The 115,343-nt window shown below is 71.3% G+C and carries 92 protein-coding genes (2 of these 92 running past the window's edge); 39 read left to right on the forward strand and 53 right to left on the reverse strand.

Annotated features, from left to right (window positions below; all coding sequences use genetic code 11):
• From OG254_RS21235 to sbnA, 3 genes are all read right to left on the reverse strand, one after another.
• Positions 1 to 5,217: the 5' portion of an amino acid adenylation domain-containing protein gene (locus tag OG254_RS21235; protein ID WP_405583992.1), read on the reverse strand. Its footprint begins 2,142 nt before the window's first position; 5,217 of the gene's 7,359 nt are visible here — the first part of the coding sequence; the start codon lies at positions 5,215 to 5,217; the stop codon falls past the left edge of the window.
• On the reverse strand, positions 5,214 to 13,208 hold the full coding sequence (locus tag OG254_RS21240) for an amino acid adenylation domain-containing protein (RefSeq protein ID WP_405583994.1): 7,995 nt from the start codon (positions 13,206 to 13,208) through the stop codon (positions 5,214 to 5,216). Before OG254_RS21240 ends, OG254_RS21235 begins: the two co-directional genes overlap by 4 nt.
• A 70-nt stretch (positions 13,209 to 13,278) precedes the next feature.
• Positions 13,279 to 14,316, reverse strand: a complete 1,038-nt coding sequence (gene sbnA / locus OG254_RS21245; protein ID WP_405583996.1) for a 2,3-diaminopropionate biosynthesis protein SbnA — start codon at positions 14,314 to 14,316, stop codon at positions 13,279 to 13,281.
• Between the two features lie 276 nt (positions 14,317 to 14,592).
• Between sbnA and OG254_RS21250 the strand changes: the two genes are divergently transcribed.
• Positions 14,593 to 21,702, forward strand: coding sequence for an amino acid adenylation domain-containing protein (locus OG254_RS21250; protein WP_405583998.1), 7,110 nt, complete (start codon positions 14,593 to 14,595; stop codon positions 21,700 to 21,702).
• A 73-nt stretch (positions 21,703 to 21,775) separates the two neighbouring features.
• On the opposite strand, the gene OG254_RS21255 is transcribed toward OG254_RS21250, so the two are convergent.
• From OG254_RS21255 to OG254_RS21310, 12 genes are all read right to left on the reverse strand, one after another.
• A complete protein-coding gene (locus OG254_RS21255) occupies positions 21,776 to 22,453 on the reverse strand; it encodes a BTAD domain-containing putative transcriptional regulator (RefSeq protein ID WP_405584001.1) in 678 nt (225 codons plus the stop codon).
• Positions 22,454 to 22,664: 211 nt separating this feature from the next.
• Complete coding sequence (locus OG254_RS21260) at positions 22,665 to 22,955, reverse strand: response regulator transcription factor (RefSeq protein WP_187284759.1); 291 nt, start codon at positions 22,953 to 22,955, stop codon at positions 22,665 to 22,667.
• A 276-nt stretch (positions 22,956 to 23,231) separates the two neighbouring features.
• Positions 23,232 to 25,427: an MMPL family transporter gene (locus tag OG254_RS21265; RefSeq protein ID WP_405584004.1), complete on the reverse strand. Its 2,196-nt coding sequence runs from the start codon at positions 25,425 to 25,427 to the stop codon at positions 23,232 to 23,234.
• Between the two features lie 163 nt (positions 25,428 to 25,590).
• Positions 25,591 to 26,184 carry a 4'-phosphopantetheinyl transferase family protein gene (locus tag OG254_RS21270; RefSeq protein ID WP_405584007.1) on the reverse strand — a complete coding sequence of 198 codons (594 nt, stop codon included), beginning with the start codon at positions 26,182 to 26,184 and terminating at the stop codon, positions 25,591 to 25,593.
• A gap of 140 nt (positions 26,185 to 26,324) precedes the next feature.
• Positions 26,325 to 27,485, reverse strand: a complete 1,161-nt coding sequence (locus tag OG254_RS21275; RefSeq protein WP_405584010.1) for an acyl-CoA dehydrogenase family protein — start codon at positions 27,483 to 27,485, stop codon at positions 26,325 to 26,327.
• Entirely contained in the window at positions 27,482 to 28,141 is a 660-nt protein-coding gene (locus OG254_RS21280; RefSeq protein WP_405584012.1) for a hypothetical protein, read from the reverse strand. Before OG254_RS21280 ends, OG254_RS21275 begins: the two co-directional genes overlap by 4 nt.
• Positions 28,116 to 29,027 (reverse strand): hypothetical protein, encoded by a 912-nt coding sequence (locus OG254_RS21285; protein ID WP_405584015.1) that lies wholly within the window; start codon positions 29,025 to 29,027, stop codon positions 28,116 to 28,118. The genes OG254_RS21280 and OG254_RS21285 overlap by 26 nt, the downstream gene beginning before the upstream one ends.
• Before the next feature lie 2 nt (positions 29,028 to 29,029).
• A complete protein-coding gene (locus OG254_RS21290; RefSeq protein WP_405584017.1) occupies positions 29,030 to 29,311 on the reverse strand; it encodes an acyl carrier protein in 282 nt (93 codons plus the stop codon).
• A 24-nt stretch (positions 29,312 to 29,335) separates the two neighbouring features.
• The gene (locus OG254_RS21295; RefSeq protein WP_405584020.1) at positions 29,336 to 30,634 is read right to left on the reverse strand and encodes a type III PLP-dependent enzyme; all 1,299 of its coding nucleotides are present in this window, start codon (positions 30,632 to 30,634) and stop codon (positions 29,336 to 29,338) included.
• Positions 30,635 to 30,636: 2 nt separating this feature from the next.
• Complete coding sequence (locus OG254_RS21300; RefSeq protein WP_405584023.1) at positions 30,637 to 32,034, reverse strand: ATP-grasp domain-containing protein; 1,398 nt, start codon at positions 32,032 to 32,034, stop codon at positions 30,637 to 30,639.
• 31 nt (positions 32,035 to 32,065) lie between these two features.
• Positions 32,066 to 32,998 (reverse strand): 3-oxoacyl-[acyl-carrier-protein] synthase III C-terminal domain-containing protein, encoded by a 933-nt coding sequence (locus tag OG254_RS21305; RefSeq protein ID WP_405584026.1) that lies wholly within the window; start codon positions 32,996 to 32,998, stop codon positions 32,066 to 32,068.
• Between the two features lie 62 nt (positions 32,999 to 33,060).
• Positions 33,061 to 34,254, reverse strand: coding sequence for an MFS transporter (locus tag OG254_RS21310; protein WP_405584029.1), 1,194 nt, complete (start codon positions 34,252 to 34,254; stop codon positions 33,061 to 33,063).
• 70 nt (positions 34,255 to 34,324) lie between these two features.
• Here OG254_RS21310 and OG254_RS21315 point away from each other — a divergent pair, with 70 nt between their 5' ends.
• From OG254_RS21315 to OG254_RS21325, 3 genes are all read left to right on the forward strand, one after another.
• Positions 34,325 to 35,317, forward strand: coding sequence for an ArsR family transcriptional regulator (locus OG254_RS21315; protein WP_405584032.1), 993 nt, complete (start codon positions 34,325 to 34,327; stop codon positions 35,315 to 35,317).
• 9 nt (positions 35,318 to 35,326) lie between these two features.
• Complete coding sequence (locus OG254_RS21320) at positions 35,327 to 35,830, forward strand: glutathione peroxidase (RefSeq protein ID WP_405584035.1); 504 nt, start codon at positions 35,327 to 35,329, stop codon at positions 35,828 to 35,830.
• Between the two features lie 67 nt (positions 35,831 to 35,897).
• Entirely contained in the window at positions 35,898 to 36,767 is an 870-nt protein-coding gene (locus tag OG254_RS21325) for a MerR family transcriptional regulator (RefSeq protein WP_405584037.1), read from the forward strand.
• Positions 36,768 to 36,924: 157 nt separating this feature from the next.
• Here OG254_RS21325 and OG254_RS21330 read toward each other — a convergent pair whose 3' ends face one another.
• The 3 genes from OG254_RS21330 to OG254_RS21340 form a co-directional block, all read right to left on the reverse strand.
• Positions 36,925 to 37,116 (reverse strand): DUF397 domain-containing protein, encoded by a 192-nt coding sequence (locus tag OG254_RS21330; RefSeq protein ID WP_405584039.1) that lies wholly within the window; start codon positions 37,114 to 37,116, stop codon positions 36,925 to 36,927.
• 231 nt (positions 37,117 to 37,347) lie between these two features.
• Positions 37,348 to 38,205 (reverse strand): helix-turn-helix domain-containing protein, encoded by an 858-nt coding sequence (locus OG254_RS21335; RefSeq protein WP_405584042.1) that lies wholly within the window; start codon positions 38,203 to 38,205, stop codon positions 37,348 to 37,350.
• Between the two features lie 359 nt (positions 38,206 to 38,564).
• Positions 38,565 to 39,320 carry a GPP34 family phosphoprotein gene (locus tag OG254_RS21340; RefSeq protein WP_147999840.1) on the reverse strand — a complete coding sequence of 252 codons (756 nt, stop codon included), beginning with the start codon at positions 39,318 to 39,320 and terminating at the stop codon, positions 38,565 to 38,567.
• Positions 39,321 to 39,534: 214 nt separating this feature from the next.
• Between OG254_RS21340 and OG254_RS21345 the strand changes: the two genes are divergently transcribed.
• Complete coding sequence (locus OG254_RS21345; protein WP_405584045.1) at positions 39,535 to 41,922, forward strand: serine hydrolase; 2,388 nt, start codon at positions 39,535 to 39,537, stop codon at positions 41,920 to 41,922.
• Positions 41,923 to 42,118: 196 nt separating this feature from the next.
• The gene (locus OG254_RS21350) at positions 42,119 to 43,975 is read left to right on the forward strand and encodes an MFS transporter (RefSeq protein ID WP_405584048.1); all 1,857 of its coding nucleotides are present in this window, start codon (positions 42,119 to 42,121) and stop codon (positions 43,973 to 43,975) included.
• 14 nt (positions 43,976 to 43,989) lie between these two features.
• Here OG254_RS21350 and OG254_RS21355 read toward each other — a convergent pair whose 3' ends face one another.
• Positions 43,990 to 44,829 carry a hypothetical protein gene (locus OG254_RS21355; RefSeq protein WP_405584051.1) on the reverse strand — a complete coding sequence of 280 codons (840 nt, stop codon included), beginning with the start codon at positions 44,827 to 44,829 and terminating at the stop codon, positions 43,990 to 43,992.
• A 75-nt stretch (positions 44,830 to 44,904) separates the two neighbouring features.
• On the opposite strand from OG254_RS21355, the gene OG254_RS21360 reads away from it, so the two are divergent.
• The 6 genes from OG254_RS21360 (at position 44,905) to OG254_RS21385 (ending at position 50,693) form a co-directional block, all read left to right on the forward strand.
• Positions 44,905 to 45,690, forward strand: coding sequence for an SDR family oxidoreductase (locus OG254_RS21360; protein WP_405584054.1), 786 nt, complete (start codon positions 44,905 to 44,907; stop codon positions 45,688 to 45,690).
• A 151-nt stretch (positions 45,691 to 45,841) separates the two neighbouring features.
• Positions 45,842 to 47,416, forward strand: coding sequence for a sodium:solute symporter family protein (locus tag OG254_RS21365; RefSeq protein ID WP_405584057.1), 1,575 nt, complete (start codon positions 45,842 to 45,844; stop codon positions 47,414 to 47,416).
• Positions 47,417 to 47,574: 158 nt separating this feature from the next.
• Positions 47,575 to 47,997, forward strand: coding sequence for a nuclear transport factor 2 family protein (locus OG254_RS21370; RefSeq protein WP_405584060.1), 423 nt, complete (start codon positions 47,575 to 47,577; stop codon positions 47,995 to 47,997).
• Entirely contained in the window at positions 47,997 to 48,836 is an 840-nt protein-coding gene (locus OG254_RS21375; RefSeq protein WP_405584063.1) for an NmrA family NAD(P)-binding protein, read from the forward strand. Before OG254_RS21370 ends, OG254_RS21375 begins: the two co-directional genes overlap by 1 nt.
• Entirely contained in the window at positions 48,833 to 50,041 is a 1,209-nt protein-coding gene (locus OG254_RS21380; protein ID WP_405584065.1) for an alpha/beta hydrolase family protein, read from the forward strand. Before OG254_RS21375 ends, OG254_RS21380 begins: the two co-directional genes overlap by 4 nt.
• Positions 50,042 to 50,111: 70 nt before the next feature.
• The gene (locus OG254_RS21385; protein WP_405584068.1) at positions 50,112 to 50,693 is read left to right on the forward strand and encodes a TetR/AcrR family transcriptional regulator; all 582 of its coding nucleotides are present in this window, start codon (positions 50,112 to 50,114) and stop codon (positions 50,691 to 50,693) included.
• 21 nt (positions 50,694 to 50,714) lie between these two features.
• Here OG254_RS21385 and OG254_RS21390 read toward each other — a convergent pair whose 3' ends face one another.
• Entirely contained in the window at positions 50,715 to 51,317 is a 603-nt protein-coding gene (locus tag OG254_RS21390) for a TetR/AcrR family transcriptional regulator (protein ID WP_405584071.1), read from the reverse strand.
• A 95-nt stretch (positions 51,318 to 51,412) separates the two neighbouring features.
• Here OG254_RS21390 and OG254_RS21395 point away from each other — a divergent pair, with 95 nt between their 5' ends.
• Together OG254_RS21395 and OG254_RS21400 are read left to right on the forward strand one after the other, a co-directional pair.
• A complete protein-coding gene (locus OG254_RS21395; RefSeq protein ID WP_405584074.1) occupies positions 51,413 to 52,195 on the forward strand; it encodes a DUF2306 domain-containing protein in 783 nt (260 codons plus the stop codon).
• A 108-nt stretch (positions 52,196 to 52,303) separates the two neighbouring features.
• Positions 52,304 to 52,975 carry an MBL fold metallo-hydrolase gene (locus OG254_RS21400; RefSeq protein WP_405584077.1) on the forward strand — a complete coding sequence of 224 codons (672 nt, stop codon included), beginning with the start codon at positions 52,304 to 52,306 and terminating at the stop codon, positions 52,973 to 52,975.
• Here the strand turns inward: OG254_RS21400 and OG254_RS21405 are convergent.
• Both OG254_RS21405 and OG254_RS21410 read right to left on the reverse strand, forming a co-directional pair.
• A complete protein-coding gene (locus tag OG254_RS21405; RefSeq protein ID WP_405584080.1) occupies positions 52,962 to 53,621 on the reverse strand; it encodes an RNA polymerase sigma factor in 660 nt (219 codons plus the stop codon). The genes OG254_RS21400 and OG254_RS21405 overlap by 14 nt on opposite strands.
• Before the next feature lie 71 nt (positions 53,622 to 53,692).
• Positions 53,693 to 54,856: a TetR/AcrR family transcriptional regulator gene (locus OG254_RS21410; protein ID WP_405584083.1), complete on the reverse strand. Its 1,164-nt coding sequence runs from the start codon at positions 54,854 to 54,856 to the stop codon at positions 53,693 to 53,695.
• A 152-nt stretch (positions 54,857 to 55,008) separates the two neighbouring features.
• Between OG254_RS21410 and OG254_RS21415 the strand changes: the two genes are divergently transcribed.
• Positions 55,009 to 56,547, forward strand: coding sequence for an acyl-CoA synthetase (locus OG254_RS21415; RefSeq protein ID WP_405584086.1), 1,539 nt, complete (start codon positions 55,009 to 55,011; stop codon positions 56,545 to 56,547).
• 48 nt (positions 56,548 to 56,595) lie between these two features.
• On the opposite strand, the gene OG254_RS21420 is transcribed toward OG254_RS21415, so the two are convergent.
• The 5 genes from OG254_RS21420 to OG254_RS21440 all read right to left on the reverse strand — a co-directional run bounded on the left by OG254_RS21420 (position 56,596) and on the right by OG254_RS21440 (position 59,995).
• Positions 56,596 to 57,711, reverse strand: coding sequence for an ADP-ribosylglycohydrolase family protein (locus OG254_RS21420; RefSeq protein WP_405584089.1), 1,116 nt, complete (start codon positions 57,709 to 57,711; stop codon positions 56,596 to 56,598).
• 124 nt (positions 57,712 to 57,835) lie between these two features.
• On the reverse strand, positions 57,836 to 58,096 hold the full coding sequence (locus OG254_RS21425; RefSeq protein ID WP_405584092.1) for a hypothetical protein: 261 nt from the start codon (positions 58,094 to 58,096) through the stop codon (positions 57,836 to 57,838).
• Positions 58,093 to 58,440 carry a DUF6247 family protein gene (locus OG254_RS21430; protein ID WP_351191130.1) on the reverse strand — a complete coding sequence of 116 codons (348 nt, stop codon included), beginning with the start codon at positions 58,438 to 58,440 and terminating at the stop codon, positions 58,093 to 58,095. The genes OG254_RS21425 and OG254_RS21430 overlap by 4 nt, the downstream gene beginning before the upstream one ends.
• Positions 58,441 to 58,539: 99 nt before the next feature.
• Complete coding sequence (locus OG254_RS21435; protein WP_405584094.1) at positions 58,540 to 59,328, reverse strand: helix-turn-helix domain-containing protein; 789 nt, start codon at positions 59,326 to 59,328, stop codon at positions 58,540 to 58,542.
• Positions 59,329 to 59,560: 232 nt separating this feature from the next.
• A complete protein-coding gene (locus tag OG254_RS21440; RefSeq protein ID WP_405584097.1) occupies positions 59,561 to 59,995 on the reverse strand; it encodes an ATP-binding protein in 435 nt (144 codons plus the stop codon).
• Between the two features lie 115 nt (positions 59,996 to 60,110).
• Here OG254_RS21440 and OG254_RS21445 point away from each other — a divergent pair, with 115 nt between their 5' ends.
• The 7 genes from OG254_RS21445 to OG254_RS21475 all read left to right on the forward strand — a co-directional run bounded on the left by OG254_RS21445 (position 60,111) and on the right by OG254_RS21475 (position 66,793).
• On the forward strand, positions 60,111 to 60,923 hold the full coding sequence (locus OG254_RS21445; protein WP_405595113.1) for a helix-turn-helix domain-containing protein: 813 nt from the start codon (positions 60,111 to 60,113) through the stop codon (positions 60,921 to 60,923).
• Positions 60,920 to 61,111 carry a DUF397 domain-containing protein gene (locus OG254_RS21450; RefSeq protein ID WP_405584100.1) on the forward strand — a complete coding sequence of 64 codons (192 nt, stop codon included), beginning with the start codon at positions 60,920 to 60,922 and terminating at the stop codon, positions 61,109 to 61,111. Before OG254_RS21445 ends, OG254_RS21450 begins: the two co-directional genes overlap by 4 nt.
• A gap of 14 nt (positions 61,112 to 61,125) precedes the next feature.
• The gene (locus tag OG254_RS21455) at positions 61,126 to 62,079 is read left to right on the forward strand and encodes a hypothetical protein (protein ID WP_405584102.1); all 954 of its coding nucleotides are present in this window, start codon (positions 61,126 to 61,128) and stop codon (positions 62,077 to 62,079) included.
• The gene (locus OG254_RS21460; RefSeq protein ID WP_405584104.1) at positions 62,076 to 62,564 is read left to right on the forward strand and encodes a hypothetical protein; all 489 of its coding nucleotides are present in this window, start codon (positions 62,076 to 62,078) and stop codon (positions 62,562 to 62,564) included. The genes OG254_RS21455 and OG254_RS21460 overlap by 4 nt, the downstream gene beginning before the upstream one ends.
• 670 nt (positions 62,565 to 63,234) lie before the next feature.
• Entirely contained in the window at positions 63,235 to 63,759 is a 525-nt protein-coding gene (locus OG254_RS21465; RefSeq protein ID WP_405584106.1) for a PadR family transcriptional regulator, read from the forward strand.
• On the forward strand, positions 63,756 to 64,448 hold the full coding sequence (locus OG254_RS21470) for an ABC transporter ATP-binding protein (RefSeq protein WP_405584109.1): 693 nt from the start codon (positions 63,756 to 63,758) through the stop codon (positions 64,446 to 64,448). The genes OG254_RS21465 and OG254_RS21470 overlap by 4 nt, the downstream gene beginning before the upstream one ends.
• Positions 64,445 to 66,793: an ABC transporter permease gene (locus OG254_RS21475; RefSeq protein WP_405584112.1), complete on the forward strand. Its 2,349-nt coding sequence runs from the start codon at positions 64,445 to 64,447 to the stop codon at positions 66,791 to 66,793. The genes OG254_RS21470 and OG254_RS21475 overlap by 4 nt, the downstream gene beginning before the upstream one ends.
• Positions 66,794 to 67,049: 256 nt before the next feature.
• Here OG254_RS21475 and OG254_RS21480 read toward each other — a convergent pair whose 3' ends face one another.
• Positions 67,050 to 69,482 carry a hypothetical protein gene (locus tag OG254_RS21480; RefSeq protein WP_405584114.1) on the reverse strand — a complete coding sequence of 811 codons (2,433 nt, stop codon included), beginning with the start codon at positions 69,480 to 69,482 and terminating at the stop codon, positions 67,050 to 67,052.
• A gap of 71 nt (positions 69,483 to 69,553) precedes the next feature.
• Between OG254_RS21480 and OG254_RS21485 the strand changes: the two genes are divergently transcribed.
• Positions 69,554 to 69,856: a prevent-host-death family protein gene (locus OG254_RS21485; RefSeq protein WP_405584117.1), complete on the forward strand. Its 303-nt coding sequence runs from the start codon at positions 69,554 to 69,556 to the stop codon at positions 69,854 to 69,856.
• A gap of 303 nt (positions 69,857 to 70,159) precedes the next feature.
• Positions 70,160 to 70,654, forward strand: coding sequence for a DUF2165 domain-containing protein (locus OG254_RS21490; protein WP_405584120.1), 495 nt, complete (start codon positions 70,160 to 70,162; stop codon positions 70,652 to 70,654).
• 7 nt (positions 70,655 to 70,661) lie between these two features.
• Here the strand turns inward: OG254_RS21490 and OG254_RS21495 are convergent, their stop codons facing one another.
• The 4 genes from OG254_RS21495 to OG254_RS21510 form a co-directional block, all read right to left on the reverse strand.
• On the reverse strand, positions 70,662 to 71,825 hold the full coding sequence (locus OG254_RS21495) for a DUF418 domain-containing protein (protein ID WP_405584122.1): 1,164 nt from the start codon (positions 71,823 to 71,825) through the stop codon (positions 70,662 to 70,664).
• Positions 71,826 to 71,918: 93 nt separating this feature from the next.
• The gene (locus OG254_RS21500) at positions 71,919 to 72,470 is read right to left on the reverse strand and encodes a hypothetical protein (protein WP_405584124.1); all 552 of its coding nucleotides are present in this window, start codon (positions 72,468 to 72,470) and stop codon (positions 71,919 to 71,921) included.
• 79 nt (positions 72,471 to 72,549) lie between these two features.
• The gene (locus OG254_RS21505) at positions 72,550 to 75,159 is read right to left on the reverse strand and encodes a bifunctional FO biosynthesis protein CofGH (RefSeq protein WP_405584127.1); all 2,610 of its coding nucleotides are present in this window, start codon (positions 75,157 to 75,159) and stop codon (positions 72,550 to 72,552) included.
• 38 nt (positions 75,160 to 75,197) lie between these two features.
• The gene (locus OG254_RS21510) at positions 75,198 to 76,049 is read right to left on the reverse strand and encodes an LLM class F420-dependent oxidoreductase (protein ID WP_405584130.1); all 852 of its coding nucleotides are present in this window, start codon (positions 76,047 to 76,049) and stop codon (positions 75,198 to 75,200) included.
• A gap of 221 nt (positions 76,050 to 76,270) precedes the next feature.
• Here OG254_RS21510 and OG254_RS21515 point away from each other — a divergent pair, with 221 nt between their 5' ends.
• Positions 76,271 to 77,788: a CehA/McbA family metallohydrolase gene (locus OG254_RS21515; RefSeq protein ID WP_405584133.1), complete on the forward strand. Its 1,518-nt coding sequence runs from the start codon at positions 76,271 to 76,273 to the stop codon at positions 77,786 to 77,788.
• Between the two features lie 19 nt (positions 77,789 to 77,807).
• On the opposite strand, the gene OG254_RS21520 is transcribed toward OG254_RS21515, so the two are convergent.
• On the reverse strand, positions 77,808 to 78,635 hold the full coding sequence (locus tag OG254_RS21520) for an endonuclease/exonuclease/phosphatase family protein (RefSeq protein WP_405584135.1): 828 nt from the start codon (positions 78,633 to 78,635) through the stop codon (positions 77,808 to 77,810).
• A 111-nt stretch (positions 78,636 to 78,746) separates the two neighbouring features.
• On the opposite strand from OG254_RS21520, the gene OG254_RS21525 reads away from it, so the two are divergent.
• Entirely contained in the window at positions 78,747 to 79,139 is a 393-nt protein-coding gene (locus OG254_RS21525) for a nitroreductase/quinone reductase family protein (RefSeq protein WP_405584138.1), read from the forward strand.
• Between the two features lie 15 nt (positions 79,140 to 79,154).
• On the opposite strand, the gene OG254_RS21530 is transcribed toward OG254_RS21525, so the two are convergent.
• The 8 genes from OG254_RS21530 to OG254_RS21565 form a co-directional block, all read right to left on the reverse strand.
• Positions 79,155 to 79,946, reverse strand: coding sequence for an alpha/beta fold hydrolase (locus OG254_RS21530; RefSeq protein ID WP_405584141.1), 792 nt, complete (start codon positions 79,944 to 79,946; stop codon positions 79,155 to 79,157).
• A 62-nt stretch (positions 79,947 to 80,008) separates the two neighbouring features.
• Positions 80,009 to 81,472, reverse strand: a complete 1,464-nt coding sequence (locus OG254_RS21535) for an aldehyde dehydrogenase family protein (RefSeq protein WP_405584144.1) — start codon at positions 81,470 to 81,472, stop codon at positions 80,009 to 80,011.
• Complete coding sequence (locus tag OG254_RS21540; RefSeq protein ID WP_405584147.1) at positions 81,469 to 83,199, reverse strand: amidohydrolase family protein; 1,731 nt, start codon at positions 83,197 to 83,199, stop codon at positions 81,469 to 81,471. Before OG254_RS21540 ends, OG254_RS21535 begins: the two co-directional genes overlap by 4 nt.
• Positions 83,200 to 83,294: 95 nt before the next feature.
• Positions 83,295 to 84,413, reverse strand: coding sequence for an LLM class flavin-dependent oxidoreductase (locus tag OG254_RS21545; RefSeq protein ID WP_405584149.1), 1,119 nt, complete (start codon positions 84,411 to 84,413; stop codon positions 83,295 to 83,297).
• A 113-nt stretch (positions 84,414 to 84,526) separates the two neighbouring features.
• Complete coding sequence (locus tag OG254_RS21550) at positions 84,527 to 85,297, reverse strand: SDR family NAD(P)-dependent oxidoreductase (protein WP_405584152.1); 771 nt, start codon at positions 85,295 to 85,297, stop codon at positions 84,527 to 84,529.
• Between the two features lie 108 nt (positions 85,298 to 85,405).
• Positions 85,406 to 86,335 carry a DUF2071 domain-containing protein gene (locus OG254_RS21555; protein WP_405584155.1) on the reverse strand — a complete coding sequence of 310 codons (930 nt, stop codon included), beginning with the start codon at positions 86,333 to 86,335 and terminating at the stop codon, positions 85,406 to 85,408.
• A gap of 66 nt (positions 86,336 to 86,401) precedes the next feature.
• Positions 86,402 to 86,782, reverse strand: a complete 381-nt coding sequence (locus OG254_RS21560) for a VOC family protein (RefSeq protein ID WP_405584157.1) — start codon at positions 86,780 to 86,782, stop codon at positions 86,402 to 86,404.
• Positions 86,783 to 86,919: 137 nt separating this feature from the next.
• Positions 86,920 to 87,822, reverse strand: coding sequence for an LLM class F420-dependent oxidoreductase (locus OG254_RS21565; protein WP_405595115.1), 903 nt, complete (start codon positions 87,820 to 87,822; stop codon positions 86,920 to 86,922).
• 323 nt (positions 87,823 to 88,145) lie between these two features.
• Here OG254_RS21565 and OG254_RS21570 point away from each other — a divergent pair, with 323 nt between their 5' ends.
• Positions 88,146 to 89,051 (forward strand): hypothetical protein, encoded by a 906-nt coding sequence (locus OG254_RS21570; RefSeq protein ID WP_405584159.1) that lies wholly within the window; start codon positions 88,146 to 88,148, stop codon positions 89,049 to 89,051.
• Between the two features lie 56 nt (positions 89,052 to 89,107).
• Here the strand turns inward: OG254_RS21570 and OG254_RS21575 are convergent, their stop codons facing one another.
• Positions 89,108 to 90,340, reverse strand: a complete 1,233-nt coding sequence (locus OG254_RS21575; protein ID WP_405584161.1) for an amidohydrolase family protein — start codon at positions 90,338 to 90,340, stop codon at positions 89,108 to 89,110.
• Positions 90,341 to 90,527: 187 nt separating this feature from the next.
• On the opposite strand from OG254_RS21575, the gene OG254_RS21580 reads away from it, so the two are divergent.
• From OG254_RS21580 to OG254_RS21590, 3 genes are all read left to right on the forward strand, one after another.
• Positions 90,528 to 93,488, forward strand: coding sequence for an AfsR/SARP family transcriptional regulator (locus OG254_RS21580; protein ID WP_405584164.1), 2,961 nt, complete (start codon positions 90,528 to 90,530; stop codon positions 93,486 to 93,488).
• Between the two features lie 215 nt (positions 93,489 to 93,703).
• Complete coding sequence (locus OG254_RS21585) at positions 93,704 to 93,898, forward strand: hypothetical protein (protein ID WP_405584167.1); 195 nt, start codon at positions 93,704 to 93,706, stop codon at positions 93,896 to 93,898.
• Positions 93,899 to 94,072: 174 nt separating this feature from the next.
• Positions 94,073 to 95,434, forward strand: a complete 1,362-nt coding sequence (locus tag OG254_RS21590) for an O-antigen ligase family protein (RefSeq protein ID WP_405584170.1) — start codon at positions 94,073 to 94,075, stop codon at positions 95,432 to 95,434.
• Positions 95,435 to 95,458: 24 nt separating this feature from the next.
• On the opposite strand, the gene OG254_RS21595 is transcribed toward OG254_RS21590, so the two are convergent.
• Positions 95,459 to 97,024, reverse strand: a complete 1,566-nt coding sequence (locus OG254_RS21595; RefSeq protein ID WP_405584173.1) for a FadD3 family acyl-CoA ligase — start codon at positions 97,022 to 97,024, stop codon at positions 95,459 to 95,461.
• A 95-nt stretch (positions 97,025 to 97,119) separates the two neighbouring features.
• On the opposite strand from OG254_RS21595, the gene OG254_RS21600 reads away from it, so the two are divergent.
• The 3 genes from OG254_RS21600 to OG254_RS21610 are packed head-to-tail and all read left to right on the forward strand — an operon-like array spanning position 97,120 to position 99,468.
• Positions 97,120 to 98,277, forward strand: coding sequence for a lipid-transfer protein (locus OG254_RS21600; RefSeq protein WP_351191063.1), 1,158 nt, complete (start codon positions 97,120 to 97,122; stop codon positions 98,275 to 98,277).
• Positions 98,278 to 98,284: 7 nt separating this feature from the next.
• Positions 98,285 to 98,701, forward strand: a complete 417-nt coding sequence (locus OG254_RS21605) for a Zn-ribbon domain-containing OB-fold protein (protein WP_405584176.1) — start codon at positions 98,285 to 98,287, stop codon at positions 98,699 to 98,701.
• The gene (locus OG254_RS21610) at positions 98,698 to 99,468 is read left to right on the forward strand and encodes an enoyl-CoA hydratase/isomerase family protein (RefSeq protein WP_405584179.1); all 771 of its coding nucleotides are present in this window, start codon (positions 98,698 to 98,700) and stop codon (positions 99,466 to 99,468) included. Before OG254_RS21605 ends, OG254_RS21610 begins: the two co-directional genes overlap by 4 nt.
• A 1-nt stretch (position 99,469) precedes the next feature.
• On the opposite strand, the gene OG254_RS21615 is transcribed toward OG254_RS21610, so the two are convergent.
• The 3 genes from OG254_RS21615 to OG254_RS21625 all read right to left on the reverse strand — a co-directional run bounded on the left by OG254_RS21615 (position 99,470) and on the right by OG254_RS21625 (position 103,606).
• The gene (locus OG254_RS21615) at positions 99,470 to 99,964 is read right to left on the reverse strand and encodes a hypothetical protein (protein ID WP_405584181.1); all 495 of its coding nucleotides are present in this window, start codon (positions 99,962 to 99,964) and stop codon (positions 99,470 to 99,472) included.
• A 306-nt stretch (positions 99,965 to 100,270) separates the two neighbouring features.
• Positions 100,271 to 102,634 (reverse strand): serine/threonine-protein kinase, encoded by a 2,364-nt coding sequence (locus tag OG254_RS21620; RefSeq protein WP_351191055.1) that lies wholly within the window; start codon positions 102,632 to 102,634, stop codon positions 100,271 to 100,273.
• Positions 102,635 to 102,868: 234 nt separating this feature from the next.
• Complete coding sequence (locus OG254_RS21625; RefSeq protein ID WP_405584185.1) at positions 102,869 to 103,606, reverse strand: VOC family protein; 738 nt, start codon at positions 103,604 to 103,606, stop codon at positions 102,869 to 102,871.
• Between the two features lie 134 nt (positions 103,607 to 103,740).
• Here OG254_RS21625 and OG254_RS21630 point away from each other — a divergent pair, with 134 nt between their 5' ends.
• A complete protein-coding gene (locus OG254_RS21630) occupies positions 103,741 to 104,376 on the forward strand; it encodes a TetR family transcriptional regulator (protein WP_148000549.1) in 636 nt (211 codons plus the stop codon).
• A gap of 89 nt (positions 104,377 to 104,465) precedes the next feature.
• Here OG254_RS21630 and OG254_RS21635 read toward each other — a convergent pair whose 3' ends face one another.
• Complete coding sequence (locus OG254_RS21635; protein ID WP_383238485.1) at positions 104,466 to 104,918, reverse strand: Lrp/AsnC family transcriptional regulator; 453 nt, start codon at positions 104,916 to 104,918, stop codon at positions 104,466 to 104,468.
• An 82-nt stretch (positions 104,919 to 105,000) separates the two neighbouring features.
• Here OG254_RS21635 and OG254_RS21640 point away from each other — a divergent pair, with 82 nt between their 5' ends.
• Complete coding sequence (locus OG254_RS21640; RefSeq protein WP_405584188.1) at positions 105,001 to 105,627, forward strand: LysE family translocator; 627 nt, start codon at positions 105,001 to 105,003, stop codon at positions 105,625 to 105,627.
• Here OG254_RS21640 and OG254_RS21645 read toward each other — a convergent pair.
• Together OG254_RS21645 and OG254_RS21650 are read right to left on the reverse strand one after the other, a co-directional pair.
• Positions 105,622 to 106,122: a nitroreductase/quinone reductase family protein gene (locus tag OG254_RS21645; protein ID WP_405584191.1), complete on the reverse strand. Its 501-nt coding sequence runs from the start codon at positions 106,120 to 106,122 to the stop codon at positions 105,622 to 105,624. The two genes, OG254_RS21640 and OG254_RS21645, sit on opposite strands and share 6 nt — an antisense overlap.
• On the reverse strand, positions 106,119 to 107,315 hold the full coding sequence (locus OG254_RS21650; protein WP_405584194.1) for an acyl-CoA dehydrogenase family protein: 1,197 nt from the start codon (positions 107,313 to 107,315) through the stop codon (positions 106,119 to 106,121). Before OG254_RS21650 ends, OG254_RS21645 begins: the two co-directional genes overlap by 4 nt.
• Before the next feature lie 268 nt (positions 107,316 to 107,583).
• Between OG254_RS21650 and OG254_RS21655 the strand changes: the two genes are divergently transcribed.
• The 4 genes from OG254_RS21655 to OG254_RS21670 are packed head-to-tail and all read left to right on the forward strand — an operon-like array spanning position 107,584 to position 111,580.
• Positions 107,584 to 109,212 (forward strand): IS200/IS605 family accessory protein TnpB-related protein, encoded by a 1,629-nt coding sequence (locus tag OG254_RS21655; RefSeq protein WP_405584196.1) that lies wholly within the window; start codon positions 107,584 to 107,586, stop codon positions 109,210 to 109,212.
• 19 nt (positions 109,213 to 109,231) lie between these two features.
• A complete protein-coding gene (locus tag OG254_RS21660) occupies positions 109,232 to 110,410 on the forward strand; it encodes a thiolase C-terminal domain-containing protein (RefSeq protein WP_405584198.1) in 1,179 nt (392 codons plus the stop codon).
• Between the two features lie 36 nt (positions 110,411 to 110,446).
• Positions 110,447 to 110,872, forward strand: coding sequence for a pyridoxamine 5'-phosphate oxidase family protein (locus OG254_RS21665; protein WP_405584201.1), 426 nt, complete (start codon positions 110,447 to 110,449; stop codon positions 110,870 to 110,872).
• A gap of 36 nt (positions 110,873 to 110,908) precedes the next feature.
• On the forward strand, positions 110,909 to 111,580 hold the full coding sequence (locus OG254_RS21670) for a pyridoxal 5'-phosphate synthase (protein WP_405584204.1): 672 nt from the start codon (positions 110,909 to 110,911) through the stop codon (positions 111,578 to 111,580).
• 47 nt (positions 111,581 to 111,627) lie between these two features.
• Here OG254_RS21670 and OG254_RS21675 read toward each other — a convergent pair whose 3' ends face one another.
• From OG254_RS21675 to OG254_RS21690, 4 genes are all read right to left on the reverse strand, one after another.
• The gene (locus OG254_RS21675; protein WP_405584207.1) at positions 111,628 to 111,921 is read right to left on the reverse strand and encodes a hypothetical protein; all 294 of its coding nucleotides are present in this window, start codon (positions 111,919 to 111,921) and stop codon (positions 111,628 to 111,630) included.
• Positions 111,922 to 112,078: 157 nt separating this feature from the next.
• Positions 112,079 to 112,381, reverse strand: a complete 303-nt coding sequence (locus OG254_RS21680; RefSeq protein ID WP_405584210.1) for a hypothetical protein — start codon at positions 112,379 to 112,381, stop codon at positions 112,079 to 112,081.
• A gap of 399 nt (positions 112,382 to 112,780) precedes the next feature.
• Complete coding sequence (locus OG254_RS21685) at positions 112,781 to 114,364, reverse strand: alpha/beta hydrolase (RefSeq protein ID WP_405584213.1); 1,584 nt, start codon at positions 114,362 to 114,364, stop codon at positions 112,781 to 112,783.
• Between the two features lie 196 nt (positions 114,365 to 114,560).
• Positions 114,561 to 115,343, reverse strand: partial view of a GNAT family N-acetyltransferase gene (locus OG254_RS21690; protein WP_405584215.1) — the 3' portion only. Its footprint extends 90 nt past the window's final position; only the last 783 of its 873 coding nucleotides appear in the window; its start codon lies beyond the right edge, outside the window — the gene reads right to left on this strand; the stop codon is at positions 114,561 to 114,563.

The raw sequence follows: 115,343 nt of genomic DNA on the forward strand, positions 1-115,343 counted from the left end.
GGTGGAGCCGGAGGTGTAGATGACGTAGAGCAGGTCGTCCGGGGTCGGTGGGGTGACCGTGGGTGGGGTCACGGGGAGGTGGACCAGGCTGCCCCGGATGCGGGGTTCGTCGAGGACGACGAGTTCGGCCCGGGACGGGTCCAGGGCTTGCGCCAGCGACTCCTGCGTCAGCAGCAGCCGGGCCCCGCTGTCGGCGAGCATGCCCCGCATCCGCTCCGCCGGATAGGCGGGGTCCAGCGGCAGGTATGCCGCGCCGGTCCTGGCGATGGCCAGCAGGGCCGTCACCGTGGCCGGTCCGCGTTCCAGGCACAGCGCCACCAGGTCGCCGCGGCCGATGCCGCGTCCGGCGAGGAGGTGCGCGAGCCGGTTGGCGGCCGCGTCGAGGTCGCCGTACGTCGTGCTGACCAGCCCTCCGTCGACCTCGGCGTGGACCAGGGCCACCGCGTCCGGGGTGGCGGCGACCCGGCGGGCCACCAGCTCGGTGAGGGTGGTCCGGTCGGTGCCGGTGCGGCGGGTGCCGCGCTCCAGCAGGTCGGCGCGCTCGGCGGGGTCGATGAGGTCCAGCCGGGACAGGGGCAGGGCGGGCTCGGCGAGCGCGGCGGCCAGCAGACGGAGGTAGGCGTCGGCGATACGGCGGGCCGTGGCGGGCTCGAAGAGGTCGGTGCGGTACTCCAGGGCGAGCGAGAGCCCGTCGGCGCCCTCCTCGGTGAGCTGGAAGAACAGGTCCCACTTGGCGGTGGCGCCGGGCACCTCCTGCGGCCGCAGCGCCAGGCCGCCGCTCGTGGCGCCCTGCGGCAGGTCGGCCCCCTGCTGATGGCCGAGCATCACCTGGAACAGGGGGTGCCGGGACATCGACCGCTCGGGGTTGATCACCTCGACGAGTTTCTCGAAGGGCACGTCCTGGTTGCGGTAGGCGGCGAGGTCGAACTCCCGTACCCGCTCGACCAGTTGGCGGAAGGCCGGGTCGCCGTCGGTGTCGGTGCGCAGCACGAGCGTGTTGACGAACATGCCGACCAGGTCGTCGAGCCGCTCGTCGGCGCGGCCCGCCACGGGGGTGCCGAGCGGGATGTCGGATCCGGCGCCGAGGCGAGTGAGCAGGGCGGCGAGGGCGGCCTGCAGCACCATGAACGTGCTGACGCCCGACCCGGTGGCGAACGTCCGCAGGTCGCGTACGACGTCCCGCGGGGCGTCGGCCCTGACGAGGCCGCCGTGGTGGCCGGAGTGGGTGCCACGGGGCAGGTCGAAGGGAAGCTGGAGCTCCTCGGGCAGGCCGCCCAGGGCCTTCGTCCAGTGCGCGAGCTGGCGGGCGAGTTCGCTGTCGGGGTCGTGCTCGTCGCCGAGCAGGTCCCGCTGCCAGAGGGTGTAGTCGGCGTACTGGACTTCCAAGGGCGGCAGTTGGGGTGCATGGCCGATGCGGCGTGCCTCGTACGCGGTGGTCAGGTCGCGGGTGAGAGGGGCGAGGGACCAGCGGTCGGCGGTGATGTGGTGCAGGACCAGGAGCAGGACGTGGTCGTCGGGGGTGAGGGTGAAGAGGCGTGCCCGGACGGGGATCTCGTGCTCCAGGTCGAAGCCGCGGCCTGCCTCGGTGGCCAGGGCGTCGGGCAGTGCGGCCTCGTCGACGGGGGTCACGGGCAGGGGGACGGGGGCATCGGCCGGCGGCAGCACGCGTTGTTCGGCCGGGCCGACGGCACCAGGGGAAGTGCCGCACTGTGTCGTCGGGTGGCTGCTGCGCCGTCGTGGCTGGTCGCGCAGTTCCCCGCGCCCCTTTGGGGCGCTGCCGTGCGGGTCGGTCTCGAGTCGCGCCGGGAACACCGTCCGCAGTGCCTCATGGCGGGTCACCACGTCTCCCAGCGCCGCCTCCAGAGCCGTCACGTCCAGTGGGCCGGAGAGGCGTACCGCGAGGGGGATGTTGTAGAGGCCGTCGGGGGCGCCGAGGTGTTCGATGAACCACAGGCGTTGCTGGGCGTACGACAGGGGCAGCGTGTCGGGGCGCGGGCGGGCTGTGAGTGGTGCCCTGCCGGGGGCGGCGGTCGGGACGCGGGTGGCGAGCGCGGCGACGGACGGGGCCTCGAAGAGGTCGCGTACACCCAGCTCGGCGCCGAGTTCGGCGCGGACGCGGTTGATGATGCGGGTCGCGAGCAGGGAGTGTCCGCCGAGCGCGAAGAAGTCGTCGTCGACGCCGACGCGTTCCAGCCCGAGCACCTCGGCGAAGATCGCGCTCAGCGCCTCTTCCTCGCGGGTGCGCGGGGCGCGGTCCGACGTGGCGTACTCGGGCGCCGGCAGGGCGCGGCGGTCGAGCTTGCCGTTGGCGGTCAGGGGGAGCACCGGGAGACGTACGACGGCCGACGGGACCATGTAGTCGGGCAGCTGACGGCTCGCGAACTCTCTCAGCTCGGAGCCGAGTTCGGCGTCGTCGGACACCACGTACGCCACCAGCCGCTGGTCCCCCGGCCGGTCCTCCCGCGCCACGACCGCCGCCTCGGCGACGCCCGGATGGCGGCCGAGGACCGTGGCGATCTCGCCGAGCTCGATGCGGAAGCCGCGCAGCTGGACCTGCTGGTCGGCGCGGCCCAGGTATTCGAGGGTGCCGTCGGCTCGCCACCGTCCGAGGTCGCCGGTGCGGTACATGCGCGCGCCTGCCGGGCCGTACGGGTCGGCCACGAAGCGGTCGGCCGTGAGGGCCGGGCGCCCGAGGTAGCCGCGGGCGAGGCCCGGACCGGCGACATACAGCTCGCCGGGCACGCCGGCCGGGACGGGGCGCAGGGCCGAATCGAGGACGTACACCCGCAGGTCGGGGATGCCGCGCCCGATCACGCTGCCCCCGCCGGCGGCGGCCGTGGTGGCGTCCAGCTCCTGGTAGGAGACGTGCACCGTGGTCTCGGTGATGCCGTACATGTTGACCAGGCGCGGGGCGTCGTCGGCGTGCCGTGCGTACCAGTCGCCGAGGCGGCCGATGTCGAGCGCCTCGCCGCCGAACACCACGTGGCGCAGGGCGAGTTCGCTCCACGCCTCGGCGTCGGCCCGCATGAGCTGGTAGAAGGCGGACGGGGTCTGGTTGAGGACGGTGACCCGTTCGCGGGCGAGCAGCTCGCGGAAGGCGTCGGGCGAGCGGGAGACGTCGTACGGCACGACGACCAGACGCCCGCCGTACAGCAGGGCGCCCCACAGCTCCCAGACGGTGAAGTCGAAGGCGATGGAGTGGAACAGCGTCCACACGTCGTCGGGCCCGAACCCGAACCAGGCCTCGGTGCGGTCGAGCAGGCGCACGACGTTCTGGTGCGGGATCACCACGCCCTTGGGGCGGCCGGTGGAGCCGGAGGTGTAGATGACGTACGCCGCGTGCTCGGGGGACACGGCGGCGCGGGGGTCGGTGGCCGAGCGGGCGGCGAGTTCGGCTCGGGTCCCGTCGGCGTCGAGGTCGAGGCGCGCCAGGTCGGGGGCGGCGGGCAGGTCGACGTCGCTGCTGGTCAGCAGGAGCACGGGGCGGGCGTCGCGCAGGGTGTGGGCGACGCGGTCGGCGGGGTGGGCCGGTTCCAGGGGCAGATAGGCGGCGCCCGCCTTGAGCACGGCGAGGACGGCGACGATCAGGTCGGCGCCGCGCGGCAGTGCGACCGCCACGAACGCCTCGGGCCCGGCGCCCCGGGCCGCGAGGAGGTGCGCGAGCCGGTTGGCGCGCTCGTCGAGCTGCCGGTAGGTGAGGCTGTCGGCGCCCGCGGTCACCGCCACGGCGTCCGGGGTACGCGCGGCCTGGGCGGCGAACAGCTCCGGGATCGTCGTACGGCGGGAGGGAGCCGGTACGGCTTCCTGGGCCCTGCTGGCCGGTAGGGCTTCCGGGGCGGCGCTCCACTCCGTGAGGATCCGCCGCTCCTCCTGCGGGTCGAGCCCGCCGAGGTGGGCGAGGAGGACGTCCGGGTCGGCGGCGACCTCGCGCAGGACCTGCACGAGCCGGCCGAGGACGCCGTCGGCGCCCGGCACGGTTTTCCGGTACGCCAGTTGCAGCTCGAGCCGCTCCCCCGGCAGGACCGTGAGGTGGAGCGGGTAGTGCGTCGCGGAGTGCACGTGGGCCGCGCTCACCGCGCCGCCGGTCTCCCGGCGCAGACCCTCCTCGTCCAGCGGGTAGCTCTGGAAGGCGAGGACGGTGTCGAAGAGTTCGCCCTGGATGCCGCTCGCGGACTGGACCTCGGCGAGCGGCAGGTGCTCGTGCGGCATCATCGCCAGCTGCTGCCGGGCCAGTTCCTCGATGAGGTCGCCGGCCCGCCGCCCGGGGCGCACGTCGGCGCGCACCGGCAGGGTGTTGGCGAACAGCCCGATCATCGACTCGACGCCCGGCACCTCGGCGGGCCGCCCGGAGGTGACGGCGCCGAGGACGACGTCCTCGCGGCCGGTGAGCCGGCCCAGCAGCACCGCCCAGCAGCCCTGCACCACGGAGTTGAGCGTCAGTCCCCGCCCGCGCGCCCAGGCCGTGAGGGCGGCCGTCTCCCGCGCGGGCAGGAAGTCCCTTGCAGATTCCGGGAGTTCGTCTTCCGCGCCGGCCGCCTCGGGCGCGACCCGCACGGGCCCGTCGAGGCCGTCCAGCAGTCCCGCCCAGGCCGCGCGGTCCGCGGCACGGTCACGGGTGCTGAGCCAGGTCAGGAAGGAGCGGTAGGCGGCGGGCTCGGGCAGCCCGGCCGCGCCCCGCTCGTCCGCGAGGAGGGTCAGCTCGCGCACGGCCAGCGGCAGCGACCAGCCGTCGACCAGGATGTGGTGCACGGACCACACCAGCCGACAGCGGCGCTCGCCCAGCCGCAGCAGCGCGAACCGCATCAGTGGCGGACGGGCCGGGTCGATCCGCCGCAGCCGGTCCTCCCGGGCGATCCGGAGGGCTTCCGCCTCCCGCTGCGCCTCGGGCAGCGCGGTGAGATCGTGCACCGTCCACCGCGGCTGCACCTCGTCCTCGTGCGGGACGACCTGGACGGGCTCGCCGTTCTTCCGGTTGCGGAAGCAGGCCCGCAGGTTGGGGTGGCGGCGCAGCAGCGCGGCGGAGGCGGAGCGCAGCCGGTGCTCCAGTTCCACCACGTCGCCGTCGATGTCCGCGACGAACTGGAGGGTGTAGTGGTCCGGGGCGGTGCGGTCGTACGAGGACAGGAAGAGCAGGCCCTGCTGGAGCGGGGAGAGCGGGAGTACTTCGCTGATCCTCGATCTGGCCCTGCTCTTCGACCCGGTGGTGGGCTCGGTCACGACAGATCCTCACTCAACTCGAATTCCAGATCGGCGAGTTCCTCGTCGGTCAGCTCGATCAGGTCGCCCTCGGGCTCCGGAGCGGGCTCCGCCCCGACCGCGCCCGCGGCCCGGGCGAGCGCGGCGGCGCTGCGGTGCGTGAACACGTCCCGCGTGGTCAGCGCGAGGCCGGCGGTGCGGGCGCGACTGACGACCTGGATGGAGCGGATGCTGTCGCCGCCGAGCGCGAAGAAGTCCTCGTCGATGCCGACGGCCGGCATGCCGAGCACCTCGGCGAGGATCCCGCAGAGGATCTCCTCGCGCTCGTCACGCGGGGCGCGCGCCTGCTGCGTCTCGTCCGTCCGCTCCGGCAGGGGCAGGGCCTTGCGGTCGAGCTTGCCGTTCGGGGTGAGCGGCATGGCGTCCAGGACCAGCCAGGTCGCCGGGATCATGTAGGCGGGCAGCAACTGGGCCAGCTCGTCGCGCACCTGCCCGGCGTCCACGCCCGGCCCGGTCAGATAGCCGACCAGACGCGGATTGCCGGAGGCGTCCGGTACGACGGCCACAGCGGCGTCGGTGACCTGGTCGAGCCCGCGGACAGCGGCCTCGATCTCACCGAGCTCGACGCGCCGGCCCCGGATCTTGACCTGGTGGTCCCGCCGCTCGATGAACTCCAGCTGCCCGTCGGGCCGTTGGATGACCCGGTCACCGGTCCGGTACATCCGCGTACCGGGCCCCGCGAACGGATCCGCCATGAAGGTGCCTGCCGTACGCGCGGGATCGTCCAGATAGCCGCGTCCGACACCGGCGCCACCGACGTAGAGCTCACCGGGGACGCCCACCGGGACCGGCTGGAGTTCGTCACTGAGGACGTAGAGCCGCGTGTTGCGGACCGCGCCGCCGATGGGTACTCGGCCACCGAGATCGTCCCCGGCCCTGATCACCGCGTGCGTCACGTCGTCCGAGCACTCGGTGGGGCCGTAGGCGTTCATCAGCGGCACCTGCGGGTAGCGCGCATGCCACCGCTCACACAGATCGGCGGGCAGCGCCTCGCCGGTCACCATCAGCCAGCGCAGGTCCGGCAGTTCAGGGGCCCGGCCCTCGACATCCCACGCGTCCAGGGCGGCCCGCAGCAGCGACGGCACGACCTCCAGAACGGCCATCCGCTCCTCGCGCACCATGGCAAAGAGCCCAGCAGGATCCGCTGCCATCTCCGTGCCCGACACCCGCACCCGACCGCCCACCAGCAGCGGAGCCAGCATCTGCCACACCGACACGTCGAAGGTCAACGGCGCGTTCTGCACCACCACCTCACCGGCGGCAAGGTCCAGATCCCCCACCTTCGCCCACAGGTGATTGACCATCCCCGACCGCTGCACCATCGCCCCCTTCGGACGCCCCGTCGACCCCGACGTGAACATCACATACGCCAGGTCGAGGCCACCGCCGACGGTGGGCGGCACGGCGCGGTCGGTGAGGGCGTCCTCCAGGACGACGACGGTGACGTCACCGGCGATCTCGCGGGCCTGGGCCTCGTACGCGGTCCCCACCAGCAGGTACCCGGCGCCGCTGTCCCGCAGCAGGCCGGCGTTGCGGGCGGCGGGGGCGGCCGGGTCCAGCGGCAGGTAGGCGCCACCGGCACCCAGGACGCCCAGCACGCCGGTCACGAACGGCACGCCGGGGTCGGCGAGCATCGCGATCACGGAGCCGGTCGTCATCCCGGCCGCGGTGAGGCGTACGGACAGGCCGCCGGCCGTCTCGACCAGTTCCCGGTAGGTGCGGGAGGTCGTGCCGTCCGTCACCGCCGGCTCGTCGGGGATGCGGTCGGCCACCGCGCGCACCCGCTCCACGACGCCCAGGCTCTCCTCGGGGATCGAGGGGTCCCAGGTGCCGAGCAGTCCGCCGAGTTCGCCGGGGGTGCCGGATCCGGCGAGGGTCGCCGGGGCCGTCACGTCGATCCGGGCGAGCGGGAGGGCCGGGGTGTCGGCGACGGTGTGCAGCAGGTGGCGGAACATCAGGGCGACGCGTTCGACGTCGGCACGGGTGAACTGGTCCGGTGCGTAGTCGAGCCGCAGGGTCAGGGCGTCGCCGGGGAAGACCGCCAGGCTCAGCGGGTGGTGGCGGGCGTCCCTGGCCTCGGTGCGCAGCACGCGTGTGCCGTCGGCGCCCTGGTCGGGGCCGGCCGCGTCCAGCGGGAAGTTCTCGAAGAGGACCACCGTGTCGAAGACCTCGCCCGCGAGACCGGCCGCCTTGTGGATCTCGGCGAGGCCCAGGTGCTCGTGCGGCATGAGCGCGGTCTGCCGGTCCTGGACGGTGTGCAGGAGCTCGGTGAGCGTGGCGTCGGGATGCAGGCGGACGCGGACCGGCACGGTGGTGAGGAACATGCCGATCATCGACTCGACGTCGGGCACCTCGGCCGGGCGGCCGGAGGTGACGGCGCCGAAGACGACGTCCTGGCGTCCGGTGAGCCGGCCGAGGAGCAGCGCCCAGCAGCCCTGGACGACGGTGTTGAGGGTGAGACCCCGGGCGCGGGCCCAGCCGGACAGGGCGGCGGTCAGCTCGCGCGGCACCTCGGCGCGCACGGCCTCGGGCAGCACCGGGGCCCGGTCGGGGTCGGCCGGGACGAGCAGGGTCGGCTCGTCGACGCCGTCCAGTGCCGTACGCCAGGCCGCCCGGGCCGCCTCGCGGTCCTGGCCGGCGAGCCAGCCGAGGTAGGCGCGGTAGGGGGCCGGGTCGGGCAGCAGCGTGGCGTCCGCGTCCGTGCGGCACAGGGCGAACAGCTCGCGCACCAGCAGCGGCATCGACCAGCCGTCGACGAGGATGTGATGGCTGGTCCAGACGAAGCGGTGCCGTCCCTCGCCATGGGTGACCAGCGCGAACCGCAGCAGCGGCGGGGCGGTCAGGTCGAAGCGGCGGGTGCGCTCGGCCTCGGTGATCCGGTCGAGCTCGGCGGTGCGCTGCGGCTCCGGCAGATCGCGCAGGTCGGTCTCCTGCCACGGCAGTTCGGCGTGGTCGGGGACGAGCTGCACGGGGTCGCCGGTGGCGCGGGCGCGGAAGGCGGCGCGCAGGTTCGGGTGCCGGTCGAGGAGCGCCTGGCCGGCCGCGCGCAGGACGGCCGGGTCGATGTCGCCCTCCAGTTCGGCGACGATCTGGAGGGTGTAGACGTCCGTCGCGTCCTGGTCGTAGTCGGCGTGGAAGAGCAGGCCCTGCTGGAGCGGGGTGAGCGGCAGGACGTCGGTCAGGGTCGTGCCGGCGCCCGCGAGTTCGGCCTCGTACGCCTCGATCTCGTCCTGCGTGAGGTCCACCAGCGGCAGGTCGGACGGCGTGCGGCCGCCCGCGCCGGGCGTCGCGGTGTGCCGGACCAGCAGCTCCAGGGCCCGGAACCAGGTCTCGGCGATGTCCTGGGCGTCGTCCTCGGCGACCGCCTGTCCGGCCCACGCCCAGTTGGCGATCAGGTGCGGGCCGTCGTGGCGGTCCTCGGTGGCCGGGGTGACGTCGAGGAGATGCGGCAGCGGCATGGCGGGGTGGGCGCCGGTACCGACGACGCCGTCGCCGCCCGCGGGTTCCCACAGCCGGTCCTCGCGGGCGTCGAAGCGGCCCATGTAGTTGAAGCCGAGCTGCGGGCGCCGGTATGGGGCGAGGACGCGGGCGGCGTGCGGGTTGAGGTAGCGCAGCAGGCCGTGGCCGACGCCTCGGTCGGGCAGGGCGCGCAGCTGTTCCTTGACCCGCTTCAGGGCGGCGGCCAGGGCGGGGCCGCCCGCCCACACCTCGTCCCAGTCCAGGGCGCCGGGGTCGAGGCGCAGCGGGAAGGCGCTGGTGAACCAGCCGACGGTGCGGGACAGGTCCAGGCCGTCGGCGAGCTGCTCGCGGCCGTGGCCCTCCAGCTCGATCAGGGTCTGCGCGAAGTGGGTGTGCCCGTGCCTTCGGCGCCAGTCGGCGACGGCCAGGGCGAGCCCGGTCAGCAGGACGTCGTTGACCTCCGCGTGGAAGGCCGCGGGGACGTCGGTGAGCAGCGGTGCGGTGACCTCGGGGCCGAGTTCGAGGCGCAGCGTGCGCCGGGTGCCGTACACGTCCTTGGCGAGGTCGAGGCGCCGGGTGCCGACCAGCGGGTCGGGGCCGTCCAGGATCCGCTGCCACAGGGCGAGTTCGGCGCCACGCACCTCGGTGCGGGCCTGCTCCGCGAGCAGCCGGGACCATGCGCGGTACGACGTTCCGACGGGGTCGGGTGCGGGGGTACGGCCCTCGGCGAGCGCCGCGCAGGCGGCGGCCAGGTCGGGCAGCAGGATCCGCCAGGACACGCCGTCCACGACGAGGTGGTGGCCGCACAGGACGAGGAGGGCGGTGTCCGTGCCGGGCTGGGCGAGTTCGGGTGCGTTGTCGGCTGCGGGCCGGTGGGGGCTGGTCGCGCAGTTCCCCGCGCCCCTGAAGGTCGGCTCAGCGGCCGCCAACCCAGGAGCGGGGATCAGCACCGCCTGGAGCATGACCGCCGCACCCGGGTCCAGCCGCGCACGCGCCGCCGCCGCCTGCCGCTCGGCGAACGCGAGCAGTTCCTTGCCCCGCGCCCCGCCCGCGTCCGCGCTCGCCACCAGCCGTACTCCGGCGAGCGCACCGCGCTCCAGCACCTCCGTCTGCCACAGCCCGGGTGCCGGTTCGGTGGCCCGGGTGCGCAGGGCGTCGTGATGGTCGACCAGCGTGTGCAGGGCGGCGTCCAGCAGATCGGCGTCGAGTCCGGCGGGGACGTGCACGACGACGTGCTGGCTGTACTTGACGACGGGACCGGTGAGGCTACGGGTGTCCTCGTGCAACTGCCCCATGATCGGCGTCAGTTCGTACGGCCCCACACCCTCGTCGCTCTCCGGCTCACCGGCCGGGTCCACGTCGAGGGCGGCCGCGGCCCGGGCCAGCGCGGCGACGGTCTTGTGGTCGAAGACGTCCCGCGTGGTCAGCGCAAGGCCGGCCTTGCGGGCGCGGCTGACGACCTGGATGGAACGGATGCTGTCGCCGCCGAGCGCGAAGAAGTCCTCGTCGACGCCGACGTCCCGGGTACCGAGCACGTCGGCGTAGATCCCGCACAGCACCCGCTCCCGCTCGGTACGCGGCCCGCGCACCGCCTCCTGCCCGGACAGGGCGGGCTGCGGCAGGGCCTTGCGGTCGAGCTTGCCGTTCGGGGTGAGCGGCATGGCGTCCAGGACCAGCCAGGAGGACGGGATCATGTACGCGGGCAGCAACTGGGCCAGCTCGTCGCGCACCTGCCCGGCGTCCACGCCCGGCCCGGTCAGATAGCCGACCAGACGTGGGTTGCCGGAAGCGTCGGGCAGTACGGCGACGGCGGCGTCGACCACGCTCTCCAGGGAGCGGATGACGGCCTCGATCTCGCCGGTCTCGACCCGGCGGCCCCGGATCTTGACCTGGTGGTCACGCCGCTCGATGAACTCCAGCTGTCCGTCGGGCCGTTGGATGACCCGGTCGCCGGTCCGGTACATGCGGGAACCCGAGGGCCCGAAGGGGTCGGCCATGAACGTGCCCGCGGTGCGGGACGGGTCGTGCAGATAGCCGCGTCCGACACCGGCGCCACCGACGTAGAGCTCACCGGGCACGCCCACCGGGACCGGCTGAAGCTCATCACTCAGCACATACAGCCGCGTGTTGCGGACCGCGCCGCCGATCGGTACCCGGCCACCGAGATCGTCCCCGGCCCGGATCACCGCGTGCGTCACGTCGTCCGAGCACTCGGTCGGACCGTAGGCGTTCATCAGCGGCACCTGGGGATAGCGGGCATGCCACCGCTCACACAGATCGGCGGGCAGCGCCTCGCCGGTCACCATCAGCCAGCGCAGGTACGGCAGTTCAGGCGCCCGGCCCTCGACATCCCAGGCATCCAGCGCGGCCCGCAGCAGCGACGGCACGACCTCCAGAACGGCCACCCGCTCCTCGCGCACCATCCCGAACAGCCCAGCAGGATCCGCCGCCATCTCCGTACCCGACACCCGCACCCGACCGCCCACCAGCAACGGAGCCAGCATCTGCCACACCGACACGTCGAAAGTCAGCGGCGCGTTCTGCACCACCGCCTCACCCGCGACCAAGTCCAGGTCCCCCACCTTCGCCCACAGGTGGTTCACCATCCCCGACCGCTGCACCATCGCCCCCTTCGGACGCCCCGTCGACCCCGACGTGAACATCACATACGCCAGGTCCAACCCGTCCCCGATGGCGGGGAGTTCGGTCGCGCAGGTGGCGTCGGTGGGTTCGGTGAGCGGAAGGGCGGTGACGTTCGGGGCCGGGGTCCCGTAGGCGGCGCCGGTCAACAGGTGGCGGGCGCCGCTGTCCTGGAGGAGGCCGGCGTTGCGGGCGGCGGGGGCGGCCGGGTCCAGCGGCAGATACGCGCCGCCCGCGCCCAGCACCCCCAGCACACCGGCGACGAACGGCACCCCGGGGTCGGCGAGCATGGCGACCACCGCGCCGGGCTCCATGCCCGAGGCGTGCAGGCGGGCGGCCACACCGGCGGCGCGGGTCAGCAGCTCGCGGTAGGTGAGGGTCTCCGTGCCGTCGGACACTGCGACGGCGTCGGGCGAGGTCGCCGCGACGGCGCGTACGCACTCCACGAGCCCCTCGTACGTCGCTCGTTCGGCGTCGCGGTCCCAGGTACCGAGCAGGCCGCGGGGCTCGCCGGGGGCGCCCAGGCCGATCCGGCCGACGGGGTGGTCGGCGGGCAGGGCGGCGAGGGAGGTGAGGAAGGCCTCGAAGCGGGCCAGGTGGGTGGCGAGTTCGGCCGAGGTGTACAGCTCCGGGTTGCCGTCGAGGTGGATCTCCATCGTGCCGTCGGCGGTGTTGAGGACGGTGATGATGAGGTCGTTGACGATGCCCGTGGACAGGTTGACGACCGTGCCGTCGCAGGCGTCGGCGAAGGCGAGCGCCGGGTCCTGGTTGAGGACGTTGATGAACGGTCCGAAGGGGCGCCGGTCGTCGGTGCGCAGGCCGATGTCGCGGCGGATGCGGTCACCGCGGTAGCGCTGGTGCTTCAGGGCGCCCGACACCTCGATCCAGGCCCGGCGCAGCAGCTGGGTGCGGGTGGTGTCGGGGCGTACCGGCACCGCCAGCGGCAGGTAGTTGGCGAGCATGCCGGGGATCTCGCGGCTGGCGGCGCCGACCCGGCCGGTCACCGGCAGGGTGAGCAGCGGGCGGTCGACACCGGTGGCGCGCTGGGTGTAGGCGGCGGCCGCGGCGACCAGGACGACGGGCATGGTGACCTTGCCGTCCCGGGCGAGGGCGCGCAGGGCGTCGGTGGCCTCGACGGAGAGGCGGGCGGTGTGGCGCAGGGCGCTGCGGCCGGGGGCGGGCTGCCGGGCCGACAGCGAGACGAGTTCGGGTGCGGGGCCGTGGGCGCCGGCGGTCAGGCGTGCGGTCCAGTGTGCGCGGTCGCGCTCCACATGCCCCGAGTCGAGGTAGTCGCGCTCGGCGTCCAGCAGGCGGTGGAAGGGCGGCATGGCGTCGGCGTCGAGGGCGCGCTCGTCCTCGCCGGCCGCGAGGCGGGTGTAGAGGGCGGCGAGCTTCGGGTAGAGCAGGGCGCGGCTGAAACCGTCGGCCAGGATGTGGTGCATGCACAGGTAGAGCAGGTGGTGTTCGGGGCCGAGCCGGATCAGGGCGCCGCGGAAGAGCGGGAAGTCGGTGACCTTCAGGGGCTCGGCGTGGTCGGCGCGCATCCATGCCTCGGCGGCGGCGAGCGGCTGCGGCTCGTCGTCGAAGTCGAGCCGCTTCAGCGGGAGTTGCGCGAGCGGCCGGATGATCTGGCCGGGGGTGCCGTCCTCGTCCACGAACTGCACGCGCAGCCCCTCGGCCTCATGGCCCAGGCGGCCCAGTGCGCGGCCGAGCAGGTCCGGGTCGAGCGGTCCGCGCAGGTCGATGTAGTCGGCCATGTTGTAGCCGAGCGGACCGGTGGCGAACTGTTCGTCGAACCAGATCTCGGCCTGCGCCGCGGTGAGCGGGAGGACGGCGCCTCGGTTTGTCGTCATCGCTTTGCTCTCCGTCATTCTCAGCGCCTCAACCAAATCGTCCGCTAGTCCGCTAGTCCGTCAGTGCCGTTCAGCCGGAAACCGTCTCGAGTCCGGCCGTCGATTCCGTCCCCGCCCAGGCCCCTTCGGTGTGCTCCGTGATGCTTTCCGGGCCGAGAGAGTGCGTGACCCATTCGTCGTGGTAAACGGTCTCCATATAGCGCTCGCCCAGATCCGGGGAAATGGTCACCGCGGTCACCTGCTCGCGAATACCGGAGGCGGCGTCGCCGTAATGTTCGGAGAGCCAGCTCAGCGCTCCGGTGACGGCGGTTCCGGTGGAGCCGCCGAAGGAGAATCCGTGCCGCATCAGTTCCCGGCAGGTGCGCACCGTGGCCGCCTCCGGGACATGGACGACGGCGTCGACCAGGGACTCGTCGAGCAGCGCCGGCCGCACGCTGGTGCCGAGGCCGGGGATGTGCCGGGTGGCCGCGGGGCGGCCGAAGGTGACCGAGCCGACGCTGTCGACGGCGACCACCCGCACCGAGGGCCGCCGCTCGCGGAAGTAGCGGGCGCAGCCCATCAGGGTGCCCGTGGTGCCCGCCCCGACGAACAGCACGTTCAGGTCGGGGAACTGGCGGGCGATGGCGGGCGCGGTGGTGCGGTAGTGGGCCATCCAGTTGCCGGGGCTGAGGTACTGGTTGAGCCAGACCTTCTTGTCGTCGGCGGCCAGGAGCGCCTTGACGTGGCGGATCCGGGCGCCGAGGAAGCCCTCGGTCTCGTGCGGCTCGGTGATGACGTGCACCTCGGCGCCGAGCGACTCCATGGTGCGCCGGGTCACGGCGTTGCAGCGGGAGTCGGTGACGCACAGGAACCTGAATCCGCGGCTCGCGGCGAGCAGGGCCAGGGCGACGCCCATGTTGCCGGACGAGGACTCCACCAGGGTCGAGCCGGGCCGGAGCGCGCCCGCGGCCTCCGCCTGCGCGACCATCTCCCGGGCCGCCTTCAGCTTGATGGAGCCGGCGAAGTTGAATCCCTCGACCTTGAGAAAGAGACGGCGCCCGAAGAGCGGTTGCAGATTCACGAAGAGGTCGCTGACATCGAATTCATGCGACGCGGATATAACCGGCACTGGCACTCCTGGCCTTCGGCGACGAATGAGCCTCGCCGCCAAGCCTGTCGCCGGACGCTGACGAGGTGCTGACGGGCTGCTGACAGGGCCGGAAGGGACGTCGCACGAGCCCGGCGGGTGCTCCGCGGGACGGTCGGCGCGATGGCGGGCTGCCGGTGAATGCGTCAGCGGGGCGTCAGTTACCGGTCAGTTGAGCGTCAGTGCGATCGGAAATCGTCGAGCGGTCGGAAATGTTCCCGACTTCCGCCCACCCAGCTCTTCCGTGAGGAGCACGGCTTGAATCGGCCATCCGCCATCAGTGAAGTCCTTCCGCTCACACCCCTGCAACAGGGGCTGCTGTTCCTCGCGGAATACGATCGTGAGGGAACGGACCTCTACACCCTTCAGCTGGTGGTCGACTTCGAGGACCTGACCGACGCCGATGCCGGGGCGCTGCGCGAGGCGGCGGCCATGCTCCTGGAACGTCACCCGAACCTCAAGGCCTGCTTCCGCACCCGCCGCACCGGCGAGGCGGTCCAGGTCGTCCCGAGGTCGGTGGAACTGCCGTGGCAGGAGCGGGAGTTGCCGGACGCGGACGCGGGGACCCTGGACCGTCTGGCGCGCGAGGACCGTCTCCAACGCTTCGACCTCAGCCGCCCGCCCCTGCACCGCTTCACCCTGATCAGGGGCGCACAGGGCCGCAGCCGGCTGCTGTGGACGGTGCACCACATCCTGGTCGACGGCTGGTCGATGGCGATGCTGACGCGGGAACTGGCCGAGAGCGCGGCCGAGTTGGGCAAGGGCACCGCGGCCGCACGGCCCACGGTCACGCACTACCGCACGCACCTGTCCTGGCTCGGCGCGCAGGACAAGGAGGCGGCGCGGGAGGCCTGGGCGCGGGCGCTCGCCGGGGTGTCGGAGCCGACGCGGCTGGTGGCGGACGCGGGCGGCGGGGCCGTGGGCGACGTGGACGCGCTGCCGGCCCAGGTCCCCGTCGAACTCGCCCCGGACGTCACCGCCGGCCTCACCCGCCTGGCCCGCGCCCGCGGCCTGACCGTCAACTCGGTCGTCCAGGGCTGCTGGGCCCTTCTGCTGTCGCGGCTGACCGGCCAGGACACGGTGCTGTTCGGTGCGGTCTCCTCGGGCCGCCCGGCCGAACTGCCCGGCGTCGAGGAGATGGTGGGCCTGTTCGCCAACACGCTGCCCGTGCGGGTCGACGTGGACCCGCGGCGCACGCCGGCCGAGCTGTTCGCCGCGGTGCAGGCCGGCCAGGCCGAGCTGCTGCCGCACGAGCACCTGACCCTCGCGGAGGTGCAGCAGCTGACGCCGGTGCGCGGGGAGCTCTTCGACACGGCCCTGATGTTCCAGAACTACCCGATGGGCGAGGTGCCCCTGACAGCGCCGACGGCGGGCCCCCGGGTGACGTCGGTGGACATCCGTTCCGCGACCCACTACCCCCTGACCCTCACGGTCTTCCCCGGCACGCCCTTCGGCCTCGCGGTCAACCACCTGCCGTCCCGCGTCCCGCACGCGGTGGCCCACGCCCTGGGCCACCGTTTCGCCCGCCTCCTCGAAGCGGCCGTGACCAGTCCCGACGCCCCTTCCGGCCGCCTGGACGTCCTCGTCGACGAAGCCGAGCGCGCCCGCCTCCTCGCCACCCGCAACAGCACCGCCACCGCGCTGCCGGGCGGCCTGCTGGCACCGGTACTGGAGCAGTGGGCCGAGCGCACCCCGGACGCGCCGGCCGTGCGCTGCGGCGAGGAGCGTCTGACCTACGCCGAACTGCACACCAGAGCAGACCACTTGGCCTCGGCTCTGCGCGCGGCGGGCGCGGCCCCCGAACGCGTGGTGGCCCTCGCCCTGGACCGCTCGGTCGACCTGGCGGTGGCGGCCCTGGCCGTCCTCAAGACGGGCGCGGCGTACCTCCCCCTGGACCCCGACTACCCCCAGGACCGCCTGCGCTACATGCTGAACGACGCGGCCCCGGTGGTGACGCTGACGCACAGCAGGGTGGAGCCGCTCCTGAGAGGGGACGGATCCCGGACGGGCAAGCTATGGATCCTGGACGCCGCCGACGGCGCTGAACCCCCACAGGGGCCACCCGCACCCGAAGGCCGCGTCCACCCCCACGCCCCCGCATACGTCATCTACACCTCAGGCTCCACCGGCCACCCCAAGGGCGTGGTCGTCCCCCACGAAGCCCTCCTGAACCTGATCCACGACATGGCCACCCGCTTCCACGTGACCAACACGGACCGCTTCCTCGCCGTCACGACCTTCGGCTTCGACATAGCCAACCTGGAACTCTTCGTCCCGTTGGCAACCGGTGCCGAACTCCTCCTCGCCGACCGCGAAACGGTCCGCGACCCCGCCGCCCTCGCGGCAGCCGTCACCACCACCGACGCCACCCTGATGCAGGCCACCCCCAGCCTCTGGCAGACCCTGGCCACCGACCACGCCCCGGCACTGAAGAACCTGCACGCCCTGGTCGGCGGCGAGGCACTCCCCGACCCCCTGGCCCACGCCCTCACCACCCACTGCGCCTCGGTCACCAACGTCTACGGCCCCACAGAGACGACGATCTGGTCCACAGCCGCCCGCCTCACCCCACCCCTCCAAGGACCACCCCTCCAAGGCCCACCCCCCATCGGCCACCCCATCGCCAACACGGCCGTATACGTCCTGGACTCCACCCTCCATCCCACCCCCGACGGCTCCTACGGCGAGCTCTACATCACCGGCTCCGGCCTCGCCCGCGGCTACCTGGGCCGCCCGGCCCTCACGGCCGACCGCTTCGTGGCCGACCCGTACGGCCCACCCGGCACCCGCATGTACCGCACGGGCGACATCGTCCGCTGGACGACGGATGCGGCAGGCGACACCGCCCTGGAGTACGCGGGCCGCAGCGACCACCAGATCAAGATCCGAGGCCACCGCATCGAGCTCGGTGAGATCGAATCCGTGCTGGGCGCACAGCCCGGCGTCGAGCGGGCCGTCGTCACGGCCCGCACCGACCATGGCGGGGAACCCCGCCTGGTCGCCTATGTCGTACCGGCAGGGACCGACCGCGACCGGCTGCGGGAGCGCGCGTCCGCGGTGCTGCCCAAGCACATGGTCCCTGCCGTGTACGTCCCCTTGGACACGCTCCCCCTGACCCCGAACGGCAAGGTCGACCGCAAGGCGCTGCCCGCCCCGCCGGACGCCCGCACGGGCACGGGCCGCCCGCCCGCGACCCCGTACGAGGAACTGCTCTGCACGGTCTTCGCGGAGGTGCTCGGCCTCGAACGGATCGGCGCCGACGACGACTTCTTCGCACTCGGCGGCCACTCCCTGTCAGCGATCCGCGTCGCCAACCGCCTGCGCGCGGACCTCGGCACGGACGTCCCGGTCCGCACCCTGTTCGACACCCGCACCGCCGAATCCCTGGCCCGCACCCTCCCCACCCCCTCGAACGGGCCCGCACCCGCACCCTCGCGCACCGACCGCCCGCCCCTGCTCCCCGCCCCGAACCGCCCCACCGTCTCCGCCCCCCTCTCCTACGCCCAGGAACGCCTGTGGTTCCTCAGCCGTATGGGCACGGTCCCCGGGACCTACAACATCCCCCTGGCCGTCCGCCTGACCGGTCCTCTCGACGCCCGCGCCCTCACGGCGGCGCTCGCCGACGTGGTGGCCCGGCACGCGAGCCTGCGGACCGTGTTCGCGGAGGCCGACGGGCTGCCGTCGCAGCTGGTGCTATCCCCCGAGGAGGCGGCGGAGGCGGGCGCCCGTATGGAGGTCGTACGGCTGCCCGGCGAGGACGCGCTCACCGGCGCGCTCGCCGCGCAGGCCGCGCACCCCTTCGACCTGTCCGCCCAAGTACCGCTGCGGGCACGCCTGTTCACGCTCGGTGCCGACACCCAGGTCCTCGCGCTGACCGTGCATCACATCGCCGCCGACGGCTGGTCGCTGGAGCCGCTGGCACGGGACGTCGCGGCCGCCTACCGGGCGCGGCTGGCGGGCGGTGCGCCGGACTGGAAGCCGCTGCCGGTGCAGTACGCCGACTATGCGCGCTGGCAGCGGGAGCTGCTGGGCGCCAAGGGTGACCCGGACAGTCTGATCGCGGCCGAACTCGCGCACTGGCGCGAGGCGTTGGCGGGGCTGCCGGAGGAGCTGGAACTGCCCGCCGACTTCCCGCGCCCGGCCCGGGCCGGCGGGCGCGGCGGAAGCGTGGCGCGTGCCGTGTCCGCCGAGGCCCACGCTCGCCTGGCCGAGCTGGCGCAACGCTCCGGCGCGAGCCTGTTCATGACGGTGCAGGCAGGCCTCGCGGCGCTGCTGACGCGGCTCGGCGCGGGCAGCGACATCCCGCTGGGCAGCCCGGTCGCGGGCCGCACCGACGACGCGGTGCGCGATCTGGTCGGCTGCTTCGTCAACACGCTGGTGCTGCGCACCGACACCGCGGGCGACCCCACGTTCACCGAGCTGCTGGCCCGGGTGCGGGAGACGGACCTGACCGCCTACGCCCATGCCGAGCTGCCGTTCGAGCACCTCGTCGACGAGCTGAAGCCGGCACGTTCGCTGGCCAGACAGCCCCTCGTGCAGGTCGTGCTGGCGTTCCAGAACGCGGCCGGTCCGCTGCCGGGACTGGAGGGTGTCACGGCCTCCGTGGAGCCCGTCCCGTCCACCACGGCGAAGTTCGACCTCTCCTTCGAGGTGACCGAGCGCGCGGCGGCGGACGGCGGTCCGGGCGGCCTGGAGATCCTGCTGGAGTACAGCGAGGACCTGTTCACCGAGGCCACGGCGGACCGTGTCGCGCACGCCCTCGCCACCCTCCTCGCGTCCGCCGCCCGCACCCCCGACGCCCCCATCGGCGCCCTCGACCTGCTCACCGCCGAGGACCGCCACACCCTGCTGACCGAGCGCCACGGCAGCATCCGCCCCCAGCCCCCGACCACGCTCCCCGCCCTGTTCGAGGCCCACGCGGCCGACGCACCGGCCGGCCCGGCGCTGATCGTCCCCGGTGCCGCCCCGCTGACCTACGCCGAACTCAACACCGAGGCCAACCGCCTCGCCCACCTGCTCCTCGGCCGCGGCATCGGCCCCGGCGACGTGGTCGCCCTGGCCCTGCCCCGCTCGGCCCGCACGGTCGTCGCGCTGCTCGCCGTACTGAAGACCGGCGCCGCCTATCTGCCGGTCGACCCGGACTATCCGGCCGAGCGCATCGCGTACATGCTCCAGGACGCCGCCCCGGCCGAGGTCCTGTCCGTCGAGGAGGCCGCCGACCGGCTCCCGGGGGTGTCCCCGCTGGTCCTGGACGACGCCGGCACCCTCGCCGAACTGCGCGCCCTGCCCGCCACCGACCCCACCGACTCCGACCGCACTCGCCCGCTGACCGCGCGGGACACGGCGTACGTCATCTACACCTCGGGCTCGACCGGCCGCCCCAAGGGCGTCGCCGTGCCGCACGCGGGCGCGGCCAATCTGGTCGCCAACCTGCGTGCGGAGATGGGGGCGGGGCCCGGGACCCGGGTGCTGCAGTTCGCGTCGTTCAGCTTCGACGCCACGGTGTGGGAGCTGTCCGCCTCGCTGTACAGCGGCGGCGCGCTGGTGTGCGCCACCGCCGACAGCAGGCTGTCCGCGCCGCTGCTGGCCGAGCTGATCGCCGAGTACGGCGTCAACCACGCGATCCTGCCGCCCACCGTGGTGGCCGGGTTCCCCGATCCGGCCGCGCTCCCCGGCGACCTGTGCCTGCTGGTCGGCGGCGAGGCGTGCCCGCCGGCCGTGGTGGAGCGCATCGCCCCGCACGTCACGCTGCGCAACGCCTACGGCCCGACAGAGACCTCGGTGTGCGCCACCTGGAGCGACCCGCTCGCCCCGGGCGGCAAGCCCCCGATCGGGCGCCCGCTGGCCAACTTCCGCGTGTACGTGCTCGACGCGGCCCTCTCCCCCACGCCGGTCGGCGTCAGCGGCGAGCTCTACCTCGCCGGCGCCGGCCTCGCGCACGGCTATCTGGGCCGCCCCGGCACCACCGCCGAGCGCTTCGTCGCGGACCCGTACGGCGAGCCCGGCACCCGGATGTACCGCACGGGTGACCTCGTAAGGTGGCGCTCGGACGGCACGCTGGACTACGTCGGCCGCGCCGACCACCAGATCAAGCTGCGCGGCTTCCGTATCGAGCCGGGCGAGATCGAGGCCGCGCTGACCCGGCACCCGGTGATCGCACAGGCGGCGGTGGTGCCGACCGCGACCCCGACGGGCGACCGCCAGCTGACGGGCTACGTGGTCCCGGTGCCCGGCGTCGCGGCCGTGGACGTCCCCGTCCTGCGCGCCCACGTCGCCGAGTCCCTGCCGGCCCACATGGTCCCGACGTCCCTGGTCACCCTGCCCGAGCTCCCTCTGACCCCGAACGGCAAGCTCGACACCCGAGCCCTGCCGACCCCGGGCACCGCAACCCCCGAGCCCACCGGCCGCCCACCGCGCACACCCGTCGAGAAGACCCTGGCGGAGGTGTTCTGCGAGGTACTGGGCCTGGCCGAGGTGGACGCGGACGCCGACTTCTTCGCCCTGGGCGGCGACAGCCTGCGCTCGGTCCAGATCGTCAGCCGGGCGGAAAAGGCGGGCCTCACCCTGTCCCTGTCGGACGTCTTCACCCACCGCACGGTGAAGGCACTGGCGACAGCGGCGGAGAACACCGCCCCCACGGCCGCCGACGGCGCACACGCCCCACAGGGGGCACCCGCACTCGTCCCCGTGCTCCCGCTGCGCGGGACCGGCACCCTCCCCCCGCTCTTCTGCGTCCACGGCGGCGTCGGCTTCGGGTTCCCCTTCGCCGAACTGGCCGCCCATCTGGACCCGGGACGCCCGGTGTACGCCCTCCAGTCGGACGGCATCGCCGCGCCACCCGGTGGCTGGGAGCGCCCGCAGGACGTGGCCGCCCTCGCCGCGACCTATGTCGAGCGGGTCCGGCAGGTTCAGCCGCAGGGGCCGTACCACCTGCTGGGCTGGTCGTTCGGCGGGCTCGTCGCGCACGAGATGGCCGTCCGGCTCCAGGAGGCGGGCGAGCGCGTGGAGTTCCTGGCGGCACTGGACGTGGCCCCCGTCGAGCCCGACGACCCCCACCCCACCGACGACCAGATCCGCACCGCGTTCCTCGAACACCACGCCCGCGGCACGGACATCCCCGAGGAGAACCTGCGCAGGCTGATGGCCGTCATGCGCCACCACACCGACATCGCCCGCGTCTTCACCCCCGGCCGTTTCCAGGGTGACCTCATGCTCTTCGTGGCCACGGCGGAGCCGAACCGCTGGCGGCCGTACGTGGACGGTGAGGTCGTGGTCCATGAAGTGCCGTGCGGGCACGAGGAGATGCTGACGGGCGAGGCGGCGCGGCAGATCGGCACGCTCACGGACCGGGCCCTGCGCCGGACCTGAGGCAGCGCAGGCACGGCAAAGGCGCCGGTGGCTCGAAACGAGCCGCCGGCGCCTTGTCGTTCGCCCTACGAGATCACAGGGACGGGTCCTGCATCAGGATCGCCTGATACGTGCTGTGCAGCCGCCGGGACGGCTTCAGACCCAGCTCGTCGTCAAGCCACTTACGGGTGCGATGGAAGATGTCGATCGCCTCGGACTGCCGTCCGCAGCGGTACAGCGCGATCATCAACTGCTCGCTGAACCGCTCCCGTTCGGGATACTGAGCGAGCAACTGCTTCAGCTCGGCAACGACGACCCCCGCCTCGCCGGCCTGCAACTGTGCCTCGATCAGGTCTTCCCTGGCTGTCTTGCGCTGTTCGTCGAGACGGAGCGCCACGGCCCGGCAGCGCGGCCCGTCGCTCACGTCGAGCAGGGCGGGCCCCCGCCACATGGCGAGGGACTGCCGCAGCAGGTCCCTCGCCTCGAACGGCCGCTCGCCCACCAGACCCGCGCCCTTCTCCGCCATCCGCAGGAAGCGGTGGGCGTCGAGCGCCTCCTCGGGGACATCGAGCATGTAGCCGTTGTCCACGGTACGGATGAGGGTCTGGTCGGGATCCTCTAATCCGAACTCGGCAAGCGCTTTACGCATGCGCTTGACGTTGGCCTGCAGTGCGTTGCGCGTGTTCTTGAGAGGGGCTTCGCCCCACAGTTCGTCGATCAGCTCGTCGAACGCGACCACTTGGCCGGGGTTCAACGCGAGCATGGTCAGCATGACCCGTATCTTCTTCGCCCGCAGACCGACAGTCCGCTGACCGTCCCCTATCAGCAGCGGGCCCAGTATGGAGATGTACACAAAAATTCCCATCCCTATCCAAGAATTCGACCGCGAGCTCCCACCTCACGGCTTCGGGCAGCACGCGGAACGAACGCGACTCATTCCGTCGGGCCCGACAAGGGAATTACCTGGGAGTTACTCGAACTGATCAATTATCAATCACGTCCGAGTCGTTCGAAACTGTACCTTCGTACATGAGCTGGTGAGCCTGGGCGATCAGGCCCACCTGAAGGCGGGATTCCACTTCCAGTTTCGTCAGAATGCTCGCGACATGCGCCTTCACCGTGCGCTCCGTGACCAGAAGCCTGGTCGCGATACCGCGATTGGAAAGTCCGGCACCCAGGAGCGCGAAGACCTGCAACTCGCGATCGGAAAGGGCTCCTACGCGTGCGAGCTCGGTCTGCCAACGCGCCGACGGCAGGCCGTCGTCACCGTGCATGGACATATCCCCCTGATCGTCCAGTTTCCCCCGTCGTCGCGTCCGCCGGGATGTTGATGCTTCACCCAATGGGTCGGTGAAGGATCAGTTGGTCGCTCACCGCCGAACGCGCGTCTGAGTGTACAACTCCCACAACTTTCGCCACAGGACTCCCAAGTGGAGCTCAGACAATTCACAGGACGTTTAGCGCGGGTCCGGAACGAAAGGTGACAGACATGACGGAAGGGGCGGCCCGGATGGGCCGCCCCTTCGACGCAACGCCGTGGTCGCAGAACCTCAGAGAATCGGTGCCCGGCGCGCGAGCACGGGCGGAATCCGCGTCGGCCGCGCCTCGTTCTGATGCGCCAGCCGCGAGGGCCACCAGGTCTTCCAGCCGAGCAGCGTGACCATCGACGGCAGGACCACGATCCGGATCAGCGTGGCGTCCAGCAGCACCGCGCAGGCCATGCCGACACCCATCTGCTTCATTTCGATGAAACTCAGCGAGGCGAGCAGCGCGAACACGCTGACCATCACCACCGCGGCGCTCGTCACGACGCCGGCCGTGCGGGTGATGCCCTGCTCGACGGCCTCCCGGATGGGCAGTCCGCCGCGGGCCGCCTCCCGGATCCGGCTGACGACGAAGACGTGGTAGTCCATCGACAGTCCGAGCAGGATCACGAACAGCATCAGCGGCAGCCAGGCCACCACCCGCCCGGTGGATTCGAAGTCCAGGATCCCCTCGGCCCAGGTCCGCTGGAAGATCAGCGCCAGCAGCCCGAACGACGCCACCGCCGACAGGACGTTGAGCACCACCGTGATCATCGCGAGCATGATCGAGCGGAACGCGATGGCCATGACCAGGAAGGTCAGCAGCAGCGCCACCCCGAGCACCCAGGGCATCTTGTCGACGACGTTGGCCCGGTAGTCCACGTCGTAGGCCACGTCGCTGCCGCCGACCGCGAACTCGGCGCCCTCCACCTTGCCGACGGTCTGCGGGGCGATGTCCTCACGCAGGGCCGTCAGGGACTCGCGTGCCTTCTCGGAGTTGCTGTCGAAGCGGGTGCCGACGGCGACGGTGACGACCCTGCCGTCCTTGGACGTACGCACCTCGGGCGCCGGGGTGTGCACGAACAGGCCGGAGTGCTGGGTGCGTTCGACGAGCCGGGTGACCGCGCCGGGCAGCCGGTCGGCCTGGCCGGCGGGGACCCGTACGGCGACGGTGTGGGTGTCGGCCTGGCTCGGAAACGACTCGGTGAGCCGCTCGTTGGCCTGCATCGCGGGGATGGAGTGCGGCAGGTCGTCGACGCCGGTGGCCTTCAGCTTCAGGTCCAGGGCCGGCACGGCGAGCGCGAGGAGCGCACCCACCGACAGCACCAGGGCGATGACCGGGTGCCGCAGGGACGGCTTCAGCATCGCCGACCACAGGCGCGGCTTGGAGCCCGCGCGCTGGGTCAGCCGCCACACCAGCGGCACGCGCGGCCGGTCCAGGTAGCGGCCGAACTTGGAGAGCATCGCGGGCAGCACGGTCAGCGAGGCGAGCATCGCGATGGCGACGACGAGCACCGCTCCGGTCGCCATCGACTCGAAGGCGATGTGCCCGGCGAGGTAGAGGGCGCCCATGGAGACCATGACCACCAGGCCGGAGACCATCACGGAGTGGCCGGAGGTGGCGGAGGCGATCTCGATGGCGTCGATGTTGTCGGCGCCCAGGGCGCGCTCCTCGCGCTGCCGCTTGAGGTAGAAGAGCGAGTAGTCGACGCCGATGGCCATGCCCATCAGCACGATGATGTGGGTCACCGGGCCCGGGTCGGCGATGAGTTGGGAGGCCACGCCCCACAGCCCGAGGCCGGCGAGCACGGACGAGATGCCGAGGATGACGGGGACGCTCGCGGCGACGATCGCCCCGAAGACGAACACCATGATGATCAGCGTCACCGGAAGGCTCAGCCCCGTCGCCCGGCCCAGGTCCTCGGACAGCATGTCGTCGAGCCCGGCCTTGATGGAGCCGGCGCCCACGAGTTCGACCCGGACCTCGCTGTGCGCCTCGCCGACCTTCTCGACCCGGTCGAGCAGCGGCTGCACCCGTTCGCTCGCGGTCTCGGGGTCACCGCCGAGGGTCACCGGCACCAGCAGGGCCGAACCGTCCGGCGCCGGCACGGGTTTGCCGATCGCGGTGACGCCCTTGGCGCCCCGCAGCGCGTCCGCGGCGTCGTCGGCCGCCGCCCGCGCCCTGTCCTGGTCGAGCGTGCCCTCGTAGGGCGTCACCAGGATGTTCTCCACGGCCCGGTTCTCCAGGCCGCCGCTCTTGGATATCTCGGCCGCGCGTCCGGACTGCCCGATGGCCAGGTCCGAGACGGTCGCCGACCGTGTGCCGGTCATTCCGCCGACCACCAGGGCGCCCAGCACGAACACCACCCAGAGCGTCATCGCCCACCAGGGGTGGACGGCGCTCCAGCGAGCGGCCCTGGTGATCAGGTTCCTGCCTCCCACGATTGCTTTCCCCTTCTCGAATGAATTGCCCGGGATCACGGACACGCGCTTAGGTACGAAATTCCGGCCGGTGATTACCGCGCGCTCTTGCCTGAACAAAACCTACTGACGGCCCGGCGCGCGTTCACGGGTACAAGTACTCCGATTCGAGGGGGAGTTTCTTCTACTTGACACCCCGGGTGGCCGACATGGCGTCGGATTCTTCCGGCGGCATGTCATACCACATCCGCGATGACACGGAAAAGGGACCGCCGCCGAGCAGGGCGACGGCCCCCGCATATCCGTCGGGCAGCAGCGCCAGGTCGGCCACCCGCCAGGGACCGGCGAGCGCGCCCGCCGGATCCCGTACGACGGCCTGGGGCGCCGTGTGGGCCACCGGCACGCCCATGCCCTGGGTGAGCCGGCCGCCCGCCGCCTTCACGCACGCCTCCTTGCGGGTCCACAGCCGCACGAAGGTGTCCCGGCCGCCGCGGGCCACCGAATCGCGTTCCGCTTCCGGGAAGAAACGCCTGGCCAGCCGAGTGAAGTCGAGGTCGGCGCGGGCCAGTTCGAGATCCACGCCGACCGGTCTCGGCGCCAGCGCGAGCAGCGCAAGGTCGCCCGAGTGGGACAGGCTGAAGTGTGTCCCGGCGGCGTCCTCGACCGACGGTTTGCCCCAGCGTCCGCGGGTGAAGCGGACGGCCTGCGGGGCGCGTCCGAGCCGGGCGCCGAGGATGATGCGGGCCGCGGCGTGCGCCCGTACGAAACGGCGTCGCATTCCCGGGATTTTCCCCATCCGGGCCCGGGATCGCTCATGGTCGTCCAGGAGGTCTTCGAGAGCGGAAGGTCCGCCTTCCGGTTCCGGTTCGACGGAGAGCGGAATGCGCCACACCTCCACCTCCGCGCCCGCCCGTGCCCTCACCGCCGCCCCACCTTTCCGGTGTGCAGCCCCTGGAAGAGATTGAGTTTCTGGATGTTGCGTGTACCTTCCATGAACTCCACCCCGCGGGCGTCCCTGGCCAGCTTCTCCAGCAGCGGATGGTCGAGCCGGGCGCCGGGGCCGAAGAAGTCGAGCGCGGCCAGGGTCACGTCCTCGGCGAGCTCGCAGGCGCGGGCCTTCGCGGCCGACGCCAGGTGCCCGGCCGCCGGACGCCGGTCCACGGCGAGGGCGGCCCGGTAGGTCAGCAGACGGGCCGCGTCGATGCGGTGGCCGAGTTCCTCGTACGTCTCGCGCTCCTGCCCGCGCAAGTGCCTCCGGTGCTCGGCGACGTACTCGTGGGCGGCGCGGGCGATGCCCAGGGCGATGGCGGCGACGCTGGGGCGCAGCTGGTTGAAGACGGCGACGATGCTCCACATGCCGCGCCGGGTGGGCGGCAGATGGGCCCCGAGCACCCGCTCGGCGGGCACCCGCACCCGGTTCAGCGTGATGTGGGTGAGCTGGGCGCCGCGCAGCCCCACCGTGGGCAGCGGCTCGGCCCGGAAGCCGGGGTCCGCGGTGTCCACCAGGACAGCCAGCACCCCGAGCCGCTCGGTCCCGGCGACGCGCGCGAAGACGGCGCCGACGTCGGCGCGGGCGGCGTTGCCGACATACCGCTTCTCGCCGTCGAGGACGTAGTCGCCGTCGCCGGTCGGGGTGAGGGTGGCGGTCATCTCGCCGATGGCGGAGCCGCGTTCGGGTTCGGTGAGGGCGAAGCAGGTCCAGCGCGGGCGCTCGGCGAGCCGGCCGTACACCCAGTCCCGCTGCTCCTGGCTGCCGAGCACGCCGAGCAGTACCCCGCACATGGAGGCGCCCGGCGAGGCGAGCATCATCCCGGCGTCCCCGCGGGCCAACTCCTCGCTCACCAGAACCCGTTCCAGGGTCGCCAGCCCGTGCGCGGGCCCCGCACCCGCCGCGCCGCTCTCCCGCTCCCACCCGGGCGGCACCTCGTGCCCGGCCAGGAACCGCACGGCGGGCAGATCGAGATGCCGGCGGATCGCCTCGGGGTCCCGGTCGAGTTCGAGGGCGTGCGCCCGCAGGTCCGAGGCCCAGCGCCGCACATGCTCCTGGGTGGTGACGAGCGGGGCGGGCAGGCTGATCACGGGTCCTCCCGGCGGTACACGTCGGCAAGCAGCTCGGAGGCGTGGGCCGTCGGGCCCGGGCCGTCCGCCGTGAAGCCGTGGGCGCCGAGTAGGCGCAGCAGGGTGCGGTCGGCCCGGGTGATCTGTCGCTGGAGGCGGGCGAGGGTGCGGTCGCCGTCGGGGGCGTCGGCGAGTTCCTCCAGGACGCCCTCGATCTCCAGGTGTTCGATCAGCACGTCGGCGAGGGTGCCCTTGACCATCTGCTGCATCAGCAGCGAGGTGCCCTCGACCTGCCGGGCCGCGAGGTAGGCGATGCAGGCCTCCCGCAGCCGTTCGGACATGCCGAGCCGCAGCCAGGCGAGCCCCGTGTCCCAGGCATGCGCGTCGAGCCCGTCCGTCGCTTTGGCCGCGTCCGTGTCGCCGTCGGGCCGCAGCACGGCGAGACCGGGCACCGGCACGTCGTCGCGGCGCTCGCCGCGTCCGGCGTCGGCGGCCTCCATCGCGGCGAACTCGTCGAGCAGTTCCTTCGGCAGGACGGCGTGGCCGCGCGGCCCGCGCGGCGGTGCCTTCGGCGACAGGGCCCTCGTCAGCAGGGTCAGCGCGGGCACCAGCCCGTCCGTGCGCGCGTTGCCGCGCGCCTGAAGGCAGTGCTCACGCACCTCGGCCGCAGCCGTCATCGGTTTCCCCATTCCCCCGTGTCAGAAGTTCGTCGGCGCAGTCGAGCACGCAGTGCGCCAGCAGCCCGCGCCCCGGGTCGTGGTCCGCCACGACCACCGGTCCGGTGACCCCGCGGGCCACCGCGTCCAGCAGGGCCGCCCACACGCCCGTGCACGGCAGCCCGGGCCCGGCGGTGACCGACGGGCCCTCGTGCGACGGCAGTGGGCAGTCGGCGCCGGCGAGCCCCGCGCCCGCCACGACCGCGGCCGCCGGGTCCCACCCGGCGAACAGGCCCGGCGCCGACAGCGGCCCCTGCGCCATGCCCCGTACGGGAGCCGCGCCCCCGTCCCAGTCCAGCAGCAGCGCCACCGCCGAGTCGGCGTGCACGGCCGCCTCGTCCGGCACCGCGAACGGCTGGGTGCTCTGGTCCACGACCAGCACCAGCAGCCGGGTGAAGCCGCAGCGCCGGGCGTACTCCACGGCCACCCGCAGCGCGCTGAACGCGGTGAGCGGCCCCTGGTCGGACAGCGCGAAGGCGAGGGGCGAGCCCGGCAGCCGCCCCTTCACGCACGACGCGACCAACTCGGCGTGCACGAAGTCGGGCGTGGCGTAGGCGACCACGACCAGCTCCGGCGTCCGTCCTTCGGGCAGTTCGCCGAGCGCGGCCAGCGCGCCGAACGCCAGCTCCACGGAGGTGCGGCGGGCCGAGGCGGCGTACCGCTCACGCGCGAAGGGCAGCCCGTGGGGGGCGCCCAGCTCCGCGTAGAACTCCTCCAGTTCGGGCGCCGGCACATACGCGTGTGCCGGTGCCGTCGGCGCGTACCGGGCCGCCCGCACCAGCCGGGGCACGGCCGTCTTCCCGCCGTCCACCCCCGGGCGCCGTACGGGCGCTGCCGTGCGGAACATGCTCAGGCGCCCGCTTCCGACGCGACGAAGTCGGCGAGCGAGCCCACCGTCTCGAAGTGCGTCATCTCCAGGTCCTCGGCGTCGAACTGCACGTCGAGGATCTCCTCGATGGTGATGAGCAGCTCCAGCGCGCTGCTGGAGTCCAGCCCCAGCTCGTCGAAGAGGCGCACGCCCTCCTCGGCGCCGGAGACGTCCTTGCCCAGGACCTCGGTGAGGCCCTGGCGGACGGCGTCCACGAAGCGGGCGCGCTCGGCGGTGTCCACGACTGCGGTGTTCTCGGTCATGCCGGTTTCTCCTTGCTGGTTCGGTCAGTTGTGGGTTCGGTGGTCGTCGGCGCCGGGCCCGTCGAAGAGCCGCTGGCGGCCGAGCATCGCCTCGACGTCGTCGCGCTCGCGGATGAGGTGCGCGCGTCCGTCGAGGACGAGCACCTCCGCCGGGTAGCCGTGGCTGAGGAAGTGCACGGGCGAGGCGGTCGGCCCGTAGGCGCCGGAGCGCTGCACGCCGATGAGCTCGCCGGCCTCCAGCGGCGGCATGGGCACCTTCTTGCCGACGACGTCGTTCGGCGTGCACAGCGGGCCCGTGATGTGCCAGGACTCGGTGGCGGCCGCGTCGAGGCGCTCCAGGGCGGCGATGGGGAAGTTCCGCTTGACGTAGGAGCCGATGCCGACGGCGGCCATGTGGTGGTTGGTGCCGCCGTCGGTGACCGCGAAGTTCTCGCCCATCGACTGCTTCGTGTAGCGCACCCGGGTCACATAGGTGCCGGACGCGGCGACCAGGAACCGGCCCAGCTCCATGATCATGCGGGTGCCGGGGTGGCGTACGGCGAAGGCGTCGACGACCGGGTTCAGCGCGGCCGTGAGCTCGTCGAGGTCGAGGTCCTTCTCGTTGTCGAAGTAGGCGATGCCGAGGCCGCCGCCGACGTCGACGGTCTCCAGCGGGAAGCCCAGGTGTGCCGAGATGCGCTCGGCGAGGTCCAGGATGCGCCGGGTGTTCTCCACGACGGTGTCCTCGCCGAGGATGCGGGTGCCCAGGTACACCTGCACGCCCATGAGGCGTACGGCCGGGTAGCGGGAGGCGAGCTCCGGGCCCTCGGCGAGCAGCTGCTCCTCGTCGATGCCGAACTGGCGGGGCTTGCCGCCCATCGTCAGGCCCGAACCCTTCACGGAGAAGGACGGGTTGACGCGCAGCGCGACCCGGGCGGTGACGAACTTCTCCCGCGCCACCTCGTCGATCAGCGCGAGTTCGTCGAGGGACTCGCACACGATGGCGTGGATGTCCTCGTCCAGGCAGGCGGCCAGCTCGGCGCGGGACTTGCCGGGGCCGAGGAAGATGATGTCCTGCGGGGCGACCCCGGCACGGCGGGCCGTGACCAGCTCGGTCAGCGAGGACACCTCGGCGCGGGCGCCGCAGCGGTTCAGCAGGGCGCAGATCGAGATGTTCGGGTTGGCCTTGAGGGAGTAGAAGACCTCCAGCGCCGGGTGCAGGCGCTCGCGCAGCCCCTGGAAGCGGGTGGTGATCTCCGCACCGTCGTACAGGTAGAGGGGCGTGCCGTACTGCTCGGCGAGTTCGGTGATGCCGATGCCCTGTACCTCGTAGGCGAGGCTCACGTTCAGCTCCGATCCGTGTGGGCCGCGAGGCGGCGGGTGATGTCGGTGTCGAGGGCGGCCACCTCGGCGTCGGAGGCGGCCACGAGGACGCCGTAGAGCCGGCCCTCGAAGCCGTCGGCGCCGGCGTCGGCGGCAGCGGCGTTCACCGTGGCGTAGTTGTTCACGAACAGGCCGCGCGGGCGCGGGCCGCGCTCGGTCAGCAGCAGCCCGTCGAGGACCTCGCGCAGCTCGGCGAAGGGCAGCGCCCGCTGCGGCCGCAGCGTGAAGTGGCGGGCGACGGCGACCTCTTCGGGTCCGGCCAGGCCCTCGTGGACGACGGCCTGGTACGTCGACATGTTGTTGCGGGCGTTGATCTCCACGACCGGGTAGAGACCGTCGTCGGGGTCGATCATGGCGTCGACGCCGACCACCCCGAAGTAGCCGTCGGCGGCGAGGCGTTCGCCAAGCCGGTCCGCGGTGGCGGCGATCTCGGCGACCTGCCGTTCGGTGAGCCGGGCGGGCATGCGGTGGCCCTTGTGGACGCCGTTCTCGGTGAGCAGCTCCTTGACGAAGTCGAAGTGCACCGAGCCGCCCCGGCCCACCGTGAACTGGTAGTTGAGGTCGGCCCGCTTGGCGACCCACTCCTCGATGACCAGCGCGGTGCGCACCGGGCCGCCCTCGACCGCCGCCCGCTCGGCCTGGGTGACGGCCATCCGGTGCAGCCGCGCGAGCCGCTTGTCGCTGTCCAGGACGACGATGCCCTTGCCGGACACCCCGAAGGCGTCCTTGACGACGACCTTGCGTCCGGCGGCGAGCAGCTCACCGGCCCCGGCGACCGCGTCCGCCAGCTCCTCCAGCGTCTCGCAGGCCCAGCCGCGCGCCTGGCGGATGCCGAGCTCGTCGGAGAGGCGGCGGCTGTAGACCTTGCTGTTGACCCGCTTGCAGGTGGCGGCGTCCGGCGCGGCGAGGGCGAGGCCCGTGCGTGCGGCCAGCTCCTCCTCGACGGTGGAGATGCCGTGCGCGGTCAGCCGGGCGCCGTCGGCGGCCAGCGCCGACAGGGTGCGCAGCAGCTCCGGGTCGGCGAGGGCGTCCTCGCTGACGGTGCGGCGCGGGTCCTGCCCGGCGACCACGTGCACAGTGGGCAGGGCGAGGCCGAGGCCCTCCAGGTAGCCGCGGTAGCCGTCGTCGAGGGGCGTCTTGAGGACGACATGGTCGTCCTTGCCGCCGAGCAGCAGCGAGAACTCGTCCATGCGGTTGACGACCGCGCTGCCGGCGTGCGCGCCGACCCGGGGCAGCGCGGGTTCGCCGAGCGCCCACTGGTTCTCGACCTCGAAGTTGCCCAGGAACACCAGCGGGGTGTCGGCGGCTGACGTGACCGCGCGCTTCAGGCGCGTGGTGAAGCCGGCGGGCGGTGGTTGCATCTGTGTCGACCTCGTCATTCTCAAGTGGTGGTCAGTGCTCCAGGACCATCGCCGCGAAGGTCGCCCCGAGCCCCACGCTGGTCATCAGGTAGCGGTCGCCGGGGCGCAGCCGGCCCAGCTCCGTGGCCCGCTGGAGGTTGATGAAGGGGTCGGCGCAGAAGCAGTGCCCGGTGTGCGCCACCAGGTCGAGGAAGACCTTCTCCAGCGGCAGCCCGAGCGCCTTGCAGACACCGATCCACGACAGCCGGTTGACGTTGTGCGGCAGCACCAGCGCGAGCTCGTCGAGTGCGCAGCCCGCCTCGTCCAGGGCGGCGCCGATCACCTCGGTCAGGCCGGGCCCGTACAGGTCCTGGAAGTCCTTGGCGGCCGCGTCGCTCATGATGAAGTCGGCGCCGAACCGGGTGTGGGTGCGGGCGGCGTAGCCGAGCATCCGGTCGCGGCCGGTGCGGTCGGCGCTGACCAGGAAGGCGGCGGTGCCCTCGCCCATGACCGTGACGTCCGGGATGGACTGCGTCTTGCCGGTGCCGGACTTCTCGCCGGTGAGGACGAGGGCGAGCGCGTCCGGGTCGGGGTCGGCGGCGAGCAGGGTGCCGGCCATGTCGAGGGCGAGCAGGCCCGAGGCGCAGGCGTGGTGCGAGACCACGAACCCGCTCGCGTGCTCCAGGCCCAGCTCGGCCTGGAGCGGTCCGAGGGACGTCAGCGGATAGGGCAGCGGCGAGGGCATGGTGCGTGCCTGGAGGACGTACTTCACGCGCTGCTCCTGACCGCGCAGCTCGGCGAGCTTGGCGGTGGCGCGCAGCAGCAGCTCGGTCTCCGAGGCCTCCGGGGCGCGGCAGACCTCGTTCAGTCCGTAGAAGCGCTGATAACGCCTCAACTGCACGTCGGACAGCCCGAGTTCGCACTGGAACCGGGCGATCGCAATGGTGTCGGGCAGGCTGCTGGAGACCGCGACGATGGACGTCATACCCACAACAGTCGCGGCCCCCGCTGACGCCCAGCTGACGCTGCGCTGACCGGGGGCGCCGCTCAGCCCCGGCCCACCGCCACCAGCCCGCCCTCCTCGGCGTGCCGCAGGCTCGCCGCCGCCAGCGACAGCGTCACCGCGATCGACGCCACGGCCATCACCGTCATCCCCGTGGCCGGGGAGGTCAGTTGGGCCACCGCTCCGGCCAGCGTCGCGCCCACCCCCTGCATCGTGAGCATCCCGGCGGAGTGCAACCCCAGGGCGTGCCCGGCGAGTTCGTCGGGCGTCACGGCCATCAGCCGCTCCTGCTGCACCAGGCTCGCCCCGAACCCGACCGACGCGACGGCCACGCAGACGGCCGCCACCGGTACTCCCGGACGCAGCGCGAAGAAGAGGTAGGGCACGGCCAGCAGCAACAGCAGCGGAACACCGAGGCGACCGCGCAGCTCCTTCCCGAGGAGGCGGCCGACCGTGATGTCACCGACGAGCATGCCGAACGCCGCACACGCGAACAGCGTGCCCGCGGCGTTCGGCGCGTACGACACGTACAGCGACTCGCAGCCGACGACCAGGCCGTTCGGCAGCCACAGGGCGAGATAGAGGTGTCGGCGGGGGCGGGAGGACAGGAGCAGGGCGTTGGCGCGCCAGGTCGCGCGGACGGAGGGACGCCCTGCGGCGCGGGGCGGGCGTGGGGTGAGGCCCAGCCGGAGGCCGACGGCCGCGGCGCCGTACAGCGCGGCCGCCAGCAGCAACGCCGGACGCGGGGACAGCACCGCCACCAGGACACCGCCGACCGCGTATCCGGTGATCTGCATGATCCCGCTCATCATGTTGAAGACCGACCGGCCGAGCAGATAGCCGTCCTTGGTGAGGATCTCGTTCAGCAGCCCCCACCGGACGCCGCCGGCCGGCGAGGCGATCAGACCCAGCAGCAGGATCAGCGCGAACAGCGCCCCGATCGGCGCGCCCGGCGCCGCCATCGCGGCCGTGCCGAGGGCGTAGGACAGCGCGATGCCGGTCAGTGCGGCGCGCGGCGCGAGCCGGTCCGCGGCCGAGAGCAGCGTCGTCGCGCCCACCACCTGCGCCAGCTGCGGACAGAACATGCTCACGGCCGCCAGCAGCGGTGACTCGGTCGCCGCGTACACCAGCGTGCCGAGGGCCAGTCCGGCGACCGTCGAGGCCGCCGTCTGGAGGGCGGAGGCGAGGAAGAGGGGTGTGAACTCCGGTGTGCGGAAGAGCTGTTGGTAGCTGCGCATGCGCGGAGTCTGCGGGCCCGGGAGAGCGGTCGTTATTGTTTCGCGCAGGAGCGAAAGGTGGTGGCCGGCGATGGGCTGGTGGCAGATCAACGCCGACACCCTCGCCGCGAGCCGTTTCGTCCTCTCACCCCTCGCCGAGACGTTCGCCGCGCTGAAGCTCCTGCACTCCGGCGCCGCCACCCACCCCGGCGAACGCGCCTGGCTCGACGCCCATCTGCCCGGCCACCGGGCCCGCCTGGCCGCCGACCCCGTCACGGCCCGGCTGGTGCGGGCCGGTCTCGGCCGGGCCTGGATCGCCGACTTCCTCACCCCGACGCCGAGGGACGGGGAGACCTTCGAGCAGGGCGTGGCCCGGATCCGTGCGGCCGACCCCGCCGAGGCCCGCGCCCACCTCACCGTCTCCCTCGCCGGCCCCCTGCCCGCAGTACTGGACCGGGACGACCTGCCCGAACGCGCCGCCGCGCTCCTCACCCACGTCTGGACCGAGGCCGTACGCCCGGACTGGGACCGGCGCCGGCGCGTCCTGGAGGCCGATGTCGTCGCCCGCACGGCGCTGGTGAGCCGGGGCGGCTGGGCGGCGGTACTGGACTCCCTGCGACCGGGCCGCACCCGCTGGCTCGGCGGCAACCGGCTCCAGGTGAACCTGCACGAGTACCCGCCCCGCGAGATCTCCGGCGCCGACCTGCTCTTCGTCCCGGTCACCCCGAAGGGCGGCTGGGTCTCCTGGGAGGCCCCCGCCCGATACGCCCTGATCTATCCGTGCGCGGGCGCCCTGACCGACCCCGGCGCCCGCGCGGTCCCCGCGAGCCTCGGCCCCCTGCTGGGGGCCACGCGCGCGGAGGTCCTCGTCCTGCTCGACACCCCGCTCAGCACGACCCAGCTGGTCGCCGTGACCGGCCAGGGACTGGGCTCGGTCGGCCGCCATCTGCGGGTGCTGCTGGACGCGGGGCTGGTGGAGCGGCGGAGGGCGGGGCGGTCGGTGCTGTACTCGCGTACGGCGGCCGGGGAGGTGCTGGTGCGGGCGGCGGGGCCGGACCACGGGTCCGACATCTACCGGAGCTAGCATCCGCTTATGACTGCTGACACCAACGCATCCCCCCTCGACATCGAGATCGGCGCCCTCAAGGGCGGTTCCGCGAACCTCTCCCAGTACGCCGGCCAGGCGGTGCTCGTCGTGAACGTCGCCTCCAAGTGCGGCCTGACCCCGCAGTACACCGGCCTGGAGAAGCTCCAGGAGCAGTACGCGGAGCGTGGCTTCACCGTGCTCGGCGTGCCCTGCAACCAGTTCATGGGCCAGGAGCCCGGCAGCGCCGAGGAGATCGCCGAGTTCTGCTCGGCGACGTACGGCGTGACCTTCCCGCTGACCGAGAAGGTCGAGGTGAACGGCGAGGGCCGGCACCCGCTCTACGACCGCCTGGTCACCGTCGCCGACGCCGAGGGGCACAGCGGCGACATCCGCTGGAACTTCGAGAAGTTCCTGATCGGCCGGGACGGCAGCGTCGTCGCCCGCTTCTCGCCGCAGACCGAGCCGGAGGCCGCCGAGCTCGTCGCGGCCATCGAGGGCCAGCTGGCCTGACCGGCCGTTGACCTTGCCCCTGGGGCAGGGCTGAGCCTCCTTGTCACCGGGCGGGACAAGCCGCCCGGTGACGGAGGATGAGGCCGTGGACGACGAACTGCTCACCATCGGGGCTTTCGCCGCGCGGGCCAGGCTCTCGGCCAAGGCACTGCGGCTGTACGACCGCCTGGGGCTGCTGGCCCCCGCGCACGTCGACGAGACCAGCGGCTACCGCTACTACCGCTCCGAGCAGATCGAGCGTGCCCGCACGGTGGCGCTGCTGCGCCAGCTGGACATGCCGCTCGCCCGGATCGCGGAGGTCGTGGAGGCCCCGGACGGGGCCTCGGCCGCCGGCCGGCTCGACGCGTACTGGGCGGATGTCGAGGCGCGGGTGGCGGGGCAGCGGACGCTCGCCGAGTACCTCCGTGGACGACTGTCGGGGAGGAATTCCGAGATGTACGAGAAGTTCGTGGTCGAGACGGTGGACGTGCCCGAGCAGGTGCTGATCACCGAGACCCGCCATGTGCTGGCGGGCGAGCTGCCGGCCTGGATCGGCGCGTCGCTGGGCAGGCTGGAAGAGGGGGCGCGGGAGTGCGGCGGCATCACGGCGGCCCCCTTCGTCGTGTACCACTCCGACGTCTCCATGGAGAGCGACGGACCGGCCGAGTCGTGCGTGCCGGTGGCCGACGAGGCGGCGGCGCGGGCGTGGGCCGAGAAGCAGGGCCGCAGGTGGGAGACGAAGGTACGCGTGGAGGCGGCCCACAAGCTCGCCTACACCCGGATCACCAAGGCTCAGGTGGCCCATCCGCAGATCCTGGCCGCCTTCGAGGCGGTGGAGCAGTGGATCCCCAAGCAGGGGCTGTGGCTGGCCGGTCCGTGCCGTGAGGTGTACTTCGCGGACTGGGAGGCGATCGGGGCCGAGGACCCGGCGTGTGACGTGGCGTTCCCGGTGAGGTGATCCGGCGGACCGCCTGATCACGGGGGCAAAACCTCACGGGGGCACAGCCGAGCCCTCTCGGCAAGGACGGCGGGCTGGTCGAGAGGGCTCTTGTGGTGCTTGTGCAGTTGTCGGTGGTGCGGTCGGTCGAGGGTGCGGGTTCAGACAGCCCCGCCCCTTACGCCTTGACCGACGCCACGAAGGTGTTCCACGCGTCCGCGGGGAACCCCAGGACGGGGCCGTCGGTCACCTTGGAGTCCCGCACCGCCATGGCCGCTGTGACCGGTGACTTGACCTCGACGCAAGCGCCGTTACCTGTCGAGTACGAGGACTTGGTCCACGTGTCCGTGGCACCCTGACGAATTGCCATGTTTGCTCCGAATTGCCAGATGTTGAGTTGCTGTCATCGCCCTGCGCGTCCGGACCGGATCCCGCAGGACGATTCACGCCAACCTTGTTGCTCGGTGGCGTGATCGACGCTACTCGCCAACATCGGCTGACGAAGCGACTATTCACTCGGGTGGGTGCATATTCCAGTGGACTCTTCCATCCCGGCCGGGCGACGGTGTACCGTGCGCGATTCTCCGGTCGGGACGGGCTCTCAGCGCGCGTACTCCTTCGCGATGTCCGCGATGAACTGGCGTGACTGCTCCACGTTCAGGGCCTGCGCCCGCAGGTGCTCGTACATCACGCTGTACTTCTGGACGTCGTTGGCCTTCTCCAGGTACAGGTCGCTGGTGACGCCCTCGATGTAGACGACGCTGGAGTCGGCCGCGTCCGGGAACTCCAGGATCGCGTACTGCCCGTTGAGGCCCGGGTGCGCGCCCATGTCGAACGGGATGACCTGCACGGTGACGTGCGGCAGCTGGGACTGCTCGACGAGTTGTTCCAGCTGGTCGCGCATGAGCGAGCGGTTGCCCACGACGCGGCGCAGGGCGGCCTCGTCCATGACGGTCCACAGCCGCAGCGGGTTCTCCTCGGTGGAGATTCGTTCCTGTCTGCGCATGCGCACCTGGACCCGTTTCTCGATCTCGGTCTGCGCCGTCTCCGGCAACGCCCCGGCGATCAGGGCCTCGGCGTACTGCTTGGTCTGCAACAGCCCCGGGACGACCTGCGGGTCGTACACCCGCAGACTCGCCGCGTCCGTCTCCAGCCCGATGTAGACGCTGTAGGGAATGTCGCCGAAGGAGTGCCACCACCCCTGCTGGCGGCTGTCCTTGGCCATCTGCATCAGCGAGTCCACGATCCGGTGGTCGTCCACCTCGTAGACCCCGCACAGGTCGCGGACGTCGCGCTGGCTGATGCTGCGCCGGCCGTTCTCCAGCCGGCTGATCTTCGACTGCGACACGAGCAGCCGCTCGGCCACTTCCTCGGCCGTCATGCCCTTGAGCTCGCGGAGCCGGCGCAGCTCCTGGCCCAGCCGGCGTCGCCTGACGGTGGGATTGACATTGGACGCCACGGGACGTGCACCTCCGGCTGCCTGCCTGCGATTGCCACTTTGCGTATCTGCTGTTGAGCAGACTGCCACCAAGGTGCTTACTACCGCTGGGAAACGGTGGATATGCGCTGCATACACGCCAGTTCGCGACATCCCCCGCACATGCGGCCGCGCGGGGTGCCGAGGCCGTGCCACCATCCGGGGATACGGATGTGCGGACGTACGGTCCCGGCACCCCGCGCGGACCAGCGGCTCCCGAACCGGTCTTGGGGACGGCGGTGCGGCGCTGCGGACGTGCGTGAAGTGCGGGTCGTGCCTGTCGTGCGTGGATCAGGCGGTGCGTGCGCCGGATCCGGTGACGCGGGTCGTGGGACTGCGGCTCAGTGGGCCACGACTCGTGCCATGGATCCTCGGCGCGGCTGCACCGGAACGCCACGGGCGGGTTCCGCCGCGGCCCTGCCTCCGGGTGCGGCCTGCCGGCCGGCCGGTGCCGGGCTGCGACGTGGCTGCGCCGCCGCGCCGTTCTGGACGTCCATCACGGCGTGCGCGACGAGACCGCCCATGGGGTCGTGCCTGATCAGATCCCTGAGCCGGGACCGAGAGGACCGCCCCTCGTTCCCCGGGTACAGGTGCTTGCCGAGGCCTACCGCGTGTGCCAGTGCGGCGAGCGCAGCGGTCCGCGGGTCCGGCGGTACGCCGGTGCGGATCGCCGAGTCCAGACGGGCCCTGATCTCCCGGCTGATCTCGTTGTCCGTCGCTTGGTAGCGAGTCGTCGGCAACACCCCGCACATCTGGCCGGCCACGGCATGCACCATGCCGCACCTCTCCAGATGCGAGAGATAGGTCTGGCGCAGCCCCAGCCGGGGCCCGCCAATCCAGTGGACGGCACGCACGGGAGCGCCACGCCTTCGTAGCAACTCCAACGCGCAGTCCAGTGTTGGATCTCCAGTCGGCCGTGGTGCCACCACGGCGATACGATCCCCGTCTGGGGCTATCCGTCCGGCCAGCGCCAGCTCCACTAGCTGTGCTCCGGCCAGACCGAGGTCGAGCGACTGCGGCTGTGCGGTGGTACCCGTGGCCGGGTCCAACGCCAGCAGCAGAAGCTCCTCCGGAAGTGTTCTGCGGCTCCTGCCCATCCATGCCTCCCCGCGTGGATGAAAGACAGGGTGACCCCTCTCACATTCATCTGTCGAGAGTGCGTGACCGGTTCGTGAGGGAACCGGTAGGTATGTCGTTCTCGTCTACCGCGTCAGCAGAGCGCCGCGCACAGGACACTGGTACATGGTTCGGACAGCGGCACGGGGTCGTGCGGACACTGTGTCCGGGCGGCGGCACATGGAGGAGGCATCGGTGGCGGGCGAGTCCCCCGACAGGTCCAAGCAGCGCGAGTCGTCGGCAGAATCGACGTCGGGGAGCGCGATTCCGGTTCCCGAATCCAGGCCCGAACCCGAGGGGGGCGCCGAGAAGCGCGACCCGCGCCTCGCGGTGGCCCGGGAGACCAAGACATCCCGAAGCACGGTGGACACGGCAACCCAAGTCCTGTCCCGCCGCGAGCTGGAGTCCGTACGGGCCGAGCCGGCGGCAGCCGAGGACACCCAGGACGCGGACAAGGGCGAGGGCTCGGGTGACGCCGAGCCCGCGTCGAACGACGATCGGCTGAAGGCAGCCGTGGCGGCCTGGGTGGCTTCCACGGACGGCGAGGACGCCAAGGACGACGCCGAGCCCGCCGAGGGCGCCACGGATGAGCCCTCTGAGGCTCCTGAGGCCTCTGAGGCCCCTGAGACACCCGAGGCCACCGCCGACGCCGACGAGGCCGCTGACGCCACCTCGGAGGACTCCACCGGGGCCACGACAACCGACGCGACGGAAGCCACTGAACCGGCCGACGAGGCCGCGGTCGCCGAGCCGGCCGACGAAGCCGAGGTCGCCGAGCCGGCCGACGAAGCCGCGGACGCCAAGCCCGCCGACGAAGCCGCGGACGCCAAGCCCGCCGACACGGACGAAGCCGACACAGCCGCACCCGCACCCGCACCCGCACCCGCCGACGGCGAGGACGACCCTCAGGGGCCACCCGCACCCGGCGACGAGAGCCGCACGGGTGGTGCGGGTGGGAACACCGAGGCCGAGGGCGAAGCCGAGGCCGAGGCCGTCGATCAGCCGACCGCCATCTTCAAGGCCGTACGCCCCACGAAGCCGCACGTAGACCAGCCCACCACCATGCTGAAGGCCCCCCAGCCCGAGGCCGAGGCCGAGACCCCCTCCGAGCGCACCAGCAAGTTCGTCGCGCTCAAGCCGGACATCCGCACGGACGCCCCCAAGCCCCCGAGCACGCCGAGCACGCCGAGCACGCCGAGCACGCCGAGCGCCCCGGAGACCCCCAAGCCCCCGGTCACCCCGGACGTCACCGCCGCCGTCCCCCAGGTCGGCCCCGAGCGCACGACCCAGCAGCCGCTGCCCCCCAGGCCCCCGCTCGACCTGCTCGCCGAGCTGACGAACACCCCGCCGCCCCCGGACACCCCGGTGCGGACAGCCATCCGGCGGGTCAAGATCTGGACGCCCCTGGTGATCCTGCTCGCGATCGTCTTCGCGGTCGTCCAGTCCGTGCGCCCGGTCCCGGCCCCCACCCTCGACCTCACGGCCAAGGACTCCTACACCTTCGACGGCGGCAAGATCGACATCCCGTGGCCCGCCGACGGCCAGGCCGCCCTGGACGTCGACGGCATCGGCACCTTCGGCTCCTCCGGCGACCAGAAGCCCGTCCCGATCGCCAGCGTCGCCAAGGTCATGACGGCGTACGTCATCCTCAAGGACCGCAAGCTGGGCAGCGGCGAGGAGGGCCCGAACATCAAGATCGACCAGGCCGCCGAGGACCAGTCGAACGCGGGCCAGGAATCCACCGTCAACGTCACCACGGGCGACGAGATCTCCCAGCGCGAGGCCCTGGAGAGCATCCTGATCGCATCCGCGAACAACGTGGCCCGCCTGCTGGCCCGTTGGGACGCCGGCTCCGAGAAGGCCTTCGTGGCGAAGATGAACGCCGCCGCCGAGAAGCTCGGCATGACGAACACGACGTACACCGACCCCTCCGGCCTGAACGACACCACCGTCAGCACCGCCGTGGACCAGGTGAAGCTGGCCAAGGCCGCGATGGAGGAGCCCGCCTTCCGCGAGGTCGCCGCGATGATGTCGTACGACGACTACAAGGGGACGAACCACTCCAACTGGAACCAGCTGGTCGGCAAGAACGACGTCGTCGGTATCAAGACCGGCACCACCACCTCCGCCCTCGGCAACCTCGTGTTCGCCGCGAAGAAGGAGATCGGCGGCGAGACCCGCACCATCGTCGGCGCGGTCGTCCGCCAGCCCGCCGGCGGCCCGGAGAACACCATCCTCAGCGCCGCGCTGGACGGCGGTGACCAGCTCATCCGCGCCGCCCAGGGCGCGCTGGAGTCGGCGACGATCCTGAAGAAGGGCGACGTCGTCGGATACGTCGACGACGGCCTCGGCAACCGCACCGCGGTCGTCGCCACCAAGGACGTCACGGCGGTCGGCTGGTCGGGCCTGAAGGTGAAGCTGACCTTCGCGCCCGACGAGGTGCCGCACACCGCGAAGGCCGGCACCAAGGTGGGCACGCTCACCGTGGGCGACGGCAGCAACGGCGCGGTCAAGGTCCCGGTCGCCCTCCAGACCGAGCTGACCGAGCCGGGCTTCGCGGACAAGCTGACCCGTATCGGCTGACCCCGGGGCATCGGAAGGTACCCCCTCGCAGCCCGCCGACGGCGCTCGTCGGCGGGCTGCGTGCTAGCGTCACGAAACGGGCAGGCCGTCGCTCACAAGGCGCGGCCGGAGAACCTTCAGGGTCTGAGCCGACAACGCGCGGGAAACGGGACGCGGCCAGAACAGAAGACGGGACAGCACGGGGAGTGCCTCAGACGTGGCCACAGCGGAGCCGACACGCGCCGACGACGCCGATCCGGGACGGGGAGCCGGTCCGCGAATACGCGTACCCGCGCCACGCTCGGGAGAGAGCCGTAGCCCCGCGCAGGACAGACCCCCGTCCCGTCTGACCGCCGCCGTCGCCACCCTGCGTGAGCGTCTGCTGCGTCACCCGGTGCTGTCGATCACGACCCTGGCCGGGCTGCTCCACATCATCTGGTTCTTCACGTTCGCGAACAGCGGCGGCGATCTCGCGGCTCAGGACGCCTGGGCCGAGTTCGTCGGCCGGCACCCGGACTCGGCCTACAACCTGGCCTGGTACGGCGGTATGCACCCGGTGTCGTACAGCGTGGTCTCGCCGTATCTGATGTCGGTCCTCGGTGTCCGTACGACGATGATGATCGCGGGGACCATCTCCGCGGGCCTGCTGACGCTGGTACTCATCCGCAGCCGGTCGGTGAAGAACCCGCTGTGGGCCGCGCTCGCCGGGGTCTTCGGGCTGATCGCCAACGCGATCTCCGGGCGGGTGACCTTCGGCCTGGGCACGATGTTCGCGCTGGGCGCTCTCGCCGTCGTCTTCTGCTGGCCGTACCGCTGGCGCTACAAACGCTGGGCGAAGGCGCTGTGCGCGGCCCCGCTGGCCGCGCTCGCCACCATGTCGTCGCCGGTCGCCGGGCTGTTCGTGGGCTTCGTGGCGGTGGCGCTGTTCCTGCAGAAGCGGCGGCCGGGCGCCTGGGCGCTGGGGATCGCGCCGACCGCGGTCGTGGCCGTTTCGGCCTGGCTGTTCCCGTTCTCCGGCACCCAGCCGATGGTGATCGGCTCGGTGCTCCTGCCGCTGCTGTGTGCCGTCGTGACCTTCGTGATCGTGCCCGCGGAGTGGAAGACGGTCCGGCTGGTGTCCGCCGTCTACGGACTCTCGGTCGTCCTGGTCTGGGTGGTCAGCTCGCAGATCGGCTCCAACATCACGCGGCTGGCGATGCTGTTCGCGGGGACGGCCCTGGTGGCCGCGCTGCCCTACACGGTGCCGCGCTCGCGCAAGTGGTACGCGGGCGTGCTGGCGCTGGTCACCTTCGCCGGCTGGATCGGCTACAAGACCGTCGACGACATCATCCACGCCGCCCCGGCCGCGTCCTGGGCACGCGAGCTGGCGCCGCTCGTCAACGAGCTCCAGGAGGTCGGCGCCGAGAAGGGCCGGGTGGAGGTCGTGCCGGCCCGCTCCCACCGCGAGGCCTCCGCGCTCGCGCCGTACGTGAACCTGGCCCGCGGCTGGAACCGCCAGGCCGACATGGAGCGCAACCCCCTCTTCTACGACGACACCCTCAACTCCGCGAACTATCGCGAGTGGCTCAAGCGCTGGGCCGTGCACTTCGTGGTGCTGCCCAAGGACGAGCCGGACCCCTCGGCGGCGGAGCGCGAGCGGGAGCTGGTGCAGCGCGGCATGCCGTATCTGACGCAGGTGTGGGGCGACGCGAACTGGCAGCTGTTCCAGGTGACCGACCCGGCGCCGCTCGCCGAGCCGAACGCCGTCGTCGAGCGTGCCGAGCAGGGCGAGATGACGATGCGGGTCAGCAAGCCGGGGCATGTCCTCATCCGGATCCCCTATTCGCCCTGGTTGGGCCTCGTCGACGCGGACGGCAAGAAGCTCGATCCGCCGCAGGAGACGGAGGCGTCCAAGAACCGTCCCGACGGCGAGCCGAAGTCGTACGACAACGTCAACGGCTGTCTGATGGAGACGGAGGAGGACGCGATGGGCGACAAGTGGACGATGCTGGTCGCTCCGCGGGCGGGCGAGTACCGGCTCGCGGCGCCGTACACGTTCTCGCGCGGGACGGCGTGTCCGGAGGAGCTGCGCTGACCGGCCCGCGTTGATCAGCGCAGGCCGGCCACATACCGGTCCGTGCCGGGCACCGTGGGGATGAAGGGCGCGACGAGTTCCACCCGCCCCAGCCCTGCTTCCTCCACCACCGCGTCCAGGCCCGTGAAGCGGTCCTCCCAGCACTCCCTCGGATCCGCCTCCAGGAACCACAGCAGGGTCAGCCGCGTGTCCACCCCCTCGACCTGCTTGACGTACGACATCCGGTCGAGGGGAAGCGGCGTGGGCCGGAAGATCGTCACCATGGCGGCCGGGGAACCCGTCAGGCGCTTGGGGAGGTGACGGGCGCGCAGCCACTCCAGCAGTTCGGTGCGCCGCTCCGGTGACTCGGCGTCGATGACCTGCACCACCAGGCCCGCGTAGGGGTGGTCCAGGGCGTGGAAGTCGCGGGGGCCGGCCGCGCCGTCGCGGTACACGGTCGTCTCGAGGTCCTGGAAGGCCGTGAAGACGTGGGTGCGGTCCTGGTAGACGCGGGCGTCGCGGTTCAGGCGCTTGTTGATGGACACCGTCCATCGCATGTGGTCGGCGTAGCGGCCGGCGGTGATCCAGTACGTGGAGATGTAGCAGCCGGCGGTGACCGGCTGGGCGACGGCCGACTTCTCCGGGTAGCGCAGGAGTTGCAGGTCCCTGGTCGCCACCCAGCGGCGGCCCGCGTACATCCAGGGCATCGCCATCGCGCCGGCGTAGTAGTGGTCGTCCTCGTACCAGCGGTTGTAGGCGTACTCATGGCCCGGGTGCGGTTCGACCATGGTGATCAGGGCGTGGCCCGGGTGGACTCCGTACGGGCCGACGGCGGCCAGTTCGGCGTACGTCTCGCTACGGGTGTCCTCGCTCATGCGGTTCCCCTTTCCTCGGCTCGCCCATACTCTGACGCTCCGTCAGATATTGCGCCAGAGTCGGGAGGCAGCGGAATGTCACTGCTCGCGGGCAAGACCGTCGTCGTATCGGGAGTCGGCGCGGGGCTCGGTCACCAGGTCGCCGCGGCGGTCGTACGGGACGGCGGGAACGCCGTGCTCGGGGCGCGTACGGAGGCGAACCTGGCGAAGAGCGCGGCCGAGATCGATCCCGACGGGGCGCACACGGCGTACCGGGCGACCGACATCACCGACGAGGGACAGTGCGAGGAGCTCGCCGCGCTGGCGCGCGAGCGGTTCGGGGGGATCGACGGGGTGGTCCATGTCGCCGCCTGGGACTCCTACTTCGGCGGCATCGAGGACGCGGACTTCGCCACCTGGCAGTCGGTGATCGACGTGAACCTGCTGGGGTCGCTGCGGATGACGCGGGCCTGTCTGCCGGCGCTGAAGGAGGGCGGGGGCTCGGTGGTGTTCATCGGCACCCAGTCCTCCGTGGCGGCCCCCTCCCAGGTGCGGCAGGCGGCCTACGCCGCGTCCAAGGGCGCCCTCACCAGCGCCATGTACTCCCTGGCCCGGGAGCTCGGGCCGCTTCGGATCCGGGTCAACACCGTGCTGCCGGGCTGGATGTGGGGGCCGCCGGTGCAGGCGTTCGTCCAGTTCACGGCGCATACGGAGGGCGCGGCGGAGGAGGACGTACTGAAGCGGCTGACGGAGCGGATGGCGCTTCCGGAACTGGCCACGGACGGGGATGTCGCGAACGCCGCGGTGTTCCTCGCGTCGGATCTGGCGCGAGCGATCACGGGGCAGTCGCTGTTGGTGAATGCGGGGGAGTTGATGCGCTGAGGCACGCTTTGGGATGTTCATGTGTGTGAACACAGGTCATCACTCAGAACAATTTTACCTTCTGTTGACCTGACGTGAGCTTGTCGTGCCCGCGGCACCCTACCCACCATGGGCAAGCCGTTCACAGGACGGAACCCGGGGAAGGGGTCTCATGAACAGTCTCGACTGGGCCGTGCTCATCGGCTACTTCGGCGTGATGGTGGCGATCGGAGTCTGGTCGCACAAGCGAGTGGACAACGTCAGCGACTTCTTCACCGCGGGCGGCAAGATGCCGTGGTGGCTGTCCGGCATCTCGCATCACATGTCCGGATACAGCGCGGTGATGTTCACCGGGTACGCGGGCATCGCCTACACGTACGGCGTCACGTCCTTCGTCACCTGGTCCTTCCCCATCGCGCTGGGCATCGCCATCGGCTCGAAGCTGTTCGCGCCGCGCATCAACCGGCTGCGCTCACGGCTCCATGTGGCCTCGCCGCTGGAGTACCTGAAGAACCGCTACGACCTGAAGACCCAGCAGGCGCTGGCCTGGTCCGGCATGCTGCTGAAGATCGTGGACGTGGGCGCGAAGTGGGCCGCGATCGCCACCCTGTTGTCGGTGTTCACGGGTGTGTCGCTGAACCAGGGCATCCTCATCACCGGTTGCATCACCGCCATCTACTGCACGATCGGCGGCCTGTGGGCCGACGCGCTCACCGAACTCGGCCAGTTCGTCATCCAGTTGCTGGCCGGTGTCGCGATGTTCGTCGCGGTGATCATGGAGCTGAACGACAAGGGCATCGGCTTCCTCGACGCCTGGGACCGGCCGGAGCTGCAGGGCCACGGTGAGCCGCTGGTCGGGCCGTACGGCACGGTCTTCCTGCTCGCGTTCCTCTTCATCAAGCTCTTCGAGTACAACGGCGGCATGCTCAACCAGGCCCAGCGCTACATGGCCACGGCCACCCCGCGCGAGGCCGAGCGCTCGGCACGCCTCTCGGCGATCCTGTGGCTGGTCTGGCCGGTGGTGCTGTTCTTCCCGATGTGGATGTCGCCGCTGCTGGTCGAGTCGCAGAAGGCGGACGGCTCCGACTCGTACGGCCTGATGACCGAACAGCTGCTGCCGCACGGCCTGTTGGGCCTGGTCATCGTCGGATTCTTCTCGCACACGATGGCCATGTGCTCCTCCGACGCCAACGCGATCGCGGCCGTGTTCACCCGGGACGTGGCGCCGGTGCTGTCGAAGCAGGCACGGGCATGGAGCGAGCGGTCCGGCCTGGTCGCGGCACGGGTGACCACGGTCGTCTTCCTCGGCCTGTCGATGGCCGTGGCGACCCAGGTCAACTCCCCCACCTTCAAGGACATCATCACCGTCGTGATCAAGTGGGTCGCCGGTCTCATGGGCCCGATCGCCATCCCGATGATGCTGGGCCTGCTGCGCCCGTTCCGCCGGTCCGGCCCGACGGCCGCGCTCACCAGCTGGTCGATGGGCCTGCTCGCCTTCTGGCTGGTCAACTACCCGATCAGCTGGGCCATCGAGGGCGGGGTACCGCTGCAGTACCAGGTCTCCATCCCGCTGGCGGTCTCGCTCGTCCTGTACATCCTCATCGGCTACGCGAAGCCCGAGGACACCCCGGAGCGGCTCGCGGTCATCGAGCGCATCAACACCGACGACGACGGAGCCGCGGCGGCCGCGGTGCCGGCGCCGGCGGGTGAGGTGGAGGACACCGTGGGGACGCGCACGAAGGACTGAGTTCACGGGCCGGGTGCGCCGCCCTCTTGCTAAGCGGACCGACAGTCCGTATGGTTCACGCCATGCGGACCGTCGGTCCGTTTCCATTGGGCGGCCCTGCCCGTCCTGACCGGCGGGCCGGGACCACTGCGACTTCGAGCAGAACGGAAGCCTTGATCATGCCGACCCCCGTGACACCCGCAGAGCTGTACCGCCACGGTCTGCAACTGCTGCTCCAGAAGGACATCCCCGGCTGGGTGGACCTGTGGGACGACAGCGGCGTCCTCGAATTCCCCTTCGCACCCAAGGGCTGGCCCCCGCGCCTCGAAGGCAAGGCCGCGGTCGCCGACTACATGCGCCACTACCCCGACCACGTCGACCTGCACGACTTCCCCGACGTGAAGATCCATCAGACCACCGACCCCGAGACGATCGTGGTGGAGATGCGCGGGGTCGGCCGCCTGGTGGAGACCGACAGCCCCTTCGACATGACCTACATCGCCGTGGTCACCGTCAAGGACGGGCTCATCACCTCCTACCGCGACTACTGGAACCCCCTCGCCGTGTCCGAGCCCGGTGCCGACTTCGCAGGAGCGAACTGATGAACACCCCCAGCGCCACCCTGGTCATCGGGGCCACCGGCACCACCGGCCGCCGTGTCACCGCCGGTTTGACCGAGAAGGGCCACCGCGTGAAGGCGGCCGGCCGGAGCGCCACCCCGGTGGAGGGTGCGCAGGCCGTCCGCTTCGACTGGAACGAGCCCGCGACCTGGGACGAGGCTCTGACCGGCGTCGACCGTGCCTACCTCATCCCGCCCATCGGCTCCTCCGACCCGGCCGCGGTCATGCTGCCCTTCCTGCGCAAGGCAGTTGCGGCGGGCATGCGTCGCGCGGTGCTGCTCAGCTCGTCCGCGATCCCCGCGGGCGGTCCGGCGGTGGGCCAGGTCCACGAGGAGCTGCCCGGCCTGTTCGAGGAGTGGGCGGTGCTGCGGCCCTCCTGGTTCATGCAGAACTTCACCGGCTCCACCCCCCACGCGCGCAGCATCCGCGAGGACGGCGCCATCCTGACGGCCTCGGGAGACGGCCGTGTCGGATTCATCGACGCCGACGACATCGCCGCCGTCGCCGTACGCGCCCTGACCGACGAGAAGGCTCCCCACACGGACCTGATCCTGACCGGGCCGCAGACGCTGAGCTACGGCGATGTCGCGGCGACCATCTCCGAGGTGACCGGCCGGTCCGTCGTGCACAAGCACCTGACCTTCGAGGAACTGCGCGACCGCTGGGCCGCCGAGATCCCGCTCGACTTCGCCGGCATGCTGGCCGGCCTGGACCGCGCCATCGCGGGCGGGGCCGAGGACCGCACCACGGACACCGTCGAGCGCCTCACCGGCCGGCCCCCGGGCACGCTCCGGGCCTTCGTCGAACGGGAGGTCAAATGAAACAGCTGATGTTCCAGGACGATCCGGCGTTCTGGTTCGAGACCCTGCGCAACCTGGGCCTCGCGGCGTACGGGGGCTCGGACGTCGGCGAGGTCATCGCCACCGCCTCCCGCGTCACTTCCGGCGACTACGACGGCTGGCACGACGCCTGGCTGTCCACCGCCGAGCGCCTGGAGTCCGAGGCGCGCGCGGCCCACCCCGTCAGTGCGCGCGACGGACTTCTGCGGGCCTCCACCTACTACCGGGCGGCCGAGTTCTTCCTCCACGGCGACCCCGACGACCCGCGGATCGACCACGCCTACGCACGCGGCGTCGCCTGCTTCCGCGACGCCATCGCCCCTCTCCCCGACATCACGCCCGTGGAGATCCCGTACGAGAACACCGTGCTGCACGGCTACTTCTACCGCGCGGCGGGCAGCGGCACGGACCCGCGGCCGACGCTGGTGATGCACAACGGATTCGACGGCGCCGCCGAGGAACTGCACTTCTTCGGCGCGCTCGGCGGGCAGGAACGCGGCTACCACGTCCTCACGTTCGACGGCCCCGGACAGCCCGCCGCCATCCATCGCGACGGGTTGGTGTTCCGGCCGGACTGGGAGAACGTGGTCGGTCCTGTCCTGGACTTCCTCACCCAGGACCCGGGCGTCGATCCGGCCCGCATCGCGCTGCTCGGCGTCAGTCTCGGCGGCTACCTCGCCCCCCGCGCGGCCGCCTACGAGCCGCGCCTGGCCGCCGTCGTCGCCCTCGACGGTGTCTTCGACGCGGTCTCCGCCCTGACCGCGCACCTTCCGCTGCCGCACGAGGAAGCCGTCCGGCGCGCGGTCGCCGAGCACGACGAGGAACTGGACCGCATGCTCGCCGACGCCCGCGCACGGAACCCGATCCTGCGCTGGGCCTTCGACCACGGCCGCTACGTCACCAGGTCGAAGACCGACCGGGAGTTCCTCGCGGAGTACGCCCGCTACACCTTCGGCGACGGCAGCGCGAAGAAGATCACCTGCCCGGTGCTGGTGTGCGAGGCGACCGACGACCTGTACTACTCCGCCGCCGGGGAATCCGATCCGCGCGAGCTCTACCGGCACCTCACCGCTCCCAGGACGCTGCTGAGCTTCACCGAGGAGGAAGGCGGCGACGCCCACTGTCACCCGGGCGCCATCCGGCTGGCGGTCGCGCGGATCTTCGACTGGCTCGACGACACGATCTGACGCGCCGCTCACCTGAAGCGGCCGAATATCATCCCGGGGGCCGGGAAAGGCCGATGACCGAGGAGGACCTGTGGCCCAGCGCACTGAGCGCGCGGATGCCCTGCGCAACCGAGAAGCCGTCCTGGCCGCTGCCGACGCCCTTTTCGCCGCCAGCAGCAGCCCCCGCAGTGTGTCGATGGACGACATCGCGGCGGCCGCGGGCGTGGGCAAGGGCACCCTCTTCCGGCGCTTCGGCGACCGCGCCGGACTGATCGGTGCCGTGATCGCCTCCCGCCTCGAACCTCTGCAGCAAGCCGTGCGAGAGGTGCAGGACGGGGCCGAGCACTCACCGCGGCAGCAGGTGCTGGACCTCCTCGACGCCTCGCTGCGCTTCAAGATCGAGAACCGGAACCTCATGACGGCCGCGGAGGACGTCGGGCTCAGCAGCCCCTACCAGGCCGAGCACTACGGCTGGTGGCACGGGATGCTGCGTGCGTCGCTGGATCAGGTGCCCGGCGTCCACGACGCGGACTTCGCCGCGCACGCGCTGCTGGCCACCGTCCGCGCCGACCTCGTGGCACACCTGATCGACGACGGGAAGATGACATCCGACGGCCTGCGCGCCTCGCTCGCGGCCTATGTCGACAGCGTCCTCGGCGCGGGCTCCGCCTGAGAACCTTCGCGGGCCATCCGGCTACAGCCCGAACATCGCCGACAGGGTGCTGTTGGCGAGGTCTTCGGGAGCTTCGTCCATGCCGAACCTCTGGTGGGGTCGGCGCAGGCCGAGCACCGCGAGGCCGTGCAGGGTGGCCCAGATGGACCTGGCCATCAACTCCGGTGACGGCTTCACCGGAATGAGGGCGACCGCCTGGGCGCCGACGACCGCCCCGAGGAGCACCTCGAAGGAGTCGTGACCGACCGGGTCGGCGCCCGGCTGACTGCGGAACATGGTGACGAACAGGTCGGGGTGGTCGTGCGCGAAGCGCACATACGCCCCGCCCAGCCGCAGCAGCTGCTCACGCGGGTCGGCCGTGTCCGCCGCCGTCTGCGCGAGGCGCTCGTGCAGGGTGGCGTAACCCTGGTCGGCCACCGCGGCCAACAGCTCGTCCTTGCCGCTGAAGTGGCGGTAGGGCGCGGCGGTGCTGACACCGGCCCGGCGTGCGACCTCGTTGAGACTGAACTGCTCGTGCCCGCGCTCGGCAAGGATCTCCCGGGCCCCGTCGATCAGCGCCTGCCGCAATGCGCCGTGGTGGTACGTCGCCCGTGTCACCTGCCGCCCCTTCTTCCCGTCATCCATGTTACCGATTCTAACATCGGCTGCTATGTTAGAGACGTTCACATCGAACCCGAGGAACACGACGTGGAACACGCCGAGGAACAAGAGGAGTTCGGATGACTTCCCTCGCACCCCCCGCACGGAGCAACAAGCAGTCCCTGCGCAGGCGTTCGCGGTGGAGCTGGGCCTGGGTGGTCCTGTCCTCGCTGGCGATCTCCGGCTTTTTCGTCGGCCAGTACGCCCAGGGCACGCTCAACTCACTGGCGCACCAGGAGGTCGGTCTCGCGGCTGACTACGCCTCCCGTCCGCTGCCGATCCAGATCGCCTTCTACCTGCACATCGTCTTCGCGGGGCTGGCGTTGGCGCTCGGCCCGTGGCAGTTCGCCAAGCGACTGCGCGGGCGCCGTCCCGGGGTCCACCGCGGGATCGGCCGCGCGTATCTGGTGAGCGTCGCGATCGGCTCGGGCACCGGGTTGCTGATGTCGATGTTCAGCACGGTGGGCCTGCTGGGCTTCTTCGGCTTCGCGGCGCTGTCGGTGCTGTGGGGATGGACGGCCTGGCGCGGGTACCGGGCCATCCGTGACGGTGACATACGCAGCCACCAGGCATGGATGATCCGGAACTTCGCACTCACCTACGCGGCGGTCACCCTGCGGTTGTGGTTCGGGGTGCTGATCTTCGTCCAACTGCCCTTCGTCCACGGCGAGAACCGCTTCGACACGATCCTGGCCGAGGCGTACGCCCCGCTGCCCTTCCTGTGCTGGCTGCCCAACATCGTCGTCGCCGAATGGATGATCCGCCGCCGCGGCCTGCCCGCGCTGCACCTCACCACGTCCCCGACGCCGTCCCCTGTGCCAGGTCGCGGCACAGCCTCCGGACGAGCCGCGACCACCGATTAGCCGGCCCTGGCCGGCCCGCGCACGACGACAGGCAGCCGACCGGGGGGTCACCCGCGCTCGGCTCACCCGAACCCCTCATCCGACAACGTCAGTTACCCGGGAGAAGCCATGACCGCCTACACCGTCCACACCGTCAAGAACGTCGCCTCGTCCGCCTTCCTCGTCACCGACGAGAACGGGGCCATGATCGTGGACACCGGCGTCGCGGGGCGAGCGCCCGCGATGCTCCAGGAGATCGCCGACGCGGGCCTGCGTCCCACCGACGTCAAACTGATCCTGCTCACCCACTACCACGCCGACCACAGCGGCTCGGCGCTCGCCCTGCGCGAGGCAACCGGAGCCCCCATCGCCATCCACCGCGACGACGCCGACCAGCTCCGGCGCGGCGGCCGCGTGGACCTGCAGCCGACCAGCCTGATGCCCCGGCTCATGAAGGTCATGCTGGACAAGGCCGAAATCCCGGCCACAGAACCGGACATCATCCTCGACGACGAAGAAGACCTGACCCGCCACGGAGGAATCGGCCGGTCCTTCGTGACCCCCGGCCACACCCCCGGATCCACCTGCGTCCTCCTCCCGGACGGCAGCATCCTGGCCGGCGACGCCCTCTCCGGCGGCCTCATGAGAGCCCGGACGGCCCGCAAGCCGATGTTCGCCACCGACCTGGACACCGCCGCCCGCAGCATGCGCACCATCGCCGACCACGCACCCACCACGGTGTACGTCGGCCATGGCGGCCCCTTGGCGGCTCCGTCCGTCGCCGCGCTCAAGGCCCTGTAGCGGAGAGCGGCGCAGAAGGAACAGACGGAGCCCGGGGCACCGCGCGGCGCGGTGCCCCTGGCCGACGGCGCAGCCACGGCGCCGTACGGGCGATCAGCCGGCCGGAGTCTGCCCCACCCGGTCGACCACGTCGGCGCAGGGCCGCGGCGGCGTCGGCGTAGCTCAGCTCGGACCAGACACACAGCGCGAAGACCTCGCGTTCGCGGGGACGCAGTTGTCGCAGGCCAGCCGTGGCGGCGGCGAGCCGTTCGGCGTCGTCAAGACGGCCGATCAGGGTGTCGGCGAAGTCGGGCACCGTCCCGAAGCCGGACCGTCGGTCGGGGAGGCGATCGAGGGCGGCCCTGTGCCGCCGGGCCGCGCGGCGGGTGTTGCGCAGCACGTTGGTGGAGATGCCGAACAGCCAGGCCCTCAGACCGTCGTCGTTGCCGTCGTGCCGGGCCCGTGCGGCGAAGCCGTCGTCGTCCAGCAGTTTCTCCCGCAGCCGCCAGGCCTCCAGGAAGGTCAGCGAGACCACGTCCTCGGCCGGGCCCGGATCACCGAGCCACCGTGCGGCGTGAGCGTGCACGGCCTGCGCGTGCTGCCGGAAGAGGTGGGCGAACGCCTGTGCGTCACCGGCGCGTATGCGAGCGCGTAGGGAAAGGTCCACGTCGCCTCCTGTCCGCCCGCCGCGGGCCGTCCCGGTGATGTGTGTCACAGCGGGCAGAACAGCAAGCGGAATCAGCAGGAGAACAACAGCCGCGAAAGCCCGGCCAGTTCCTCCGCCAGCCGGGGCCGGCGGCGGAGATGCGGGATCCCCCACAGGTCGTTGATCATCCCGAGCACGCCCTGCACGGTCAGCCGCGCGTCCGTGCGGTCAAGGTCCGGGCGCACCTGGCGCAGGAGTTCCACCCACTCGGCCACATAGTCGTGCTGGATCCGGCGGATGGCGTGGCGCTGGTCGTCGGGCAGGTTGATGACCTCGGTGACGAGGGCGCTGAACATCTCGGTGTGCTCGCCGACGACCTCCACATAGCCGCGTACGAGGGCGTCCAGCGCCTCCTGCGGGGTGCGCGCGGTCGACATGGCCCGGGTCAGGACGAGTTGCAGCACTGCCGCGCCACGGTTCAGGAGTTCGTAGAGGATCTCGCCCTTGCCGGCGAAGTGCTTGTACACGCTCGGGCCCGCGATGCCGGCCGCGGCGCCGATGTCGTCGAGGCTGACCTCATGGAACCCCCGGCTGCCGAACAGCTCGGTGGCCGCACCGACCAGGGCTTCCCGCCGCGAGGCCGGGGCGAGACCGCCGCCCGCGGACCTGGCGGGGGCGTGGGCGGGGCCGTCCTCGTGGACGGTTCCGTGGTGGAGCACCGAGACCGACAGCTGCTCCATCCGCTCCCGCAGTCGGGCGGGGGTACACGGCACGCGGTGGTGGCCGGGGCTGGCGGCCACACGGAGCGACGCCCAGGCGAGCAGCTCGGACCCGCCCGCCGAGAGCTCCGGCCGCTCACGCCGGAGAAGTCCGGCGACCCGCTCGCCGACGCCCCACATCTGCTCCCGACACGCGTCGCGCTGATCCTCGGGAAGGTTGCGCGCCTCGCGCTGCCACAGCACCGCGAGTTCCCTGCGCTCGGCCACGCCCTCGGCCAGCCCGCGCAGCGCGCCCTGCGCACTGTCCGCGGCGCCCGTGATGCTCTGGATCCGGTCACAGTCCTCCGCGAGCACCCGCGCCAGCAGATCGCTCTTGCCCTTGAAGTGCCGGTACAGGGCGGGCGTCGAGATCCCCACCGCGGCGGCGATTTCTCCCAGGTGGACGCCGTGGAAGCCCTTCTCCGAGAAGAGCTCGGCCGCCGTCCTGATGATCGTCTGCTTGCGATCCCGAGGACGTCTGACGGGCTGGCTGGTCATGCGCGTCAGGCTACCAAGTTAATCCTCGACAGCCTTCCGTACGCCTTGTAGCTGCCAGAACTGCCACCTAAGTTAATTCTCGCTAGCCTCAGGAGGGATACATACATGAGCGCGCACGAGCGCATCGCCCGATTGTCGGAGGAGACTCGGCCATGTACCTGACCCAGCCCGTGCACCGGGCGCTCCAGCAGAATCCCGACGCCCCGTTCACGATCTACGGCGGGCGGGTGCGCACCGTAGATGAGTCCGCCGACCGCATCGCACGGCTGGCAGGCGCCTTGCGCGGGCTCGGCGTCCAGCAGGGCGATCGCGTCGGGATCCTCAGCCTCAACTCCGACCGCTTCCACGAGTTCCTGCTGGCCAGTTGGTGGATCGGCGCCGTCGTGAACCCGGTCAACATCCGATGGGCCGCGTCCGAGATCCGCTACTCGCTCCAACAGTCCTGCACCTCCACGCTGTTCGTCGACGACACCTTCGCCCCGATGGCCGGCTCGCTGCTCGACGTCCTGGACATCGTGGTGCACTGCGGCGAGCAGGCGCCTGGCCAAGGGATGCTGTCGTACGAGGAGTTGCTGGCCGACGCCGAGCCGGTCGAGGACGGACGCCATGGCGGCGACACGCTCGCCGGGATCTTCTACACCGGCGGCACCACAGGCTTCCCCAAGGGCGTCATGCTCAGCCACGCCAACATGATCACCTCGGCGCTCGGCGGCCAGGCGGGCAGCCCGGCCGCCGAGCCCGGCAGCACGACGCTGCACGCCGCACCGATGTTCCACCTCGCGGCCCTGGCCTGCTGGAATGCCCAGCTGCTCGTCGGCGGCAGCCACGTCTTCATTCCGGCGTTCGAGCCGCAGGCCGCGCTGCGGGCGATCGAGCGGCACCACGCGACGGTGGCCATGCTCCCGCCGGTGCTGATCCAGATGCTGGTGGACCACCCGGACCGCGACTCGTACGACCTGTCCGGTTTCCGGCACTTCACCTACGGCGGCTCCCCCATGCCCGAGGCGCTGCTGAAGCGCGCCATGGCCGCCTTCCCCGCCGCCGGCTTCACACAGGCGTACGGAATGACGGAGGTGGCCCCTCTCGCCACCCTGCTCACCCCGGCCGACCACGTCGAAGGCACCCGGCTGCGCTCGGCGGGCCGGGCCGCCCCGCACAGCGAGATCAAAATCGTCGGCCCGGACGGGGCGGCGCTGCCGCGCGGCGAGGTCGGCGAGGTCGTGATCCGTGGCGGGCACGTGATGAGCGGCTATCTGGACGACCCGTCAGAGACCCGCAAGGTCCTGCGCGAGGGCTGGTATCACACCGGTGACGGCGCCTATATGGACGAGGCGGGTTATGTCTTCATCGTCGACCGCCTGAAGGACATGATCGTCACCGGCGGGGAGAACGTGTACTCGGCCGAGGTCGAGAACGCCCTGGCTCAGCACCCCGCCGTCGCCGCCGGCGCGGTGATCGGCGTCCCCGACGACGCGTACGGCGAGCGCGTCCACGCCATCGTCATGCTCAAGCCGGGCACCACCGCCACCGCCGGGGAGCTGCGCGAGCACTGCAAGACGCTCATCGCCGGCTACAAGGCTCCCCGCACCACCGAGTTCGTCACCGAGCTCCCGCTCTCACCCGCCGGCAAGATCCTCAAGCGCGAGCTGCGCAAGCCCTACTGGGAGGACAAGGACCGCTCCGTCAACTGACGCCCCCCGACATGAAGAAACCCCAGCTCAGATCGCATCGGACAGCTCCTAGGCCCGCGGATACCTGGCCAGCCACCCCGGCGACGACCCGGCCGGGCCGTGCAGTGCCGGGCCCTGGGTCATCTCCATGGCGAAGTCGTCGGCGAGTTCGAGGATCGTGGGGCGGCCCTCCAGTTCGGCCAGCCAGGCCGGGGGGAGGGCCGTTTCGCCGTGGAGGGCGCCGAGCAGGCCGCCGGTGAGGGCGGCCGCGGCGGCAGAAGGGCCGTCGTGGTTCACGGCGAGGCGCAGTCCGTGCCGGACGTCCTCGCCGACCAGGGCGCAGTACACGGAGGCCGCGAGCAGACCGTCGGCCGAGCCGTCGGCCGCGAGTTCCTCCACCCGCGCGGGGGTGGGCATGCCCTGCCGTACGGCACCGAGCGCGTGCTGCAACGCGTCCGACACGGGCTCGTGCCCGGGCCGCAGGGCGAGCAGCGCCAGCGCCCGCTGTACGGCCCCGTCGAGGCTCTCCCCGCAGGCCAGGCCGTGCACGATGACGGCGTACGCGCCCGCCGACAGGTAGGCGATCGGGTGGCCGTGGGTCTGCGCGGCGCACTCCACGGCGAGCTGGACGACGAGCTGCGGCTCCCAGCCGACGAGGAGTCCGAAGGGCGCGGAACGTGCGACGGCCTCGGGCCCGAGCTCGGTGGTGTTCTTGGGGGCCTCCAGCGTGCCCATGCTCTCGTCGCCGAGGCCGATCAGGAGGGCGCGGGTCGGGTCGCGGCGGGCGTAGAGCCACTCCTCGCGGGCGAGCCACCCGTCATCCTTACGGCGCTCGTCGGGCCCCCAGTCGCGCTGGGTGGCGGCCCACCGCAGATACGCCCGGTGCACGTCGGTCGGCGGATGCCAGGCGCCGGTGTCCCGTCTGACCTGGGCTCTTATCAACCCGTCCACGGAGAACAGAGTGAGCTGCGTGAGATGACTCACGGCACCGCGCCGCCCGTACCCGAACCCCAGGTCGACGAGCCCCTCGGGACCGTGCTGCTCCTGGATCTCCTCCAGCCCGAGCCCGTCGACGGGCGCCCCGAGGGCATCCCCGACGGCCACGCCGAGCAACGTCCCGCGCACCCGGCTACGGAAGTCCTGCTGCTCGGTACGGCCCCAGACGGCGCCGGCTGTCGCACCCACCAAGACCTCCCCTGTCAGCGTCCGTCCGTACGACAGTTCGCCACTGTAATCGACCGCGGACGGTCGGTTCAGGGGGCGGATCGGTATGCGAAATGTGACCGAAGTGGACCAGAGTGGTCAGTTATCACCCGTACCAAGTGACATTGCAGACGTAGACGCAGTCATGTCGGGGTACGGCCAGAAAGCTGATGAAGCCCCGCCCACCGAGGATGTCGAACTCGCGCAGCCCTCCCTCCCGGTCGAAGGGCCTGCCGACCTTCACGGAGTCATGGCCGAGTGCGGCCAGCTCGGTGGCGAGCCGTTCCACCTCCGCCACGACTCCGGCAGGCAGCCCGTCTGTGACGTACTCGGCACTCGGGTTGTAGTCCCATGCCCAGTCCGTCACAACCCGGCCTCCGCCTCGGCGGCCGCCCTGATCTCACGGATCTCCGTGACGGCCTCCGTCGGGTCCTGCTCCCCCGCATCCACGATCCGCTCCAGGTCACGGAGCCGGGCGGACCGGTCCGGGTGCCGTTCGATCGCCACGAACACGGCCCAGGAGTGCACGAAGGCTCGGAGGGGTGCGAGGCTCTGTGTCTGCTGCGCGTTCGTCGTGGCCTCGAAAAGATGTTGCGTCAGGGCCGGGATCCGGCTCGGCGCGATACGCGCAACGGCCGCCCGCAGTGCGTCCGGGGTCAGCTCGGGCATGGGGATCAGCGGACCGTACGGGCCATCGGTCTGGGCGCTCACGGTGACCTCCGGTGCGAGTGGCTCGGTCCTCGTACGGTACCGGCGGAGTCGGTGGAGCGGTGCGTGGGCAGCGCTTGTCACGGGGCTCACTCCGGGTCTCTACGCCGCCGCGTCGACTGGACGGCAGGCCCGGCATCGCCCCGGCCGCGCGGCCCGAAACGCCCGCTCGCAGCCGTCGCAGGTCTGGAGTGGATCCGGGCGAACGGGGGTCGGGGGGCGTTCCGGGGCCGGGAGGGCAGGCGGGAGCAGGGCTGCAAGGCGGTGGGCGAGGAGCGCCGCCGGATTCCGGATGGGGTCCCCGGGCAGGCCATTCGTCAGGGTTCGCTGTACGGCGGTGGGCGGCACGCCTCTCTCCAGCCAGGCGGAGACTGCCGGTGCCAGGCGGCGCACGTCCCGTTCGGACAGCAGCAGGCGGGAGTCGTGCACCCGCAGTCCGGCAAGGACGTCAATGGCGGTGCGGGGCGCGGCGGGCGCCACCTGGACCGACGGCTGCGCCGACCGCGGCGCGGGCTCCGCGACCGCTCGGACCACCGCGAGCCCCGGCTTGTTGTACGAGATCGTCCGGGTCACGACTCGGCCCGATTGAAGACGCTCCTTGGTGCGGGCCAGGTATCCGTGCGCCTCCAGCTCCCGCAGGGCTGCGGCGATCCGCATCTCGCCCTCGGGGAACTTCGCGGTGAGGGTCTTGATCCCGATCGGGGTCCTGGCGGGCAGCGACTGGATGTGGACCGCTAAGCCGATCGCCGTCAGGGACAGCTCGGAGTGCTGTGCGAGGTGGTTTCCGACCACGACGAACTGGTCGTGGTGGGGTTCGGTGACGTGCTCGACGCCTCCGGCGGAATGGCCGGACTCGGCGCGCGCGGGCGCGCTAGGCTGCTGTTCAGTCATCGGGAAGCTGTTCTCTTCCTGGTGTTAGGCCCTCGCATTGGGATGCCAGTCCCGGCGGGGGCCGATTCATGTGTGCGGTTTGCGGTACGTCTGCGGCTGACGCTGCACCATCGAATCCCTTGCACGCCAGCCGAGTTGGCGATGTTCACTCTCGCGGGTGATCGACAGGGGCGGTGGGGGAGGGTTCGGTTCTTTTCCCGGTTCTTTGGTCTTTGCGTCGGGAGCCGCCGGGTCACGACTCCCCGCGATCCGGCGCCAGTTCGGCCCACACGGTCTTGCAGTTCGCCGGAGCCTCGTCGACGCCCCAACGGTCCGCGTACGCCGCCACGATCAGCAGGCCCCGCCCCGACTCCGCCTCCCCGCCCACCGTGTCCCGGACCTGCGGGATCCGGTCACCCCGGGCGTCGGTGACCTCGATACGGAGGGTGCGGTCGGCGTCCAATTTCAGCCTGAGCCGGAAGTCCCGTCCGGGGACGCGCCCATGAAGCACGGCGTTCGACGCCAGCTCCGCCACGATGTGCACCGCGTCCCCGAACGGCAGGCCCCAGTCGTCCAGTTGGCGCTCCGTGAGCAGGCGCGCGAGTCGAGCACCTCTTCGAGTTGCGGACAGCTGAACCATGAAGTGGTGCGTGGGACAGGTGACTTGGGGGAGGGATTTCTGGCTCATGTCACCCAGCGTGGCGAGCCGTCTCTACGCTGAACAGCGATGACCTCGGTACGGAGCGTGACTGTCCGGCTGCGTGACGGGGTCGTACGGCTCGTACGTCAGGAGGGGCGTGAGGGTGGAGGACGAGGAGGCCGAGGCCGTTCTCAGGACGGTCGGACGGCAGATCAAGATGTGGCGCGAGGCCGCCGGGAAGAGGCAGGGAGAGCTGGGCACCGCCATCGGATACGGCGAGGAGATGGTCTCGTCGGTCGAGCGCGGGCGCCGGATTCCCAAGCCGGACTTCCTGGACAAGGCCGATGAGGTACTGGGGGCGGGCGGGAAGCTCGCCTCTATGAAGGAGGACGTGGAAAGGGCCCGGTACCCGAAGAAGGTTCGGGACCTGGCGAAGCTGGAGGACGAGGCCATCGAGCTGGGGGCCTACGCCAACCACAACATGCACGGCCTGCTCCAGACCCCTGAATACGCACGGGCGTTGTTCGCGATGCGGCGGCCCGCGTACTCGGAGGACGAGATCGAACGCCAGGTCGCCGCGCGCATGGCACGGCGGCGTGTCTTCGAGCGGATGCCCGCCCCGCTCCTCACCTTTGTCCAGGAAGAGGTGACGCTACGGCGGCCGATCGGGGGCAGAATGGTGCTGCGTCAGCAGCTCGAACACCTGTTGGAGATCAGCGCGTTGAGGCACGTCGCAATTCAGGTCATGCCCACGGACCGTGAGGACCACGCCGGTATGGGTGGACCGATCAGGCTGCTGAAGCTCCAGGACGGCAAGACCCTGGGCCACTCCGAGGCACAGCTGCACAGCCGTGTGATCAGTGATCCCAGGGAAGTTCAGATCCTGGATATGCGCTATGGAATGATCCGGGCGCAGGCTCTGACGCCACGCGAGTCGCATGCCTTCATCGAGAAAGTCCTGGGAGAAGAGACATGACCTCCACCCTGGAGTGGTTCAAGAGCAGCTACAGCAGCAACGACGGCCCCGACTGCGTCGAGGTCGCCATATCCCCCACCGCCCCCACCGTCCACGTCCGCGACTCCAAGGACAAGGACGGCGCGCGGCTCGCGTTCACGGACGGTTCGTGGGCAGCGTTCGTAAAGGGCTGCTCCGTATCCCTATGACCTAGGCTCACTCGGTGATCACCGACGACATACCGCTCGATGAACTCGCCCACGCCTGGGACGAGATCCGCGAGGAGTACGACGCCGCGCTCAACGACGCGTACGACCGGAGGATCCTCGACTGCGCCGCGCGGCTCGCCGCCGACCCCGGCGGGGAGTCGGCCTACGTGTGGACGATCGGTCTCCTGATGACGGCCCCCTACGTGGCCTGGGCGCCGGGCGACGGCGTCGTGCCGGAGGCGAGGGCGGCGCTGGCGGCGGCCGACTGCGCTCTGCGTGACCGGCCGTGCGAGCACGAGACGCATCCCTACCGGGAGCATGAACCCGAGTTCGACGAGGACCTCTCCCGCCAGCTGTGCGGCCTCCACGACCGGCACGCCGCATGGGATGAGAACCATCCACGTGAGCAGTGGCTCTGCCCGCGCAACGTCGCCGGGCTCGCGCGGATCGCTCTGGACATCATCGAACCCGGCTCGGCCGCGGACATCCCGCCCCGCCTGCCGGTGGGAGCCCAGGACACGATCGACACGCTGTCCGCCATGCTGCACGGCTACCCGGAGCCGGGGACCGACATCGACGAGGAGATCTCCTGTCGGGCGGGGGAGCTGCGGTCCGCCGCCCCGGAGGATCTCCCCGGACACGTGCTGGTCGTCATGGCGGTCGCCTGGTACGCGGTCTCCGACTTCGTACGGAATCCCGGCACGGTCGACGCGCTGATCGCAGCGTTGGAGGTGACGCTGCCCCACTATGCCGACGCGACGTGCGTACACGACGGGCACCCGGCCCCGCCCCGCAACGGCCCGAACGCCGCCGCACTCGGTATCAGACTGAGCAGTCCCGGAGGACGGGCCCTCTATGAGCGAAGCCGCGGGCAAAAGGCCCCGCTGGAGCACTTGTTGTGCCCGGTCGCCCTTGCGGACATCGCCAGGGAGTCGCTGAGCGCCCTGGGCACAAAGGAGATCCCGTGAACGATCAAGGCACCTCTGGCTCTGCGGAAGGCTTCAGCGTCTTCGCTGTCGACGCCAACTGGCCGGAGTCACGGCAGGTCATGGGGCACGGCTCCGACCAAGTCACCGGCGACATCTATGTGCGCCTGTGGTTCGGCTCTCCGTATTACGACCCGCAGGTCGAGCACGTCACGGTCCTCAGCGCCTCCTCCGGCAATGCAGAGGCCGGCGAGACCCTGGAGCGGGCTTTGGAGATGTACTACCACCCCGGCGAAGAACACCCGGCCGGCCTGCCGGCCTCCGAACCCGTCACCATCACCACAGACGGGAAACCCATGACGTTCGAACTCTGGCGCAACAGCAGCAACCGTTACTGGGTCGCACGGGGATGCGTCGAGAGCACTGAACTGGTCCTGTCCGGCTTCGAGATCGAACCCAGCGAGCTCAGCCTGGTCCGGGTGAGCGACCTGACCTCGTTCTCGAACCCATTCCCGCCCCTCGGGTAACTGCACTGCACAGCGGCCCTCAGCGCAATTCACTTCTGCTTGACGGGCGGGCAGTAGCCCGTGCTCTCGCCGATGGAGTTGATCTCGGCATTGGAGCGCGGGTCGCCGGCGTAGTTGAGCTGGTCCGTGCACTTCGTGTCGGACTTGGCGGGCGTGCCCGACGACTTGCCCTTCGCCGTGTTGGACTGCGGGGTGCTCGTGGTCGTCGATGAGTTGCTCGTGGAAGCGGACGCGTTGTCGGCGCCGTCGTTCGCTCCTGGGAGCGGGCGGGCGAGTGAGCTGGGCGACTGTTCGCCCGTGTCGCTTTCCGCACTCTCAGAGGCTCAACTCGGCTGCACCAGTTGCCTCTTGAGCGCGCTCAGGACACTTTCGTGACATGGCAGTGGTCGTGCGGTGAAATCCGCGCCGGGCTGCTGCCTAGTGAGTGCGGCCTGCTGTTTCTCGGAGTGGCAGGTGATCAGCGTGACGTCGAGGTCCAGGACCAGACCTGCGGCTCGGGTCCATGGCGCCATGCCTGTCGAGTCTGCATGGCCGTCATTCTTCAAGTCCCGTCAATCCGAGCCAAGTTCTCAGGGAAGTCGTCTGTCGCACACCCCGATGTGATCTGGACACACCATGTATGCACGCCGCGTATACACGCTGCGTATACACGGCGTGTAGAGTGCGGGTCATGTCCATCGGTCACACCCTTTTGGGGCTCCTGGAGTCCGGCCCGCGCCACGGCTACGACCTCAAGCGGGCCTTCGACGAGAAGTTCGGTCACGACCGGCCGCTGCACTACGGCCAGGTCTACTCGACGATGTCCCGGCTGCTGAAGAACGGGCTCGTCGAGGTCGACGGGATCGAGCCCGGCAGCGGTCCCGAGCGCAAGCGGTACGCGATCACCGACGCCGGCATCACCGACGTACAGCGATGGCTGGCGACCCCGGAGAAGCCGGAGCCGTACCTCCAGTCGACCCTCTACACCAAGGTCGTCCTCGCCCTGCTCACCCGGCGCGACGCCGCCGAGATCCTCGACACCCAGCGCTCCGAGCATCTGCGCAGCATGCGGATCCTCACCGACCGCAAGCGCAAGGGCGATCTGGCGGATCAGCTGATCTGCGACCACGCCCTGTTCCACCTGGAAGCCGACCTGCGCTGGCTGGAGCTGACCGCCGCCCGACTCGACAAACTCCGTGAGGCTGTGACCCCATGACGACTTCTCCCCCCGGTTCCCTGCTCACCGCGCACGACCTGCGCAAGGCGTACGGCCCGACCCACGCGCTGGACGGCGCAGAGTTCTCCATACACCCCGGTGAGGTCGTCGCCATCATGGGCCCCTCCGGGTCCGGCAAGTCCACGCTGCTGCACTGCCTCGCGGGGATCGTGCCGCCCGACTCCGGGTCGATCACCTACAACGGGCGTGAAGTGACGAAGATGAGCGATGGCCAGCGCAGCGCGCTGCGCCGCTCCGAGTTCGGGTTCGTGTTCCAGTTCGGTCAGCTGGTGCCCGAGCTGACCTGTGTGGAGAACGTCGCCCTGCCGCTGCGGCTGAACGGCTCCTCCCGCAAGGAGGCCGAGCGGACCGCGCTCGGCTGGATGGAGCGCCTGGAGGTCGACGACCTCAAGGCCAAGCGTCCCGGCGAGGTCTCCGGCGGTCAGGGCCAGCGCGTTGCCGTGGCCCGCGCGCTGGTCACCGGACCGCGCCTGCTGTTCGCCGACGAACCCACCGGCGCGCTCGACTCCTTCAACGGCGAACGCGTGATGGAACTGCTGACCGAAGCGGCCCGCGCGACCAACGCCGCCGTCGTCCTCGTCACCCACGAGACACGCGTGGCCGCCTACTCCGACCGCGAGGTCGTCGTCCGCGACGGCAAGTCCCGCGACATGGAGCGCGCCGTATGAGTCCTCGCCAGTGGGCCAGAGACCTGGCCGTGGGGGCCCGCTTCGCCGTCACCGGCGGACGCGAGGGCTGGGTTCGGATGACGCTCACCGCCGTCGGCGTCGGCCTCGGCGTGGCATTGCTCCTGCTGTGCACCGCCCTGCCCAACGTGTTCGCCGCCCGCCACAAGGTGGAGGACGCCCGCTTCGACTACACGTACTCCGAAAAGACCCCGCCGAAGGCCGACAACACCTTCCTGATCGCCGACACCGACACCATCTGGCACGACGACGACGTCCGCGGCCGGCTCGTCGAGCCCGAGGGCAAGCGGGCGCAGCTGCCCCCGGGAGTCGACAGCTTCCCGGGCAAGGGCGAGATGGTGGTCTCCCCCGCGCTCAGGGACCTGCTCGCCTCGGACGGCGCCAAGCTGCTGCGGGAGCGGCTGCCCTACAAGATCACCGGCACGATCGGCGAGAGCGGACTCATCGGCTCCCACGAACTGGCCTACTACGCGGGCGCCTCGGGGCTGAAACTCACCGACTCCTCCCCGGTGCACCGGCTGACCGAGTATGGCAAACCGGACGCGGCCCCAGAGAAGACCGACCCGGTGCTGCTGCTCATGGTCCTGGTCGTGTTCGTGGTGCTGCTGACCCCGGTCGCCGTGTTCATCGCCGCCGCCGTCCGCTTCGGCGGCGAGCGCCGCGACCGCCGGCTGGCCGCGCTGCGCCTGGTCGGCTCGGACAGCCACATGACCCGGCGGATCGCGGCGGGCGAAGCACTCGCCGGAGCCCTGCTCGGCCTGGTCTTCGGCACCGGCTTCTTCCTCCTCAGCCGTCAGACGCTGGGCTCCACCGAGGTGCTGGGCGTGAGCGTCTGGCCCAGCTACCTCGATCCCTCCCCGGTGCTCGCCGCGCTGGTCGCGGTGGCGGTCCCGGTCGCCGCCGTACTCGTCACGCTGCTCGCGATGCGCGGCGTGGTGGTGGAACCGCTTGGCGTCGTGCGCGCGGCCAAGCAGCGCCGCCGCCGGCTGTGGTGGCGGCTGCTGCCGCCGCTGGCCGGCCTCGCGATGCTCTACCCGATGCTCGGAAAGGGCCGCAAGAACGGCGACTTCAACCAGTACCTCGTCATCGGCGGCGTGGTGCTGCTGCTGATCGGCATCACCGCGCTGCTCCCCTGGGTCGTGGAGGCGGTCGTCGTCCGCCTCGGCAAGGGCGCGCTGTCCTGGCAGCTCGCGGTACGGCGGCTGCAGCTGAGCAGCGGAACCGCCGCCCGCATGGTCAACGGCATCGCCGTCGCCGTGGCCGGAGCCATCGCCCTGCAGATGCTGTTCACGGGAACGCAGAGCCAGTACACCAAGGCCACCGGCAAGGACCCCGGCCGGGTCCAGATGGAGGTCGACTTCAGCGACCGCAAGTCGCTGTCCGGTGTCGAGCGCGAATTCACCGGCACCAAGGGGGTACGGGCCGCAGTGGCCCTGGCCGGCTCGCAGTACGGGGACGCGCGTCGCGACCCGGAGAACACCAACGGCCTGACCGTGGGCAACTGCACCGCCCTGCGTGAACTCGCCAAGCTTCCCTCCTGCAAGGACGGCGACGTGTTCATCACGCGAACGAGGAGCCACTACGCCTCCGCCGGCAACGCCGACGAAATCGCCGTGGTGAAGCCCGGTCGGCAGCTCTACATCGACCCGTCGTGGGGTGACGCCACCGAACGCGGCATCGAGGTGCCCTGGACGGTTCCGGCGAACGTGCGCGTGGTGGACGCGCGCAAGGACTCACTGCAGGACGCCAACGGTCTGCTGGTCACCTCCGCCGCCCTGCCCGCCAAGGCAGCGAACGCGTTGTTCTCGGACGGGGTCTACCTGCGTCTGGACCCGTCGGTGCCGGACTCACGGGAGTACATACGCAACGTCGTCGCCCGGATCGACCCCCTGGCACACACCTACAGCTGGTCGGCGACCGAGGAGAACGACAAGTACGCCTCCATCCGCACCGGTCTGCTCGTCGGCTCCGTCTTCGTGCTGGCACTGATCGGCGCGAGTCTGCTGGTCTCCCAGCTGGAGCAGCTGCGCGAGCGCAGGAAGCTGCTCTCCGCGCTGGTCGCCTTCGGGACCCGGCGCCGCACGCTGAGCCTGTCGGTGCTGTGGCAGACGGCGATCCCGGTCGGACTCGGCCTCGTACTGGCCACAACGGTGGGTGTCACCCTCGGCTCGGTGCTGCTGAAGATGACCCGTACACCGGTGACCATGGACTGGGCGAGCGTCCTGACCATGACCGGCGTGGGCGCGGCCGTGGTCGGCGTAGTCACGCTGCTCAGCCTGCCGCCGCTGCTGCGGATGATGCGCCCGGAAGGCCTGCGCACGGAGTAACCCCTCACACATCCCCCGAAGTGGGCTCCTCCTGCCAGGAGGAGCCCACCCTGCATGAACGTCCGCAAGGCCAGCCGCCGTTGACATCAAATAGAGCGCGGCCTCTGTCACCTGTGGTGCCACTGCATGCGGCCGGCGCTCCCTGCGAGGACTCTGATACCTCGTCAAAGCCTCGTCTCAGGACGAAACATTGGGGGAAAACGCCCTCTGAGAGCGGCCGCCCCACCAGCCGCCGTACCCAACCGAAACGGCGAGGCTAGGGCTCTTCGCCGGGGCCGGCCAGGCGGGCCGCGTATGCCTCGTCGGCCGCAGCCCTGTCGTGGGCGCCGAGGTGCCGGTGGACGGCAGCCCGTTGCAGAAGCGCCCAGGTGTACGTCGGCCTCGCCTCCAGGACCTGGTTCAGGTCGGCGAGGGCCTCCTCGTGGCGGCCGAGGTTGGCCAGTGAGGCGCCCCGGCTCGCGCGGGCGGAGCCGTAGCCGGGCTCCAGGGCGAGTGCGTGGTCGTAGTCGGCGAGGGCGTCCTCGTCGCGACCGGCAACACGCAGGGCGTCGCCGCGCTCGCAGCGGACCCAGGCCCAGTCGGGGTCTCCGGCCACGGCCCGGTCGAGGTCGGCGAGCTGGTGGTCCTGGTTGCCGAGGGCACGGTGGACGCGGGCCCGGCGGACCAGGGCCCAGGGGTAGTCCGGCTTGAGCCCCACGGCCCGGTCGAGGTCCGCGAGTGCCTCGTCGAGTTCGTGGCGGCTGAGGCGGGTCGCACCGCGGGAGGCCCGGGCGAACGCGTCGGCGGGGTTCAGCTCCAGTGCCCTGTCCAGGTCGCGGAGCGCATCGCCGAAGTACGCCAGGACGCGGAAGTACTCGCCGCGCAGGGCGAGGCTGCGGGGATCGTCAGGGACCAGGTCGAGAGCGCGGGACAGGTCGTGAACGGCGCCGCGCGGGTCGCCGGCCAGGTCGCGGGCCACCGCGCGGGTGCGGTAGGCCCGGGCCGCCGTCGCGGGGTCCAGTTCGGCGCCCCAGCCATGACTCGCTTCGTGATCGATCGGACTCGGCAGGCCTGGCAGAGACGGCTCGACGCCCGTTCCCCGCAACACCAGCTCAAGTGCCGCCGCCGTCCCTCCGCTGTCGAGCGCCTCAGCCAGCATCCGCCCCCACTCGGCCAACACGCCCGTCTCGGCGTCCCGCCCCGCCTCGGCCAGGACCCGCGCCCACCGCCCGGCGACGGACTCCCCCTGCTCACAGGCGTCGACGACATCCCGCAACGCGCTCGACAGCTGGGCCGACTCCCCCGCGCACAGCAGGTGGTACAGCTCCGCCAGCCGAAGCTCCCGCCAGCCTTCGTCCGTCCACAGTTCCTCGGTGCTGCGGCCCGCCTCGGCCTCGGTGCGCCACTGGGTGAACACCGCCGCCAGCCCCCGCTGCCGGGTCGCCCAGATCCTGGGCCGCTCACGACGCTGCAACCGCAGCATGGGCGCCCGTACGACGTCGTGGTACGTCACCCTGCCGCCCCGCTCGCTGACGAACGGCAGGCCCCTCAACCATGCGTACAACGCGTCCAGTTCACCGTCCGAGCCGTCCACGTCCAAGGCCGCCCGGAACACGTCCGCGTCCAGCTTCCTGGGCAGGGCGCACGCCAGCGCGACCGACCGCCGTACCGGATCCGCCTCCCACTTCAGGAACCGCTCCACGGCCGTCGTGCTCGGATCGGACACGTCCTGCGGATCGGCGGGGCGGCTCTCCGCGAGCGTCGACACCAGCACCGGCAGTCCGCCGGTGAGGCGCAGCACCTCCGAGACGACCGGTTCGGCGACCACTCCCTTGCCCGCGAGCAGGCCGCGCGTCTCCGGCTCGGTGAACGGCTGGAGCGGCAGGTCGGTCATGAAGTCGCCGAAGCCGCCCCAGCGGGCGGAGTCGAAGGGGAGCTGGCCGGCCGTCACCACGACGACCGTGGCGGGCAGCGCGCCGTACCGTTCCGAGGTCATCACGGTGTGCAGCCAGCCGTCGACGAACCGGCCGGTCCGTTCGTACGTGTCGAAGAACAGCACGATCCACGGCACGGCGGGCGCGGCCTGGGAGAGCTCGTCCAGCAGCACAGGGGTGAGCACGCTCTCGGGGTCGAGCACGAGCTGCGCGTCCTCGTGACTGCGAAAGCGCGCACCGATCCCGGACCTCAACCGATCGGCGTGCTGGGCGAGTTGGGCGGGATCCAGGGCGCCCGCGAAGGCCCCGACACCCGGCACCATCCCCAGACCCACCAGACTGGCCCGCGCCACCGCCACGCTGCCCGCCGACGGTCCCGGCGGCTCGGTCGGCGGCACGCTGACCGCCGCCAGTTCCGCCTCGTGGCGTCGCTCCCGATGCGCGCTCAGCAGCCGTTCCAGGTCCTTCAGCCGCCGCCCCTGTGCGGCGAACTGACGACTGATCAACTCCAGCACCTCCGGCACGCTGCCCGCGCCGTCGTCCAGGTACGCGGTCAACGCCCCGCGCTCCCTGGCGACCTGCTCCAGCTCCCGCACGAGGAAGGACTTGCCGACGCCCGCGTTGCCGTGCACATGAAACAGGAACCGATGCCGCTCGTCCTCCGGCGACATGTCGAGGTTCGCCCGGAAAGCGGCCCGCTCATCACCCCGCCCCACAAACCCGGCCCGCCGGCGCTGCCGGATCAGCTCCTGCATCGACGGCCGCGTCGGCCTCATCCGCTCCACCCCCGTAGCCCCGTCCGTCCGAATTCTGGCAGAGGCCCAGCCCCCGGACAGCCGCCCACCGATTGACTTCGGAATACCTCCTGGCCGCTCTCGTCCGCAGCGACGCCGGCGAGCGGGCCATACTGCGCGCGCTCCCCTCGGTCTTCCCGTGGATCCGCCATCTGTCGGCGGACGAGCTCAAGGAATTCATTGCCGAGCTCATCGACGCCACATACGACGCGGCCCAGTTGGACGTCCATGCCAACCTCCACCGAGTCGTCGTCGAATGGCGCGCGACAGCACGTGTTCTCGCGGACCCCGAGCTCACCGCACAGCTCACCCGTCGACTGCCGGACGAGGACCACGGCGAGGTGACGGCACCGTGAGCCCCAAGCGTGGCGACGATGTCGCCCCCACCGCCGGTGGAACAGGAATGGCGCTTACGATTCGCCACGAACGAGGCAGCGAAGGGGTGGGGTGAACTGGGCGACGAGGCCCCGGGAAACACACGGCGCTGCTTCGAAGCGCTGCGCGGTGACCCCCTGTCCCGAGCGGATCGTCGACGAGGCTCGCCGGACCGTCCATCTCGTCCACGCGTCCACCCGCCACCCCAAGGACACCGAGTAGATCCCGTATTGGCTGGCTCAATGGGTACCTGGTGAACCCGTCCGCCGGGGAAGATGACCACCATGTCAACCACACCCCCACGCCCCGCACTCCACGTCGCCGCGACCCTCCTCACCGCGACCGTCGCCCTCTACATCGCTCTCGTCGCCTTCGGGAACATCACCGACTTCGGGACGAACCAGCAGTTCGTACGGCACGTCCTGGCGATGGACACCACCTTCAAGGACGACGACCTGATGTGGAGAGCCGTCACCAGCAAGGGACTTCAGGACGCGGCGTACGTCGCGATCATCGTCTGGGAGACCCTCGCCGCCCTCGTCCTCATATTCGGCACCTGGCTCTGGTTCCGCCGCCACGACGCCCGCGCCCGCCGCTTCTCCACGTACGGCCTGCTGATGCTCATGCTGCTCTTCGGCGTCGGGTTCATCGCGATCGGCGGTGAGTGGTTCTCGATGTGGCAGTCCGGGGACTGGAACGGGCTGGACGCGGCGACCAGGGTGTTCCTGTTCAGCGGTGTCGTGCTGATCGTCAATCACCTGCCGCAGAAAGATAATTGACGCTCCATCAATGGCGCAGGGCCCATTTCTGGACCGACTCCAGGGGCCCTGCCGAGAATCGCCGCAGCCACAGCGTGGACCCCACCATCAGCACCGCGCAGACCGCCACCCACAGGCCCACGACCCACCAGGGCCCCGTGTCATCGAGCCGTTCCGCCAGGCCCAACCCGATGCCGTACGAGACCAGGACGCACAGCGCGTTCTGGAGGACGTAACCGGACAGGGCCGTCCGGCCGACGGAGGACAGGCCCGTCATCAGCGGGCCCGGCCGCCGTACCCGGTCCACCACGGCGCCGACCAGCCCGATGTACCCGAGGGCAAGCAGCGGGGCGGTGCCGTACCTGACCAGCAGGACCAGGTCCGGGCCGCCCAGCGTCGCCGCCACGTTGAGCGGCAGCCCGAGGCCCAGCCCCCACGCCAGCAGGCGGGACCGCAGCCGGCGCCCCGTCTCGTCCGCGCCGAACGCCCCCGCCCGGAACAGCCGTACGCCCAGCAGGAAGAGGAAGAGCAGGAGGAAGAAGGTCAGGACTGGTTCCATGCGCAGCGCTATCGCGTTCTCCAGGCGGAATGCGATCTGTTCCGGGTAGCTGCCGTGTGCGTACAGGTCCACGACCTCACGGGAGACCGTGCCGCCCGAGCCGTTGTCCGCCAGGGTCAGGGCCGCCGTCAGCAGGCCGATCACCGTCAGATGGATGCCCGCCGCCCACCACATCACCCGCCGCTGTGCCCGCTCCGAGCGGGTCAGCAGCCGGGCGACGAGGAGTGCGGTGACGGCGTACCCCATCAGTACGTCCCACGCGAAGACCAGCACGAAGTGCACCGTGCCCTCGCCGAACAGGAACAGCGCCCGCCACCGGTAGCGCCCCGGCCACGGCTGCCCGCGCCGCTGCGCCGAGGCGTACTGGATGGCCAGCCCGACGCCGAACAGGATCGTCAGCAGCGACAGGAACTTGCCGTTCGCCAGCACGCTGAACGTGTCTTTGACGACCCCCGTGGGCATCCCGGACTGCAGGGCGCCCCACTCCGCGCCCGGACCGGTGAAGATCCAGACGTTCGTCATGAGCGTGCCGAGGATGGCCACTCCGCGCAGCACGTCGAGGAGGGGAAGCCGTCGCCCGGTGGGCTGCGCGGACTCCGATGCCAGCGGGATCGTCGCGTCCGTGTGCGTCATGCATTCATCGTCACGGCGGCATCGGCCCGGATCGTCGTGAGTGGAGCCGAATCTGCCCTACATCGAAGGATGCAGAGGACTCCTACGGCTCTCCTACTTGATCACGACGACCTTCGTGCCCGTCTCCCCGAACGTCCACAACGACGCCCCGTCCGCCGCGCGCATCCGGATCCCGCCGGTCTGCTTGCCCTCGGCGGGCGGCGGCGAGGAGCCGTCCACGGCGTTGGAGAAGGCGATGGAGATACCGGACTTCGCGGCGAAGTAGACGATGTTCTCGATCTGCACGCCGTCCGAGCCGGTGGTGGCCATGTTGCGCGACGACACGCTGTAGGTGCCGGTGTCCGGGCTCACCGTGCCCGGCCAGACGGCGAACGTACGGCGGGACGCGTCACTCGCGTCGACCAGCCAGACCCGCTTCTCGCCGAGGGAGTAGACGACCCGGCGTCCGGTGCCCGAGCCGTCCGGCACGGCCACCGGCCCGGCGGACTTCGTCGGGGCGGGGCTCGCGCCGCCCGGCGCCGACGCGCTCGGGCGGGCCTTCGCGGCCGTCGGGTGCGGCCCCTTGTCGGCCTGCACGGCGAGGGCGGAGACGGCGGCTATCGCGCCCACCGTCAGACCGGTCACCCAGACCTTGGGAGCAGGCACGGGCACGCCTTTCCTCAGCTGTCGAGACCCCTCCAGCGGGGGTCGGATCATCGTACCGACCCCCGCGGCGGGGTCCTTCTCAGTCCAGCACCGGCAACAGCTCCGGCAGATGCCCGTCCGAGGCCGCCGCCGCCCGCTGCCGTTCCTCCGGCACCTCGCCGTACAGCGTGGTGCGCGGCTTCGCCGGACGCCCCGCCGCCTCGGCGACGGCCACCAGGTCGCGTACCGACTTGTAGGAGCCGTACGACGAACCCGCCATCCGCGAGATCGTCTCCTCCATCAGCGTGCCGCCGAGGTCGTTGGCGCCGGAGCGGAGCATCTCGGCCGCGCCCTCCGTGCCCAGTTTGACCCAGCTTGTCTGGATGTTGGGAATGTACGGGTGGAGGAGCAGGCGGGCCATCGCCGTCACCGCACGGTTGTCCCGGATCGTCGGGCCGGGGCGCGCGATGCCCGCCAGGTACACCGGCGCGTTGGTGTGGATGAACGGCAGGGTCACGAACTCCGTGAAGCCGCCCGTGCGTTGCTGGATTCCGGCCAGGGTGCGCAGATGGCCGAGCCAGTGGCGGGGCTGGTCGACATGGCCGTACATCATCGTCGACGAGGACCGGATGCCGAGTTCGTGCGCCGTCGAGATCACTTCGATCCACGTCGCCGCCGGCAGCTTGCCCTTGGTCAGGACCCAGCGGACCTCGTCGTCGAGGATCTCGGCGGCGGTGCCGGGGACGGAGTCCAGCCCGGCTTCCTTGGCCGCCGTCAGCCACTCGCGGATGGACATGCCGGTGCGGGTCGCGCCGTTGACGACCTCCATCGGCGAGAAGGCGTGCACATGCATGCCGGGGACCCGCTCCTTCACCGCCTTCGCGATGTCGAAGTACGCCGTCCCGGGCAGGTCCGGGTGGATGCCGCCCTGCATGCAGACCTCCACCGCGCCCACCTCCCACGCCTGCTGGGCGCGGTCGGCGACCTGGTCCAACGACAAGGTGTACGCGTCCGCGTCCGTCCTGCGCTGCGCGAAGGCGCAGAAGCGGCAGCCCGTGTAGCAGACGTTGGTGAAGTTGATGTTCCGCGTGACGATGTACGTCACGTCGTCGCCGACCGCCGATTTACGGACGTCGTCCGCCACCCGGCACAGCGCGTCCAGCGCCGGGCCGTCCGCGTGCAGCAGCGCCAGCGCCTCGGCGTCGGTGAGCCGGGTCGGGTCGTCGGCCGCGGTCGCCAGTGCCTGGCGTACGTCCGTGTCGATGCGCTCCGGCACCATCCCGGGCGCGGCGGCCTCGCGCAGGGCGCCCCAGTCGCCGTACACCTCGTCGAAGTCGTCGCGGCGGTCGGTCGTACGGCCCTCGGTGTCGATGGTGGCGTGCAGGTCGGTGCGGCCGGAGGGCACGAACGCCTCCTCCGGTTCCTGCCAGGGGTGGCCCTCGACCACGGCGTCGGGGCGCGCGAGGCCCGTCTGCGGGTCGGCCAGCGCCCGTACGTGCGGACGCAGCCGCGGGTCCAGCCAGGGCTCGCCGCGCTGGACGAACTCCGGGTAGACGCAGAGGCGTTCGCGCAGCTCGAAGCCGGCGTCCGCGGACTGCCGCGTCAGCTCCTCGATCTGCGGCCAGGGGCGTTCGGGGTTGACGTGGTCGATGGTGAGCGGGGAGACGCCGCCCCAGTCGTCGATGCCGGCCGCGATCAGGCGGGCGTACTCGCTGTCGACGAGGTTGGGCGGGGCCTGGATGTTGCCGGCCGGGCCCATGATGAGCCGGGCGACGGCGACCGCGGCGACCAGTTCGTCGAGTTCCGCGTCCGGCATGCCGCGCATCGCGGTGTCCGGCTTGGCGCGGAAGTTCTGGATGATCAGTTCCTGGATGCTGTGGTACGACCGCGAGATCTTGCGGAGCGCGAAGAGGGACTCGGCCCGCTCCTCGTACGTCTCGCCGATGCCGATCAGGATCCCGGAGGTGAAGGGGACCGACGAGCGGCCGGCATCCTCCAGGACCCGCAGGCGCACGGCCGGTTCCTTGTCGGGGGAGCCGTGGTGCGGGCCGCCGGGCTCGGACCACAGGCGGGTCGCGGTCGTCTCCAGCATCATGCCCATGGACGGGGCGACGGGCTTCAGGCGCTGGAAGTCGGTCCAGGTCATCACGCCCGGGTTGAGGTGGGGCAGCAGTCCCGTCTCCTCCAGGATCCGGATGGAGATGGCGCGGACGTAGGCGATGGTGTCGTCGTAGCCGTGCGCGTCCAGCCACTCCCGTGCCTCGGGCCAGCGGTCCTCCGGCTTGTCGCCGAGGGTGATGAGGGCTTCCTTGCAGCCGAGGGCCGCGCCCTTGCGGGCGATGTCGAGGACCTCGTCCGGGGACATGAACATCCCGTGCCCGGCGCGGCGCAGCTTGCCGGGCACGGTGACGAAGGTGCAGTAGTGGCACTTGTCCCGGCACAGCCGGGTGAGGGGGATGAAGACGCTCTTCGAGTACGTGATCACGCCGGGCCGGCCGGCGGCCTCCAGGCCCGCGTCACGCACCCGGGCGGCGGACGCGGCGAGGTCGTCGAGCGCCTCGCCGCGGGCCTGGAGCAGTACGGCCGCCTCGGACACGTCGAGCGCGACACCGTCCCGGGCGCGTTTGAGGGCGCGACGCAGGGAGTTCTCGGTCGGGCCAGGTGTCGGGCCAGGTGTCGAGCCGGTTCCGGAGGTCGCGGAAGTCGTCATTCTTCGAGCATACGGTCGACTTGATCAGGGCCGGGAGGTCAGTCGAGGAAGGCCGCGTAGCCGTCCAACGCCCGCAGAACCTCCGCCTCCCCGGCCGGAGGCAACTGCACCACGACCTCCTCGATCCCGAGTTCCGCGTAGTGCGCCAGCTTGCCGGGGCTGGGGAACACGGCGTACGGCACGACCTGGAGAGCGTTCGGGTCGCGCCCGGCGTCCGCCCAGACGGCCCGCAGCCGGGGTAGGGATTCGGACAATCCGCGCCCACCGATCGGCAGCCATCCGTCGGCGTACTCGCTGATGTGCGCGAAGAGCTTCGGGCCGGCCGCACCGCCGATGAGCGTGCGGGGACCGTTGACCTTCGGCCCGCGCGGCTTCTGTACGGGTTTGGGATGGGCGAAACTTGCCCGTACCGACCCGAACTCCCCCTCGTACGCCACGGGTTCCTCGGCCCACAGCGCCCGCATCAGCGCCATCCGGTCCCGGACGAGTTCGCGCCGCGTCCGCCACTCCACCCCGTGGTCGGCGGCCTCCTCGACGTTCCAGCCGAAGCCGAGGCCGAGGGTGAACCGGCCACCGGACAGATGGTCCAGGGTCGCGATCTGCTTGGCCAGGTCGATCGGGTCGTGCTGGGCGACCAGCGTGATGCCGGTGCCCAGGCCGAGCCGTTCGGTGACGGCGGCGGCCTGGCCGAGGGCGACGAAGGGGTCGAGGGTACGGCCGTACTCGGGCGGCAGGTCACCGCCTGCCGGATACGGAGTGACCCGCTCGACGGGGATGTGGGTGTGCTCGGGCAGATACAGCCCGGCGAACCCCCGCTGCTCCAGCTCACGGGCGAGCCGGAGCGGGGTGATGGTCTCGTCGGTGAGGAAGATCGTCACGGAGATGCGCATGACCGCATCTGTACCGCGTGAACGCCACGATGTCCATACCGACCGGTCGGCCTAAATCGATCCCCCGTGACCGGCCGGGCTTCGTCAGCTGACGATCGGCTGGTGATTGGCTGCCGATTCCCTTCCCTTGCCCGGCCGTTCACGGCTCAATACGACAGTTGCACGCACCACCACTGCACCACCCATGCCCTGTCACGCACGACGACCTGGGGAGCAGCAGCATGTGCGAGGACAACCACGCCGGCCTGGGCAGACGCGCCCTGTTCGTGACGGGCGCCGCGGCCGCGCTTACGTTGGGAAGCGTGACCTTTGCGAGAGGGGCGGACGACATGCACGACGCCGAGACCCGTACGGTCCGCGGGACACTGCAGCCCGGAGCGCCCGACTTCGTGTACCTGCCCGTCGAAGTCCCCGACGGGGTCCGGGAGATCAAGGTCTCCTACACCTACGACCGGCCCTCCGTCCCGGCCGGCACCACGGGCAACGGCCTCGACATCGGCATCTTCGACCAGCACGGCACCGAGCTCGGCGGCAGGGGCTTCCGGGGCTGGTCGGGCGGTGCGCGCACGGAGTTCTTCATCCGCGCGGACGACGCCACGCCGGGCTACATCCCCGGGCGGATCGAGGAAGGCACCTGGCAGATCGCCCTCGGCCCCTACACGGTGGCCCCGCAGGGCCTGAGCTACGAGGTCACGATCACGCTGACGTACGGCGAGCAGGCCGAGGCCGTAGAGCCGGTGTACCCGCCGGAGCGGGCCAAGGGCCGGGGCCGCGCCTGGTACCGCGGCGACTGCCACCTCCACTCCTGGTACTCCGACGGCCGCCGCACCCCCGCGGAGATCGCGGCGCTCGCGCGTGAGGCCGGCCTGGACTTCATCAACAGCTCGGAGCACAACACGCACTCGGCGCACGCGCACTGGGCCGACGTGGCGGGCGACGACCTGCTGGTGATGCTGGGCGAGGAGGTCACGACGCGCAACGGCCACGTGGTGGCCCTCGGCGTCGAGCCGGGCACGTTCATCGACTGGCGCTACCGGGCCCGCGACAACCGCTTCGGCAAGTTCGCCCGCCAGATCCGCCGCTCCGGCGGCCTGGTCGTGCCCGCCCACCCGCACGCCACCTGCGTCGGCTGCAACTGGAAGTTCGGCTTCGGCGAGGCGGACGCGGTCGAGGTCTGGAACGGCCCGTGGACGCCGGACGACGAGGTGGCCCTGGCGGACTGGGACGGCATGCTGGTGGCGTCCACCCGTGACAAGGGCCGCGACTGGATCCCGGCGATGGGCAACAGCGACGCCCACCGCAGCCCGGACCCGGTCGGCTCCCCGCAGACGGTCGTCCTCGCCGACGACCTGACCCGCGAGGCGATCCAGGAGGGCATCCGCGCGGGCCGCTCCTACATCGCCGAGTCCAAGAACGTCTCCCTGACCTTCACGGCCTCGGGCGGCCGCGCCGAACAGGCGGGCATCGGCGAGCGGCTGGAGGTCGACCCCAAGACCCCGGTCACGGTCCGCCTGGAGGTCTCGGGCGCCCCGCGCTGCGTGGTCCGCTTCGTCACCGACCAGGGCGTCCTGTTCACGAGCGCCCCGCTGCCGGTGACGGGTTCGGGCGTCGTGGAGTGGCGTACGACGCCGTCGTACGCGGCCTATGTACGAGCGGAACTGCGCCACGAGGCGGCGGTGGGCCCCCTGCCGGGAGCCCTGGCGGCCTTCACGAACCCGATCTTCCTGGGGCGTTCGTAGGCACGAGTGCGACGCGCCGTCAGCCCGACGGCGCGTCGCCCAGGTCGGCGACGACGGCCGCGTGGTCCGACGGCCAGATGCCGTCGACCGGGCCGTCTCCCGCCCGCCGCACCCCGCGCACATGCCCCAGGCCGCCGAGGCCGGGCGGGCTCACGTGGATGTAGTCGATCCGCACGCCCGGCTCCAGGCCGGCCGCGACGTAGGGGTTGGCGCGGTCCCAGGTGACGGCGGGGGCGTCGGGCTCTGCGTACTGCCAGGCGTCGAAGAAGACCTGGCCGGGCACGACCGGGGCGGTGAGGTAGCCGCCGAAGAGGCGGACCTCGTCGGAATCCGGCCAGGCGTTGAAGTCGCCGGTGACGATCATCGGAAAGGGCGTGTCACCCCGGTTCTCGGCGACGAACTCGGCGAGCGCGGTGACCTGCCGGCAGCGCACCGCCGAGGCGTGCAGGGCGGAGGTGAGGTGGGTGGTGAAGAACGGGATGTCGTACGAGGGCGTGGTCAGGCGGGTGAAGAGGGCGAGGCGGCCGTCGTCGACGTCGGCGGGGGCGGGCAGGCGCAGCGTGCGCTGTGCGGTCACCGGCCAGCGGCTCAGCACGGCGTTGCCGATGTCGACCGTGGGGTCGCCGATCCGCCGGCGCCAGCGCTCGGGGGCCGGTGAGGGGGCGAAGGCCCAGTGCATGCCGAGCTCGCGGGCCAGCCACTCGGCCTGCTTCTCGCCGTTCGCCGCCCACACCTCCTGCAGGCCCACGACGTCGGGGCGCAGGTCGCGCAGCACGGCGAGGATGGCTTTCTGCCGGTCCTCCCAGGGCCCGAAGCGCCACCACAGGTTCCAGGTCACCACGCGCATGGGGCACCGTCTCTCGTAGTGGAACCGTTCGAGGTCCCGCTGCTCGGCCGATCCCCCGTGAGAGACATTGAAATGCATCAGCACCATGACGAGACAGGAGACCCGCGAACCATGTCGAGCAGTGCAGAGACCAGGTACCGGAATGTCAGGGCCTTCCAGCGGCGGCTCAACGCGGTGATGCGCCGGCTGCCGACCCAGACCCTGCTGGAGACCACGGGCCGCACCTCCGGCCTGCCCCGCCGCACACCGGTCGGCGGACGCCGGGTCGGGGACTCCTTCTGGCTGGTGTCTGAGTTCGGGGAGCGGTCCCAGTACGTGCGCAACATCAAGGCCGATCCGCGGGTGCGGGTGCGGATCAAGGGGCGCTGGCACACCGGCACGGCCCACCTGCTGCCCGACGACGACCCGATCGCCCGCCTGCGCGGCCTGCCCCGGGTCAACAGCGCCGGGGTGCGCACCTTCGGGGCGGACCTGCTGACGATCCGGGTGGACCTCACCGACTGACGCGTACGGCACCGGTCAGACGGCCGGTGCCCGCTCGCACAGCTCCGTCACCAGGCGTGCGACGTCCTTCGGCGCCCGCAGCGTCGGGAAGTGGTCGCAGGCCGGGTGCCGGACCAGCAGGCAGCCGGGGATGCTCGCGGCCATGGCCTCGTTGCAGCGGATCACCTCGGGCTGGTCCTTCTCGCCGAGCAGGACCGTGCAGGGCAGGTCGAGCTCGCCGAGCCGCCCGAAGGCCGGGGCGCCCTCGGTCTCGTGCCCGTACGTCGTGAACCAGGCGGGAAGCGCCGCCCGCAGCATGGTCTCGGCCTCGGGATCGGGGTCGGGGCCCGCCGCGCCCCAGAGCCCGAGCGCGAACGCGACCAGGCCCTCCATGTCGCGGGCCGTCGCCAGCCGGCCGATCTCCTCGGTCACCTCCGGCACCTCCAGGCCCTCGTATCCGGCGACGCCGGGCGCGAACAGGCCCAGGGCCGCCACCCGGCCGGGGTCGTCCAGCGCCAGGTCGATGGCCGTGCGGGCGCCCATGCTGGTGCCGACCAGGACCGCTCGACGCACCTCGAAGTGGTCCAGCACGCTCCTGAGGTCCTCGGCCTGGGAGTAGGAGACCGTGGGCGCCGGCGAGTTACCGAAGCCGCGGGCGTCGTACCGGATCACCCGCTGTCCGGCGGGGAGGCCGGGCAGGACCGGATCCCACAGCCGGGAGTCACCGACCCCCGAGTGCAGCAGCACGACAGGCGGCCGCGCCCCGTCGTCCGACCCCGAGTCCTGCGCCCAGACCTCGCCGCCCTTGACCTGCACCATGTGTCCCATACGGCAGACTCTGCCCGCTTCGCCGCCCGGGCGACAGTCACCGTCCGGTCAATCCCCGCGGCTCACCCCGGCCAGACGATCGCCTGCACCTCGCTGTAGGCGTGCAGGGCGTACGACCCGACGTCGCGGCCCACCCCGCTCTGCTTGAACCCGCCGAACGGCGCCTCCATGTTGCGTCCGACGGTGTTGACCCCGACCCCGCCGGCCCGCAGCCGCCGCGCGACCCGGAAGGCGCGGGCGACGTCACCGGACCAGACGTAGTCGATCAGCCCGTAGTCGGTGTCGTTGGCGAGGGCGATGCCCTCTTCCTCCTCCTCGAAGGGGATCACGCAGACGACCGGCCCGAAGATCTCCTCCCGGGCGACCCGCATGTCGTTGGTGCAGTCCGCGAGGAGGGTCGGCGCGACATAGAACCCCCGCTCGTACGGCGGCCGTTCACCCCCGGCCACCACCACGGCGCCTTCCTTGCGGCCGGTCTCCACGTACGACTCCACCCGGTCCCGGTGCTCGGCCGAGATCACCGGACCGACGACCGTGGACGCCTCGCGCGGATCCCCGACCCTCAACCGCCCCGCATACGCGGCCAGTTGCTCGACGAGCCGATCGTACACGCCCCGCTGCGCCAGCACCCGCGTCGGCGCGGTACAGATCTGCCCGCTGTAGAAGGAGAACGTCGTCCCGATCCCGGACACCGCCGACCCGAGGTCGGCGTCGTCGAAGACGAGGGCCGCGCCCTTCCCGCCGAGCTCCATCAACTGCCGTTTCATGTCCCGCCCGCACGCCTCGGCGATGCGCTGCCCGACGGCCGTGGACCCGGTGAAGCTCACCATGTCGACGTCCGGGGACGACACGGCGGCCTCGCCGACCTCCACGGAGCGCCCGGAAACCACGTTCACCACACCCGCCGGCACACCCGCCGCCTCCAGGGCCTCCGCCATCCGGTAGACGGACAGCGGATCCTGCGGGGCGGGCTTCACGACCACGGTGTTGCCCATGGCCAGCGCGGGCGCGATCTTGCCCGCCGGATTGGCCCAGGGGTTGTTGTACGAGGTGATGCAGGTGACGACCCCGACGGGCTGCCGCACGGCCAGCGCCCCCATCACCCCGGCCTTCCCCATCGGCCCCGCCTCGTTGATCTGCGGCGCGATGGCCCACTCGGCGGGCTCCACGCGCGCGTAGCGCCGGAACCGGGCCGCCCCGACACCGACCTGCATGCCGCGGGCCGTGCCCGTGGTCGCGCCGGTCTCGGACTGCGCCAGTTCGGCGTACGGCACGAAGTGGGCGTGGATGATGTCCGCCGCCCGCGCCAGCACGGCCGCCCGCTCCTCCGGCGCCGTACGCGACCACGCCCCGAAGGCCTCGCGGGCCGCGGCACAGGCCGCGAGCACCTGATCCCGCGAGGCCTCCGGAGCCCGCCCGACGGTCTCTTCGGTGGCCGGATCGATCACTGCGTAATCGCCACCGTCCGGCTCGACCCAGGAACCCCCCACGAACAACCGCTGCCGATCGCCGCCCCGGCCGCTCACCTCGTGGCCACCGTCCTGGTGTCCCGCCCCGAGCGCAGCACCCGCCCCGGCACGGCCCCGCTCACCACGTCGTCCCGGATCGCCTCGACCCCGTTGACCCACACGGCCCGTACCCCGATCGCCTTGGAGTCCAGCCGTGGGCTGTCGCCCGGCAGGTCGTGCACCAGGGTGGCCTTGCCGGCGTCGATCCGCTCCGGGTCGAAGAGCACCAGGTCCGCATGGAAGCCCTCCTGGATCCGGCCGCGCTCGCGCAGCCCGAAGAGCCGTGCGGGGTCGTCCGTCAGCATCTTCACGGCCTGCTCCAGGCTCGCGAGGCCGCGCCCGCGCAGACAGTCACCGAGGAACCGGGTCGTGTACGGCGCCCCGCACATCCGGTCCAGATGCGCCCCGGCGTCCGAGCCGCCCAGCATGACGTCCTCGTGCTGCCAGGCCTCGGCGCGCATGGCCCAGGACGCGGGGTCGTTGTCGGTGGGCATGGGCCACAGGACCGTCCGCAGATCGTCGGCGGCGCAGATCTCCACCAGGCACTCGAAGGGTTCCTGGCCGCGCTCGCCGGCGATGTCCTCCACGACCCGCCCGGTCAGCCCGCGGTTGGCGTCGCTGTAGGTGTCGCCGATGACGTACCGCCCGAAGTTGGTCAGCCGCCGGAAGACACCGGCCTCCTTGGACCCGGCGCGCCGGAGCAGCTCGGCCCGCACATCGGGGTCACGAAGCCTCGCGATCCGCTCGGGCACGGGCAACCCCAGGACGGGCCCCCACCCGGGGATCAGGTTCAGTGCGCAGAAGGTGCCCAGCGACATGTTCATCGGCGTGAGGATCGGCATGGTCAGCGCCACGACCCGGCCGCCCGCCTTGCGCGCCTGCTCACTGGCCAGCAACTGCCGGGGCACCCGCTCGGGAACCGCCGAGTCGATGGTCAGCACGTTCCAGTTCAGGGGCCGCCCGGCGGCGGCGCTCATCTCCACGAACAGTTCGATCTCGGCGTCGCTGAACTGATCCAGACAGCCCGCGACGATCGCCTCGATCTGCGTGCCCTCGTGCTCACCCACGGCCTTCGACAGCGCGAGCAGCTCGGCGGGCCCGGCGTGCCGGGAGGCCACCGGCATTCCGTCGCCGTCGGAGTGGGTGGACGACTGCGTGGTGGAGAACCCCCAGGCACCGGCGTCCATGGCGTCGTGGAAGAGCCGGAGCATGGCGGCCAGCTGCTCGTCGGTGGGCTGCCCGCCGATCGCGTCGGGCCCCATGACATACCGCCTGAGCGCGCAATGCCCCACCATGAAGCCCGCGTTGACCGCGATCCGCCCTTCGAGCGCGTCCAGATACTCCCCGAACGAACTCCAGCTCCAGGGCGCCCCCTCCTCCAACGCCACCAGCGACATGCCCTCGACCTTGGACATCATGCGACGGGTGTAGTCGGCGTCGTCGGGACGGGCGGGGTTCAGGGGCGCGAGGGTGAACCCACAGTTCCCGCCGGCGACGGTCGTCACCCCGTGGTTCAACGAGGGCGTCGCATAGGGATCCCAGAACAGCTGGGCGTCGTAGTGGGTGTGCGGGTCGACGAAGCCGGGGGCGAGGACAAGCCCGGTGGCGTCCTCACGTGTGCGGGATCCCTCGGTGACGGTTCCTATGACGGCGATACGGCCATCGCGTATGCCGACATCGGCGGTGTAGGCGGGTGCGCCGGTTCCGTCGACAACGGACGCACCCTTGATGACGTGATCGAGCATTGGGCTCACCTCTTGGTATGCGGCGGGACTGCTTACCTAGGGGGCGCGGGGAACTGCGCGACCAGCCACACACGACCCGCACCCGCCTACGACGCTCAAGCCCCTTGGCGGAACCGCGTGGTCCGGTGAACAGGATCCGTGTCGATCTTCGGAATCACGTGCTCCCCGATCAACCGAATCGTCCGCAACGTCTCCTCCTTCGCCACCCCCACCGGAAGCCCGAACGACAACTGATCGGCCCCGGCCTGCTCCCACCGCTTGCACTGCGTGAGCACCTCGTCCGGGTCACCGCAGATCAGCAACTCCTCCTCGATCAGCAGCTCCACGAACTCCGGCGTGTACTCGGGCAGCGTCTCCGGCCACACCGGGAACCCTTCCGGACGAGGGAACGTGTCGTGGTACCGGAACACCAGCGAGGGCAGATAGTGCAGCCCCCCGTTCACCGCGGTCTCGATCGCCTCGGCGTGCGTCGGTGCGCAGATCGCCGTCGTCGTCACCATCACGTTGTCGTTGACGAAGTCCCCGACCGGCTCCGCGTCGACGACCGCCGTCTTGTACTGCTCCAGCACCCACTCCATGTCGGCGACCTTCTGCACGCTGAACCCGAGGACCCCGAGCCCCTTCTTCGCCGCCATGGCGTACGAGGCGGGCGACCCGGCCGCGTACCACATCGCCGGGTGCGACTTCCCGTACGGCTTGGGCAGGACCTTGCGCGGCGGCAGCTGCCAGTGCTTGCCCTGGAAGCCCACGTACTCGTCCTGGAGCCACATCTTCGGGAACTCGGCGATGGTCTCTTCCCAGATCTCCTTGGTGTAGTTCATATCGGTCACGCCCGGTATGAACCCGAGGATCTCGTGCGACCCGGCGCCCCGCCCGCTGCCGAACTCGAAGCGGTTGCCGGTGAGATGGTCGAGCATGGCGACCTTCTCGGCGACCTTCACCGGGTGGTTGACCTGCGCGAGGGGGTTGAAGATGCCCGAGCCCAGGTGGATGCGCTCCGTCGCGTGCGCCAGGTACCCCAGGAACACGTCGTTCGCCGACAGATGCGAGTACTCCTCCAGGAAGTGATGCTCGGACGCCCACGCGTACTTGAAGCCGGACCTGTCCGCCTGGATGACGTACTCGGTCTCCTCCATCAGCGCCTTGTGCTCGGCGAGCGGGTCGGTCTCGGCGCGCTTGCCCACGTATCCCTGTACGAACAGCCCGAATTCCAAGGAGGTTCACCGTCCCCGGTCCAGATGGTTCTGACACTGTTTCTGACACACCGTCAGTTTCGATGGGCCGACTGTCGCATCACCCGCATGGCGGGTCAATAGCTGATGGCCAGTCAGATGACGTTGACGCCGGCGAGCCAGCCGCCGTCGATCACGAACGGCTGCCCGGTGATGTAGGAGGAGTCGTCGCTCGACAGGAACAGCGCGAGCCTGGCCACCTCCTCCGGCTTGCCGATCCGGCCGAGCGGCACGAGCTTGCGGTACAGCGCGTCAAGGGCCCGGCTCGTCTCCTCCGCGTCCGCCTCCGGGTCCAGCTGCGCCGGGTTGGACATGGCGGTGTCGATCGCGCCGGGGCACATCGCGTTGACCCGGATGCCGCGCGGCGCCAGCTCCAGCGCGGCGACGCGGGTGAGGCCGAGGATGGCGTGCTTGGTGGCGGCGTACGTGCCCACGGCCGCCATGCCCGTCACCCCGGTGTAGGAGGCGGTGTTGACGATCGTGCCGCCGTCCTCCATCTCCGGGGCCACGGTCTTGATGCCGAGGAAGCAGCCGACCTGATTGACCCGCACGACCTGCATGAACTCATCGAGGGGCGTGTCGACGAGGGAGTTGAACCGCAGGATGCCGGCGTTGTTGACGAGGCCGTCTATGCGGCCGTACGCCTGCCGCGCGGCGGCGACAGCGGCCCGCCAGTCGGCCTCCTCCCCCACGTCGAGATGGACGTACAGCGCGTCGATCTCCTCGGCGAGGGCCTGCCCCTGCCCGTCGAGGACGTCGGCCACGACGACTCTCGCACCCTCGGCGGCGAAGAGGCGCGCTTCCTGCTCCCCCTGTCCGCGCGCCGCCCCGGTGACGATGACGACCTGCCCGTCGAGCTTGCTCATTACGGCCCCCTTGGCGCGGTGGACACGGCGAGGCCCGCATCGTAGCGCCGTATCTGACGGAACGTCAGATGCGTGGAGGGGAGCATTCAAACGCAGAAGTCACCAAGCTCAGACCGGATCGCGTTCTTCGCCCTCGAAGCGGAACTTCACTTGCGGTACCAGAAAGGCGAATGCCTCGGCCTTGCCGACAATGGCACTGGCGGCCGTGGACCCGACTGGCCCCGCGAGGGCTACGCAGGCATCGACCGGGATACCCAGAGAGATCTCCTGCCTGGTCACCTGCCTGTACCAGGGCTGAACCGACAACGCGCGGTCCTGAGGCACGCAATAGGTCAGCATCTGCTCGTAGCCGGGAAAGGCCCGGCGCCAGGGGCCGTCCGTCGGCCACTCAGGAGTTGCGGAGAGGCGGGCTTCCGCGTCCGGCGCGCTTCCGTGGCCCGGATCCAGTAGGAGATCTATCCGGCCGCCCTCCGAAATGCTCAGCGACGCCCGCTTGAAAACATGCATGGGCAGTGCCTCGACCGTCAGGCGTGCGCCGAGGGCATGGAACGTGCGATCGATCGCGGTGCTGAGAAAGTGGACGCCCACGGCACCGGTGCGAGGGTGGTGCACGTAGATACGCCAGTTGCTCTGCAGCGGCGAGGGCAGCAGCCGCCGCCAACGGCCGAGCACCGCCGGACCGAGGTGTCCGTGGCGATAACTGAGGAACGTAAGCATCGCCTGGTCGCCGGACTCGCCCAGGCGCTGCAACTCAAGCCCAGGCGGGATCAGCGGTTCCAGGCGGTGCGCCTCCACGACGTAGTTGACATAGACAACGTCGGTCACGTCGCTGACGAAGGGAACTGAGGGGAGCCACTCGCACACTCTCCGCAGCAGTCGGCTGTTGGCCACCCAGTTCAGCGGCGCAGTGAGCCGGCCGCGTGGATGGATCCACGGCGCGTACCGTCCATATCTGGTCTGCTGACGAGTACGACGCAGCGCATGCTCGGCTGCCCAGGCCGCCAAACCAGCCGCCAGGACCGGGCCGAGTACCGACATAAGTGCGAGCATCAGGAAACTATGGCAGTGCGCCTGGCGATCCGGTCGGCAGGCTGAGCCCCGCGGTCACTGGAGAACAATGCGGTGGACCAGGTCCGGTGTCCATTCCACGTATTCGACTTCCGGCCCTCCGACATGACGTGCGTACAGGTAACGGCCTGTGGGAGCGGGCGTGGCGGCCTCGGTGATGACGGCGCCGGCGGCGATCAGGGTCGCCTCCAGATCGTCCAAGTCGGTGACTACGACCGTAGCGGAGCCGTGCATGTGCTTCGCGCGCTCTTCCGGCGGACCGGCGAACAACAGGAAGTCGCCGATGCCCACGAGTTCCACCTCGCCGTCGGTGAAACGGAGGTCGGGCTCCGTACGGCCGGTCAACCGCTGTAGCAGGGGGAGGGACTGCTCGACGCTGTCCGCATAGAGGCGTGCGTATGTCTTGAGAATGCTCATTGGGCTCCCTCTTCTCGCTTTCTGGACCGTAAGTGCCGGTCACGTAAGGCACAAGAAGGCACTTTTCGGTGAGAAAGAAACCAGAAGGAAACCGGTGCCGAGCCGGGCAGAACCGCCGCACTCAAGGACACCGCCCCTCACAGCAGGGGGCCCACCTCCCCGCCGAACGCCGCTATCTGGTCGGTGAGTTCGGCGCGGCTGCGGCTGCGGAAACGGACCTGGATCTGGTCCACGCCCATCGCCCGGTACGCCCGCAGGGACTCGGCGAGGGCCTGCGGCCGCCCGGTCAGCGTCCGGCGCCCCACGTCCCAGGCGGGCGTGCCGACGTACAGGGGCTCGGCGATGGCGCCGACGGTGTACGGCCCCTTGATGCCGGCCTCCTCCCGGAGCCGCCGGATCCGCGCGATCTGTGCGGGCAGCCGGTCGCGCGGGTCGCCCTGCGGCAGCCAGCCGTCGCCCTTCAGCGCGGCCCTGCGCAGGGCGGCCGGGGACGATCCGCCGACCCAGACCGGGACGCGTTCCTGTGCGGGGCGCGGCAGCTGGCCCAGGCCCTCGAAGTCGTGGAGCTTGCCGTGGTGTTCGGGGAACTCGTCCGGGCCGAGCGCGGCGCGCAGGGCGTCGATCGTCTCGTCCAGCACGAACCCGCGCCGCTCGAAGTCGACGCCGAGCACCTCGAACTCCTCCTGTACGTGGCCGGCTCCGACGCCGAGGATCAGCCGCCCTTCGCTGAGGTGGTCGAGGGTGGCGTACTGCTTCGCGGTCAGCAGGGGGTGGCGCAGGCCGACGATCGCGACGTGGCTGAGCAGGCGTACGCGCTCGGTGGCGGACGCCAGGAAGGCCAGCGTGGCGACCGGGTCGTACCAGACCGTGCTCATCGCGGAGGCCAGACGGCGCGGGATGGCCACGTGGTCGCACGCGGCGACGTAGGCGAAGCCGGCGCGGTCGGCGGCGCGGGCGATGGCGACGAGGTCGTCGGGGCCGGCGCCCGCCTCCCACGACTCCGCGTAGATCGTGCTCTGCGACTGGACGGGGAGCTGCATCCCGAACAGCGTCCGCCCGTCCGGCGGGACTTGGATGGACACGCATCCTCCTCGGACTCCGGAGTGCCAGGAACTGACTGTCCGTCATCTTCGTGGTCGGGCGCCATCGTCCGGTCTGGCGCCGCAACAGACAAGGGTCGGGGCGGCGCTCTCTGTTTCGGCGGTGCCCGGAATATTGCGGCCTTCGTGCGATTGACCGCGGTCCGTCCGGTTCGTGTCTCAGGCGTGTCACCGGGTGAGGGCGGCCCGAGCGGGGCTCGTACTGGATGGCGGCTCGGGAGGTCCGGGCCCCGCAACACGGTCCGAAACACGGGGAGTCCGAAATGATCCGCAACCGCATCGCCGCGATCGCCGCCACCACAGCCGCCGCGGCCCTGCTGCTGACCGCCTGCAACGGCGCCGACAACGCCGCCTCCGCGGCCAAGGAGGGCGCCGGTCTCGCGTTGCAGAGCCTGAACTTCAACAGCGGTACGGCCAAGCAGAACAACGCGGCCCCCGGCACCGGCGACTGGGCCACGAGCCCGGGCAAGCCCGCGAGCAAGCCGGTCGCCAAGAAGTGGGTGCAGCTGAGCGCGTCGCAGGCGGGCGACCTGAACCCGGTCGTCATCAACGGCGGCGGATTCACCCTCTACCGCTTCGACAAGGACACCGCGGACCCGTCCAAGTCGAACTGCTCCGGCGAGTGCGCCACCACCTGGCCGCCGGTCCTGGTCGCCCCCGGCGGCAAGATCTTCATCGACGGTGTGAACAAGTCCGACGTCGGCGTGGTCAAGCGGGACGACGGCAACCTCCAGGTGACCGTCGGCGGCTGGCCGGTCTACCGCTTCAGCAAGGACCTGAAGCCCGGCGACACCAACGGGCAGGGCGTGGGCGGCACCTGGTTCGGTGTGACGCCGGACGGGCAGAAGGCGGGCGCCGCCGCCGAGCAGCCGGAGCAGCCGGAGCAGCCGGAGCAGCCGGAGCAGGGCGACGGGAACTCCGCGGCCCCCACGACCAGCGTCACGCTCTCCGACGAGATCAACTTCGGCGACCCGTCCGAGGGCCTGGCCGGCGCCGGGTGCCAGAACGTCGGCCGGGACGACGCCGCCTCCTCCCTCCAGGCCTCCGGCTCCCTGAAGATCTGGTCCGAGAAGGACTGCAAGGGCGAGTCCAAGGTGGTCCAGGGCAACATCGCCGACCTGGCCACCGTCGGCTTCGACGACACGATCTCGTCGGTGTTCCTCGGCTGACGCCGACCCGACGGCCGCACACGCGCCGCGGTCCCCTTCCGGGGGCCGCGGCTCCGTCATGCGCCGCCCGGCCACAGCCCGTCGTCGGTCAGCCCCAGCAGCTCGATCGCGTTGCGCCGTACGATCCGGTCGACCACGTCGGCGTCCAGATGCCCCATCTGCGCCTCGCCGACCTCACGGGACTTCGGCCAGGTGGAGTCGGAGTGCGGGTAGTCGGTCTCGTACAGGACGTTGCCGACCCCGATCGCGTCCAGGTTCCTGAGCCCGAAGGCATCGTCGAAGAAGCAGCCGTAGACGTGCTCGGCGAACAGCTCGGACGGCGGCCGGTGCACCTTGTCGGCGACCCCGCCCCAGCCCCGGTTCTCCTCCCACACCACGTCGGCGCGCTCCAGGATGTACGGGATCCAGCCGATCTGGCCCTCGGCGTACATCACCTTGAGGTTCGGGAAGCGCTCGAACTTGCCGCTCATCAGCCAGTCGACCATCGAGAAGCAGCAGTTGGCGAAGGTGATCGTCGAACCGACCGCGGGCGGGGCGTCGGCGGAGGTCGAGGGCATGCGGCTGGACGAGCCGATGTGCATGGCGACGACCGTGCCGGTCTCGTCGCAGGCGGCGAGGAAGGGGTCCCAGTCCTCGGTGTGGACGGAGGGCAGCCCGAGGTGCGGGGGTATCTCGGAGAAGGCGACGGCACGCACCCCGCGGGCCGCGTTGCGGCGGACCTCGGCGGCCGCCAACTCGGCGTCCCACAGCGGGATGAGGGTGAGCGGGATCAGCCGGCCCCGCGCGTCCGGGCCGCACCACTCCTCCACCATCCAGTCGTTGTAGGCCCGCACGCACAGCAGCCCCAGCTCGTGGTCCTGCGCCTCGGTGAAGGTCTGGCCGCAGAAGCGGGGGAAGGTCGGGAAGCAGAGCGCGGACTGGACGTGGTTGACGTCCATGTCGGCGAGGCGGGCGGGCACGTCGTACGAACCCGGCCGCATCTGCTCGTAGGTGATGACCTCCAGCTTGATGTCGTCCCTGCTGTAGCCGACGGCGGTGTCGAGGCGGGTCAGGGGCCGGTGCAGGTCCTCGTACACCCACCAGTCGCCGATCGGCCCGTCGTCGCCGGGCCGGCCCATGACGGGCTTGAACCGCCCGCCCAGGAAGGTCATTTCCTTCAGCGGGGCGCGGACTGTGCGCGGTCCGATGTCCTGGTACTTCTTCGGGAGCCGGTCCTGCCACACCGTGGGCGGCTCCACCGTGTGGTCGTCGACGGAGATGATCAGGGGAAACGTCGTCTCGGTGTCCATGACCCTCACGGTAGCGCCGATCTGACGGTCCGTCAGCTGCGCGGTGATACACCCCGCCGTGCGAAGAGCTCGTGAGGGCCTTGTGATATCCCGCGCGCCTGGCTGTGATCACACTCTCCACGGCTGACGCATCTGCCATGAACAAGGCAAACTGGCGGAGATGTAAACGGGTCCTAGGGGGACTGCGATGGACGGGGTACCGCGAGTGCCCGAGCAGAGGCGTCCCGGCTCCGCGAAGGATGAGGCGGAGCCGGCGGCGGCGCTGCGCTTCGGCGTGCTCGGTCCGGTGCGCGCCTGGCGGGGCGAGGAACAACTTCCGACCGGCTCACCCCAGCAACGCGCCCTGCTCGCCGCCCTGCTGCTGCGCGAGGGCCGTACGGCGACCGCGGCGGAGCTGATCGACGCCCTGTGGGGCGAGGAACCGCCCTCGCAGGCGCTGGCGGCGGTCCGGACGTACGCCTCCCGGCTGCGCAAGGTGCTGGACCCCGGGGTCCTGGTGAGCGAGTCGGGCGGCTACGCGGTGCGCGGGCTGGCCGAGGGCGCGCTGGATCTGGCGGCGGCGCAGGAGCTGGCGTCGGAGGCGGAGAAGGCGCGCAGCGCCGGGGATCTCTGCCATGCGCGGGACATGCTGGGCCGGGCGCTGGCGCTGTGGGACGGCGAGGTGCTGGCGGGGGTTCCGGGGCCGTACGCCGAGGCGCAGCGCGTCCGCCTGGAGGAGTGGCGCCTCCAACTCCTCGAATCCCGCCTCGACATGGACCTTGAGCAGGGCTGCCACGCGGAGGCGGTCTCGGCACTGACGGCGCTGACGGCGGAGCATCCGCTGCGCGAGCGGCTGCGGGAGCTGCTGATGCTGGCGCTGTACCGCAGCGGCCGGCAGGCGGAGGCGCTGGCGGTGTACGCGGACACGCGGCGCCTGCTCGCGGACGAGCTGGGAGTGGACCCGCGTCCCGGTCTGAAGGAGCTCCAGCAGCGCATCCTCCAGGCGGACCCGGCCCTGGCGGAGCCGTCGGCACCGGCGGCCGAACCGGCGGCGGTCCCGGTGCGCCCGGCCCAGCTGCCCGCCACCGTCCCCGACTTCACCGGCCGTGCCACCTTCGTCTCGGAGCTGAGCGAGGTCCTCGCCTCGGCCGAGGGCCGGGTGATGGCGGTCTCCGCGCTGGCCGGCATCGGCGGGGTGGGCAAGACAACGCTGGCGGTGCACGTGGCCCACCAGGCGCGCGCGGCCTTCCCCGACGGGCAGCTCTACGTCGACCTCCAGGGCGCGGGCCCGCGGGCGGCGGAGCCGGAGACGGTGCTGGGCGCCTTCCTGCGGGCGCTGGGCACGGCGGACTCGGCGATCCCGGACTCGCTCCAGGAGCGGGCGGCACTGTACCGCTCGCTGCTGGACGGCCGGCGGGTCCTGGTGCTGCTGGACAACGCGCGCGACGCCGCCCAGGTACGGCCGTTGCTGCCGGGCACGGAGGGCTGCGCGGCGCTGGTGACGTCCCGGGTCCGCATGGTGGATCTCGCGGGCGCCCACCTGGTCGACCTGGACGTGATGTCGCCCGACGAGGCCCTGTCCCTGTTCACGAAGATCGTGGGCGAGGAGCGGGTGGCGTCCGAGCGGGAGGCCGCGCTGGACGTGGTCGCGGCGTGCGGGTTCCTGCCGCTGGCGATCCGCATCGCCGCGTCGCGGCTGGCGGCGCGCCGCACGTGGACGGTGTCGGTGCTGGCGGCGAAGCTCGCGGACGAGCGCCGGCGACTGGACGAGCTCCAGGCCGGGGACCTCGCGGTGAAGGCGACCTTCGAGCTGGGGTACGGCGCCCTGGACCCAGCCCAGGCCCGCGCCTTCCGGCTGCTGGGCCTGGCGGACGGCCCGGACATCTCGCTCGCCGCGGCCGCCGCGGTGCTCGACCTTCCGCCGGAGGACACCGAGGACCTGCTGGAGGCCCTCGTCGACACCTCACTGCTGGAGTCGGCGGCACCCGGCCGCTACCGCTACCACGATCTGGTGCGACTCTACGCGCGTGCGTGCGCGGAACGCGACGAGTGGCCGCCGAGCGAGCGGGACGCGGCGCTGTCGCGGCTGCTGGACTTCTATCTGGCCACGACCGCGCTGGTGTACGAGATCGAGCACCCCGGGGACCGGCTGACCGACGACCTGGAGCCCACCCGCTATCCGGGCCTGAGCTTCTCGGAGGCGACTGCGGCCCTCGACTGGCTGTACACGGAGGCGGGGCAGCTGCTGGCCTGCGTACGGCAGGCGGCGGGCACGGAGCGGCTGCCCCGGGCCGTCGATCTGCTCTGGGCGGCGAAGGACCTGACCGAGTCGGGGGCCAACTCGCATCAGTACGAGATGACGGCGCGGGCCACGTGTGAGGCGACGCGGGCCGTCGGCCACGAGCGGGCGGAGGGCCGGGCACGTACGGTCCTCAGCGATGTGCTGCTGGTCTCCGGACGCATTCAGCCTGCCGAACAGGAGGCCCGCGTCGCCATGGAGCTCGCGGGAAGCGCGCAGGACGCCACCGCGGTGAGCTGGGTGGCCAACAACCGGGGGCTCATCTGCCTGCACGAGGGCCGGTTCGCCGAGGGCAAGGTCTTCTTCGACCAGGCGCTCGAAGGTCTGCGGGCAGCGGGGAACCGGCCCTTCGAGGCCACCGTCCTGGGCAACCTGTCACGGGCCCACCTGGGCATGGGCAACATCGTGAAGGCCGTGGAGATCGCGCAGCGCGGTCTCGCCGTGCACACCGAGATCGGCCGGACGGTACGCCTGGCCAACGGACACTTCGCGCTCGGCGTCGCCCTGACCCGGGCGGGCCGTTACGCCGAGGCGCTCAGCCAGTTCTCCGACGCCCTCGGCATCTTCAACGACCATCGGCAGCGGCTCTGGGAGGGCGTCACCCACTTCCGCATCGCCGAGGTGCATGCAGCCGACCGCCGCCCGTCACAGGCCGCCCAGCACGCCGAACAGGCTCTCGCGCTGGGCTGCATCGGCGGTGACCGGATGCAGGGCAACGTGCTGACGCTCCTGGGGCGTTCGCTCGCCGCCCTCGGTCAGGCGGACCGGGCCTCGGCGTGCTGGCGTGAGGCGCTCAACCTCTTCGAGCAGAACGGCGCCGCGGAGGCCAACGCGGTGCGCGCACTGCTCAGTTCGGCCGCGGTCGCCTAGGACTGGCGTCCCTGACCTGGGGATTGGGGGCGTTCAGCGTTCGTTTATCGGCGCCCGGCAGTCTCGTACGGGTCAGACCGTCGCGTCGGGGGGCAGACGGTCAGACCCGGAGCCCGACCGATTACTGTGCGGCTCCGAACGCCCGTCCGGCGATCCGCGGGGGAATCCCCGGACGGGCGTTCCTCACTCATCACCGAACAGAGGAACACGAGCCCATGAGCGACAAGAAGAAGGACGCGACCGTCTCTCCGGACAACAACGCGATGCCGAGTGAGCCGGCCGCCGGGGACGAGAAGATCACCACGCTCAACAACGCCATGCCCAGCGGGCCCGCCGCCGAGGACGAGAAGATCACCACCCTCAACAACGCGATGCCGGCCGGGCCTGCCTTCGACCTGGGCAAGAAGTAGGCCTCAGCACACGGGGATCGGCCGCGGCGGCTCGGAGGGGGAGCCACCGCGGCCGAAGTGTGTCCGCGGGGGGCCCGGTGTGAGGCGGGCGCAACAACGCGTCCCCGCAGCCTCTGCGCGCCGTTCCCCCTCCCGACACCCCACCTTCGCACCCGGCCGCCACGCTCGGGTGTCATGGCATCCGAGCAGAGCGCGGCGGTGGGCCCCGGACAGCCGTCGGCGATCGTCAGGTTCGTATCGTTCGTCCCGCTGGGCGCGGCGGCCGTCGTGCTGCTCGACTCCGCCACGGACTTCTTCCCCGACGACCCGCTCGCGGGGATCCTGACCCCGACGCGGCTCGCCCTGCTGCTCGGCCTGCTGGCCCTCGTCGTCCCTGTGCGGGGCCGTACGCCGGCCCGGCTGCGGGACTTCCGGACGCGGCTGGATCTGCCCATAGGGCTGCTGATCGCCGCCTCGGTCGTGGCGACGTATCGCAGCGGACAGCCCACGGCGCCCCTGCGCGGCCTGTTGACCGTCATCGCCTGCTATTACCTGGTCGTCGCCGTGCGCCGCACCCAGCCCGAGTCGTGGCGGGCGATCGGCCTCCTCGCGCTGACCGGCGTCGCGGCGGCCGCCACCAGCGCCTTCTCCCAGTTCACCAACGACACCCCGACCGGCTTCTGCCGCACCGGACTGCTCACCGACATCGCCTGCGACGCGGGCGGCGACGGCATCCTCATCCGCGCCACCGGCACCTTCTCGAACCCGAACCTGCTGGCCGCGTTCCTGGTGCTGCTCCTGCCGTTCGCCCTGCTCGCCGCCGTCCTGGTGGACGAGCGCACGGCACGCACCGCCGTCGTCCTGCTCGTAGTGGTCGGCTACGGGGCTCTGCTGACCACCTTCTCGCGCGCCGGGTACGTCGCCGGCGCCGCCGGCCTCCTCGTGCTCGGCGGCGCCTACTGGCTGGCGCCCCGCCTCGCCGACCGTGCGCAACGCCGGCTGTTCGCCGCCCTCGGCACGCTGGCCCTGCTCGCCGCGGCCGGCGCCATCTGGGCCGTGTCCCGCGCCGGGAACGCACTGGGCGTGCGCGGCCAGGCCTGGGAGGCGGCGCTCGGGCTGGCCGCCGACAACCCCCTCGGCGTCGGACTCGGCCGCTCCGGAGCGGTCATATCCGCCGCCGCGCCCGGCGACCGTACCTTCGTCCACGCCCACAACCTGTGGCTCAACTGGCTGGTGGAGGCGGGCCCCCTCGGGCTCCTCGCCATCACCGCCGTGGCCGTGATCGCCGTGTCGTCCGCGGCCCGGGCCGCCCGCGCGAAGTCGGTGATCGGCACGGTCGGCCTGGCGGCCCTCACCGGCTTCTTCCTGATGAGCATGATGGACCACCCGGCCAACCTGGACCGGATCGACGCCCTGCTCTGGTACGCCCTGGCGGTGGTCATGGCCGAGGCCCCGGCCACCTGGCGCCGAACCGCCGAGACCCTGCCCGCGCCCGTGCCCACCCAGCTCAAGCGCCCACGGCACGGGGGCCCGCAGCGCATCGGCGCCGCGAGCTGACGACCGCCCGATCCGGCCGGCTCGTCAACCCCTCCCCCGCAACTCCCCCTTGACCACCTTCCCGCTCGCGTTGCGCGGCAGCTCGCCCACGAACTCCACCGCCCGCGGGACCTTGTAGTTGGCCATCTCCCGTCGCGCCCAGGCGATCAGGTCGTCCCCGGTCAGCACGGCACCCGGACGGCGCACCACGAAGGCCTTCCCGGCCTCCCCCAGCCGGGGATCGGGTACGCCGATCACCGCGACGTCCGCGATATCGGGGTGCAGGCCCAGCATCTGCTCGATCTCCGCCGGGTACGCGTTGAAGCCGCCGACGATGAACATGTCCTTGATGCGGTCGGTGATGCGCAGGTTGCCGCCGCCGTCCAGCACGCCCACGTCCCCCGTCCGCAGCCAGCCGTCGTCCGTCACCACCTCGGCCGTGGCCGCCGCGTCCTCGTAGTAGCCGTGCATGACGTTGAAGCCGCGGACCAGGACCTCGCCGGGTTCGCCGGGCGGGGCCTCGACGCGGACCTCGGTGCCCGGTATCGCGCGGCCCGACGTCGACGCGATCACCGTCGGGTCGTCGCCGCGCCGGCACATCGTCACGATGCCGCTGGCCTCCGACAGGCCGTACGCCGTCAGGACCGTCTCCACGCCCAGTTCCCCGCGCAGCCGCTCCACCAGCCGCAGCGGCACCACCGCCGCGCCGGTCACCACCAGCCGCAGCGCGGACAGGTCGTGACTGTCCCTGGCGGGGTGGTCAAGGAGCGACTGGTGCAGGGTCGGCGGGCCCGGCAGCACCGACACCCGTTCCGCCGCGATGTTCGCCAGCGCCGTGCCGACGTTGAACACCGGCTGGGGGATCATCGTCGCGCCCCGCATGAGGCAGGCGATCACCCCGGCCTTGTAGCCGAAGGTGTGGAAGAAGGGGTTCACGATGAGATAGCGGTCGCCCTGACGCAGGCCCGCCAGGTCGCTCCACACCTCGTAGGCACGGAGCGTCTGGGCGTGCGTGATCACCGCGCCCTTGGGGCGGCCCGTCGTGCCGGACGTGAAGACGATGTCCGACGCCCAGGTGCCCTCGACGGCCTCGGCGCGCGCCCGCACCTGCGCCTCGTCCACCGCGTCCCCGCTCGCCAGGAAGTCCTTCCAGGTGCGGAAGTCCGCCGGGGCGTCGTCGGACAGCACCACCACCTGCTCCAGCTCCGGCAGCCCCGGCCCCTCCGCGACCGCCCGCCGCAGCGACGCCACATACGACGTTCCCAGGAACGTGCCCGTCACGAACAGCAGCCGCGCCCCGCTCCTGCGCAGCACATCGGCCGCCTCCCCGCCCTTGAAGCGGGTGCTCAGCGGCACCAGCACCGCCCCCGCCGACACCGCGCCGAGCGCGGCCGTGATCCAGTCCAGGGTGTTCGGGGCCCAGATGGCGACCCGGTCGCCGGGCTCGATGCCGTATCCGACGCACGCCGCCGCGGAGCGCTCGACGCGGGCGCCGAGCTCGGCGTACGAGATCCTCGTACGGCCCTCCACGACCGCCTCGACGTCCGCGAACCGCCGGGCCGCGGACCGGACGAGTTCCGGGATGCTGCCCCACTCCAAGTCACCGCGCACCACAGCCTCCAGACCCACTAGCTGACTACCCGTCAGATTAGCTGTAGCCTGACGCCCTGTCAGCAGCCGCTTCAGCATGCGGAGGTGCGCGCAGCATGACGTCAGGCATCGGCCTCAAGGACGCCACCGCGATCGTCGGCATAGGACAGACACCCTTCGCCAAACGGCTCGACGAGGACGAGAGGACCCTCGCCTGCCGTGCCGTCGTCGCCGCTCTGGACGACGCCGGAATATCCCCGGGCGAGGTCGACGCACTCGCCAGCTACACCATGGAGGAGACCGACGAGGTCGAGCTGGCGAAGGCCGTCGGCTTCGGCGACCTCACCTTCTTCAGCAAGGTCGGCTACGGCGGCGGCGGTTCGTGTGCCACCGTCGCGCATCTCGCCGCCGCCATCGCCGCCGGGCAGGCGACGGTCGGCGTCGCCTGGCGGTCGCGGAAGAGAGGCAGCGGGCCCCGGCCCTGGCGCAACACCACCGCCCAACTGCCCACCCCGGCCCAGTGGACCCGGCCCTACGGCCTGCTCCGCCCCGTCGACGAGATCGCCATGCTCGCCCGCCGCTACATGCACGAGTACGGCGCGACGCGGGACCACCTGTTCAACGTCGCCCTCGCCTGCCGGAACCGGGCCAACCAGAACCCGGACGCGATCATGTACGACCGGCCGCTGACCCGCGAGATGTACATGACCTCGCGCTGGATCAGCGAACCCCTGTGCCTCTTCGACAACTGCCTGGAGACCGACGGCGCCCTGGCCTGCGTGATCGTCAGCAGGGAGCGCGCCCGCGACTGCCGGCACACCCCCGTCTACGTCCACTCCGCCGCCCAGGGCCTGCCCGCCCAGCACCACGGCATGGTCAACTACTGGAACGACGACCCGCTCACCGGCCCCGCCTGGACCGCCGCCCGCCATCTGTGGAAGCACGCCGACCTCACCCCCCAGGACGTGGACGTCGCCCAGATCTACGACGCGTTCACGGCGCTCATACCGCTCTCGCTGGAGGGATACGGCTTCTGCGACCGGGGCGAGGGAGGGGCGTTCACGGAGGGCGGCGCCCTGGAGATCGGCGGGCGGCTGCCGATGAACACCGCGGGCGGCGGGCTCAGCGAGGCCTACGTCCACGGGTTCAACCTCATCAACGAGGGCGTCAAACAGCTGCGCGGCACCAGCACCGCCCAGGTCCCCGGCGCCGCGACCTGCCTCGTCACCGCCGGCGAAGGCGTCCCCACCTCCGCGCTGCTCCTGAGGAGTTGACCGAAGGATGCTCTCCCCCGTCACCGACCCCGACGGCGCCCCCTTCTGGCGGTACGCCGCCCAGGGCGAGCTGCGCGTCCAGGCCTGCGCCGACTGCGGCGAACTCCGCTTCCCGCCCCGTCCCTGCTGCCCGCACTGCCAGTCCTTCGCAGCCGAGTGGCGGCTCATGAGCGGGCACGGCCGGATCTGGTCGTACGTCGTCCCCCACCCGCCCCTGCTGCCCGAGTACGCCGAGCAGGCGCCGTACAACGTCATCGTCGTCGAACTCGCCGACGCCCCCCGCATCCGCCTCGTCGGCAACCTCGTCACCGGCCCCGGCGCGGCGCTCGACTCCCTCTCCCCCGACCGGATCCGCATCGGCGCCAAGGTGCAGGCCGTCTTCGACGGCTCCGGTCTGCCGCAGTGGGTCCTGGAGCGGCCATGAGCCTGGACGTCAGAGCCGACAAGGACACCGCCGTCGCCGTCGTCACCCTCGACCGGCCCGACCGCCTCAACGCCATCGACCTGGCGATGAGGGACGAACTCGTCGCGGCCTGGCGGGAGTTGCGGTTCGACGACACCGTACGGGCCGTGGTCCTCACCGGCGCCGGGGAGCGCGCCTTCTGCACGGGGCTGGACCGGGAGGCCGTCGTCCCGCAGCCCGACTCGCCCTACATGACGGACGATCCGCTGCTGCGCGTCGGGCCGAAGTCCAACGACCTGTGGAAGCCGGTCGTCGCCGCCGTGCGGGGCATGGCCTGCGGCGGCGCCTTCTATCTGCTCGGCGAGGCGGACTTCCTCGTCGCCGACCCGGCCGCCACCTTCTTCGACCCGCACACCACCTACGGCATGGTCAGCGCCTACGAGTCGATGCTCATGGCGCTGCGCATGCCGTACGGGGAAGCCGCGCGGATGGCGCTCATGGGGAGCGCGGAGCGGCTGTCGGCGCGCCGGGCCCATGAGATCGGGCTGGTCTCGGAAGTCACCGAGCCCGGTGGCGCGTTGGCCGCCGCGCTCGACTGCGCGAGCGTCATCGCCGGATATCCGGCGCAGGGTGTGCAGGGGACCGTACGGGCGCTGTGGGCGGCCAGGGAGGCCGCGCTGGCCCAGGCGTTCGCGCAGGCGCCGCACCTGATCGCGCTCGGCAACCTGCCGGACGAACGGCAGACGGACCTGTTCCGGGCGCGACGCCGCGCGTTCAGGATCCGGTGACCTAGTAGGAGTCGGACATCCGCAGGGCGTTGCTCAGTTCGCAGGTGCCGCTGCCGCTGCCGGAGGCGCTCTGGCGGGCGACGACGTCGGTGGACTCGGTGGCGCCGGCGTCGACGGTCAGGATCCCGCCGGTGCCCGTGTCGAGCTCCTTGCCGGTCGAGTCCTTGAAGATGACGTCGAAGGTGTACGAGTACGTCGTGATCGCACTGCTGTTGGTGGCGCTGACGCGCGCGACGAGCCCCTCGGCCGGGTCGTACGCGCACTTGTCGATCTTCACGTCCGTGGTTTCCTCCGCGGACGGCCCCGTGCTCTGCGCACCGCCGCCCGAGGACGACCCCGTGTCGTAGTCGTCATCGTCGTCGTAGTGGGTGCTGCCGCCGTAGTTGCCGCCCGAACCGCTCGACGAGCTGCTGGAGTTCGAGCTGCTGTCGCAGCCGCCGCCGCTGGAGTGCCGGGCGCCCGTCAGGGCGACGACGACTCCGACGAACACTGCCACAGCGCGGACATGGCGAAGCTTCACGTGTTCAACCCCCGTTGTCGTGATCGTGAGCACGTCACGCTAGCAGCGCACGCGTGGCGGGAACCGCTTACCCGGCGTAGCGTCGCGTGTAAGAGCGGTGAAGATGGCCGCTCTCCTGGGACGGCCGCCGTCCGGTTCCCTTCCGTGCGCCGGCACGACGGCCGTCACACACCGGCGACTCATGCACGCCGGAAGGGGCAGCGCCCCGAAAGGGGCGCGGGGCTGTGTCGATTTGCGGCTCCGCCGCGTGGGCGCGACCAGCCACGACGGCGCCGCGGACGACTACGCGGTACGCGCCGTACCGGTGCCCTTCTCCGCGTCCAGCGCGTACACGCACCGGTCCTTGCTGCAGGCGTACACGACGCCGTCCTTCACCACCGGGGAACCGGTGATCTCACCCCCCGTGGCGAGCTTCCAGCGCAGTCGGCCGTCGTCGGCCTTCAGGGTGTACAGCAGATGGTCGGTGGAGCCGAAGTGGATCCGACCCTCGGCCACGGACGGGGCGCCCACGAGGTCGCCGCCCGCCTGGAAGCGCCACTTCGGCGTCCCGGTGACCGCGTCCAGCGTGTACAGGCCCTTGCCGCTGCCGACGTGCACATGGCCCCCGGCCACCAGCACCGGCTCGATCGAGGACCGGGACTCGGTGGCGATGCGCCAGCGGTCGCGGCCGTCGGTGGCGTCCAGGGCGTAGACCGTGCCGAGGTAGTCGGCGAGGTACACGCCGCCGCCGGTCACCGCCGGGCCCGGCACGAAGGTCGGCGGGCACAGGAAGACCGCCGGGGCCTCGAAGTGCCAGCGCACCCGCCCGCTCATCACGTCGAGCGCGAGCACGCGCGTCCCCGCGGAGACGTACACATGGCCGTCGTGCGCCTGCGCCACCCGCACCGGCACCCCGCCGCAGGAGGCGGCGTCGCCGATCGGGTACGACCAGCGCTCGTCGCCGGTCCGGGCGTCCAGGGCCTTCAGACGGGCGTCCTGCCAGACGTACACCGTGCCGTCGTACAGCGACGGGCCCGCCTCCGGGGACTCGAAGTCGGTCTGCGCCCCGGAGATCTCCCACAGCTTCTGTCCGTTGGACGCCTCCCAGGCCTGGACGCCGCCGCCGCGCGTGCCGGTGACGACGGTGCCGCGCTCGGCCTTGAGGGAGTACACCCAGGCGTCCGTCTGGAGCCGCCAGAGGTCCGCGCCCTCGCGGCACTCCAGGGCGAACAGGGTCGGCCCGTCGGAGGCGTGGATACGGCCGTCCGCGACCGCCATCGACCAGGCCACGTCCCGCGTCTTGAAGCGGCGCCGGCCGGTGGCCACGTCCAGGGCATGGACCTCGAAGGAGGTGACGTAGACGAGGTCGTCGGCGACGGCCGGGGTGCCCCAGACGTCGTTCGACATGCGAAAACGCCAGGGCCGCCAGCCGGCCGCCGCCTCCGGGGCCACGGGCGGCGGTGCGGATACGGCAGAGCCCACGGCAGGGTCGGCGCCGTTGACGCCGGGGCGGGGTTTGGACCAGGAGGCGACCAGGCCGGCCTCCGGAGGGGGCGCCTGCATGGCGGCGGCGCGGGCGTCGGCGACGCGCGGTCCCGGTCCGATGGGGACCGCGGCGCCCGCCAGCCGGACGGGGCCGGTGTCGGGGGCGCCGACCGGGACGGGCTGCGGGCCCGGGACCACCGGGTCGTGCGAGGGCGGGGGCGGCAGGGGCGCGGGGGCGTTACGCCCGCCGCTGCGGCCGGAGGCCGGCGCGGGCTTGGCCGCCGGGCGGCCGCCTCTGCGCGTCTCGATCAGGCCGACCGCCCGCTCGGGCAGCCAGGCCGACGCCGTACCGCTGTCGTCGGTGCCGGAGCCGAAGAGGTGGGGCGCGAGCTGGGCCTGGAGGTCGGCCGGGTTGGGGCGGGCCGTGGCCTCCATCTGCATACAGGACTCGATCAGCGGACGCAGCTCGTCCGGGAGGCCTTCGAGGTCGGGGCCCTCGCGCAGCAGCATGAAGACCGTCTCGACCGGGTTGGCGCCGTGGAACGGGGGGTGTCCGGTGGCGGCGAACACCAGCATCGAGCCCAGCGAGAAGACATCGCTCGCGCCGGTCACGCTACGGGAGTCCTTCGCCTGCTCCGGCGACATGTAGGCGGGCGTGCCGACGGCGACGTTGGTCATCGTCAAACGCGTGTTCGAGACGCCGGACGCGATACCGAAGTCGATGACGCGGGGGCCGTCCTCGACCACGAGCACGTTGGACGGCTTCAGGTCGCGGTGCACGAGACCGGCGCCATGGATGGACTGCAGGGCCTCCGCCACGCCCGCCGCCAGCCAGCGCACCGCCTGGGCCGGCATCGGCCCGCACTCGTTCACTATTTCCTCGAGGGAGGGCGCGGGAACGTACGCGGTGGCCAGCCACGGCACAGCGGCACGCGGGTCGGCGTCGACGACCGCGGCCGTGTAGAAGCCGGAGACCGCCCGGGCCGCCTCCACCTCACGCGTGAAGCGGACGCGGAACAGCTGGTCCTCGGCGAGCTCCGTACGGACCGTCTTGATCGCCACGCGCCGGCCCGAAGCCGAGCGCGCGAGATAGACGAGCCCCATACCGCCGGCGCCCAGCCGTCCGAGCACCTCGAACGGCCCGATCCTGCGCGGATCGTGCTGCGTCAGCTGATCCACCACTCTGCCTGCCACCTCCCCGTACGGGCCCCGTCCACCCACATATGTACGCGACCCCGTGCAGCGTCTCACCACCGCACCGCCTTGGCGGCACGCACCCCGATTCTTCCTGTCCGAGGGCGTGGTGGCGAACCCGAGGGCGGAACGGGGTGTCTTGGGACAAAACCACACTCCGGCGTCCGCGGAAAGCGCCGGTTCGCATAGTGGGACGCCTGAGGTAAGAGTGCGGTCAGCGTCTCAGCGTTCCAGGACCGCGAAGGACGCCCCCTGGTCGTCGGTGACGACGGCGACCGTCCCGTACGACGTTTCGAAGGGCGGCACCTGCACCCGCCCGCCGAGCCGGTTCACCGCGGCGAGGATCTCCGCGCAGTCCGCCACCCGGAAGTGGACCACGAAATGAGGCGGCATCATCGCCGCGAACACGTCCCCGACGGCCGCCCGCCCGAAGTCCGGCTTCGCGTCCGGCCCGAACAGGGCGTCATGGAAGAGCCCGCCGTAGAAGGTGTTCGCGACCTCGGTGTCCCGGGCGTACAGCTCGGCCCAGGCGAAAGTGCCGACCTCGTGCCGGCGCCCGAAGCCGGTGTGCCCGTCCGGCTGCCACAGCCCGAAGACGGCGCCCTCGGTGTCGGTGACCAGCGCGGCCGTGCCGAGCCCCGCCCCGACCTGCGTCGGCAGGGCGACCACCTGCCCGCCGGCGTCCCGGATCCGCCCGGCCAGCACCTGCGCGTCCGGGGTGGCGAAGTACACCGTCCACACGGTGGGCATCCGCCCGTCCGTCTTGCGCGAGAGCGAGGCGACGCGATCGCCGTCCAAGCGGGCCCATACGGTGGAGTCGTACGCCTCCTCGAAGTCCCACCCGAAGAGCTCACCGTAGAAGCGCTTGCCCGCCGGCACGTCCGCGAGCTGGGCGTCGACCCAGCACGGGACGCCTTCCGTGTATCCCGTTCCGTTCGCGGATGCCCTGTTTTCGGCCATGCGGCAAAAGTAGCCGCCTCCCCCTCACCCCGCAGACCAGGCACACCAGCCTCGCGCTCCTCGTGCACCCCATTTGCAGTCGGCCGAATCGCGCCCCGATCACGCCTCGGTAAGCTGACGACATGACAGGACAAGTGCGTACCGTCGACGGCCGTGTGGCCGGTCGGCGTGGGCAGGCGACCCGGCAGAAGCTGCTCGACTGCCTCAGCGAGATGCTCAGCTCTTCCCCGTACCGGGACGTCAAAGTCATCGATGTCGCCCGGAAGGCGGGTACTTCACCCGCGACCTTCTACCAGTACTTCCCGGACGTCGAGGGCGCCGTCCTGGAGATCGCCGAGCAAATGGCCACCGAGGGCGCTGGGTTGACCGAGCTCGTCGAGGGCCGCAGCTGGGTGGGCAAGGCCGGCTGGCAGACGGCACAGGAACTCGTCGACGGGTTCCTGGACTTCTGGCGCAGGAACGACGCGATCCTCAGGGTCGTCGACCTCGGCGCGTCCGAGGGCGACAAACGCTTCTACAAGATCCGTATGAAGATCCTGAACTCGGTCAACAACTCCCTGGCGGAAGCGGTGACTCAGCTTCAGTCCAAGGGCAAGGTCGACAAGGACGTCAATCCGGCCGCGATCGCGGGTTCGATCGTCGCGATGCTCGCGGCGGTGGCCTCGCACCAGAAGGGTTTCCAGACGTGGGGCGTGAAACAGGCTGAACTCAAGCCGAACCTCGCGCTGTTGGTGCACCTGGGCGTGACCGGCAAGAAGCCGACGAAGTAGCTCCCCCGGTTCCCCGGTTCCTTTAGTCCTGTCTGGTAGTCCTGTCTGGCAGGCGGTGGCTCACCCGACGTGGGCCGCCGCCTGCCGTGCTATGCGGGCAGCGGACGATCCCGTACGACGTGTTTCATCACCAGCGTCGACGTGAGCCGCTGCACCCCCGGCAGTGTCGCCAGCCGTTCGTCGTACAGCCGCTGGAAGGCGGCGAGGTCGGCGGTGGCCACCCGCAGCAAGTAGTCGGGCTCGCCGAACAGCCTTTGTGCGTCCAGGACATGGGGGATGTCCGCGATGGCCCGCTCGAACCCGGCGACCGTGTCCCGGTCCTCCTGCCGCATGGAGACGAAGACCAGCGCCTCGAAGGTCAGCCCCACCGCCGCCGGCTCCACCACCGCCCGGTAGCCGCTGATCGCCCCGGAGCGCTCCAGTTCCCGCAGCCTGCGGTGGCACGGCGAGACGCTCAGCCGCACCCGCCCGGCCAGCTCGGTCACGGTCAGCCGCCCATCCTGCTGCAGCTCGGCAAGAATTTTCCGGTCCACGTCATCCATGAAGAAGATATTTGCTCACAACTCGCGATCATGAGCAAACTTCGACAACACTTTCGGGCCATTCCCGCCTAATGTCCCCACCATGGACTCCGGACTGCTCATCTCCTTCCTCGCCATCGACCTGCTCCTGGTCTGCGTGCCGGGTGCCGACTGGGCGTACGCGATCTCCGCCGGGCTGCGCGAGCGCTCGCCGCTGACGGCGGTGGCGGGCCTGGTCACCGGGTACGCGCTGCACACGGTCCTCGCGGTGGCGGGCCTCGCGGTGCTGGTGGCGAGCGAGCCGGGTCTGCTGACCGCCCTGACGGCCGCCGGCGCCGCGTACCTGGTCTGGCTGGGCTGGAGCGTGCTGCGCCGCCCGGCCACGCCAGGGACTTCCGAGGACACCGTCCCCTCGACCAGTCCGGCCCGCGTCTTCCTGCGCGGCGCCACGATCAGCGGCCTGAACCCCAAGGGCCTGCTGCTCTACCTCTCCGTGCTCCCCCAGTTCCTGGTGACGAAGGGCGACCACCTCCCGGTCCCCGCCCAGACCGCCACCCTCGGCCTGCTCCACATGGCGTGCTGCGCCGCCGTCTACCTCACGGTGGGCCTGACCTCCCGCGCACTCCTGGCCGCCCGCCCGGCAGCGGCCCGCGCGGTCACCCGCACATCGGGAGCGGCGATGCTGGGGATCGGCGCGTTCCTGCTGGTACAGCGCCTGGCGACGCTATGACCCGGGTAAGGACTGCTTCCGGACGATCCTGAAGAGCCGGATCTCCCGCTCCACCCGAGCCTGATACGTCGCATACGGCGGCCAGAACGCCAGGGCCGTCTTCCACACCGCCGCTCGTTCCTCGCCCTCCAGCAACCGGGCCGTGACGGGGATGTCGTGGCCCTTCCAGTTGACCTCGGCTTCGGGGTGGGTCAGGAGGTTGTGGGTCCAGGACGGGTGGCCGGGGCGGCCGAAGTTGGAGCCGATCAGGATCCAGGTGCGGCCGTCCTCCTCCGGCATGCAGGCCAGCGGCGTGCGGCGGGGCAGGCCGCTGCGGGCGCCGGTGGAGGTGAGGATCACGCCGGGCAGCATCTGGGCGCTGAGCAGCACCCTGCCGCGGGTGAGGCGGTGCACGGCGCGGTCCAGCGCCGGGATGACATGCGGGGCGAGCTTGGCGAAGCCCCGCGTCGAGGACACCTTCTGCACTGCTCGCACGACCACGGGTACGCCGATCACACCGCCACCTCCTTGGCGTCGGACATCTCGAAGAGCCGGGCGGTGTCCGCGGCGTGCGCCCGGAGCCGGTGGACCGGGCCGAAGAGGAGTTCGTCCCCGGCGGCCCGCTTGAAGTACAGGTGCGCCTCGTGCTCCCAGGTGAAACCGATGCCGCCGTGCAGCTGGATCCCCTCGGCGGACGCGGTCCGCAGCGCCTCCAGGGCCTGCGCGAGGGCGAGCCCGCCGACCGGCTCCCCGTGCGGGACGGCCCAGGCCGCGTAGTACGCCGCCGAGCGCGCCGCCCGCACCCCCACGTACACGTCCGCCAGCCGGTGCTTCACCGCCTGGAAGGAGCCGATCGCCCGGCCGAACTGCTCCCGCTGCGTGACGTACTCCACGGTCCTCTCCAGCGCCCGGTCGGCGGCGCCCACGGCCTCGCAGGCGAGGACGGCAGCAGCGGCGGCGCCGGCCGAGGCGAGGGCGGTGAGGACCTCCCGGCCGTCTTCCTCACCCAGCAACTCGGCGTCCACGTCGCGCAGTTGCACGCGGGCCTGCGGCCGGGTGGCGTCCAGCGCGGTCTGTCGTACGCGTACGACGCCGGCCGCCTCCCCGGGCACCAGGAACAGCAGCGTCCGCGACGCCGCGAACCCCCCGGCGTGCGCGGCGACCACCAGCAGCCCGGCGCTGTGCCCGTCGAGCACCTGGTCGACCTGCCCGTACAGCCGCCAGCCGCCCTCCGTCCGCCGCGCCTGCACACCCCCGGCGCGCCCGCCCCCGGCCCAGTCGCCGTCGCCCGTGCCGGTGAGGGCGAGGGCGGTGCCGAGCGCGGGGCCGGGGACGGCGAGGGCGGCGGTGAGCGTGCCGGAGGCGAGGCGGGGCAGCAGCTCGGCGCGCTGGGCCTCGGTGCCGAGCGCGCCGATCAGCGGGGCGGCGAGGACGGCCGTGGCGAGCAGCGGGGAAGGGGCCAGTGCCCGGCCCGTCTCCTCGCAGGCGAGGGCGAGTTCGGTCGCCGAGCAGCCGACACCGCCGTACGCCTCGGGAAGGGCCAGTCCGGGCAGGCCGAGCTGTTCGGCGAGGGCCGTCCACAGGTGCGGGTCGTGTCCAGCGGGGGTGTCGACGGCCGTGCGCAGCTCGCGGGGACCGCAGCGGCTGTGCAGCAGCTCGCGGAGGGTGCGGCGGATCTCGTCCTGCTCGGGGGTGAAGCTGGCGTCCATGGGCTCTTGCCTCCGGCTCTTCCCTCCAGATCTGACGGGCCGTCATATTAGGAGGGCTGCAGCGAGATGCCCAGAGGTTGGACGCACAGGGGTTGGGAACTGCCGCCGATTGACAGAGCTTGGGCGCGTTGGAGCGCGCATGAGTGAGCGCTGCGACTACAGCGTGGATTCAATGGAACGGGAGTTCTTGCGTCGAATGCGTGACCTTCTCGGGAGAGGCTCGTTGGGTGCGGTGAGGGATCTACAGCATCGGGCGGGGGTGAGGGCAATGGGCGGGCTGCGCGAGGTGGCGGTGCCGTTCGTCACGCCCGGCCCTTCTGGTGTGGCGATCCGTACCCGGCTCAAGGATCTAACGCCCGAGGATGAGCAGGTTCTGCGCTTGGTGGGTGCACACCTGGGCTCGCTCGCCTCGAAGGACCTCAAAGCGCGTTGCGCTGACGGCCTGAAGCACTCCACCGAGACATGGGCGGCCCGGAAGCGAGACCTGACGGCCGTCTCGTCGTCCAGGTGGGCGGGCAGCATCACCAAGGCCACGCACGATCAGTGGGCACTCGCCCGGCGCGGGCAGTCGGCGCATGTCCATTCCCTCGAAGCGGGCGTCAGAACGCTTCGGCACCGTCTTTCCCTGCCGGTCGGCGAGAAAGGGACCAACCGTTCCCCCGGCGGCTACCGGTCGGCGCACGAATGGTTCCAGAAGACACGCCGCCTGCATGTACTCGAAGACCGGCTCGAAACGGTTCGCGCAGACCACGAGGTCGGACGCGTCCGCGTAGCACGCGGCGGCAAACGCCTGCTGGGCACCCGCCACAACCTCGACGCCGCCCAGCTCAGCGTGTCGAAGTGGCGTCAGCAATGGGAGACGGCGCGCTGGTTCCTGTGCGCTGACGGGGAATCGGGCAAGCGATACGGCAACGAGACGATCCGCGTCACCCCGGACGGCGAGATCAGCATCAAGCTGCCCGCGCCGCTTTCCGGCCTGGCCAACGCGAAGCACGGCCGGTATGTCCTCGCCTGCACGGCGCGGTTTCCGCGCCGTGGCACCGAGTGGGCCGACCGCGTGGAAGCGAACCGCGCGGTGGCCTACCGCATCCACTACGACGTGCAGCGCGGGCGCTGGTACGTGGACGCCTCCTGGACGTTCCCTGTCACGCGGACCATCCCGATGCGGACCGCACTCGCGCACAGCGTCATCGGTGTCGACACGAACGCCGACCACCTCGCCGCATGGCGCCTCGACACCCATGGCAACCCGATCGGCCATCCCCGCCGCTTCTTCTACGACCTGTCCGGCACCCGGGATCACCGCGACGCCCAGGTCCGGCACGCGCTGTCCCGGCTGCTGAACTGGGCCAGGACCTGCGGCGTCAAGGCCCTCGCGGTCGAGGACCTCGACTTCCAGGCCGAGAAAACCAGAGAGAAGCACGGGCGCAAGCGCCGATTCCGGCAGCTGATCTCCGGCATGCCGACCGGCAAGCTCCGCGCCCGGCTGGCCTCCATGGCCGACGCCACAGGTATCGCGATCATCGCCGTGGACCCGGCCTACACCAGCAAGTGGGGCGCCCAGCACTGGCAAAAGCCGATGGCCGGCCCCACTCGTAAGACCACCCGGCACGATGCGGCGAGCATCGCCATCGGGCGACGCGCCCAGGGGCACCCGATCCGGCGACGGACGACACCGCCCCGTGCACACCAGAGCGATGTGCACGGGCATCGGACCGTCCAGGCCGGACCGGAGACCCTTGGGCGTGAGGGACCCCGCCCCCACGTTCCCGGACCACGGACACGATCCGTGCCGCCGGACGCGGAGAGTACGCGGGCGACCAGGACATCCAAAACCGTTCGGGGTGTCCGCAGTGACCAGGCATGGGTACAACACTCATCCCTGCTCACTGATTAGCAACGGTTGGAGGCCTCTCATGACTCCTGGGAACCGGAAAGTCGCCGTGGTCGGAGTGGCCCTCTCCGACTGCGGCCGGGTGGACGACGCGACACCGTACGCCCTGCACGCCCAGGCGGCCCGCCGGGCGCTGGCCGACGCGGGGCTCGGCCGGGAGGTGGTGGACGGCTTCGCGTCCGCCGGTCTCGGCACCCTCGCGCCCGTCGAGGTGGCGGAGTATCTGGGCCTGCGCCCGACCTGGGTCGACTCCACCTCCGTCGGTGGCGCCACCTGGGAGGTCATGGCGGCCCACGCGGCGGACGCGATAGCCGCCGGCCACGCGAACGCGGTGCTGCTGGTGTACGGCTCGACGGCCCGCGCCGACATCAGGGCGGGGAGGCGGACGGGGAACCTGTCCTTCGGCTCCCGGGGTCCCTTGCAGTTCGAGGTGCCCTACGGCCACACCCTCATCGCCAAGTACGCCATGGCCGCCCGCCGGCACATGGTCGAACACGGCACGACGATCGAACAGTTGGCGCAGGTGGCCGTCCAGGCGCGGGCGAACGCCGCCCTGAACCCCGAGGCCATGTTCCGCGACCCGATCACCGTGGACGACGTCCTGTCGGGCCCGATGATCGCCGACCCCTTCACCAAGCTGCACTGCTGCATCCGCTCCGACGGTGGCGCGGCGGTGCTGCTGGCCGCCGAGGAGTTCGTACGGGACTGCCGTACCGCGCCCGTGTGGGTCCTCGGCGCCGGGGAGCACGTCTCGCACTCCGCGATGTCCGAGTGGCCCGACTTCACGACCGGCCCGGCGGCGGTGAGCGGACGGCTCGCCTTCGAGCGGGCCGGGGTGCGGCCCGAGGAGATCGACTTCGCGGAGATCTACGACGCCTTCACCTACATGACCCTGGTGACGCTGGAGGACCTCGGCTTCTGCGGGAAGGGCGAGGGCGGGGCGTTCGTGGAGAAGGGGCGGCTGCTGGTGCGGGGCGGGGAACTGCCGGTGAACACGGACGGGGGCGGTCTCTCCGCCCAGCATCCCGGGATGCGAGGGCTGTTTCTGCTGGTGGAGGCGGTGCGGCAGCTGCGCGGGGAGGGCGGGGAGCGTCAGGTGTGGGGGCCGGGCGGGCCCGGTGAGCTGCCCCGTTTGGGGGTTGCTTCGGCGACCGGGGGATGGTTCTGCTCGTCGGGGACGTTGGTATTGGGGAGGGATTGAGTCGATCGACGACGACACGATCGGGAGGCACAAGGCATGTCCCTGACCCGCGAAGAGCGTGAACAGTTCCTGGCCGAACCCCATATCGCCGCGCTGGCGGTGGACGCGGGCCAAGGGCGCGCGCCGCTGACCGTGCCGATCTGGTACCAGTACGAACCCGGTGGCGACGTATGGGTCATGACCGGGCTGGATTCCCGTAAGAACCAGCTGATCCAGGCGGCGGGCCGGCTCTCGCTGATGGTCGACCGGGTCGAACCCACGATCCGGTACGTGTCGGTCGAGGGACCGGTCGTCAAGACGACCCCCGCCACCATCGAACAGCTCCGGGAGGTCTCCGCCCGCTATCTCCCGGCCGAGAAGGTCGACGGCTATGTCGACTTCGCCTGGAAGAACCACGGCGAGCAGGTGGTCGTCCATGTGCGGCCCGAGCGGTGGGTGTCGTCGGACCTCGGGCAGCTGTGAGCCGGCCCGCCCGCGACGACAGGCGACAATCGGGGCATGGGAACGGATCTTCATGAGCTGCTGAGGACGCTGCGGGTGTGGGACGTCGAGCTGCCGTCCTTCGACCCGGCGGCCGCGCCCGCGGAACCGCTCGCCCTCTTCACCACCTGGTTCGCCCAGGCGGTCGCGGCGGGGCAGGTGGAGCCGCACACGATGTCCCTCGCCACGGCGGACGACGAGGGCCGGCCGGACGTACGGACCGTGATGCTGCACGGCGCCGACACCTCCGGCTGGTCCTTCGCGACACACGTGGGCAGCAGCAAGGGCCGCCAGCTCGCCGCCCGCCCGTACGCGGCCCTCGGCTTCTACTGGCCGGCCCAGGGCCGCCAGGTGCGGCTGCGCGGTCCGGTCACGGCGGCCCCGTCCGCCGAGTCCCAGGCCGACCTGCACGCCCGCTCGACCGGCGCGCTGGCGGCGGCCCTGACCGGCCGCCAGAGCGAAGTGCTGTCCTCCCTGGAGGAGTTGGCGCGCGAGTCCCAGGCGGCCTGGGAACACGCCCAGCACGAACCGGACGCCCCGGTCCCGTCCTGGACCCTCTACCGACTGCGCCCCGACGAGGTCGAGTTCTTCCAGGGGGATGCGGCGCGCCGGCATGTACGGCTGGTCTATCGCCGTACGCAGGCGCAGGACGGGGACGAGGGGTGGGTCAGGGAACTGCTCTGGCCCTAAGGCCTGTCCGGCGGGACCACTACGCCATCAACCGCTGACCGGGATGGTCACTCAACGCCCCACTCGGCACGGCTCTGCACGCGGACTGGCTCGGTGCCGGTGCCTGGAACCGGCGTCTCGGGGGCATACCCGGACACCACCAGGGCGTATGCACGGGCAAGCTGTTCCAGCGCCGTGGATGCCTGCCCCTGAGACTTTTCCGCGACGTTCCGCGCTTCCTGGCTGATGGCTTGCAGGAGCGCATCACGGGCGTCAGCGGCTGCGGGGACCTCGCCCACGGTCCTCGTGGCCGGGATCAGCTCCAACTCGGTTGCCTGGATACCAACTTGTTCGTCCGACATGACTGCATCCCCTCCCTGACCGACTCCTTGTCGACTGAACGTGAGGATCCCATGACGGAGTGTCGCCGCTCCAGTGCCGTTGACGGAATCCCACCAAGCAGCCCGGGGCGGTGCTGTCCCGACCCCAACGGGATCGGGACAGCAGCCTTGGGGCAGGTCAGACCGTGTACGCGGTCCAGCCGATCACTTCGTCGACGTGCTTGCCGTCGCTGGTGCCGACGCCCGCGCCGTGCAGTTCGTTGAGGCGGATGCGGAATCCGGTGGGTGACACGTCGTGCAGGCGCACGCCCGGCGTCTCGGGGCCGTTGAAGGTCTGCACCGTGGTCTGCACGATGACGTCCGCACCAGCGGGGAACGGGGTGGGGAAGGTGACCTGGGTGAAGGTGCTGGTCCGGCCGGCCGTGGTCTCGGTGGCGTTGGTCGAGTTCAGGGTCAGCTTGCCGGACTGGGTCATGCTCATCTTCGGTCTCCCTTACGTGATGGTGCGCCATTCGGACAGTGCCGCGATGTCTGTCCCTGCGGCTCCCCGGCCATCTTGTCCGCCAGAGGATCCAGAACCACGTCTGTTCGGGCCCGTGACGAGATCCCGTCCCTCCACCGGTCCGATCCGGCAATAGGGCCAAGATTCAACAGATAGATGTACATCTCCCTGTCGATCGAGTCCTGATGGCGATCTCACTCTTCCCCAAGTAGGGGCATCACCGGCCGGGCACACCACACGCCACGGCGACAACACAACTCCCCCGCCGAATGGCGCATTTGGGGCCATCCGTACGGGGGGTGCATGGCCCGATACCTCAGCACAGCTGGGAGCCGCAGTCGCCCCGGACACTGGTCGGCATGGCCCGTCGGACACGACCTAGCCCCTGATGCCCCGGGGCGTCGGCAGCGGCAGCGGGTTGGCGGCGCTGCGCTCGCGTGCTTCCGGGGTGGCCTGGCAGGTCAGGTCCTTGACGGGCAGCTTTCCGGTGGTCAGGTAGGCCGTGGCGGTCTTGTCGGCGCAGGACTTGGAGCCGTAGATGCCGTGTCCGACGCCGCCGGCGACGGTGACCATCTTCGAGCCCTTCATGACACGGTGCAGGCCCTGTCCGCTGGTCAGCGGGGTCTGGGAGTCCCACTCGTTCTGCAGGATCAGCGCGCCGACCTTGTTGTCGATCGTGGTGGCGGGCTCGGAGCCGGTCTTCTTCCAGAAGGCGCACGGCTTGATGTTGGACGCGAAGTCGCCGTACAGCGGGTACTTGGCCTTGTCCCGGATCGCGTCGGCGCGGTACTGCTCGGGATCGCGCGGCCAGTTACGGGTGTCGGCGCACAGGACGGTCCAGAAGCCGGCGTCGCCGTTGTCCTCCGGCACGGCGCGGGCGAACGACGGCGACTGCGGCTCGAGCGTCCTGCTCTCGCGGCCACCGGTGGTGGGCCGGCCCGCGGCGGCCCGCTTCAGCTCGACGACCGCCTCGGCGGCGTCGCGCACACTGAAGAACGAGGCACGGCTGCTGATACGGATGTCGTCACCGGTCATCTTGGTGCCGTCGAGTTCGATCGGCTTCCGGTCGGCCTGGGCGACCAGGTCGTAGAAGGTCTTGCGGACCGCCTCGGGGGTCTTGCCCAGCTTGTACGTGGAGTGCCGCTGGGCGGTCCACTCGGTCCACCGGGTGAACGCGGGCTCGGTGCCCTCCGCCCAGACCTGGATCATGCCGCGCCAGATCCTGGCCGGGTCGACGGCGCTGTCCAGCACGAAACGGTCGGAGCGCTTCGGGAACATCTGCGTGTAGACCGCGCCGAGGTAGGTCCCGTACGAGTACCCCAGGTAGGAGATCTTCTTCTCGCCGAGCACGGCACGGATCACGTCCATGTCCCGGGCGGTGTTGCGGGTGGTGATGTGCCGCAGCTTGTCGCCCTGCCTGGTGTCGCACTTCTTGGCGACGGTCCGGGCCCACTTCACGTCCTTGGCGAAGGTCTCGGCCTTGTACGGCCGCTCCCAGTTCGCCTGCTCGGGCGTCAGGCCGCAGCTGACCGGGGAACTCTGGCCGATGCCCCGCGGGTCGAAGCCCACCAGGTCGTACTTGGACTTCACGGACTTGGGCAGCTCACTCGCCATGAACTGCGGCATGTCGACGCCCGGACCGCCGGGTCCGCCCGGGTTGAGCAGGAGCACACCCCGGCGCTCCTGCCGGGTGCTCGTCTTCATCTTCGATATCGCCAGATCGAGCTTCTTGCCGTCGGGACGGCTGTAGTCGAGCGGCACCTTGATGGTGGCGCACTGGAGGGTGGCCGGCGCCTCTCTGTCACAGCGGTGCCAGGCCGGCCTCTGCTGAAGGTACTGGGACAAGGGGTTCGCCGCGGCGGGCGCGGCCGGCGCGGCGGACGCCGTCGCCGGCGCGAGCGCGGGAACCAGAGCGGCGACCGTACTGGCCGCCAGGAAACTCGCTATTCGACTGCTTCGCACGTGGGGGGTCCCTCGGGTGGTGGCGTATGAGACGCACCAACCCTTTCGTGTTGTGCAGTTGGGCGAATCCATCAGAGAGACAGAGCTGCTCCCACTGTGGACGGACGGGAAGGAGGGGCGGATGGTCCCGGAGTCGGACAACCGGGACCGCCTCCATGACGTCTTGCTGGGGAGGCCCGTGACGACCGGTCACGCCCTAGAGGCTCCGAGCCCCCCGGAAGTCGTACGCCGTGAATTCCGCCACCGGCCGGTACCCGATGCGCTGGTAGAGGCTGTTGCTGGTCGGGTTGGCCAGGTCCGTGAAGAGGAGCACCTCGCGGATCCCCGAGGCGAGCACGGCTCGGGTGACCGCTGCGGTGGCCGCGCCCGCGTAGCCGCGTCCGCGCAGATGGGCCGGGGTGTAGACGGGGGCGATCCGGACCTGGCCCGCGACGACCGGGGTCACGCCGGCCATGGCGAGGGGGGTGCCGTCCTCGCCTTCCCAGAGGGTGACGCCTCCGTAGGCGATGCGCGAGTCGGCCCAGGCGGCAGCCTCACGTGCCGCGTGATCGCCGATGGACTCGATGAACTCGCCGTACCAGCGCACCAGTTGCTCCCGGTCCTCCTTGCCGGCGACTCGCGCCCGGCCCGCCGGTACGGGCTGCGGGACGGTCAAGTTGCCCAGGCGGTACAGCCGTTGACGCTGGCTGACCGTGCCACGGCCACCCGTGTGCCGGCGCCAGGCGGCGGCGAAGGCCTCGGCGGTCTCGCGGGCCGCGATGACGCCGGGGACGGGGTGCCGGAGGGCGACCAGGTGGGCGGCGAGGGCGTCGGCCTCCTCGGGGGTGAGGGGGGTGACGTTCAGCCGGTAGGGCGGGGTGCGGAAGTAGGCGGCGCGGACCTGTCCACCCAGCTCCAGCGCGCCGAAGAGGGGCGCCTCGTCGCCGTACGCGCGCAGCCCGCCCGTGCGCAGCGTCTCGGTCACCGTCAGGGCGACGGT

This window comes from Streptomyces sp. NBC_01092 (genome assembly GCF_045039535.1).
In the GTDB taxonomy this organism is placed as follows: Bacteria; Actinomycetota; Actinomycetes; order Streptomycetales; family Streptomycetaceae; genus Streptomyces.

Bases quoted from the DNA above. Each gene is read 5' to 3' on its own strand.
- OG254_RS21240 (WP_405583994.1), bottom strand. From the start codon at position 13,208: ATGACGACAAACCGAGGCGCCGTCCTCCCGCTCACCGCGGCGCAGGCC.
- OG254_RS21255 (WP_405584001.1), bottom strand. From the start codon at position 22,453: ATGCTGACCATGCTCGCGTTGAACCCCGGCCAAGTGGTCGCGTTCGAC.
- OG254_RS21260 (WP_187284759.1), bottom strand. From the start codon at position 22,955: ATGCACGGTGACGACGGCCTGCCGTCGGCGCGTTGGCAGACCGAGCTC.
- OG254_RS21270 (WP_405584007.1), bottom strand. From the start codon at position 26,184: ATGCGACGCCGTTTCGTACGGGCGCACGCCGCGGCCCGCATCATCCTC.
- OG254_RS21280 (WP_405584012.1), bottom strand. From the start codon at position 28,141: ATGACGGCTGCGGCCGAGGTGCGTGAGCACTGCCTTCAGGCGCGCGGC.
- OG254_RS21285 (WP_405584015.1), bottom strand. From the start codon at position 29,027: ATGTTCCGCACGGCAGCGCCCGTACGGCGCCCGGGGGTGGACGGCGGG.
- OG254_RS21290 (WP_405584017.1), bottom strand. From the start codon at position 29,311: ATGACCGAGAACACCGCAGTCGTGGACACCGCCGAGCGCGCCCGCTTC.
- OG254_RS21300 (WP_405584023.1), bottom strand. From the start codon at position 32,034: ATGCAACCACCGCCCGCCGGCTTCACCACGCGCCTGAAGCGCGCGGTC.
- OG254_RS21305 (WP_405584026.1), bottom strand. From the start codon at position 32,998: ATGACGTCCATCGTCGCGGTCTCCAGCAGCCTGCCCGACACCATTGCG.
- OG254_RS21310 (WP_405584029.1), bottom strand. From the start codon at position 34,254: ATGCGCAGCTACCAACAGCTCTTCCGCACACCGGAGTTCACACCCCTC.
- OG254_RS21315 (WP_405584032.1), top strand. From the start codon at position 34,325: ATGGGCTGGTGGCAGATCAACGCCGACACCCTCGCCGCGAGCCGTTTC.
- OG254_RS21320 (WP_405584035.1), top strand. From the start codon at position 35,327: ATGACTGCTGACACCAACGCATCCCCCCTCGACATCGAGATCGGCGCC.
- OG254_RS21330 (WP_405584039.1), bottom strand. From the start codon at position 37,116: ATGGCAATTCGTCAGGGTGCCACGGACACGTGGACCAAGTCCTCGTAC.
- OG254_RS21340 (WP_147999840.1), bottom strand. From the start codon at position 39,320: ATGGGCAGGAGCCGCAGAACACTTCCGGAGGAGCTTCTGCTGCTGGCG.
- OG254_RS21355 (WP_405584051.1), bottom strand. From the start codon at position 44,829: ATGAGCGAGGACACCCGTAGCGAGACGTACGCCGAACTGGCCGCCGTC.
- OG254_RS21360 (WP_405584054.1), top strand. From the start codon at position 44,905: ATGTCACTGCTCGCGGGCAAGACCGTCGTCGTATCGGGAGTCGGCGCG.
- OG254_RS21365 (WP_405584057.1), top strand. From the start codon at position 45,842: ATGAACAGTCTCGACTGGGCCGTGCTCATCGGCTACTTCGGCGTGATG.
- OG254_RS21370 (WP_405584060.1), top strand. From the start codon at position 47,575: ATGCCGACCCCCGTGACACCCGCAGAGCTGTACCGCCACGGTCTGCAA.
- OG254_RS21375 (WP_405584063.1), top strand. From the start codon at position 47,997: ATGAACACCCCCAGCGCCACCCTGGTCATCGGGGCCACCGGCACCACC.
- OG254_RS21380 (WP_405584065.1), top strand. From the start codon at position 48,833: ATGAAACAGCTGATGTTCCAGGACGATCCGGCGTTCTGGTTCGAGACC.
- OG254_RS21390 (WP_405584071.1), bottom strand. From the start codon at position 51,317: ATGGATGACGGGAAGAAGGGGCGGCAGGTGACACGGGCGACGTACCAC.
- OG254_RS21395 (WP_405584074.1), top strand. From the start codon at position 51,413: ATGACTTCCCTCGCACCCCCCGCACGGAGCAACAAGCAGTCCCTGCGC.
- OG254_RS21400 (WP_405584077.1), top strand. From the start codon at position 52,304: ATGACCGCCTACACCGTCCACACCGTCAAGAACGTCGCCTCGTCCGCC.
- OG254_RS21410 (WP_405584083.1), bottom strand. From the start codon at position 54,856: ATGACCAGCCAGCCCGTCAGACGTCCTCGGGATCGCAAGCAGACGATC.
- OG254_RS21415 (WP_405584086.1), top strand. From the start codon at position 55,009: ATGTACCTGACCCAGCCCGTGCACCGGGCGCTCCAGCAGAATCCCGAC.
- OG254_RS21435 (WP_405584094.1), bottom strand. From the start codon at position 59,328: ATGACTGAACAGCAGCCTAGCGCGCCCGCGCGCGCCGAGTCCGGCCAT.
- OG254_RS21440 (WP_405584097.1), bottom strand. From the start codon at position 59,995: ATGAGCCAGAAATCCCTCCCCCAAGTCACCTGTCCCACGCACCACTTC.
- OG254_RS21450 (WP_405584100.1), top strand. From the start codon at position 60,920: ATGACCTCCACCCTGGAGTGGTTCAAGAGCAGCTACAGCAGCAACGAC.
- OG254_RS21465 (WP_405584106.1), top strand. From the start codon at position 63,235: ATGTCCATCGGTCACACCCTTTTGGGGCTCCTGGAGTCCGGCCCGCGC.
- OG254_RS21470 (WP_405584109.1), top strand. From the start codon at position 63,756: ATGACGACTTCTCCCCCCGGTTCCCTGCTCACCGCGCACGACCTGCGC.
- OG254_RS21475 (WP_405584112.1), top strand. From the start codon at position 64,445: ATGAGTCCTCGCCAGTGGGCCAGAGACCTGGCCGTGGGGGCCCGCTTC.
- OG254_RS21480 (WP_405584114.1), bottom strand. From the start codon at position 69,482: ATGAGGCCGACGCGGCCGTCGATGCAGGAGCTGATCCGGCAGCGCCGG.
- OG254_RS21490 (WP_405584120.1), top strand. From the start codon at position 70,160: ATGTCAACCACACCCCCACGCCCCGCACTCCACGTCGCCGCGACCCTC.
- OG254_RS21495 (WP_405584122.1), bottom strand. From the start codon at position 71,825: ATGACGCACACGGACGCGACGATCCCGCTGGCATCGGAGTCCGCGCAG.
- OG254_RS21505 (WP_405584127.1), bottom strand. From the start codon at position 75,159: ATGACGACTTCCGCGACCTCCGGAACCGGCTCGACACCTGGCCCGACA.
- OG254_RS21510 (WP_405584130.1), bottom strand. From the start codon at position 76,049: ATGCGCATCTCCGTGACGATCTTCCTCACCGACGAGACCATCACCCCG.
- OG254_RS21515 (WP_405584133.1), top strand. From the start codon at position 76,271: ATGTGCGAGGACAACCACGCCGGCCTGGGCAGACGCGCCCTGTTCGTG.
- OG254_RS21520 (WP_405584135.1), bottom strand. From the start codon at position 78,635: ATGCGCGTGGTGACCTGGAACCTGTGGTGGCGCTTCGGGCCCTGGGAG.
- OG254_RS21525 (WP_405584138.1), top strand. From the start codon at position 78,747: ATGTCGAGCAGTGCAGAGACCAGGTACCGGAATGTCAGGGCCTTCCAG.
- OG254_RS21530 (WP_405584141.1), bottom strand. From the start codon at position 79,946: ATGGGACACATGGTGCAGGTCAAGGGCGGCGAGGTCTGGGCGCAGGAC.
- OG254_RS21540 (WP_405584147.1), bottom strand. From the start codon at position 83,199: ATGCTCGATCACGTCATCAAGGGTGCGTCCGTTGTCGACGGAACCGGC.
- OG254_RS21550 (WP_405584152.1), bottom strand. From the start codon at position 85,297: ATGAGCAAGCTCGACGGGCAGGTCGTCATCGTCACCGGGGCGGCGCGC.
- OG254_RS21555 (WP_405584155.1), bottom strand. From the start codon at position 86,335: ATGTCGGTACTCGGCCCGGTCCTGGCGGCTGGTTTGGCGGCCTGGGCA.
- OG254_RS21560 (WP_405584157.1), bottom strand. From the start codon at position 86,782: ATGAGCATTCTCAAGACATACGCACGCCTCTATGCGGACAGCGTCGAG.
- OG254_RS21565 (WP_405595115.1), bottom strand. From the start codon at position 87,822: ATGCAGCTCCCCGTCCAGTCGCAGAGCACGATCTACGCGGAGTCGTGG.
- OG254_RS21570 (WP_405584159.1), top strand. From the start codon at position 88,146: ATGATCCGCAACCGCATCGCCGCGATCGCCGCCACCACAGCCGCCGCG.
- OG254_RS21575 (WP_405584161.1), bottom strand. From the start codon at position 90,340: ATGGACACCGAGACGACGTTTCCCCTGATCATCTCCGTCGACGACCAC.
- OG254_RS21580 (WP_405584164.1), top strand. From the start codon at position 90,528: ATGGACGGGGTACCGCGAGTGCCCGAGCAGAGGCGTCCCGGCTCCGCG.
- OG254_RS21585 (WP_405584167.1), top strand. From the start codon at position 93,704: ATGAGCGACAAGAAGAAGGACGCGACCGTCTCTCCGGACAACAACGCG.
- OG254_RS21590 (WP_405584170.1), top strand. From the start codon at position 94,073: ATGGCATCCGAGCAGAGCGCGGCGGTGGGCCCCGGACAGCCGTCGGCG.
- OG254_RS21600 (WP_351191063.1), top strand. From the start codon at position 97,120: ATGACGTCAGGCATCGGCCTCAAGGACGCCACCGCGATCGTCGGCATA.
- OG254_RS21605 (WP_405584176.1), top strand. From the start codon at position 98,285: ATGCTCTCCCCCGTCACCGACCCCGACGGCGCCCCCTTCTGGCGGTAC.
- OG254_RS21610 (WP_405584179.1), top strand. From the start codon at position 98,698: ATGAGCCTGGACGTCAGAGCCGACAAGGACACCGCCGTCGCCGTCGTC.
- OG254_RS21625 (WP_405584185.1), bottom strand. From the start codon at position 103,606: ATGGCCGAAAACAGGGCATCCGCGAACGGAACGGGATACACGGAAGGC.
- OG254_RS21635 (WP_383238485.1), bottom strand. From the start codon at position 104,918: ATGGATGACGTGGACCGGAAAATTCTTGCCGAGCTGCAGCAGGATGGG.
- OG254_RS21640 (WP_405584188.1), top strand. From the start codon at position 105,001: ATGGACTCCGGACTGCTCATCTCCTTCCTCGCCATCGACCTGCTCCTG.
- OG254_RS21650 (WP_405584194.1), bottom strand. From the start codon at position 107,315: ATGGACGCCAGCTTCACCCCCGAGCAGGACGAGATCCGCCGCACCCTC.
- OG254_RS21655 (WP_405584196.1), top strand. From the start codon at position 107,584: ATGGGCGGGCTGCGCGAGGTGGCGGTGCCGTTCGTCACGCCCGGCCCT.
- OG254_RS21660 (WP_405584198.1), top strand. From the start codon at position 109,232: ATGACTCCTGGGAACCGGAAAGTCGCCGTGGTCGGAGTGGCCCTCTCC.
- OG254_RS21665 (WP_405584201.1), top strand. From the start codon at position 110,447: ATGTCCCTGACCCGCGAAGAGCGTGAACAGTTCCTGGCCGAACCCCAT.
- OG254_RS21670 (WP_405584204.1), top strand. From the start codon at position 110,909: ATGGGAACGGATCTTCATGAGCTGCTGAGGACGCTGCGGGTGTGGGAC.
- OG254_RS21675 (WP_405584207.1), bottom strand. From the start codon at position 111,921: ATGTCGGACGAACAAGTTGGTATCCAGGCAACCGAGTTGGAGCTGATC.
- OG254_RS21680 (WP_405584210.1), bottom strand. From the start codon at position 112,381: ATGAGCATGACCCAGTCCGGCAAGCTGACCCTGAACTCGACCAACGCC.